Source organism: Streptomyces sp. DSM 110735 (assembly GCF_016482685.1).
Taxonomy (GTDB): domain Bacteria; phylum Actinomycetota; class Actinomycetes; order Streptomycetales; family Streptomycetaceae; genus Streptomyces.
The window spans coordinates 1-109,806 of the sequence record NZ_JACYHF010000015.1; the positions used below are offsets into that span (position 1 = coordinate 1).

Genomic DNA, 109,806 nt, shown 5'->3' on the forward strand with positions numbered 1-109,806 from the left:
CTTGTGGGAGAGTAGGACGCCGCCGAACAAATTTTAGGGAAAACCCCCGCACCGTTGGTGCGGGGGTTTTCTGCGTTCCGGGACAGGACATTTTCCCAGGCCCTTTTCCAGGTCGCCTTTTCAGAAAGTGATGTCCGCCGTTTCCACGACGTCGGCCTCGCGGCCCGGTGCGCGGTGGGACTTCCAGTAGAGGTTGGTGTGGGCGATGACCAGGTCCGGTGTCGGGGCGCTGTACTGCGTCATGTCGTCCGTCGTGCGGGCGTCGCCGACCACCAGGTCGGTGTCGTCGAAGGAGTCCGCGTAGAGCTTGTGGATCAGCGGCTCATCGGCACGGCGCTCCAGCTCGGGGACGTACTCCCACTCCTTGCTGTCCTTCGGGAGGCCCGCGTCGGAGGACTGATCCAACACGCCGTTCTGGACGTCGATGACGAGGACGGCCATGTGCGGCCGGGCGGAGAGTGTGGTCATGCGGGCACCCTAGGGCGGTCCGCCGACAACGCGTGGACGGGTTGCGGAAATCCGCTGGGAGCGGGTGGGGTGCCGGTATTAGCGTGAAACGTATGAGCTCTGTGGATGTCGCTGATTACGTGGTCCGGGGGATACGCGCCGACGAGTGGGAGCGGGTGAAGGAGCTGCGGCTGGTCGCTCTGCGCGATCCGGTCGCGGCGCTCGCCTTTCTGGACACGTACGAGAACGCTGTCGAGAAGGAGGACCGGTTCTGGCGGGAGCGGACCGAGCTGGCGGCGGAAGGGGCCACCAAGGGGCGGCAGTTCATCGCCGAGGCGGCCGACGGGAGCTGGGTCGGGTCGGTGACCGTGCTCATGGAGCAGCCGGGCACCGTGGACTGGGCGGGGCATCCGGTCGAGCGGCGGCAGGGGCATGTCGTCGGGGTGTTCCTGCGGGACGGTCACCGGGGCAACGGGCTGATCCAGGCTCTGCTGGAGGCCGGTGTGGCGTGGGCGTGGGAGCAGGACGCCGAGCGGGTGCGGCTGTTCGTGCACGAGGAGAACGAGCGGGCGCAGAAGGCTTATCTGAAGGCGGGGTTCGGGCCCACCGGGCTTGTCCTGGCCTTCTCCAACGACGAGACGGCCAACGAGCTGGAGTTCGCCCTAGACCGTTAGCTCCTCGTGCGGCCAGCGGGCCCTCGCCTGTTCGCGGGAGCGGAGCAGGGCCCGGGTGTCGAGGCCCTGGGTGATGCCGGTGGCCAGGAGTCCGGGGAGCTGGGGGACGGGGGCGACGGCTGCCACGTCCTCCAGGACCAGGGTCAGTGGTGGGTCGAGCCGACCGGAGGATGACCGTTCGGCCATGCGCCGGCCGTGCTCGACCACGCTGGAGACGAGGGCCGTCAGCAGGGGCATCGCGCCCGGGCTTGTGCGGGGGTCCTCGATGGTTTCACCGACCACATAGAGCGTGCCCCCTTCGTGGACGAAGGAATCCAGGGCGAGCGTGTCGGTTCGGTGCGGAGTGCAGGACTCGCGGACGTTGACCGTGGCGAGGGCGGAGAGTGCACGGCCGGTCAGTTCCTGGGCGATGTCGCGGCGTTCGGGGTGCGCGGTGAGCGCCGCCTCGAGTTCGCCCGCGGCGCCGGGCGCGGCCTTGGGGTGGGTGCGCAGGACGCGGACCGCGTCCTGGATCTGGGTGCCCTGGGCCCAGCGGTGGACGTGGCGGACGGTGCGGCCGTCCAGGGCGGCGGCGTGCAGACAGCTTCGCAGCAGGGTGACGGCGGTGTCCGTGACCGCCTGGTCGATCTTCGCCGAGGGGCGTACGGGGGCGAGGAGGGCGGTCGCTCGCTCCAGTGCCGTCGCCTTGTCCTCGCAGCCCGCCGTCGGGGACCAGTGGAGGCGAGCGGGGGTGTCGCAGCGGTGGGTGGGGTCGTACAGGAGGGTTGGGCCGAGCTTGGCGCGGGCGTCCTTGGTGGCCGCCCACAGCGCCGGGTCGGAGGTGACGACCACGGCGGCGCCGGGGGCGTCCTGGAGGGCCTGGGCGGCTGTCGTACGGCGGTCTTCGGGGGTGCCGTAGAAGACGGGGCTCACGGCGGGGAGGGGGGCGGTGGGAGCCGCCACGGGGGCTTCCGGGAGCGGGGGTTCGGTCTCCTGAGGCTCCTGGGCTGCCCGGGGCTCCTGGGTTGCCTGGGGGGTGGGCTCCGGGCGGGGTACGGAGACCTCGTGGACCGGTGCGGCGACCTCCTGTGGCGAGGGCGAGGGCGAGGGCGTGGGCGCGACAGCGCGGCGTGCCTTGCCCGCGCGCCAGCGGGCGAACGTGCCGAGCACGAACACCGCCAGGACGAACAGGATCATGAGCTGGCCGATGAACAGTCCCCAGAACAGTCCCCAGTTGGGCAGGTCGTCCGGTGGGGTGCCGGGCCAGGCGCCCGCGATGTCGTGGGGGTCGCCGATGAGGTGGCGCATGGCGAGCGGGGTGCGGGTGAAGGCGAGCGGGGCGGGCCAGCCGCCCTTGGCGAGCAGAGCGCCCAGTCCCGTCGCCGTCCACACCAGCAGGGTCATGCCGAGGAGGAAGGCGAGCAGGCCCAGGAGCAGCCCGTCGGGGACGCCGCCCCGGGTCTCCTGCCCCGCGCCGCTGCCGCCTCGGTCGTCCGCTCTCACGCGTGCTTCCTCGCCCTCTCCGTCATGCCACCGGCGTCGTCGTCTACGCGACCGTCGATTCGGAGTCGCCCAGGTGTTGTTCTACGAAGGCGGCCGCCCGGCGCTCCGCCTCCAGCTCGGCGGCGAAGAGCGCGTCGTCGGCCGACAGCTCGCTGGAGGACTCGGTCATCGCGCGGTCGGTGAAGACCAGGGGGCGTTCGGTCTCGGTGATCAGGTGTTTGACCACCTGGACGTTGCCGTTGACGTCCCAGACGGCGATGCCGGGGGTGAGCGTCGGGATGATCTCGACGGCCCAGCGGGGCAGCCCCAGTACGCGTCCCGTCGCCCGTGCCTCGTCGGCTTTCTGGGCGTAGATCGTCCTGGTCGACGCCATCTTCAGGATCGCGGCGGCTTCCTTGGCGGCGGCGCCGTCGACCACGTCGGAGAGGTGGTGGACGACCGCGACGAAGGAGAGTCCGAGGCGGCGGCCGAACTTCAGCAGCCGCTGGAACAACTGGGCCACGAACGGGCTGTTGATGATGTGCCAGGCTTCTTCGACCAGGAAGATGCGCTTCTTGCGGTCGGGCCTGATCCAGGTGTGCTCCAGCCACACGCCGACGATCGCCATGAGGATGGGCATGGCGATGGAGTTGCGGTCGATGTGGGAGAGGTCGAAGACGATCAGCGGGGCGTCCAGGTCGATGCCGACCGTGGTCGGACCGTCGAACATGCCCCGCAGGTCGCCGTCGACCAGGCGGTCGATGACCAGGGCGACGTCCAGACCCCAGGCGCGTACGTCGTCCAGGGCGACGTTCATCGCCTCCGCCGACTCCGGTTCGGGGTGGCGCAGTTGCTCGACGATGTCGGTGAGGACGGGCTGGCGGTCGACGATGGTCTCGTTGACGTAGGAGTGGGCGACCTTGAGGGCGAAGCCCGCGCGTTCGTCCAGACCGTGGCCCATGGCGACCTCGATGATCGTGCGGAGCAGCGCGAGCTGGCCCGTGGTGGTGATCGCGGGGTCGAGCGGGTTGAGGCGGATGCCGTGGTTGAGGGCGGCGGTCGGGTCGAGCCGGATGGGGGTTATCCCCAGCTCCTCCGCGATGAGGTTCCATTCGCCGACGCCGTCCTCGCCCTGGGCGTCCAGGACGACGACCTGGCGGTCCCGGAAGCGCAACTGGCGCAGGACGTAGGTCTTCTCCAGCGCCGACTTGCCGTTGCCGGACTCGCCGAGGACGAGCCAGTGCGGGGCGGGGAGCTGCTGGCCGTAGAGCTGGAAGGGGTCGTAGATGTACCCCTTCCCGGAGTAGACCTCGCGGCCGATGATGACGCCGGAGTCACCGAGGCCGGGGGCCGCGGTGGGGAGGTAGACCGCCTGGGCCTGGCCGGTGGAGGTGCGCACCGGGAGGCGGGTGGTCTCGACCTTCCCGAAGAGGAAGGACGTGAAGGCGTCGGTGACGGCGGACAGCGGATCTCGCATGGAGAGCCCCTACCTTCGGATGCCGGTGGCGAACGGGAGGGTGTTCACGAACGCGCGGTGGTGCTCGCGGTCGCACCACTCCAGCTTGAGGTACGACTTGCCCGCGGAGGCCCGGATGGTGCGCTTGTCGCGGTTGAGGGCCTCCGGTGAGCGGGCGGAGACGGTGATGTACCCGACGAGGTTGACGCCGGCCGCGCCGCTGGCGAGGTCTTCGCCGCGCTGGTCGAGGCGGTTGTGGGCGGCGATGTCGCGCGGGTCGACGGTGCGGTTCATCTTGGCGGCGCGGGACGCCTCGGCCTCGTCGTTGGTCTTCTCGGTGAGCATGCGCTCGATGGCGACCTCGGTGGGTTCGAGGTCCATGGTGACGGCGACCGTGCGGATGACGTCCGGGGTGTGGACGAGCAGCGGGGCGAGGAAGTTGACGCCGACGGGGGTCATCGGCCACTCCTTCACCCAGGCGGTGGCGTGGCACCAGGGGGCGCGGGTGGAGGACTCGCGGGTCTTGGCCTGGAGGTAGGTGGGCTCCATGGCGTCGAGTTCGGCGGGCCAGGCGTTGCGCTTGGTCATGGCCTGGATGTGGTCGATGGGGTGGTCCGGGTCGTACATGGAGTGCACGAGGGAGGCCAGGCGGCTCTGGCCGAGCGGCTGGCGGACGCGGATGTCGGCTTCCTGGAGCCGTGAGCAGATGTCGGTCAGCTCGCGGGCCATGACGATGGCGAGCCCGGCGTCGCGGTCGAGCCTGCGACCCGCCTGGGGGCGGGCGGCGCGGGCCATGGCGTGTGCCTCGGAGGCGAGTTCGCGGTTGAACGGCATGCAGGCGACCAGATAGGCGCGGTGCTGCTCGCTGCTCGTGGAGACCATGGACTGGAGCTGGTCGTAGGAGCGCTGGAGCCACTCGGGGGAGCGTCCGTCGCCGCGCAGCGCGACGTCCTTGGCGTGGGCGTCGGGGTCGGCGGGCAGGGTGCGGGCGAGCATCTGGATGCGCCGGACGAAGCCGTCGCCGTTGGCCACGTGCTTGAGGAGGGTGCCGAAGCGGTCGACGAGGGCTTCCTGGTCCTCGGAGTCGCGCAGTCCGACGCCGGGACCCTCGATCTCGATGGCGGCGGTGACGGTCTTGCGGTCGGCGTGGAGCAGGACGGCGATCTCGTCGGGACCGAAGGGGGCGGCGAGCCAGTTGATGCGGCCGATGCCGGGCGGCGGGCCGATCTCGACCTCGCGGCCGTCCAGGCGGGTGCCCGCCTCCATGACGGTGGAGCGGTAGGTGGCGCCGCGCTTGACGGTGCGCTTGTAACTGCGGTTGATCTCGAACCACTTGTAGAAGGTGCGGCGCTTGTACGGCACGTAGACGGCGGCGAGCGCGAGCAGCGGGAAGCCGGTCAGGAGCACGATGCGCAGCGGGAGCGCGGGGACGAGGAGGCCGCACATCATGCCGAGGAAGGCGCCGACGACGATGAGCGCGATCTCGCCGGACTCGCGGTTGCGGCCGATGATCGCGTTCGGCCGGGCCCGGCCGATGAGATACGTACGGCGGGGCGTGACCGGATGGGACAGATGGGACTCGGTCGTCAACGCCCTTCACCTCCAGTGCGGTTGGTGCTGCTGTTGCGGGTGTCTCCGGCGTGCGGGGTGGCGGCCGGGCTGGGGGCGCGGGGCGCGGGGGTCGCCGCGCCGCCGCCTCCTTGCGGGGTACGGCCGCTGTGGGCGGCCACGCCGCCGCTGGCGGGGTTGGCGGGGCGGGGGGTGGACCCGCCGCCTCCGCCGCCGCCCGCGTTGCTGTCGGCGCGGGTGCTGTGGGTCTTGATGCCCTGGGCGACGAGGGTGGCGGGGGAGCTGATGACGGCGGCGGCCTTGTTCTCGGCGCCCTGCATGATGCGGTTGTTGCGGGAGCCGGCGATCTCGTCGCCGAAGCCGGGGACGAAGCGGTAGATCATCGCGCTGGCGAAGATGGCGAGCAGGATGATGGCGAGACCGGAGACGACGGCGCCGAAGGCGTCCGGGCCGTTGTCGCCGGAGAGGGCGCCGGCGAGACCGAGCACGATGACGATGACCGGTTTGACCAGGATGACGGCGATCATGATCCCGGCCCAGCGGCGGACGTGGCCCCAGAGGTTCTTGTCGACGAGTCCGGCGTAGACGACGGTGCCGAGGAGGGCGCCGACGTAGAGCAGGGCGGCGCGGATGACCAGCTCCAGCCAGAGGACGCCCGCGGCGAGGATGCTGACCAGGGAGACGACGATCAGCATGATCGGTCCGCCGCCGATGTCGTCGCCCTTGCCGAGGGCGCCGGAGAAGGTGCCGAAGAACGCGTCCGCCTGGTCGCCGGTCGCCTTGGCGAGGACGTCGGTGACGCCGTCGGTCGCGGAGACGACGGTGTACAGGATCAGCGGGGTGAAGGCGGAGGCGAGCACGGTGAGCCACAGGAAGCCGACGGCTTCGGAGATGGCGGTGGTGAGGGGGACGCCGCGCACGGCGCGCTTGGCTACCGCCAGCAGCCACAGGACGAGCGTCAGGATCGTCGACGCCGCGAACACGATCGCGTACTGCTGCAGGAACTTCTGATTCGTGAAGTCGACGTTCGCCGTCTCCTTCACCGCATGGCTCAGCTTCTGAATGGTCCAGGAGGCGGCGTCGGCACAGCCCTTGGCGAGGGAGGAGAGGGGGTCGAGCGGGGAGGTGACGTCCGGGGTGGTGGCGCCGCCGGACCCGCTGCGGGCGTTGCCCCGCTCGCAGTACTTCTTGGCCTCGCCCGGGATGATGCTGCAGTCCGCCCCGGAGGACGGCGAGGGGCTGCCGGAGGGGGTGGCCGGAGGGGACGGCGCGGCGAAGGCGGCGGTGGCCGTGAGCACGGCGGCCGTCTGTACGGCTGTCACGATGCTCGCGAGGCGGAGTGCACGTCGCGGGTTACCGGGCATACGTGAACCCTCCGTACTCTTCGGTGGCCTTGCTGATCTCGTCGGAGGTGGCGGCCTTGTCGTCACCGGGCACCGGGGCCGGGCCGTCCTTCTGGGTGTCGGCGGCGATCTTCCAGTCGCCGCCGGACCACTCGAGGTCGAACGTCCAGGTCTTCCACGAGGAGGTGACGGGGTCGGTGGAGTCGCTGCCTGCCATGCCGATGAGCCCCGTGTACCAGACCGCGATCTTCGCCTTGTCGTCGTCGTACGCGCGCACCGAGGTGCCGATCGGCACCACGCGGGAGACGAACGTGCTGTTCTTCGGGGGGTTGCCCTGCGCGTCGAGGCCCATCCGCGCCAGGAACTGGGCCGAGTACGCCTTGTCCATGGGCTGCTGGAGGGAGGCTGCCGCGGTGGGGGTGTAGAGGACCTTCAGGAGGGCGTGGCGGCTGTCCCGCTGGAACATGCTCGTCGAGCCCAGTGCCACGGCGTAGTTCGAGGCGGCCGACTGCGCTCCCTGCGCGGTGTGCGCGAAACCGGTCGGTACCCCGGTGTTCTTCGTCCCCACCGGCTTGGTTCCCGAGGGTGCCGTCGGCGCGGCTTCCGGCTCGACCGTCCGTGCCTTGGCGCCGTCGTCCTTGGACGAGGTGCCCCGGTTCGCGAAGGCGATCGCCGCGATCAGGAGGACGACCACGCCGACGACCGTGACCAGGCTGCGGGAGGAGGTGCGGCGGGGGGAGTTGGTGTAGGGGTCCTCGGGCAGGCGGGTGCGGGTGCGGCCCGTGTCGGGGTAGCCGTGCTCGTCTCCGGGACTCATGCCGCGTACGCCCTCTCCGCCTCGTAGACATACGACGGTAGCCGTGCTGGTTCCCGCGCGGGCGCGGTGTGGTGACTCGACATCAGGGAAACGCAACCTCAGCCGGTGGGCACGACGGACGGATGGGACGAGAGGGGGAGCGTCAGACCGCCATGCCGTACACGATCGTGAACAGCGTGCCGAGGGAGCCGATGATGAACACCCCGGTCAGACCCGCGATGATGAGTCCCTTGCCCTGTTCCGCGCTGAAGGTGTCGCGGAGTGCCGTCGCGCCGATGCGCTGCTTGGCCGCGCCCCAGACCGCGATGCCGAGGCAGAGCAGGATGGCGACGGCCATCACCACCTCGATCATCACCTTCGCTTCGTTGCCCAGGGTGCCGAAGGGGCCCCAGTCCGGAGCGATCCCGCCGATGATGGTGTTGATGTCTCCCTTGTCGGCCGCGAAGAGCATGTAAGTCACCGCCCCTGATGGGTAGTTCCGAGAGGACCCCGCGGTGTGCAGAGGTCACGCCTCATTCTCGCCGACAACGTCGCCGACGTATGTCGACTTGACGTCATTGACTGGCGGGTTTCGTACGAATACTTCGTACGGTGACTCTGTGTATCACGGCAGGTCACGCCGGGCAACGACGCAGGTGCGAAACCTGGGGTGAGGTTTCGTCGTTGGGCCTTTCTATGGCCTGAAACGGTTTCTGACGGCTGGTCGGGTGAGACGTCGAGTCGATGTTCTCACGGGGTGCGGGAGTTCAGCGGGGCTTGAGTCCGTGCAGCAGAAGGCGGACGTGTTCGTCGAGACCCGCCATCGCCTCGTCGGCGTCCAGGGCGCAGCTCGCGATGAGGGCGGCCAGCCCGTGCAGGCTCGCGGCGGCGACCAGGGTGATGCGCTCGGGGTCGCCCTGGACGATCTCGCCGCGCTCCTGGGCGTCGGTGAACAGCCGGGTGAGGGAGCCGAGGGTGCGGTCGACGGCGGCCGCGAGGTGCTCGGAGCCTGCGGGCTCGTGCTTGCGCGCGAACATCAGCTCCAGGAGTTCGGGGTTCTCGACCGCGAAGCCGAGGTAGGCGCGGGCGAGGGCGGTCATGCGCCGGTCGAGGTCCGCGCCGGGGACCGCGCCGGGACCCGTGGCGGTGGCGGCGGTCAGGGTGCGGTCCAGGCGTTCGTAGCCGTCGAGGGCGAGGGCGTCGAGGAGAGCCTGCTTGTCCTTGAAGTGGCGGCCGGGTGCCGCGTGGCTGACGCCGGTGGCGCGGGCCAGCTCGCGCAGGGAGAGGGCGCCCGCGCCCTTCTCGCGCAGGGTGCGTTCGGCGCTCTCGAGCAGGGCGGCGCGCAGGTCTCCGTGGTGGTACGGGCGGGTTGTGGCGGTGCGCGGCATGGGCGTCATGGTATCCCGATGTTGACGACGCCAGCTTTGTTGTCGTTGACATCATTGTTGTCGATGCCTACTTTGGGGGTATGGCCGATACGAGCGACAAGGCGCGCCGAGCGCGCGCATGGAACGCGTCCCAGCTTCCCGACCAGAGCGGCCGCACGGCCGTGGTCACCGGTGCCAACAGCGGCATCGGGTTCGCCGCCGCCGACGCGCTGGCCCGGGCCGGGGCGCACGTGGTGTTCGCGGTGCGCGACCCCGCGCGGGGCGAGGCGGCGGCGGCACGGGTGCCCGGCAGCACCGAGGTGCGCCGCCTGGACCTGGCGGACCTGGACTCGGTGCGCGCCTTCGCAAAGGCGTGGTCGGGACCGCTGGACCTGCTGGTCAACAACGCGGGCGTGATGATGCTCCCGGAAGGGCGGACCGAGCAGGGCTTCGAGACCCAGTTCGGCACCAACCACCTCGGGCACTTCGCCCTCACCAACCTGCTGCTCCCGCACCTCACCGAGCGGATCGTGACCGTCTCCTCCGAGCTGCACCGGGGCGGCGACGGCGTGATCGACTTCGACAACCCGAACCTGCGCGGCCGCTACACCCCGACGCGCGCCTACGCCCAGTCCAAGCTGGCCAACCTCCTGTTCACCCTGGAGCTCCAGCGCCGTCTGGCCGAGGCGGGCTCCCCGGTGCGCGCCCTCGCCGCCCACCCCGGGTACGCCGCCACCAACCTGCAGAGCCACGCCGCGAACCCGCTGATGCGGGGCTTCATGGCCGTCGGCAACAAGGTCTTCGCCCAGGACGACCGGGGCGGCGCCCTGCCCACCCTCTACGCCGCCACCCAGGACCTGCCCGGCGCCTCCTACGTCGGTCCCGGCGGGCTCGGCGGGATGCGCGGCGCCCCCGCCCTCGCCGGGCGCAGCCACGCCGCCAGCGACCCCGGGGCGGCGCGCCGCCTGTGGACCCTCTCGGAGGAGCTGACGGGCGTGGGCTGGGGGCTGACGGCACCGGCCGCGGCCGGGGGCGACAGCCGGGCGTGACGCCCGGGGCGCGAGCGCTTCACAGGAAAATCTCAGAGAGTCGCAGCGGGTTTCTCACCTCCCCGGGGAACAGTGACCCCTGATGAAGCGCACTCGCATCCCGGTCACGTCCCGGCCCGCGTTGCTCGGGGCGGTGGTGATGCTCGCCCTGACGTCGGCGTCCGTGGCCGCCGCCGACGACGGGCCGGGACCCCTCGGGGTCACGGCCGTGGCCGGTGTGTCGGCGCGGGGGTCCCGGGTGGGGGCGCTGTTCCAGGCGGACCGGGGCGGGCGGCTCGAAGGCGGGCACTACTGCACCGCCTCCGTGGTGCACAGCGCGCACCGGGACCTGATCGTCACCGCCGCGCACTGTCTGGACGGGGTCCGCGGCGACCTGGTGTTCGCGCCGGGGTACCGGGACGGCTGGGCGCCGTACGGGGTGTGGAAACTCGGGGCGCGGGTCGTGCCCGAGGGGTGGGACGAGGACAGCGACGTGGCCTTCGCGCACCTCGACGAGCGGGGCGGCAGGCGGGTCGAGGACGTCGTGGGCGGCAACCGGTTCGTCACCGGTACGGCCACCGGCGCGACCGCCGTGACCGTGACCGGCTATCCCGACGCGCGCGAGGTGCCGATCCGCTGCACCAACAAGCCCGTCGCGCACAGCCGTACCCAACAGCGCATCGCCTGCCCGGACTTCACCGGGGGCACCAGTGGCAGTCCCTGGATCAACGGGGACGGACAGGTCGTCGGGGTGCTCGGCGGGCACGAGCGCGGGGGTTCCACCGCGGACGTCTCCTACAGCGTGGTGCTGGGGCGCGGGGCTGCCCGGTTGTACGAGCGCGCGGCGGCGGGCTGAGGAGCACCGTCCGCCGAAGGAGCATCCGCCGAAGGGGCACCGTCCGCCGACAGCCGTAAAAGCGTCATCTGCCCGGGATCCTGCGTGAAATGACGCCACTTCGACAAGAAATGGCGATGAACCGCGCGTCCATGGGGCAGTGTTGGGGCGTGCGGAAGGTATGGGTGATCGGCGGGGCCGCCGTAGGGCTCGGCATGGGCTTCGTCATGCTGCTCGTCGTCGGGGTGTACGTCGTCGGCGGGAACCTCGTGAACGGGGTCGTCGCCGGGGGCAGGGGGCTCGCCAAGGGCGCCGTGCCGGCCGCGTACCAGAACCTCGTGCAGCGGTGGGGCAATCTGTGCCCCGCGCTCACCCCCGCCCTGCTCGCCGCGCAGCTCTACCAGGAGAGCGGCTGGAACCCGACCGTCACCAGCCCGGCCGACGCACGCGGCATCGCGCAGTTCATCCCGAGCACCTGGGCGACGCACGGCATCGACGGCAACGGCGACGGCAAGCGGGACATCTGGAACCCGGACGACGCGATCCCCTCCGCCGCCTCCTACGACTGCGAACTGGCCAAGTACGTCAAGGACGTGCCCGGCAACACCAGCGACAACATGCTCGCCGCCTACAACGCGGGCGCCTACCGGGTCATCAGATCCGGCGGTGTTCCCGCCATCTCCGAGACGCAGAACTACGTCAAGCGCATCCGCGCGCTCTCGAAGAGCTTCGCGGCGCCCGAGACCCGTATCGACCCGTCCCGGCAGGCGGCCGGGGCGATCGGGTTCGCGCAGAGCAAGCTCGGGACGCCGTATCTGTGGGGCGGGAACGGCACGGCGGCGCAGAACGGCCGGTTCGACTGCTCGGGGCTGACCAAGGCGTCGTACGCGAGCGTGGGGATCAGCCTGCCCCGGGTGGCCAACGACCAGTACAACGCGGGACCGCATCCCTCGCGGGACCAACTGCTCCCGGGGGACCTGGTGTTCTTCTCGCACGACCTGACCGATTCACGTGCCATCCACCACGTGGGCATCTATGTCGGCGGCGGCTATATGATCGACGCCCCCCGTACCGGGGCGGTGATCCGGTTCGATCCCATCGACACCTCCGAGTACTTCGGTGCCACCCGTGTCACCGAGGATGGCGCGAAAGCACTGCCCACGAAGGTGTGAGCACAGCGTGAACCAACCCCCTGAGCTGCGGCGATGAGTCTCTCTTCGATAACGTCTGCGTGATCATTCGGTGGAGGGTGGAACGCACCGGCAGGGGCTGTGCGTTCCTGTTGGCGTAGCCGAGCGGACGTCAGTGCGCAGTGCAGCGGAAGCGGATCTACGAACCACGGGGGCCGGACGGCGCGCACCAGGCGTGCCGGGAAGACGACGAAGGGGCCGCAGCACCATGGCTGTACTCGCCGCATCGGCTGTACTCGCCGAATCCGGATCGAACCCCGACGTCGAGCTGCTGTACGACATCAACGGCCTGGCGAAGTCCGCGCCGCACTGGTTCGACCGGGTCATGGAGTTCGTCGGCGAGTACGGGCTGCCCGTCGCCATGGTGCTGCTCATCCTCGGCTGCTGGCTGAGCGTGCGGCGCCGGGGCGGCAGGGAGGCGGCGCCGGGGGTGGCCGCGCTGGTGTGGGCGCCGCTCGCGGCGGCGCTCGCCGTCGTGGTGAACGCGCCGATCCGCAACTTCGTCGAGCGGCCCCGGCCGTTCGTCGACCATCAGGGGCTCGACGTCCTGATCGCGGGCAAGAGCGACTTCTCGTTCTGCAGCGACCACGCGACGATCACCATGGCGATGGCCGTCGGTCTGTTCGTCGCCAACCGCCGCTTCGGCATGGCGGGCATCGCGCTCGCCCTGCTCGAGGGCTTCTGCCGGGTCTACATGGGCGTGCACTACCCGACCGACGTGATCGGCGGCTTCGCGCTGGGCACGGCGGTCGCGCTGCTGCTCTCCCCGCCCGCCACGGCTCTGCTCACCCCCCTGATGAAGGCGATCGAGCGCTCTGAGCGCGCGGGCTGGCTGGTGCGCGGTCGTTCCGCCCCCGGCGACCGGGACGGCGCCGTGCTCTCCGGCGGGCGCCGGGCCACCGGGGCGGGCGCGGGCGAGAAGGACCTGGCGGCGTAGGGCGCTGCCCGGCGGCGCGGGTCCGCCGGTCCTCCTCGGTGCCCCCCCGGTGCCGCTGAGGCGGCGTCAGAGTCCCTGCGGGTAGCCGAAGAAGCGGTCCGGGTCGTAGCTCTTCTTCACGTCCGCCAGGCGGGCGGAGGCGGTGCCGTAGTACGCGGTGCGCCAGTCGGTGAGCGTCGGGTCCGTGTAGTTCTGGTACGCCGCTCCCGACGCGTACGGCCGCATCGCGCCGTGTGCCGCGTCCAGCCAGGAGCGGGCGGTGGTGCCGGAGGTGCCCTCGCTCCAGGAGGCTATGTACTGGGCGAGCATCCGCGAGCGCCGGTGCACGAAGGCGGTCGCGGTGGGCGAGACCCGGTTGACGGCGCCGCCGAGCGCGGTGAGGGCGACGCTGCCCGCGCCGCCGCGCACCGCGCCGATATGCTTCAGCAGGGTCTGGATGCCCGCCGCCGACAGGGAGCGGTCGAAGAAGTCCGAGTGCGCCGCGTAGGTCTCCCGGCGCAGCGCGCCGCGCGGGGAGCGGCCCGGCGCGGTGCCCGGCAGATGGCACTGGGCGTCCGTGGCGAACGTCGAGCAGCCCGCGTAGATCTCCATGGCCTCCTCGTAGCCCCGGCGGCGCAGGCTGACCGAGGAGGCATTGGCGCCCGCGCTGTGGGCGAGGCGGTCCACGGCGTTCTGGAGACCGTCGTAGGAGCCGACGGAGAAGCAGGAGACGGAGACGGTCGGGGTGCGCCCCGGGGAGCACTCCAGGTGCAGCGCGGACCAGATCTCGTCCGGCTGCGCGGGACCCCACTCCTGCCACGCCTTGACCACGGCCGCCGCCTTCGCCCACGGCCAGGCGAGGTACGCCGTCACCGCCTTCGGCACCGGGTGGGTGCGCAGGCGCAGCTCGGTGACGACGCCGAAGTTGCCGTTGCCCGCGCCGCGCAGTGCCCAGAACAGGTCGGCGTGGTGCTTGGCGTCGGCGGTGACCTCGGTGCCGTCGGCCGTGATCAGGGTCGCCTGGGTGAGGTTGTCGCAGGTCAGCCCGTAGGCGCGGGAGGCGACGCCGTGACCGCCGCCGAGGACCAGACCGGAGACGCCGACGGTGGGGCAGGAACCGGCGGGGATGGTGACGCCCTTGGCGGCGAGTCCCCGGTAGACGTCGATCAGCTTGGCGCCCGCGCCGACGACCGCCTGTCCGCCGCTCGCGCTCACCTTGTTCAGTGCGGAGACGTCGAGGATCAGCCGCCCGTCGCCGGAGGAGTAACCGCCGTAGGAGTGACCGCCGTTGCGGATCGCGACCTTGATCTTGCGGGCGCGGGCGTAGGCGAGGACGGTGCGGATGTCGCCGGTGTGCGCCGGATAGGCGACGGCGGCCGGGCGCAGCCCGTCGAAGCGGGTGTTGTAGAGCCTGCTCGCCGGGGTCCAGTTGGCGTCGCCGGGGCGGACCAGGGTGCCGTCGAGGTCCTTGCCGAGCCCGCTCCACGGCCTGGCGACGGGCGAGCCGGAGCCGGGGGTGCCGTGGGCGGTCAGGGCGGTGGTGCTGGAGGGCAGCGTGGCCGACGAGGGACCCGCCGCCGGGCGCGGAGCCGCCTCGCAGGCGCCGAGCGCGGTCGCGGCCAGCGCGGCGGCGCCTCCCGAGATGAACGTACGCCGTTGCATGTCCCCGCCCTCCGGCCGTCGTGACCTTCCCGTGGAACGAGACGGCGCCCCACCGGGCGGGGTTCCACGGAAGGGTGACAAGGTGTGAGAAGAGTGCGGGGCCGGGATCTCCACGTGGCCTCCTCGTGAGCGTTCCGTGACCTCACCGGGCCGACGGCAGGGGTTCACCCCTCGTTCACTTCGGGCCATCGGCGGCTTCACCTGTTCTGCCTAATTTCGGCCGTACCAGATGCGGAGTGCGGCCATAGATGCACTCGCGTGTCCCCCTGACTTCGCACGCCGCCCGCTGCGGCGGCTCCTGGAAGGAACTCCCGAAAGTGATGCTTCAGCGCAAGAACCGGCTGCGCGCCCTGTCTCTCGGTGCTCTCGCCGTCTCCGGCGCCCTGGCCCTGACGGCGTGCGGCTCCGACGACACCGGCAAGCAGGCGGGTGGCGGTTCCTCCTCCGCGGCGAGCGCCGGGTCCATCAAGTGCGACGGTGCGAAGGGCCAGCTCCTCGCGGACGGCTCCTCCGCGCAGAAGAACGCGATCGACGCCTGGGTGAAGAACTTCTCGCAGGCGTGCGGCGTGCAGATCAACTACAAGGGCGCCGGTTCGGGCGCCGGTGTCACCTCCTTCAACCAGGGCCAGCTCGCGTTCGCCGGCTCGGACTCCGCGCTGAAGCCGGAGGAGGTCGCCGCCTCCAAGAAGATCTGCAAGGGCGGCCAGGGCATCGACCTGCCGATGGTGGGCGGTCCGATCGCGATCGGCTACAACGTCCCGGGTGTGAAGGACCTGGTCCTGGACGCGCCGACCCTCGCGAAGATCTTCGACAGCAAGATCGCCAAGTGGAACGACGCCGCGATCAAGAAGCTGAACCCCTCGGCGAAGCTGCCCGACCTGAAGATCCAGGCGTTCCACCGCTCGGAGGACTCCGGCACCACGGACAACTTCACCAAGTACCTGATGAGCACCACGCCGGACAACTGGAAGTACTCCGGCGGCAAGGCGTGGCAGGCCAAGGGCGGTCAGGCGGCGGCGGGCTCCGCCGGTGTGGCCCAGGGCGTCAAGCAGAACCAGGGCGCGATCGGCTACTTCGAGCTGTCCTACGCCAAGGACATCGACACGGTCGCCCTCAACACCGGCGCCAAGTCCCCGGTGAAGCCCTCCACCGACTCCGCCACCGCCGACATCGCGGCCGCCAAGGTCGTCGGCACCGGCAAGGACCTCTCCCTGCAGCTCGACTACAAGACCAAGGCCGAGGGCGCCTACCCGATCACCCTGGTCACCTACGAGATCGTCTGCGACAAGGGCAACAAGGCGGACACCCTGCCCGCCACCAAGGCGTTCCTGAGCTACATCGCGAGCGAGGACGGCCAGAAGGTCCTCGGCGAGAACGACTACGCCCCGATCCCCGACGAGATCATCACCAAGGTCCGCAGCACCATCGACGGCCTGAGCTGACCTGATCCGAGTGTGCGGTCCGGGTCCTTCGGGGTCCGGCCGCACCGTCCGGTGCACCGCCGCCCGGAGCCGGGGCCCGTCCCCGGCTCCCGTGAGCCGCCCACTTGACGCGGCTCAGCAGACCGGAGAAACCCGATGGACATATCGACGACCGACGTACCTCCCCCCACCGGCCGGGCCGCCGCCCGCCGCGCGGACACCGCCCGGGGCACCTCCCGCACCGGTGACCGGGTGTTCCTCGCCCTCTCGCGGGGCTCGGGCATCCTGCTCCTGGTGATCATGGCCGCCATCGCGGTCTTCCTCACCTACCGCGCCAGCCTCGCGATCAGCGCCGACCACGGCAACTTCCTGACCACCTTCGAGTGGAACACCAACGCCAGCCCGCCGGTCTTCGGCATCGCGGTGCTGGCCTTCGGCACGGTCGTCTCCTCGGTCGTCGCCATGGCCCTCGCGGTCCCGGTGGCGGTCGCGATCGCGCTGTTCCTCACCCACTACGCCCCGCGTCGGCTGAGCGGTCCGATCGCCTACGTGATCGACCTGCTCGCCGCCGTGCCGTCCATCGTCTACGGCCTGTGGGGCGCCCTGATCCTGGTCCCGCACATGCAGGGGCTGTACGGCTGGCTGAACGAGTTCTTCGGCTGGACCGGCGTCCTCGCCTGGAACGGCGGTGCCCCGCGCGCGATGCTCACCGTCGGCATCCTGCTGGCGATCATGATCCTGCCGATCATCACCAACGTGAGCCGCGAGGTCTTCCGCCAGGCGCCCCGGATGCACGAGGAGGCCGCCCTGGCCCTCGGCGCGACCCGCTGGGAGGTCATCCGTATGGCGGTGCTGCCCTTCGGCCGCTCCGGCGTGATCTCCGCCTCCATGCTCGGACTCGGGCGCGCGCTCGGCGAGACCATGGCCGTGGCCACCGTGCTCTCCCCGAGCTACGAGATCCAGGCCAGCCTGCTCGACCCGGGCGGCGGCACCTTCGCGCAGAACATCGCCTCCAAGTTCGGCGAGGCGACCGAGCAGGGGCGTGACGCGCTGATCGCCTCCGGTCTCGTCCTGTTCGTCATCACCCTGCTGGTCAACGGCGCGGCCCGCGCGATCATCGCCCGCCGCAAGGAGTACTCGGGGGCCAACGCATGAGCACCGCAGTCAACGGCACCGGCGTGAGCAACCTGCGCGCCGCGAGCCTGCCGAAGTGGACCCCGTGGGCGATCGCCGCCGCGTCGGTGGCGATCGCCGTCGCGATCGGGCTCGGCACCGGGCTCCACTCCAGGGTCCAGTGGGGTCTGATCGCCGCGCTGCTCTTCATCCTCGGCACCTACACCGTCGCCGCCCGGGTGGAGGGGCGCCGACAGGCCAAGGACCGGATCGCCACCTCGCTGGTCTGGGTCGCCTTCCTGCTCGCCGTGGTCCCGCTGGTCTCCCTGGTGTGGGTGACCGTCTCGCGCGGCGTGAAGGTCCTCAGCCCGTACTTCCTGAGCCACTCGATGGGCGTCGTCGCCGACTCCGAGCCGGGCGGCGGCATCTACCACGCCATCCTCGGCAGCCTGGAGCAGGTCGGTCTCGCCACCCTGATCGGCGCCCCGATCGGCGTGCTGACCGCGATCTACCTGGTGGAGTACGGCCGCGGTCGCCTCGCCCAGGCGGTGACCTTCTTCGTCGACGTGATGACGGGCATCCCGTCCATCGTCGCGGGACTGTTCATCCTCAGCCTGATGCTCATCTTCCAGTTGCAGCCCTTCGGCTTCGCCGGGTCGCTGGCGCTCGCCATCCTGATGATGCCGGTGGTCGTGCGCTCGACCGAGGAGATGCTCAAACTCGTACCGAACGAGCTGCGCGAGGCGTCCCTGGCGCTGGGCGTGCCCAAGTGGCGCACCATCCTCAAGGTGGTCCTGCCGACCTCGCTCGGCGGCATCGCGACCGGCGTCATGCTGGCCGTCGCCCGGATCGCGGGCGAGACCGCGCCGGTGCTGCTGCTGGTGTTCGGCAACTCCTTCATCAACGCGAACCCCTTCGAGGGCGCCCAGGCGTCGCTGCCGCTGTACATCTACCAGCAGTACGCCGCCGGTGCCGACGCGGCCTACGACCGCGCGTGGGCTGCCTCGCTGACCCTGATCGCGTTCGTGATGATCCTCAACCTGGTGGCCCGCGGCGTAGCCCGCTGGAAGGCCCCCCAGACCGGTCGCTGACGCGACCATTTCAGTGACTGGAAGTGAAGCGGTAATGGCCAAGCGAATCGACGTCAGCGGACTCACCGCCTACTACGGCTCCCACAAGGCGATCGAGGACATCTCGATGACCGTCGAGCCGCGCTCGGTGACGGCGTTCATCGGCCCCTCCGGCTGCGGCAAGTCGACGTTCCTGCGCACCCTCAACCGGATGCACGAGGTCACCCCCGGCGGCCGCGTCGACGGCAAGGTGCTCCTGGACGACGAGGACCTCTACGGCACCGGCGTGGACCCGGTCTCGGTGCGGCGCGAGGTGGGGATGGTGTTCCAGCGCCCCAACCCGTTCCCCACCATGTCGATCTTCGAGAACGTGGCGGCGGGGCTGCGCCTGAACGGCGGCTTCCGCAAGAGCGAACTGAACGACATCGTGGAGCGCTCGCTGCGCGGCGCGAACCTGTGGAACGAGGTCAAGGACCGCCTGAACCGGCCCGGTGCCGGTCTCTCCGGCGGTCAGCAGCAGCGGCTGTGCATCGCCCGCGCCATCGCGGTCGAGCCCCGGGTGCTGCTCATGGACGAGCCCTGCTCCGCCCTGGACCCCATCTCCACGCTCGCGATCGAGGACCTGATCGGTGAGCTGAAGGAACGGTTCACGATCGTCATCGTGACGCACAACATGCAGCAGGCGGCGCGCGTCTCGGACCGTACGGCGTTCTTCAACCTGGCAGGCGTCGGCCAGCCCGGGCGCCTGATCGAGATCGACGACACCGAGCGGATCTTCTCCAACCCCTCGGTCCAGGCGACCGAGGACTACATCTCGGGCCGCTTCGGCTGAGCCGAGCAGTCGAGGACTCCCCGCGGTGCTGCATGGCGGTGCCACCGCGGGGATGCGAGAAGGGCCCGCTCCCGGAATCCCGGGGGCGGGCCCATCGCCGTGTCGGCGGGAGCTACAGCACGGTCAGGTTGACCAGCTCGAAGGCGCCTGCCGCGACCAGGGCGGCGGCGGGCATGGTGATGAACCAGCCGAGCACGATGTTCTTGGCGACGCCCCAGCGGACCGCGTTGACCCGCTTGGTGGCGCCCACGCCCATGATCGCGGAGGTGATCACATGGGTCGTGGAGATCGGCGCCTTGAAGAGGTACGCCGTGGTGAACATGATCGACGCGCCGGTCGCCTCGGCCGCGAAGCCCTGCGGCGGGTCCAGCTCGATGATCTTGCGGCCCAGGGTGCGCATGATGCGCCAGCCGCCCGCGTAGGTGCCGAGCGAGAGCATCAGGGCGCAGACGATCTTGACCCAGACCGGGATCGGGTCGCCGAAGGTCTCGTTGCCGGAGATCACCAGCGCGAGGACCACGACACCCATGGTCTTCTGCGCGTCCTGGAGACCGTGGCCCAGCGCCATGCCCGCCGCCGAGACGGTCTGGGCTATGCGGAAGCCGCGCTTGGCCTTGTGCGGGTTGGCGTTGCGGAAGAGCCACAGGATGGCTGTCATCACCAGATAGCCGACCACCAGACCGACGATCGGGGAGAGGAACATCGGGATGACGATCTTCTCGACGACGCCGCTCCAGAGCACGTCGATGCCGCCCGCGAGCGCCGCGCCCACCATGCCGCCGAACAGCGCGTGGGAGGACGAGGAGGGCAGACCGAAGTACCAGGTCACCAGGTTCCAGACGATGGCGCCGACCAGCGCGGCGAAGAGGATGCCCATCCCCTTGCCGCCGTGCGGTGTCTCGATCAGGCCCTCGGAGACGGTCTTGGCGACCCCGGAGCCGAGGAAGGCACCGGCGAGGTTCATCACGGCCGCCATCGCGAGCGCCGCCCGGGGGGTCAGCGCGCGGGTCGAGACCGAGGTCGCGATCGCGTTGGCGGAGTCGTGGAAGCCGTTCGTGTACGTGAAGAAGAGCGCGACCGCGACGGTCACGATCAGGGCGAAGGTGTCCATCGACGCCTCAGGACTCCTTGACGGCGATGGTCTCCACCGTGTTCGCCACGTGCTCGAACGCGTCCGCCGCCTCTTCGAGGACGTCCACGACCTGCTTGAGCTTGAGCACCTCGATGGCGTCGTACTTGCCGTTGAAGAGCTGGGCGAGCAGCTTGCGGTGGATCTGGTCCGCCTGGTTCTCCAGCCGGTTGACCTCGATCCAGTACTCGGTGAGGTTGTCCATCGTGCGCAGGTGGGGCATCGCCTCGGCCGTGAGTTCGGCCGCCCGCGCCAGGACCTCGATCTGCTGCTCGACGCCCTTCGGCAGCTCCTCGATGTTGTAGAGGACGACCAGGTCGACGGCCTCCTCCATGAAGTCCATGATGTCGTCGAGCGACGAGGCGAGGTTGTAGATGTCCTCGCGGTCGAACGGCGTGATGAACGAGGAGTTGAGCTGGTGGAAGATCGCGTGCGTGGCGTCGTCACCGGCGTGTTCCGCGGCCCGCATACGCTCTGCGATCTCGGCCCGGGCGGAGGAGTCCGCCCCGAGCAGTTCCATCAGGAGCTTGGAGCCCGTGACGATGTTGTCCGCTGACGCGGCGAACATGTCGTAGAAGCTCGTCTCCCTGGGGGTCAGACGAAAGCGCACGTTGAGGTCCTCGGGGTGCTTCGGTTGGGTCAGGCTGATGCTAGGCGCATCATCCGGCCACGGCTATCGGGCCATTCCCCAGTGTCGCCCATCAGGAAGCATGCTCGGCACGGGGGCGTTGCGCCAAGGCTCCGATACCCCGTGAAGTTGGTTACCATATACCCACCAGGGGTATACGTTCCGGCTGTTTTCGGCCAGAGCGGGGTCCGTTCCCCGTCAGCCCGTCCCCGATGGAGGCCAGCGATGACGACGACCGAGGCCGGCGCCACGCACGGCTACCACCACCAGAAGGACGAGCACCTCAAGCGGCTGCGCCGGATCGAGGGCCAGATCCGGGGTCTGCAGCGCATGGTCGACGAGGACACGTACTGCATCGACATCCTCACCCAGGTCTCCGCCTCCACCAAGGCGCTGCAGTCCTTCGCGCTGCAGCTCCTGGAGGAACACCTGCGGCACTGTGTCGCGGACGCGGCGGTCAAGGGCGGCGAGGAGATCGACGCCAAGGTGGAGGAGGCGACGAAGGCCATCGGGCGTCTGCTGCGCACCTGAGCCCTATGCCAGGGCGGCGCCGCGCTCCTCGGTGACCCGCAGCACCTCGTCGATGCTGGCCAGGCTCAGCCGGTCCTCCGCCGCCGAGGCGGCGATGATCAGCTCGCCGCACAGCTCTATCTCGGCGAGGGCCACGTGGTCCTGCACCGCCGTACCGCCGACCGGAGCCACGCGCGTCACCTCTTCCTGCCGTCACCGATGCCGGACCCGGCTATCTAGAGTAGGCAGCGGTTCACATGGCGCGCATGGCACGGACGGGCTAGTTCGACCCCGGCGGGGCGGACTATCCCGCAGGCGGTCCCGCCGCGCCCTCGTCGTCCGCGATCTTGCCCGCGTAGATGTCCTCGGGGCGCGGGAGCAGCACCTCGGCGCGGGTGCCGAAGTCGTAGAGCAGGGTGGTCGAGGCGACCGCGACGGCTGCCGCCTGCCTGCTGTTGACGAAGCTGAAGCGCTGGCGGAGCTTGCGGACGCGGCCCTGGTCGTCCAGGTAGACGTCGAACGGGACGACGGCCGTGGCGAACCCTTTCGCCGCCGCGGCGAGCGAGGCGCGGTTGTCCGCCGAGGCGGCGCGCGCCGCCGCGCCCAGGTCGGCGGTGCCCCGGTAGTGCCGCACCGCGGTGCCACCGACCTGGGTACGGCCCACGAACGCCGCCGTCCGCGTCCCGCGCAGCACCTCCGCCGCGGCGTACGGATCGGTCGCGCCGCCGGTGACCAGGTTGCCGTCGGACACGCTCGCCGTCTCGACCCGGACCCACTTGTCGGCGGGCACGCCCGCGCCCCGGTTCTTCATGTACAGGGCGCCGGGGGCGAGCAGCTCGGTGATGGGCCGGTGCTCCGGGGCGCCCGTGGGGTCCTCCGGGAGTACGACGGTCAGGCTGCCGAGGCGGCGCCGGAAGTCGTACACCCCGCTGCCCCGGATGGTGACCCGGGTGCCGCCGGTGGCCATCTCCATGGAGGTCGACGCCCGGGAGGTGCCCGCACCGCGCAGGGTGTCGGCGGCCTGCCGCAGGACGGCCACCGGATCGCCGCTCGCGCCGCTCACCCCCTCGGCGGCGGCCCCGCTGGAGGAACACCCGGTGGTGCCCGCTCCGAGTCCGACGGTGAGTCCCATCACGCCCGCCGCTACGACCGTCCTGCCCGCGCGCGTGTGCTGCCGCCGATCCATGGCCTGCCTTACCCCCAGCCGGTTGCGTCCGTTGGGCCCCCTGTCGTTCCCGTTAACGACGGGTAGGGGGCGCCGTCACGCGTGGCGTCAAGCACGCGAGAAGTCAGCGGGTCATACGCCCGTACAAACGCTTCAGATGCCCGAACGAACGTCTTGTTCGGGGCGGGTACGGTGGCACCGTGGCGTGGCAGGACGGCCCGGTGGGGGCGCGGCAGGAGCGGGAACACCGCACGACGACGAGCGAGCAGGGCCGGTTCTGTGTGGCCAGATGCAGTTGCGGCTGGCGGGGTCCGGCGCGCCGGGCGCGCAGTCAGGCGCGCGCGGACGCGGAGGCGCACGGCAGCGCGCCGTGACGCCGGGCGCGCGCGCCGCTCAGCGCCCTTTCAACACCGGCTCCGTGCCCGCCTAGTGCCCGCTCAGCGCCGCTCGAAGGCGTGGGCCAGCGTGTCCAGCAGGTCGCGGTCGCGGGGCTGGGTCAGCCGCTCGCGGGCGGCGGCGGGGGCGAGCCAGACGATCTCGTCCACCTCGGAGCCCGGGATGAAGTGCCCGTGCAGCGCCTCTGCCGCCCAGTAGCGGACCTCCTTGGGGCGTCCGGCGACCGGATAGCGCAGGGTCGCCAGCTCGGCGCCCGGCTCGGCGGCGTACCCGGTCTCCTCGGCGACCTCGCGCAGCGCGCCCGCGAGCGCGTCCTCGCCCCGCTTGAGCTTGCCCTTGGGGTGGGACCAGTCGTCGTACTTGGGGCGGTGGACCAGGCAGACCTCCAGGGCGCCGGAGGGTGAGCGGCGCCAGAGCACGCAGCCCGCGGCGAGGACCGGCGGAAGGTCCGTGTCGTCGCTCATGGCGTCTCCTCGCTCCATCACCGTGCCGGGACCGTCCGCCGCTGCCACGCCTGCTGGAAGGCGAAGCGCGCCGCCTCCACCTCGTGCCGCTGGTCGGCGTGGAGGACGCCGAGCGCGTAGGCGGTCGCGGGCGCGATCCGGGCCGTACGCGCCGCCTGCGCCGCCGCGACCGCCGCCTCCGCCGCGTCCCGGTGCCGGTTCAGGGCGTGCCCGGCGGCGCGCAGCCGGGGGTCCTCGGCCGGGGTGGCGGCGCCGTGGGGCACCTCGCGGGCGTAGCGGTGCAGGCGAAGGAGCAGGCGGACCTGGTGCCAGGGACCGTCCTGGGAGTGCGGGGCGGGGTCGGGGGAGAGACCGTCGGCCAGCGCCTGCGCGTTGTACGGGTGCCCGGCGGTGACCAGGGGCAGCGCGGCGACCGCGCTGGTGAGCCGGTCCTCGGCGGCCGTCGCGTACGGGCCGAGGTCCGCCCCGGCGGCGCCGGGGGCGAGGGGGACGTCGCTGGCGAGTACGGCGATGCGGTCGGCCAGCGCGTGGAAGCGGGCGGAGCCGAGCGCCTCCAGGGCGGTGGAGTGGGCGCGGGCGCGGGCCAGGGTGAGCCTGCGGTCGAGCAGGGCCGCGGCGCGGGCGGCGCCGACGGTGAGGGGGGCGGCGGGGGGTGCCGTCACCGGCACTTTCGCGGCGACCGCGGCGGGTGCCGGGGTGGTCCCCGAGAGCCGGTGCAGGGCGAGCAGCAGCCGGTCCAGGCGGGCGGCGCAGGCGTGCTCCAGACCGAGGGTGCCCGAGACCCAGGCCAGTTCGGCCCGGGTCTCGTCCGCCCAGTCGGGCTCCAGGAGCCCGCGGAAGGTGTACAGGCCCGCGCTGACGCGGCGGGCCGAGCGGCGCAGCGCGCGTGCCGCCTCGGCCGACCCGTCCGCGCCCGAGGCGCCGTTCCCGGTCTCCCGGTGCAGGCGCAGGGCGCGGAGGAACTCCGTGGACCGGGCGCGCAGATGGGCCGCGAGAGCCTCTCCGGTCGCCTCCCCGGGCTCGGAGTCCGCCGGGTCAGGGTGTCGCGGTGCCACGCCGGCGCCTCCGGGCGTCTATGAGCATCTCCTGGATGTTGCGCAGCGGCTGGCCCTCGGCGTCGGTCGCGTGCCGGGTCCATTCGCCGTCGGGACCGAGGTGCCAGGAGGCGGTGGTGTCGGACATGCCGGTGTCGAGCAGGCGGTTCAGGGACGCCCGGTGTCCGGGGTCGGTGACCCGGACCAGCGCCTCGATCCGGCGGTCGAGGTTGCGGTGCATCATGTCGGCGCTGCCGAACCACACCTCGGGCTCGCCGCCGTTGCCGAAGGCGAAGACGCGGGAGTGCTCCAGGAAGCGGCCGAGGATCGAGCGGACCCGGACGTTCTCGGACAGCCCGGGGACGCCGGGGCGGATCGCGCAGATGCCGCGCACCCAGATGTCCACCGGCACGCCCGCCTGGGAAGCCCGGTAGCAGGCGTCGATGATCGCCTCGTCGACCATGGAGTTGACCTTGATCTTGACGAACGCCGGGCGCCCCGCGCGGTGGTGCTGGATCTCCTTGTCGATGCGCGATATCAGCCCGTCCCGCAGGGACTTGGGGGCGACCAGGAGGCGGCGGTAGGTCTCGCGTCGGGAGTAGCCGGAGAGCCGGTTGAAGAGGTCCGAGAGGTCGGCGCCGACCTGCGGGTCGGCGGTGAGCAGCCCGAGGTCCTCGTAGAGGCGGGCGGTCTTCGGGTGGTAGTTGCCGGTGCCGACGTGGCTGTAGCGGCGCAGCACGTCGCCCTCCTGGCGGACCACGAGCGACAGCTTGCAGTGGGTCTTCAGCCCGACCAGACCGTAGACGACGTGGCAGCCCGCCTCCTCCAGCTTGCGCGCCCACTTGATGTTGGCGTGCTCGTCGAAGCGTGCCTTGATCTCGACCAGGACGAGGACCTGCTTGCCGGACTCGGCGGCGTCGATCAGGGCGTCGACTATCGGGGAGTCGCCGGAGGTGCGGTACAGCGTCTGCTTGATCGCCAGCACGTCCGGGTCCTGCGCCGCCTGCTCCAGGAACGCCTGCACCGAGGTGGAGAAGGAGTCGTACGGGTGGTGCAGCAGCACGTCCCGCTGGCGCAGCGCGGCGAAGATGTCCGGCGCGGAGGCGGACTCCACCTCGGAGAGGTCGCGGTGGGTGCCCGCGACGAACTTGCGGTACTTCAGCTCGGGGCGGTCCAGGCTGTGGATGCGGAACAGACCGGTGAGGTCGAGCGGACCGGGCAGCGGGTAGACCTCCGCCTCGGAGATCTTCAGCTCGCGCACCAGCAGGTCCAGTACCTCGCGGTCGATGTCCTCCTCGACCTCCAGGCGCACCGGCGGTCCGAAGCGGCGCCGCATGAGTTCCTTCTCCAGCGCCTGGAGCAGGTTCTCCGCGTCGTCCTCCTCGACCTCCAGGTCCTCATTGCGGGTGAGCCGGAAGGCGTGGTGCTCCAGCACCTCCATGCCCGGGAACAGCTCCTCCAGGTGCGCGCCGATCACGTCCTCGATGGGGACGTACCGTCCGGGGCTGCTCTCCAGGAAGCGGGACAGCAGCGGGGGCACCTTGACGCGGGCGAAGTGCTTGTGCCCGCTGACCGGGTTGCGTACGACGACGGCCAGGTTCAGCGACAGACCCGAGATGTACGGGAAGGGGTGCGCGGGGTCCACGGCGAGCGGGGTCAGCACCGGGAAGATCTGGTGCCGGAACAGCGTGAACAGGCGCGCCTGCTCCTTGTCGGTCAGCTCGCTCCAGCGGACCAGGTGGATGCCCTCCTCCGCGAGCGCGGGGGCGACGTCCTCGTGGTAGCAGGCGGCGTGCCGGGCCATCAGCTCGCGCGAGCGGGCCCAGATCATCTCCAGCACCTCGCGGGGCTGGAGCCCGGAGGCGGAGCGGGTGGCGACGCCGGTGGCGATACGGCGCTTGAGCCCCGCGACCCGGACCATGAAGAACTCGTCCAGGTTGCTGGCGAAGATCGCGAGGAAGTTGGCCCGCTCCAGGAGCGGGGTGTTCGGGTCCTCGGCCAGCTCAAGGACGCGCTCGTTGAACGCGAGCCAGCTCCGCTCCCGGTCCAGGAAGCGGCCCTGCGGGAGCGGGGCGCCGTCGGCCTGGGTGTCCTCATAGGCGTCGAGATCGGCGTCGAGATCCGGGTCCAGGTCGGAGACGGCCGCCGCGACCGTGTGCGGGCGGTGCGCGGCGATGGAGCCCACGGGGGGCTGCGGCTGCGGCCGGCCGGGGACCTCGGACCCGAGGCCCGCGGTATCGGCGCCGAAGGCCGCGCTGGAGGAGGACTGGGCCGGTGCCTGGGCTTCTCGCTGACTCATGAACCCATTCTTCCGTGTCAGAGGCGTCACGGCAGCGTCGAATTTCGCGGAGGGAAGTCTGATGACCTTCCGCCCCGCGTCCCCCTCGGACTCCGCCGAAGCCCCACTGCCGACGTGCGCCATTCCCCGAGCCTCGCAAGCGCTGCTGAATGGGCGGTTACGGGGACATGACGTGGGGGACAGCGGAGGGCGGCTCCCAGGGGAACCGCCCTCCGCCTTGTCGCCGCCGGTCAGCCGGTGCGGCGGCGCAGTACGGCGAAGGTCGCGGCGGTGAGCAGCGCGGTCAGGAGCAGCAGCAGGGCGGTGGTGGTGAGCTGGAGGGGCCAGTAGTGGGAGGCGGGGTGGTACTGGGTGAAGTACCCGGTGCCGCCGTGCCGCGCGTACAGCCGCTCGCACGCCGCCAGCGCCTTGGCCGAGTCCACCGTGCACTCGGGCGCGGGGACGCGTCCCCCGCCCCGGGTCGCGATGCCGTGCACGACCTCCAGGGCGCCGGGCCGGACCGCGTAACCGTGCTGGAAGTCGTTCACCTTGGTCGCCAGCGGCCACAGGTGCGGCATGAGCCGGTGGACGCCGGTGAACAGCAGGGTGGTGGCGGCGAGGGTGATGCCCAGGGAGGGCAGTGTGCGGCGCACCAGCAGTCCGGTCAGCGCGCCCGCCGCCAGTGCGGTCAGGCAGGCGGCGGCGAGGGCTGGACCGTTGGTGTAGAAGGCGCGCGGCATCCACCACTCGGGACCGGGTCCCCGCCGGTCCTCGGGCGCCGCCCCGGCGTACCGGTGCAGTATCACCAGCAGGGCGGTGCCCGCGGTGATCACGGCGGCCGGGAGTGCCAGCCGGGCGGTCAGCCAGCGTGCCGGGGTGATGCCCTGCAGCCAGGCCGAGGGCGCGCTGCCGGACTCCGTGCCGGGCGCGGTCAGGGCGACGGCCGCCCAGGCGGCCACGAGGAACGGCAGGATGATCATCGCGTAGGACAGCAGGTCGAACACGGTGTAGTAGAAGCCCACGTCGACGCTGCACGGACCCTGGCGGGGGCACTCCAGCATCCGGTGCCAGCCGCGTGTCGCCCGGTCCGCCAGCGGACCCGCCGCCCACAGCAGCAGGGCGGCGGCGGTCAGCACCAGGGCTGCCCAGACGTACAGCGCCCACCGGTGCAGCCGGAACACCCAGCGCGCCGGACGCGGCCGGGGCGGGGGGACGGTGAGAGTGCTCATGCGGCGCGCTCCTCGAAGGTCGTCGCGGTCAGGGCGGGGGCTTCCGGGTTGCGCAGGTGGGCGAGGATCAGGTCCTCCAGGCGGGGCGTCTCCGTCTCCCAGGACTCCGGGAGCGGACCCTGCGGACGGAGCAGGGCGGTGACGCGACGCCCCGTGGTGCGGGACTCCACCACGGTGTGCGGGGCGAGGGCGGCGTCGGCGGGACCGGTGACACGGCGATGGGCGGCGCGCAGGTCGTCGATGTCACCGCAGAGCCGGACCCGGCCGGAGCCGAGCAGCAGCAGGTGGTCGCAGGACTCCTCCAACTCCGCGACCACGTGGGAGGACATCGCGATCGTGGTGCCGTGCTCGGCGGCCACGCCCATCAGGACGCCCATCAGCTCGTGCCGCGCGAGGGGGTCGAGGTCGGCCATCGGCTCGTCCAAGAGCAGCAGTTCGGGCCGCTTGCCGAGCGCGAGGGCGAGCGCGACGCGGGTGCGCTGACCGCCGGACAGGGAGCGGACCCGGGCGCCGGGGTCGAGGTCGCCGCCCGCGACGATCCGCCCGGCGAGCGGCGCGTCCCAGTGACCGGGGTTCAGGTCGGCGCCCATGCACAGCGTCTCGGCGACCGTGAGCCGCGGGTAGAGCGGCTTGTCCTGCGCCACGTACCCGACGCGGACGCGCGCCTCGGCGGGGCGTACGCCCAGCACCTGTATCTCCCCCTCGGTCGGCCGGAGCAGACCCGCCGTCAGGGCGAGCAGGGTGCTCTTCCCGGCGCCGTTGGGTCCGACGACGGCGCACACCCGGCCCGTGGGCAACCGGAACGCGCAGTCGCGCAGCGCCCAGGTGCCCCGCCGCCCGAAGCGCTTGCCAAGGCCGTCCGCCTCGATCGCGGTGTCGCTCATGAACCTTCTCCCTGGAAGCTCTTGTCGAGTACGGAGGTGAAGAGCGCCGCCATGTCGTCCCGGTCCCAGCCCTCCCGGACCGCCCGCGCCGCCCACTGCTCCAGCTCGGCGCGCAGCGGGGAGTCGGCAGGGGCGGCGCCGAGCGTGCGGCGGACGAAGGTGCCCAGACCCCGCCGCGCCTCCACCAGCCCCTCCCGCTCCAGCTCGCGGTACGCCTTGAGGACGGTGTTGGGGTTGATGGCGGTCGCCTCGACCACCTCGCGGGCGGTGGGCAGCTTGTCGCCGGGGCGGAGCTGACCGAGGCGCAGTGCCTGTTTGGTCTGCTGGACGATCTGGACGTAGGTGGCGACCCCGCTGTGCCGGTCGATGCGGTATTCGACCACGCGCTGAACCACCCTTTCACTAATTGAGTAGTGGAATGATGGTGCGGAAGAGGGGCGCCCGTCAAGCGTGGACGCCCCTCAACTCATCGCGGATAACGCTCGGTTCACGTCTCCGTGCGGTACATCAGGTCCGTCTCGTGGGTGGTGAAGCCCAGGCGTTCGTAGACCGAGACCGCCGCCTTGTTGTCCGCGTCGACGTAGAGCATCGCGGTGGGCAGACCCTGGGCGGCGAGGTGGCGCAGACCGATCGTGGTCAGGGACTTGCCGAGTCCGCCGCCCTGGCTGCCTGGGCGGACGCCGAGGACGTAGACCTCGCCGAGTCCCTCGTCGGGGTGGGGCTTGGTCCAGTGGAAGCCGATCAGTTCCCCGCCGCGCTCGGCGAGGAAGAAGCCGGTGGGGTCGAACCAGGGCTCCGCCTCGCGGTCGGCCAGGTCGCGCTCGGTCAGCGAGCCCTGTTCGGGGTGGTGGGCGAAGGCGGCGGCGTTGACCGCGAGCCAGGCGGTCTCGTCCTGTCCGGGGACGAAGGCGCGGACCGTCACGCCCTCCGGCAGCACCGGGTCGGGGAGTTCGAGACCGGTCAACGGGCGGCGCATCTGGCGCAGTTCGCGGAACAGGGTCAGACCGAGCACCTGGGCGAGATGCCGGGCGGCGGGGTGACCGCCGTGCGCCCAGACCCGCAGCCGCTTGCCGGAGGCGGCGAGCAGCGCGGTGCCGAGCGCGCGCCCGTGGCCGTGACCCCGGTGGGCGGGGTGGACGACCAGCTCGGCGGCGGGTGCCTCGACCGGGTCGGTGTCCTCGAGCTGGGCATAGCCCACGAGTTCGCCGCCGTAGCTCAGCAGCAGATGCGAGACGCCCTCCCGCGCCCCGCCGCGCAACTGGAGCCGCCCCTGCTCGGACACCGGCTGCTGCCCGTCCGCGGCGGCAGCCGCCGCGAGCAGATCGAGCACGGCCCGGGTCTGCTCCGGGGTGAGTTCGGCGTGGGTCTCGATGGAACGGCCCTGCACGGCCCGCTCGGAGTCGTCGCTGCTCATGCGTATGAGGGTACGGGGGGCGCTCCGCTGGGTACGGCCGGGCGGGACGATGGCACCTGGCGGCGCGGCGCGACGGCGGGCGGGCTGCGTGGGGTTACGGCGGGCTGGTGGCGTGGCTCGATGGCGGCCTGGTGGTTCGGTGGCCTGGTGGTCCGGTGGTCCGGTGGTCCGGTGGTTCGGCGCGGCAGGGCGATGGCGGTCCGGCCGTGCGGTGTTACGGCGACCTGGTGCCCTGGCCCGGTGGCCCGGCGCGACGGCGGTTCGGCCGTGCGATGCCCGATGCCCGATGCCCGATGCCCGATGCCCGGAACCGGCGACCCGGCTCCACGGCGGCTCGGTGCCCTGGCTCGATGGCGACCCGGTGCCACGGCGGCCCGGTGGTCTGGAGGTCCGGTGGCCCGGCGCTACAGGGTGATGGCGGCCAGTCCGTGCAGTGTTACGACGACCTGGTGGCCCGGCGCGACGGTGCGGCGGCGGTCTGGGCGTGCCGTGTTACGGCGGCCAGGTACGCTGCCCCGCTGCCCCGCTGCCCCGCTGCCCCGCTGCCCCGCTGCCCCGCTGCCCCGCTGCCCCGCTGCCCGGTCGCTCGGTGCGGCGGCGGTTCGGTCGTGCGGGGTCACGGCGGCCCCGCGCCCCGGCTCGGCGACCCCGTGGCTCGGCCCGACGGCGACCCGGGTCGCGCGGCGTCGGGGTCGGTGGGTCGGCATGGCCCGTCGGCGTCGCGGTGCCCTGAAGCAACGGGGCTCCCGCGTACCGCCCCCAAGCCACAGCGGCAGCGCAGCGTCACGCCGTGTCCGGTGGGGGTACCGGCGCCCCCGGCAGCCGTACCGTCACCAGGGTGCCGCCGCCCGGGGCGCGGGAGAGGGTGACCTCGCCGCCTGCCTGGCGGACGGTGCGGGCGACGATGGAGAGACCGAGTCCGGAGCCGGGGAGGGCGCGGGCGCTGGGGGAGCGCCAGAAGCGGTCGAAGACGTGCGGGAGTTCCTCGGCGGGGATGCCGGGTCCGTGGTCGCGCACGGTCAGCGTGCCGTCGGTCAGCCGGACCTCGACCGTGCCGCCCTCGGGGCTGAACTTCACCGCGTTGTCGAGGATGTTGACCAGCGCCCGCTCCAGCGCGGACGGCTCCGCGCGGACGTACCACGGCTCCAGGTCCGCGGTGATGGTCAGTTCGGGACCGCGCAGCCGCGCCCGGCGCAGCGCCGCCTCCGCCGTCTCCTGCAGGGAGACCACCTGGACGCGCTCGCCGTGCTGCCCCTCGGAGCGGGACAGCTCCTGCAAGTCACCGATCAGCGCGCCGAGTTCGGTCATCTGTGCCTTGACGGAGGCGAGCAGCGCCTTGCGGTCCTCGGCGGGCAGCGGGCGCCCGGTCTCCTCGCTGCGGCTGAGCAGCTCGATGTTGGTGCGCAGCGAGGTGAGCGGGGTGCGCAGTTCGTGCCCGGCGTCCGCGATCAACTGCTGCTGGAGGTCGCGGGAGCTGGCCAGCGCGGTGGTCATGGAGTTGAAGGAGCGCGAGAGCCGGGCCACCTCGTCGTCGCTCTCGTCCACCACCGGGATGCGGATGGCGAGGTCCTCGGTGCGGGCCACGTGCTCGACCGCCTCGGTGAGCTTGTCGACCGGTCGCAGTCCCGCCCGGGCCACGGCGAGCCCCGCCGCCCCCGCCCCGACGACCCCGATGCCGGAGACCAGCAGCAGGATCAGCGCGAGGTCGTCCAGGGTGCGCTCGGTGTCCTTCAGGGAGATGCCCACCATGACGGCCACGTCGGGGTAGGTCGCCACGTCGGGTCCGCCGCCCACCAGCACGGCGCCGGTCATCACCCGTACGTCGTCGCCCTTGGAGTCGGTGCCGTCGCGCACCCAGCGAGTGTGGGGGTCGTGATTGCGCGCGATCGCCAGGTCCCCGGCGGTCACCTTGACGGTGCCCTCGGAGTAGGGCGGCACGCACGTCTTGCCGTCGGAGGTGATGATCTGGAGGTAGAGGTAGCTGGGCGGTCCTTCGCCGACTGTGTCGTTCGGGGACTGCGGGCAGGTCAGCAGCAGGGTGGCGACCTGGTCGGCGCTGAGCGGCCGGCCGAGGCTCGTGAGCCGGTGGTTCAGCTCGTCCTCCAGCTTGCGCTGGACGATGAACCAGCAGGTCACCGACACCGCCGCCACCGCGAACGCCACCGCCGCCGCGACCAGCATCGCGAGCCGCGCCCGGATCGGCAGCGCCTGGTAGCGGCGCACCAGCCTCCTCACTCGCCGCCGCCCTGCCGCAGTACGTACCCCACGCCCCGGACGGTGTGCACGAGCCGGGGCTCGCCGCCCGCCTCGGTCTTGCGGCGCAGGTACATCACGTAGACGTCGAGGGAGTTGGAGGAGGGCTCGAAGTCGAAGCCCCAGACCGCCTTCAGGATCTGCTCCCGGGTGAGGACCTGGCGCGGGTGGGCCATGAACATCTCCAGGAGCGTGAACTCCGTACGGGTCAGTTCCACCGGCCGCCCGCCCCGGGTGACCTCCCGGGTCGCGAGGTCCATCCGCAGGTCCCCGAAGGTCAGCGCCTCGTCCTCCTGCGCCTCGGCGGACACGGTCGCCGCGTAGGTGCTGCGCCGCAGCAGGGCCCTGATGCGGGCGAACAGCTCGTCCAGTTCGAACGGCTTGACCAGGTAGTCGTCTGCCCCGGCGTCGAGTCCGGTGACCCGGTCGCCGACCGTGTCGCGGGCGGTGAGCATCAGTATCGGGGTGGTGTCCCCGGTGCCCCGGATGCGCCGGGCCGCCGTCAGACCGTCCATGCGGGGCATCTGGATGTCCAGCACCAGCAGGTCCGGGCGGCAGGCGGCGGCCTTCTCCAGCGCGTCCGCGCCGTCGACCGCGACCTCCGTGTCGTACCCCTCGAAGGCGAGGCTGCGCTGGAGTGCCTCGCGTACGGCCGGTTCGTCGTCGACGATCAGGATGCGCTGGGGGTCACGGTCGCCTTCGGCGGGGCTCATCGCTCGCGGTTCCTCGGGATGGTGTTGTCGGGTCGGGGCGTCTCTCAGCCTCGCACGTTTCGGGCTTCCGGCGTGGTTGCCGCCGGTCAGACGCCGGCCGGGGTCAGCCGGTTGAGGGCGGTCAGGCGGTTCAGCGGCACCTTGCGGCGGTGCGGGCGGGCGGCGGAGGTGCGCAGACCCATGAGCTGGGGGGCGGGGCTGGGCAGCTCGGGGAGCCGGGGCGCCGGGGCGGGCGCGTTCAGCTCGCGCGCGACCTCCAGGGCCAGGGCGACGTCGGCGGGGCCGGTGACAGGGGTCTGGTGCGTGGTGTACGAGATCATGACGTGCTCCCTGCTGTTCGGTGGTGCGCTTGCCCAGGACCGTGCCGGAGGGATCCGGAAAGGTGTCCTAGTCCGTCGAGCCCGCCCGCAGCTTGGCGAGGTCGGTCTTGACGGTGTTCACCGGGATCGCGAAGCCGAGGCCGATGCTGCCCGCGTCCGAGGACGAGGACGCCTGCGAACCCGAGGAGTACATCGCGGAGTTGATGCCGATGACGCGGCCGGAGGCGTCGAAGAGGGCGCCGCCGGAGTTGCCGGGGTTGAGTGAGGCGTCCGTCTGGATCGCCTTGTAGGTGGTGGTGGACGAGCCGGTGTCGCCGTTGAACTCACGGCCGCCGAACTGGAACGGCCAGTCGCCGTCCCCGCCCTGCTGCCCGCCCTGTCCCTGGCTCTGTCCCTCGTCGGTCGAGACGGTCACGTCGCGGTTGAGTGCCGAGACGATGCCGCTGGTCACGGTGCCGCTCAGCCCCTCGGGGGAGCCGATGGCGACGACCGTGTCGCCGACGCGGACGCCTGAGGAGTCGCCGAGCGTGGCGGCTTTGAGACCGGAGGCGCCGGAGACCTTCAGCAGTGCCAGGTCCTTGGAGCTGTCGGTGCCGACCACGTCGGCGGTGTAGCTCTTGCCGTCGCTGGTGCGGACCTTGACCGAGGAGGCGCCGGAGACCACGTGGTTGTTGGTGATGATCTCGCCGCCGCTGGTGACGACGACGCCGGAGCCGGTGGAGGAGCCGTCCTGGAGGGTGGCGTCCACCTGGACCACGCTGGGGCTGACGGCCGCCGCGACGGCTGCCACGGTGCCGGTGCCCTTCTTGCCCGCGGTCACCACGGGGGTGCCCGCCTGGGCGGAAGCGGAGTCGGAGTGGTTCGCCAGCTCCTGGAAGGCGTAGGCGGTGCCTCCGCCGACCGCGGCCGCGACCAGCGCGACCGCCGCGAGGAGCGCGATCGGGCCCCGCGTCCGCTTCCGCTCCGGAGCCGGACCCGGCGCGTACGGCGGCGGGGACGGCCACGGGCCGGGAGCGGCGTGGGCGGCCGGCGGGGTGTCGGACCCGTGAGGGTTGCCGTACCCGTAGGGGCTGAACCCCTCGGGGCTTTCGTACCCGTCGGCGCCGCTGCGGCGCGTGCTCTCGTCGGTCATGAGAAGAGCATGTCCCGCGACCATGAGAGCTTCCTGAGCCCACCCTGAGAACCCCGGCAGAAGCGGGGGCCCGCTTCATGAGAGCCCCGCTCAGCCGGGGATGAGAGCCCGATAAGAGTGCTGGTGGGGGCGGGTGTGCGGCGGGGAAGCGGCAGGCGGACGGCGGGGGAGTGGTCAGGGCTCCTGGCGCGCGCAGCCGCAGCTCTGGCGGATCTGGAGGCGGGAGGGGAGGGTCTTCAGGCGTTCGCGGCGCGAGCCGGCCAGACGCAGCCCGTCGTCCAGGACCAGGTCGACGGCCATGCGGGCCATCGCGGGACGGTCGGAGGCGACCGTGGTCAGCGGCGGGTCGGCGAGCGCCGCCTCCTTGATGTCGTCGAACCCGGCCACCGCCAGCTCGCCGGGCACGTCGAGGCGCAGCTCGCGCGCGGCGCGCAGGACGCCGATGGCCTGGTCGTCGGTGGAGCAGAAGATCGCGGGCGGGCGCTCGGGTCCGGCGAGGATGCCGAGGGCCACGCGGTAGGCGTCGTAGCGGTTGTACGGCGCCTCGAAGAGACGGCCCTCGGTGGGCAGTCCCGCCTCGTCCATGGCGCGCTTCCAGCCCTCGACGTGGTCGGAGACCGGGTCGCCGACGGCCGGGGTGTCGGCGGTGCCGCCCATGCAGGCCACGTACTCGTACCCGTGCTCCAGGAGGTGGCGTACGGCGAGCTGGGCGCCGCCGAGGTCGTCCGTCACCACGGCCACGTCGTCGATCGCCTCGGGGCGCTCGTGCAGCAGGACCACGCGGGCGTCCCAGGCGTCGATCTCGGCCGCCGCCTGGTCGTTCAGCGCGTGGGAGACGAGGATCAGACCGGAGACCCGCATGCCGAGGAAGGCGCGCAGATAGTGGACCTCGCGCTCGGCGATGTAGTCGGTGTTGCCGACCAGGACCATCTTCCCGCGCTCGGAGGCGGCCTGTTCGACCGCGTGCGCCATCTCCCCGAAGAAGGGCTGGCGGGCGTCCGGGATGATCAGCCCTATGAGGTCGGTACGGCGCGACGCCATCGCCTGGGCGACCCGGTCCGGCCGGTACCCCAGCTCCTTGATCGCCGCGAGGACACGCTCGCGCGTGGCCGGGGCGACCGGCCGGGGTCCGTTGTTGATGACATAACTGACGACGGCCGTCGAGGTCCCCGCCAGCCGTGCCACATCATCCCGAGTCACCTTCGCCACGCGCGGAGTCTACGCGGATTGACCCGCCCTGGGCAGGGCAAAAACACGGTATCCGGCAGCGACCGCGAGGCCGGGCGACGCGGTGAGACCTGCCAGAGTTCTGCCCACGCCGACACCGCTTCACGCATCGGCATGCGGGGGCGCGCATGAGACGGCGGCCCGGCACCCGACATCACGCACCGGCCCGCGCCCACCGACGCACAGTCCGTCCCGGGCGCCCGGCGGGCGGGCTCTCACCCCACCGGGGTGCTGCTTCCCGTCTTGGCCGGAGGTCTCCCGCCCCGGTCGGAGGCTTTACGCCTCGGTCGGGGGTCTCACCCCTCGGTGGCGGGGGCACTCCTTCGCCGGGGGCGCGGGGTTGTGGGTCCGTAGGGACCGTGCGGCGGCGTGCGGGCGTGGCCATCGCCCGGCTCGCGCCGCTGGGAGGTCGGGGGGCACGGATCTGGGCTGGCTGGACCGCGCGGCGACCGGTGTGGTGGTGCGCGGCTGTGGTCGCGGTTCCCTGCGGGGCGGCCCGTAAGGGATCTCGGGCCGACCCGCAGGGGACCGCGACCCGCTCGCAGCGCCTCGCTCAGGCGTCCGCCGGGATTTCTGTCGGGCTTTCCGTGTCGGACGGGGCGGTGCGGTCGCGCTTGGGTTCCTCGGTGGCGCGGTCGCCCTTTTCCGGGGTGACGAAGCGGTAGCCGACGTTGCGGACGGTGCCGATCAGGGACTCGTGTTCGACGCCGAGCTTGGCCCGCAGGCGCCGTACGTGGACGTCCACGGTGCGGGTGCCGCCGAAGTAGTCGTAGCCCCAGACCTCCTGGAGCAACTGGGCGCGGGTGAAGACGCGGCCCGGGTGCTGCGCGAGGTACTTGAGCAGCTCGAACTCCTTGAAGGTCAGGTCCAGGACCCGCCCCTTGAGCTTGGCGGAGTAGGTGGCCTCGTCCACGGAGAGGTCGCCGTTGCGGATCTCCATGGGGGAGTCGTCGTGGACGAGCTGCTGGCGTCCCTGGGCGAGCCGGATGCGCGCCTCGACCTCGGCGGGACCCGCCGTGTCGAGCAGGACGTCGTCGATGCCCCAGTCGGCGGTGACGGCCGCGAGACCGCCCTCGGTGACGACCAGGACGAGCGGACAGCCGGGCCCGGTGGAGCGCAGGAGCTGACACAGGCTGCGCACCTGGGGCAGGTCGCGGCGGCCGTCGACGAGGATGACGTCGGCGCCCGGCGTGTCGACCAGGGCGGGTCCCTCCGCGGGTGCCACGCGCACGTTGTGCAGCAGCAGGCCGAGGGCGGGGAGCACCTCCGTCGACGGCTGGAGGGCGTTGGTCAGGAGCAGCAGAGAACTCATACGTCTGGTTCCTCCTCGGTCCCTGCGAGGACGTGTGCGGTGCGGCACTGCTCTGCGATCCCGGGGCCCCGTACACCCGGCGGTCTCCCGCTTCGTATACAACGCTACCGAAAGCACAAAAGGACCCGGGGGCTGCGCTGCCCGAGTCCTCTGCCCAGCAGAATAGCCCACATGAGCAACCGTCCGGCAGGTCATGCGGCACGTTCCACCGTTCGTCCGAATTCCGAGACAGGCAGACGCGCACCTATCCGGACGTTTCTGCGCACGGACGACGGAATTCCGATCGATTCCGTATACGAACCGGGTGCGGCTGTATACGAAATGCCTTCGGACGGCGGACCGGCGGCGGAATCCACCGGTCACGAGGCGACGGACATCGTCTTCGTCGTCGCCCACGGCTTCACCGGCGACGCCGACCGCCCGCACGTGCGCCGGATCGCCCGGGCGCTCGCCGCGTACGGCGCCGTCGTCACCTTCTCCTTCCGCGGTCACGGCGCCTCCGGCGGCCGTTCCACCGTCGGCGACCAGGAGGTCCTGGACCTCGCGGCGGCCGTGGCGTGGGCGCGCGGCTTCGGGCACGCACGCCTGGTGACCGTCGGCTTCTCCATGGGCGGCTCGGTGGTGCTGCGGCACGCTGCCCTGAACCCCGGCACGGTGGACGCGGTGGTCTCGGTCAGCGCGCCCGCCCGCTGGTACTACCGGGGCACCGCCCCCATGCGCCGCCTGCACTGGATGGTCACCCGCCCCGCCGGCCGCCTGGTCGGGCGCTACGGCTTCCACACCCGCATCCACCACCGCGACTGGAGCCCGGTGCCGCTCTCCCCGGTCGAGGCGGCAGCCCGGATCGCCCCCGTCCCGCTGCTGGTCGTGCACGGCGACAGCGACGCCTACTTCCCGCTCGACCACCCCCGGATGCTCGCCGAGGCGGCCGGTGAGCACGGCGAACTCTGGCTGGAGCCGGGCATGGGTCACGCCGAGCACGCGGCGGACGACGCCCTGCTCGCCCGGATCGGGGAGTGGGTCCGCGCCCGGACGCACTAGCCTGAGCACCACCGTCTTTAATTTTTCTTTCCTGACCGTCGATTGAGGAACGAGATGCCCAAGGTCACGGTGCGCTACTGGGCGGCCGCCAAGGCCGCGGCAGGCGTCGCCGACGAGCCGTACGACGCGGCCACCCTCGCCGAGGCGCTGACCGCCGTGCGCGAGCGCCACCCCGGCGAGCTGGCGACCGTACTGCGCCGGTGCGCCTTCCTCGTCGACGGCGATCCCGTCGGGACGCGCGCGCATGAGACGGTACGGCTGGCCGAGGGCGGCACGGTCGAGGTGCTCCCGCCGTTCGCAGGAGGATGAGGCGTTGAGCAGCGATCAGTACGACCCCTACGCCGGGTACGACCCCGAGCAGACCCAGCAGTGGGAGGGGCACACCTGGGACACCCAGAACCACGCGCAGCTCCCCGGCGCCGGGGCGGGACACCCGCAGCAGCAGCCGTACCAGGGGTACGAGCCCGCGCCGCAGCAGGCGTATCCGCAGCAGCAGTACCCCCAGCAGCCGTACCCGCAGGCACCGGCTCCGCAGCAGCCGTACCAGCCGATGACGACCGGGGTGCGCCCGCAGCCGGTGCCCGAGCCGCAGCACGCCGCGCAGGCCGTCGCAGCGGACGCCGACGCCGGTTACGGACCCGCCACCCTCGCCGGGAACGCCCGCATCACCGACGCGCAGCGCGCCCGGCTGGAGGGACGCTCCCCGATCATCGAGCCCGGGATGCAGCCCGCGCTGCTCACCGCCGTGCTCGGGGCGCTGCTCGCGGTCGCGGCGCCGCTCGGCTCGTACGCGCTGGTCGTGCCGCTGGTGGCGCTCCAGGCGGTGACGGCGGCGGGCTGGTTCCGGCTCAACGGCATGTGGCCCGCCCGGCAGGGCATCGCGCTGGCGTTCCTCGGCGGACTCGTCGCGGACGTGGCGGTACTGGCGGCCGGGCGCGACCACGCGCCCGCCGCGATCCTCGGTCCGCTCGGCGCCTGGGTCGTGCTGTCGCTGGTCCTCCAGTTGCGCTCGCACGCCTCGCCGGACGAGCGGATGTACGGCCTGATGGCGACCGTGGCCTCCTCGGCCCTCGCCATCCTCGCCACCGGCTACCTCGGCGCCACCGCCGACGCGGTCTCCGTCGGCGCGGCGGCGGTCGCGGTCGCCGCCGTGGTCCGGGCGCTGCCGCTGCCCACCCCGGTCTCCGTGGTCATCTCCGTGCTCGCCGCCGCGGGCGCGGGTCTCGCCGTCGGCGGCATGAACGGTCTCGGCACCAACGGCGCCCTCCTCGGCGCCGCTGCCGCCGCCTGCGGCCTCATCGGCCACCGCGCCGCCAGCTACGACTACCCCTCCCGCTTCGTCCACTTCACAGCAGGCGTCTCCCTGCCGCTCGCGGTCGCCGGTCCGGTGGTCTGGGTCCTGGGGCGGGCACTGGGCTGACGGGTGCGGGGGCGGTTGGTGCCTGGGCGGTCGGTGCCTGAGCGGTCGATGCTCGGGTGGTCGATGCACGGCTGGCTGGTGCGCGGGTGGTCGGTGCCTGGGTGGTCGATGCCCGGCTGACCGATGCTCGGCTGACCGGTGCCCGGACGGTCGGTGCCTGAGCGGTCGATGCTCGGGTGGTCGATGCCCGGCTGGCTGGTGCTCGGGTGGTCCGTGCGGGGGCGGTCGGTGCTCGGGCGGTCCGTGCCCGGACGGTTGGTGCCCGGCCGGACGCCGCCTGAGCGGTCGGTGCCCCGCTGACCAGTGCCCGGGTGGTCCGTGCCTGGGCGGTCGGTGCTCGGCTGACCGGTGCCCGGGTGGTCCGTGCGCGGACGGACGGTGCGCGGACGGACGGTGCCCGGGTGGTCCGTGCGCGGACGGACGGTGCCCGGGCGGACGGTGCCCGGGCGGTCCGTGCCTGGGCGGACGGTGCCGCCCAGGGGTGTTCCGTCTGCGGTCAGGCGTCCGCGTCCGGTGGGAGACCGTCGTCGAGGGTGATGCGGATCGTGCCGCCGCGGGCGACGGCTCGGCCGAGACCTGCCGACAGGCGGTGGTACGCGGTCGTGGCCAGCGCCCACTCGGCGCCGACCTCGGCGGTGGTGCGGACGTTCCACAGCTCGATCAGGAGCGCGATGAGCGAGCGCCCCGACACGACGGTCCGCACCTGACCGCCGTGGATGGCCTCGACGGCGGGCGGGACGCGGAAGTGCCCGTGCCGGACCGCGAGGGTGATCAGCCACTCCCAGGTGTCGCGGTGCGCGATCAGCTCCGCCGAGGCCACTCCGGCGGCTTTCAGCAGCAGCACCCCGTGGGCGACCCGCGGGTCCTCGGGCGGGGCGGCGGACGGTTCCCGCGCGGTGTTCTCCTCGCCGCTCTCCTCGCCCCAACAAGCCGCCTCGATGGCGCTCTTGAGGTCGGCTCCGGACCGGGGACCGGGCTCCGTGTTCTCCATGTGCTCTTCCTGGTGCTCTTCCTGCGTGTCGGTGCCGGGGCGCTCCCCCCGCTCGTCGGTGCCGGGCTCGTCCGGCGCCGCCTCGTGCTCGGTGCCGCTCTCCTCGTCCGGCGCCGCGGCACGCAGCGTCTCCAGACGGTCGAGTAGATCCCGGATCTCGCGCCGGACCTCGCCGAGTTCGTCGGCGGTACGGTCCTGGAACCGGCGCGTGCCGAGGGTCTCCTCGCGTATCTCCGTCACGCCGTTGCGGACGGACTCCTGTATCTCCACCCGGCTGCGCGCGACCTCACCGCGCAGCGCGGCCAGCCCGATGCGGGGGTCCTCTATGCCTTCGAGCTTTTTACGCGTCGCCTCCAGCTCGTTCATCGCCTCGCCGAATGCCCGTCTCCACCGCACGTCGCTCCTTGATCACCGCGTACCGACAACTGCTGCAATCTCCCCACGCGACCGGCGGACGACGCGGCTGTTTCCAGCCCTTCGGCGGCCGGGAACGTACGGTGCCGGGACCCGGCGGCTCCCGGGTCGGACCAGGTCAGGGGCGTGCCGTCGTACGACGGTCCGGTTTCCGTAAGCCGATCGCGCACCGCGCTCCGCATGTCCTACGGCGATTTCCGGACCGCGTTTCCGAAAAGGGACGGCGGGAACTACGCGAAATGCCGCAGTCTTCCGCCGCCCTGTCACAGGTGATCCACAATGCGCCTGGCGCGGGGTCGTGAGGGCTACGGTGAAGGGCGCCGGAAGCCGTTCGCCGACCCCTGGGGAAATGATGCGTGCCCTGCGAATAATCGTCGTTCTCGTCGTGATTCTGGGCGGACTGTTCGTGATCGCGGACCGGGTGGCGGTGCACTTCGCCGAGGGCGAGGTCGCGGACCGGGTGAAGGCGCGGGAGAACCTGCCGTCCACGCCGGACGTCGACATCAAGGGCTTCCCCTTCCTGACCCAGGTGGCCGGGGGCACGCTGGACGAGGTGGACCTGGGCATCGCCTCCTACCCCGCGCCGACCGGCACCGACGGCGGCACGATCCGCGTCGACGACCTCAAGGCCGACCTCAGGGACGTGAAGTTCTCCGGCGACTACTCCTCCGCCACCGCAGCGAGCGGCACCGGCTCCGCGACCATCGCCTACGACCAGCTCATGAAGGCGGCCAAGACCGAGCCGACCGAGCTGGCGCCCGGCGTCACCGCCCAGATCACCGGTCTCGGCAACGGCGGCGACGGCAAGATCAAGGTCGCCGTGAAGGTCGGCATCCCCGCGCTCGGCATCAACCCGACCATCTCGGTGCTCAGCTCGGTCGACGTCAAGGGCGGCAAGGTCTCGCTGCACGCCGACGCGCTCCCGGCCATAGCGGGCGCCAACCTGGCCGACGGCACCCTGCGGAAGGTCACCGACTTCCAGCAGGCTCTCGACCAGTTGCCCGGCGGGATCGCCCTGGACCGGGTGCGGGCCACCCCGGACGGTCTCCGCATCACGGTGAAGGGCACCGACCTCAAGCTGGCCGGATAGCGGAACGGGGGGCTGGGTAGGAAGCCCCCGGCGGGACCGGCGCGCTGTCCGACTGGCGAGACGCCGCCGTCCGTACCGTAGATATGACGAACGTCGTCACGCGCGCGCCTGCCCGGAACCGGGCCACAGCGGGCGTCCGAGGGTTCGTGAAGCTTCCCCGCTTCCGACATGCGGACGATCGTGTCTCATCATCCGACACGGCGGTGACATGCCCGCCCGGACCTCCTTACGATCGACGGCATGAAGCGACAGGCGGATCTCACCAAGCGGCGGGCAGTTGACCTGTGCCGCGTTGCCGCCATGCTCTGTCGCCCCTTCTGAGCGGAAGTCCCCGCGCTTCCGCATCTCTCGGCCGCCCTGCTGGTAGGGCATCCGTGCGCCGTCGCACCCCCGTGCGCGCGCACCCTTCTCACCGCACGCCCACCGTGACTGCCCCGGAGGAGAAAGAGCATGAGCCGCAGCGACGTACTGGTCGACGCCGACTGGGTGCAGGAGCACCTGGACGACCCGTCCATCGCCATCGTCGAGGTGGACGAGGACACGTCCGCGTACGACAAGAACCACATCAAGAACGCGATCCGCATCGACTGGACCAAGGATCTCCAGGACCCGGTCCGCCGCGACTTCGTCGACCAGGAGGGCTTCGAGAAGCTCCTGTCGGAGAAGGGCATCGGCAACGACACGACGGTGATCCTCTACGGCGGCAACAACAACTGGTTCGCCTCGTACGCCTACTGGTACTTCAAGCTCTACGGCCACGACAACGTCAAGCTCCTCGACGGCGGCCGCAAGAAGTGGGAGCTGGACGCCCGCGAGCTGGTCGCCGGTGACGAGGTGCCCGAGCGCGCCAAGACGGAGTACAAGGCCAAGCCGCAGAACGGCGCGATCCGCGCCTTCCGCGACGACGTCGTGGCGGCCATCGGCTCCCAGAACCTCGTCGACGTGCGCTCGCCCGACGAGTTCTCCGGCAAGCTGCTCGCCCCGGCCCACCTGCCGCAGGAGCAGTCGCAGCGCCCGGGTCACGTGCCCAGCGCCCGCAACATCCCGTGGTCCAAGAACGCCAACGACGACGGCACCTTCAAGTCCGACGAGGAGCTGAAGGAGCTGTACGCGGCGGAGGACGTGGACCTCGCCAAGGACACCATCGCCTACTGCCGCATCGGCGAGCGCTCGGCGCTCACCTGGTTCGTGCTGCACGAGCTGCTCGGCGTGACGAACGTCAAGAACTACGACGGCTCCTGGACCGAGTACGGCTCGCTGGTCGGCGTGCCGATCGAGCTGGGCGCGAACAAGTAGGTCCCCCCGGGGACACCGACAGACCAAGTCCGACCCGACCGGCCTTCCGGTCAGACCCCTTACGGAGAAAGACATGTGCGGAGCGAAGGCCGGCGGCCCGGACGCCTCGACGATCAAGCCCGGTGAGACCACGATCCAGGGGCAGGTGACGCGGGACGGCGAGCCGGTGACGGGCTACGTCCGCCTGCTGGACTCGACGGGCGAGTTCACCGCGGAGGTCCCCACCTCCGCCACGGGGCAGTTCCGCTTCTACGCGGCGGAGGGCACCTGGACCGTCCGCGCCCTGGTCCCCGGCGGCACCGCCGACCGCACGGTCGTCGCCCAGCCGGGCGGGCTCGCGGAGGTCGCGATCGCGGTCTGAGCGGCACCTGACGGCTTCGAGGGCCGCGCCTCCCGGGTGTGACACCCGGGGCGCGGCCCTTCGGGCGTTCCGGTCCTACTCTGGACTCATGTACGCACGGCGGCGGCGCTGGTACTTCGTGATGATGGGGGTCTGCGTCGTCATCTTCGTCCTCGCCTGGGCGGTCGTCCGCATCTGGTCCGTCCCGGCGGCCGTCGGCATGTGCCTGTTCGCCATGGTGATCCCGCCGGTGGCGGCGATGGTCGCCAACCGGCGCGGTCCCGAGGACCGGTGGTGGGACGCGCCCTCCGGCGACCCCCAGTCCGACGAGTGGTGGGACGAACTGGACGGCAAGAAGAAGGGACCGAAGCCCTAAGGGGTGTCCTGCGGGTTCTGGCCGTGGGTCGCGTCGATGACGCAGAAGCGGTTGCCCTCCGGGTCCGCGAGCACCACGAAGTCGGGGTCCTCGGGGTAGAGGTCCCAGTCGACGCGCTCGGCGCCGAGGGAGACCAACCGGTCCACCTCCGCCCGCTGTTCGGCGGCGTCGGCGGCGTAGAGGTCGAGGTGGACCCTCGGACGGTCCTGCACGGGCGTGGTGCTGAGCCCGAGCGCGATGCCCGGACCCGAGCCGCCGCCCGCCGGGACCAGCACCGTCCAGTCCCCGGACACCTCACCGTCGCGCGGGACGTACCCCAGCGCGCCGCCCCAGAACTCCGCGGCGCGCCGTACGTCGGCGGCTCCCAGCACGATCGTCCCCAGCCTCAGCATGGGGCGATTCTGGCAGGGGAGTGATCAGTAGACGAGGGCCTGCGTGTCCTCCGCCATGATCTCCTGCACGAAGACCTGCGCGCCCGCGATGCGCACGCCCTCCAGCACGTCCTTCTCCGTGATGTCCCGGCGCGCGGCGCACTGCGTGCACAGCGTGACGCGCCCCGCCGCGAGCACCCCGCCCAGCAGCTCCTCCAGCGGGGCGGCGTGCGGCAGCTCGAACTCGGCGGCGCGCCCCGGCAGCGCGAACCACGCCGACTCCCCGGTGAGCCACACCGACACCTCGACCCCGCTGGCCACGGCCACCGCCGCCACGGTGAATGCCTGGGAGCAGCGTTCGGGGGCGTCGGCCCCCGCGGTCACCTTGATCACGAGCTTCTTCGCCATGCCCGAATCGTAATCCGGTTGCCCACAACTCCATGGACATGCCATGAGTCTCCTGTGAGGCGCGGGGACGGAACCCGTGCTTCCCGTTCTGGGAGGGGACGTTGGACGTATCCGAAAGACCGGTCGGTGGATCCGAGGGGACCGGGGAGCCTCGCCCTCGGCGCCGTACCGCCCGGCTGCTGACCTGCGCCGTCGCGCTCGGGGTGATCGCCGGGACCTGTGCGGGCTACCTCGTGCAGTCCGCCCGCGAGCCGGGCGCGCTGCCGCCGCTGTCGCAGCCGACACTTGCGCAGGCGCGGGGCGCGGCGCCCGAGCCGTTGGCCGCCGCGCGGGACCGCCAGGTCAGGATGGACGGCGATCTGCGCCGGATGCTGCTGCGCAAGCCCGCGGGCGCCCGCGACAGCGCGGACGCGACGGGCGAGGACGGCTGGCTGAGCCTGCCCGCCTACGCCGCGAGTTTCACCAAGCCGAAGGTCGCCTTCGACCTGCTGGTCCGGGCGCAGTTCCGCCGCGCCGCCACCACCGGCTGGCGGCAGGGGCAGCGCTCGACGGAGATCCGCCTGGTCCAGTACCGCCAGGAGGAGGACACCAGCGCCGCCGCCGCATCCGAAGAGGGCCAGTACTGGGCCGAGAAGAAGCCCGGCACCCGCAGTTGGCCCGTCCCCGGCACGGGCGACGGTCTCTCCTACGTCCACGACCGCCCCACCACCCAGTACGGCGTCACGGTCTACGAGGCGGAGGTTCAAGCCTGGCGCGGCGACGTCGCCATGGCGATCTGGATCTACGACACGAAGCCGATCCCCGCGACCACCGTCCGGGACCTGGCCAAGCGGCAGATGGAGCGGCTGTGAACGAGGAGAATCAGACGGCGCCGGTCCCGGAGCCCGTGGACCCGGAGCCCGTGGACCCGGAGCCCGTGGACCCGGAGGGCGTCGAGGCGAGCCCGGGGGCACCGGCGGGGGACACCCCCGTCCCCGCCCCGGAGGGGTCCCGCCCCCGTCGCCGCGCCCGTGTTCTCGGTGCCGCCGCCCTCGCGCTCGTCACCCTCGCCGGGGTGACCGTCACCGCCGTTGTCGTCGGCGGGGCGGACCGCGAGGCGGGGAAGCCCGTGTGGAAGCTGCCCAGGGCGGTGAAGGAGAAGGCGGCGCCGGAGCCGGGCGGGCTGCGCGGGATGCTGCTGCCGTACGGCGAGACGTACGGGCGCGGTCCGGACATGGACGAGTTCGGGTCGGACGTGGAGCTGTCGGGGCGGCAGGCCGAGGAGCTGCGGAAGCAGCCGTACCAGGATCTGCCCCGCTCGGAGCGGCGGCTGATCGAGAAGCAGTACGAGAAGGACCCGCTCAAGGGGATGGCGATGCGCACTTATGTGGGCGGCGCGGACCCGGAAGGCGGCGACTCCGTCTTCACCGTGCAGGTCGTGCTCACCCAGCGGGCGCACCCCGGTTCCTCCCGCTCGGTCGCCGCGCTGCGCGAGGGGCTGAAGTTCCTCCGGAAGGGTCCCGGGCTCAAGGGGCACGAGCGCGACGCCGCCTGCTTCCTGCCGCCTGCCGGGCTCCACGAGGACATCGACTCGATGCTGTGCTTCGGCCACATCGGTGACGTGGACGTCGCCGCGTGGGCGCACGGCGCCGCCCCGCTCGACCGCAAGGCGGCCGCGGAGATGATCCGCGCCCAGTTCGACCGCATCAAGGACCCGGGTGAGGCCGTATGACCGACCAGCAGACCCTGCCGGCCACCGACGAGCAGCCCGAGCGGCAGCCGGTGCCTTTCCCTGCCGAGACCGTCACCCCCCGTCCCCGCCTGCGCGCGGCCCTCCGCTGGGTCGCCGCCGTCGCCGTGTTCGCGATTACCGGGACCGGGACCGCGTACGGGATCACCCTCATGGACCGCACCGACGTACCCGGACTCGCCACCCGCTCCGACGGCCGCTGGGACTACCCGGAGCTGGTGAAGCCCCCGCTGCCGTCGGGCAGCCCGGGTCCGGTGGCCGCCGCGAACAAGGCGGGCGCGCACTACGCCGACCTGCGCGCCCTGGTGCTGCCCGCCCCGCGCGGCGCCACCCCCGACCCGGCGCTCAAGGGCGAGGACGGCTGGGTGACGACGAAGGACTTCCTGGCGCCGTACACCGAGGCGAGCCGCCCCGCACTGCGCCAGAAGCTCGTCGACTACGGTCTGCGGCACGTCGCGGCGCGCGGCTGGACCACCCCGGACGGCACCCGCACCCGGGTCTACCTGCTCCAGTTCGACACGGCCGCCGTCGCCGAGGGCCTGCTGAACAAGGACCTCGTCAGCTACTCGGGTCCCCGGTTCCCGCTCACCGGCGCCGCCTCCTTCAACCAGGAGGACGACTTCGTGGGACCCACGGTCAAGGGCGTCACGCCGGTCTACTTCACCGAGGTCAAGCCGTATGGCAAGGAGCAGCTCAGGATGGCGTACCTCGGCGCGGGGGACACCATCGCGATGATCACGCAGTCCCGTAAGGGCGTCGCCCGAGCCGTGCCGTTCTGGCAGACCCTGACGCTCCAGAGCGAGCTGCTCGGCTGAGACCCGACCTCGCCAGGAGAGCCGGGGCCCGGCCGCGTAAGCTGGCCCCGGCTCTGTCGTACGCCTACTTCCGCTTCAAGGAGCACATTCCGTGGAGATCTTCTTCGAACTGCTGCTGGTCCTGGTCTGCGTCGGTGTTCTCGCCTTCGCCGGGCTGACCGTGAAGAAGCTGTACCAGGGCCAGCGCTGACCCACCGCAAGGAATCGACCAGGAACGGCCGCTCATGATCGAGATCCCGTCTGACCTGCACAAGGACCTCGTCCCCCTCGCCTTTCTGCTGGGCAACTGGGTGGGGGCCGGCGTCCACGACTTCCCCGGTTCGGAGAAGTGCAACTTCGGCCAGGAGGTGAGCTTCACCCACGACGGCCGGGACTTCCTGGAGTACCAGTCGCGCACCTGGGTCCTCGACAAGGAGGGCAACAAGGTCCGCCCGCTGGAGTCCGAGTCCGGTTTCTGGCGCATCGACTCCGACCGCAAGGTCACCGTCACGATGACCCGTGACGACGGTGTGGTCGAGATCTGGTACGGCGAGATGGCCGACAAGAAGCCCCAGATCGAGCTGGCCACCGACGCCGTCGCCCGTACCCCCGAGGCGCCGCCGTACTCGGGCGGCAAGCGGCTGTACGGCTACGTCAAGAGCGACCTCATGTGGGTCGGCGAGAAGCAGACCCCCGAGGTCGAGCTGCGCCCCTACATGTCCGCCCAGCTCAAGAAGGCCGTCACCCCGGAAGAGGTCGAGCGCTGGGCGAAGGCCCTGCCCGACGACATGCCGGACGACGGCATCGCGTTCTTCAAGTAGGTCATCGCGGATTTCATAGAGGTCCCTGTGGCGTTGCGGCGCCCCGTTCACACCGGGGCGCCCGGGCCCGCAGGCCCTAGACTTCCAGTTGTGGTGAGCACCGACTGGAAGAGCGACCTCAGGCAGCGCGGCTACCGGCTGACGCCGCAACGGCAACTCGTGCTCGAAGCCGTGGACACCCTGGAGCACGCGACCCCGGACGACATCCTCGTCGAGGTCCGCAAGACCGCCTCCGGGGTCAACATCTCCACCGTGTACCGCACCCTGGAGCTGCTGGAGGAGCTGGGGCTGGTCAGCCATGCGCACCTCGGGCACGGGGCGCCCACGTACCACCTCGCCGACCGCCATCACCATCTCCATCTGGTGTGCCGGGACTGCGAGAACGTGATCGAGGCGGACGTGGACGTCGCCGCGGACTTCACCGCCAAGCTGCGGCAGCAGTTCGGGTTCGACACCGACATGAAGCACTTCGCGATCTTCGGCCGGTGCCGGGACTGTGTCCGGAAGACTCCGACCACCGCGTCGTAGGCTGGCCCGTATGAAGAGCCCCCTGCTGTCCCTGCCCGGCGCCGTTCCCGCCGAGGGCGTGGACGAAGGCGTCGCCGCCCACTACGGCGACCTGTTCCGTGAGCAGCGCGCCCTCGCCGACGGCACCGGTTTCGTCGACCTCTCCCACCGGGGCGTCGTCACCGTGACCGGCGAGGACCGGCTGAGCTGGCTGCATCTGCTGCTCACCCAGCACGTCAGCGACCTCCCCGTCGGTGAGGCGACCGAGGCGCTGATCCTCTCCGCCAACGGGCACATCGAGCACGCGCTGTACCTGGTGGACGACGGCACGACCGTCTGGGCGCACGTCGAGCCGGGCACTCAGGAGGCGCTGATCGCCTACCTGGAGTCGATGAAGTTCTTCTACCGCGTCGAGGTCGCCGACCGCACCGCCGACCACGCGGTGGTCCACCTCCCCGCCGGTTCCATCACCGAGGTCCCCGAGGACGCGGTCGTCCGCGAGACCCCCTACGGCCGCGACCTCTTCCTCCCGCGCGCCGACCTGGAGGACTTCGCCGCCCGCTCGGGACCCGCCGCCGGTCTCCTCGCCCACGAGGCGCTCCGCGTCGAACAGCACCGCCCCCGCCTCGGCTTCGAGACCGACCACCGCACGATCCCGCACGAGCTGGGCTGGATCGGCACCGCCGTCCACCTCCAGAAGGGCTGCTACCGCGGTCAGGAAACCGTCGCCCGAGTCCAGAACCTCGGCAAGCCCCCCCGCCGCCTCGTCTTCCTCCACCTCGACGGCAGCGACGTCCACCTCCCGCCCCCCGGCACGGAACTCCGCCTGGCATCGGAGGGCCCCGACGGCCGCAAACTCGGCACGGTGACCACCTCCGTACGCCACCACGAACTCGGCCCGGTCGCTTTGGCGTTGGTAAAGCGCAACACCCCGGTGGACGCGCCGCTCCTGGCCGGAGACACAGCAGCCTCCCAGGAAACGATCGTCGAACCGTAAGGGCTTAACTGCGGGCAGTCGTGCCGCCGCATCCCCCCCGGTAGCTGCGGGCAGTCGTGCCGCCGTTATCCCACCTCACCCCCCTAGCTGCGGGCAGTCGTGCCGCTAGGGGCGGCACGGGTGGGCTGGGGGTACCCCCTGCTCGAAGAGCTTGGGGGAGGCACCCCGCAAGCGCGGGTAAGCGAAGTCCCCCCCCCCGCCCGCAGCCCAGGTGCACCTAGATCTCGAGCAGCACCGTAAACGGCCCGTCATTTGTCAAAGACACCCGCATCTGCGCCCCGAACCGCCCCGTGGCAACGGTGGCGCCCAGGGCGCGGAGCTGGGAAACGACCTCGTCGACCAGCGGCTCGGCAACCGCCCCCGGCGCCGCGGCGTTCCACGTAGGCCGCCGCCCCTTCCGCGCATCCCCGTACAACGTGAACTGACTGATCACCAGCAACGGCGCGTCCACATCACTGCACGACTTCTCGTCGGCCAGCATCCGCACGGACCACAGCTTCCGCGCCAACTGCGCCGCCTTCTCCTTGGTGTCCTCGTGGGTCACCCCCACGAGGACACACAACCCCTCCCCGTCGAGAGACCCCACCGTCTCGCCGTCCACGACGACACTCGCCCCGTCCACCCGCTGCACCACAGCTCGCATGACCCCCATCATGCCCGGTGGGGAGAAATGCGCCGCCCGGGTGCCCCGGACCCGTCATTACCGCCCATCCAGGGCCGTTCGGGGGCAGTCGGTCACATAGCGGCCACGCGGGGTGGCACGATGCTTCCCACACGCCGGTCGAGGGGACGGTCACCACCACATGAGCACACCGAGCACCAGCGGCAGGCTGGAGACGCGCCGCCCGCCCGCGCAGCGCGCGGACAGTCCGCCCGGCCCGTCGCTGCCCGTGGAGCCGCCGGAGCACGACCTGACCCGGCTCAGCCTGCCGGAGCTGCGCGCCCTGTGGCGCGACGCCCAGCGCGACGAGGCGGACCTGAGTTACGTACGCCGCCTGCTGCAGGGCCGTATCGACATCCTGCGCGCGGAGTCCGCCCGGCGCGGCGGGTCGTCCGTGCCCGCGCCGCCGGACGCCTCCGTGGTCGAGCGGCTCTCGGAGATCCTGACCGACGCCCCGGCAAGGCACCGCTCCTCCGCCCGCCACGTCACGCTCGGCACCCCGCACAACGAGGAGTACGGGAAGCTGGCCGCCGAGATGCTGGGGGAGGTCGAGCTGTCCGACCTCACCGCCCGCACGGACGCCGAACTCGACGCCGCCATGGCCCGGTTGACCGGGTACGAGCAGGAGATCTCGCGCCGCCGCCAGCACCTCCAGCGCACCGCCGACGGCTGCAGCGGCGAGATCGCCCGCCGCTACCGGGTGGGCGAGGCGCAGGTGGACGACCTGCTGACCTGAGCCGGGCGGACGGGGGCGTGGCGGCGGGCGGAAATGCGGGCGACATGTCACCGCTTCCGCACCTACCGTGACCCACATGATCGAGATCCGACCCGTCGAAGAGGACGAGTTCGAGGAATGGCAGCGCGCCATGCACACCGGCTTCCTGCTGGGGCCGGCCCCGACTGCTGATCAACTGGAGGCGAACAGACGGCATTTCGGGAACAGCCGCTCGCTCGGCGCCTTCGACGGCGGTCGCTGTGTGGGCACCTTCCGCTCCTTCGCGCAGGAGGTCACGGCGGTCGGCGGCGCGCCGGTCCGGTCGAACGCCGTCACCAACGTCACCGTCAGCCCCACCCACCGCCGCCGTGGTCTGCTCACCGAGATGATGCGCCGCGACCTCGCGGCGGCCGAGGAGCGCGGTGACGCCCTCGCGACCCTGATCGCCGCCGAGTACCCGATCTACGGCCGCTACGGCTTCGGACCCGCGACCCACGCCACCGCCTGGAGCGTGGACGTCACCCGCTCCGGGCTCGACGCGCGCCCGCCGGTCCCGGCCGACGGCGCCCGGATCGACCTGGTGGACGGCGCCGAGGTGCGCAAACTGGGTCCCGCCTTCTACGAGAAGCTGCGCCCCGCCCTGCCCGGCTTCCTGGACCGGAGCGAGGTGTGGTGGGAGTCCCGCACCGGCGTCCTCCGCTTCGGCGGCGACTGGACCGAGCCGTACCACGCGGTGCTGCGCTCCGCCTCCGGCGAGGTCGAGGGACTGGTGACGTACCGCTGCGAGGTCGACTCGAGTCTCGGTGAGCAGCCCCGGTACGCCGTGGTCGTGGACGGGCTGCTCGGTGCCACCCCGGCGGCGGAGGCGGACCTGTGGCGGTTCCTGTGCTCGATCGACTGGGTGACCAGGGTGAAGTCCGGTCGCCGCTCCCCGGACGACCTGCTGCCCCATCTGCTGCCCGACCCGCGCGCGGCGCGGATCGAGCGGCACTCCGACTGGCTGTGGGTGCGGATCCTGGACGTCGCGGCGGCCCTGGAGGCGCGGACGTACGAGCGGACCGGTGCGCTCGTCCTCGACGTGCTGGACGAGGGCGGTCCGGCCGGCGGACGCTACCGCCTTGAGGTGTCCCCCGAGGGCGCCTCCTGCACCCCGGCGCCCGGTGCGAGCGCCGATCTCACGCTGCCCGTCGCGGAGTTGGCGACCGTGTGGCTCGGCGACGGCTCGCTGACGCGGCTCGCCGGGCTCGGACGGATCCGGGAAGAGCGAACGGGCGCCGCCCGGGAGGCCGACGCCCTGTTCCGTACGTCCGGGCGGCAGTGGTGCCCCGACGTGTTCTGAACGGTCCCTTCTCGCGCTGACGTTGACTGGAGATCCGTAGCGAACGAACGGTGCGCGTGGGCGCGGCCGGGACCTGATCCCGACCCGCCACGCGCTCTTCGGTTGTGGCTGTGCGCTGTCATGTTCGGTTGTGGCTGTGCCGATTCAGTTGTGGCTGTGCGCTCCGGTGGCCGTCCCCTGTCCGGACTCCCGGCTCCCCTCCGGAAGGGAGCCCGGCGGCCAACCACTGGAAACCTGGGCCATGTTGGCCGAGTTGGCTACCAACTCCCTCTTCTTATAGCCGCCTGGAAGCGGCTCATAACCACCTTTCGGTGAACTGCCGCAAGATGGCGGGAAGTTGTACCGTTTTCTCGTGGACCCGGAACACACCTCGACCACTGGCCGGAAGAGGTCACGGCGGTCACAGCACGACGTGGCCACCGGGCCCGGCGCCCCCGCGCCTCCCCAGCCCACCATGGCGGCCCTCGTGCCGCGCGTCGCGGCAGCCTTCGCCGCCCCGCACGTCGAGATCGACGCGCTCTGTCTCACCTCCGTCTCCCTCACCCTGGCCGTCGGCGAGCCGCTGCGGCAGATCCACGCCGGGCGGCTCGAACCGGCCAAGATCGACGTCCGCGTGCTGCTGCCCTCCCGGAACATCGACCTCGCCTTCCCCGCCCCCGCCGACGACCGCGCCGCAGGTCACGACGCCCCGGTGCTGCGCCGCCGCTGGCTGGCGCTGCGCAACGCCCAGGCGCAGGTGCTGCGCGAGAACCTGCTGGCCCTGCGCACCACGCACGGTGTCGACGTCCAAGTCCGCTTCCGCGCCCTGCCGTTCACCCCGCCCCTCCAGCTCTATCTGCTCGGCCGCTCCGAGGCGCTCTTCGCGTACTACACGCTCGCCAAGCTGGAGCGCGAGGTCGCACATGAGCATCTGGTGGTGTACGACGCGGAGGGCACCCGCGCGATGCTGTTCGCCTTCGAACGGGGGGCGGCGCCGCGCGACACCGCGTTCGTGGACCAGTCCCGCAAGTGGTTCGAGGCGCTGTGGGGGACGATCAGCTCGGAGCTGGTGCTGACGTCGTAGGACCGCGTCCGCTCGCCCGTTGCTCCGAGTTGGCTGCCAACTCCTCTGGCCATGGCTCCCACTTGGTTCCTTCTCGGAACAACTCCCGGAAGATGACGGTAAGTTGTACCGTTTGGTCGTGACCCAGGAGAACGTGGCCGTGAACGGCGGGCGGCGTACCGCGCAGGAGATCGCCGACACCCTCCGGGAACGCATACGCAGCGGCGACCTCAGAGCGGGCCAACGCCTGCCCACTCAAGCCGAGTTGGCCGAGGAGTTCGGCGTGGAGCGCGGAGCCGTGCGCCAGGCGCTGCGCGTGCTGCACGGCGCCGGTCTGCTCAGCGGGGTCAGCAAGGGCAGCCCGCCGAGGATCGCGGAACCCGCCCCCGCCCTGGACGAGCCGCAGCCCACGATGGTGGGACTCGCCCCCCGCCTGGCCGAGGCGTTCACCGCGCCGCACGTCCGCGTGGACGCGGTGTGCCTGACCGCGCAGAGCCTGACCCCCGCCCTCGGTGAGCCGCTGCGGCTGATCCACGAGGGCAGGGTCCGCCCCGAGCGCATCGACGTCCGCGTGCTGCTGCCCTCCCGGGACATCGACCTCGCCTTCCCGGTCTCGGCCGCCCCCCGCGCACCGGACCAGGACCCCGCGCGCCACCGCGACGACGACCCGGTGCACCGGCGCTGGCTGGCCATGCGCAACGCCCAGGGGCAGGTCCTCCAGTACAACCTGGAGGCTCTGCGTTCCACCCACGGCGTCGAGGTGAACGTGACCTTCCGCGCCCTGCCGTTCACCCCGCCCGCCAAGCTCTACCTGCTCAACGGCACCGAGGCGCTGTACGCGTACTACATGGTCACGCGCCGCGAGGAGCCCACCGACAGCGGCACCCTGGAGATGTACGACACGCTCGGCTCCGAGTCCCTGCTGTTCTCCTTCGACCAGCGGGCGGGCCGACGGGACGCCGCGTTCGTGGAGCAGTCGCAGAACTGGTTCGACGCCCTCTGGGAAACCATCGCATCGGACCTGACACTCTCCTGGTGACTTCTGAGACGACGACGCAGACTGAACCGGTGGCGACCGAATCGGCTGAGAAACCGACCGCGTACGAGATCGAGAAGCTACGGGAACTGATCGGCACCCGGATCGTGCTCTGGGACTTCGACGGACCGATCTGCCGGCTGTTCGCCGGGCACACGGCGGAGAGCGTGGCCGTCGGGCTGGTGGACTGGCTGGCGGAGCGCGGGCTGACCGGGCTGCTCACCCCCGCCGAGCGGGGCACCCTGGACCCCCAGGTGGTGCTGCGCGCGGTGGACCGCGCCCATCCCGGCAGCGAGCTGGTGGCGGAGCTGGAGCGACTCCTGACCGAGGAGGAGCTGCGCGCCGCCGCCTCCGCGATGCCCACCGCCTACGCCGACCCGCTGATCCGCACCTGGACGGCGGTGGGCTCCCGCCTCGCCATCACCACCAACAACTCCCCGCTCGTGGTCCACGCCTATCTGGCGGGACGCGGTCTGACCGGCTGTTTCGGCCCGCACGTCTACGGCCGCACCCCCGACCCGCACCGCCTCAAGCCCGACCCCGACTGCCTCAACCGCGCCCTGGACGCCCTGGGCGCGGAACCCTCCGCCGCCCTGATGATCGGTGACTCCCCGGCCGACGTCGTCGCCGCCCGCGCGGCGGGCGTCCGCTTCGTCGGCTACGCCCGCGACGAGCGCCGCGCGGGGCTCCTGGGCGACTCCGGCGCGCGCACGGTCCTGCCCTCCCTGGAGCCCCTCCTCGTGGCGCTGCGCAGCTAGCGGACGCTCCGGTTCCGGGTGCTGCGGTCGCGTCGCTGGTACGTGTGTACGTCCGCTCGCCGCTCAGGGCGATCGGGTACGGAGCGGCGCGGCCGTAACGACCGCCACCCGGCCGGAAAACCGGTACCTTGCTGCCACTTCGCGCCCCCCGGGCAGGGCGCGCACGGCGAGAGATACGGGCGCATGTCCCACGGAACGACTTCCCCCGCTCGGCAGCGCGCTGCCGAGATGAGCGGCGACGACAGCGTGATCGAAGGTCCGCTGCACGGCTATCACCACGAGACGTATGTGTTCCCCCTGCCGGGCGAGGCGGGCGGGGAGAGGGCGGGGCGGTGGAAGTGCCGCGAGCCGAGGGAGGGGCTGCTCTGGTTCGACCGGCGCTGCTTCGCCTCCGAGGAGCGGCTGCTGGCGGCGCTCGGCGGCAGGGTGCGGGGCGTACCGGAGATCGTGGAGGTCGGCGGGCTGCGGCTGATGCGGTTCGTGGAGGGCCGTACGCTCGGCGCGCTGCACCCCTCCGGTACCCAGGTCCCGGAGCTGCTCGCCCACCAGGTCGTCCGGCTCTTCGGCAGGCTGGCCCGGGTCGATCCCTGGACTCTCGCGGTCGAGCGGCGCTGCCAGGAGCAGGACCGTCCGGCGGACGGCGACACCGACGGCTTCCTGGAACGGCTCGTCCATTTCACCGAGCACCAGGTGTACCGCGCCAACCTCGACCGGTTCGGGGAGCTGTTCGCGGAGCTGGGGCTGGAGGAGGAGTCCTTCACCCACCTCCGCAAGCAGGTCTCGGGGCTGGCCCGCCGTCCCTTCCGGCTCCTCCACGCGGACCTGCACCGGGAGAACCTGATCGTCGACCCGGGCGGCGTCCTCTGGGTCATCGACTGGGAGCTGGCGATGGTCGGCGACCCCCTCTACGACCTCGCGACCCACCTCCACCTGATGCGCTACCCGGACCCGCAGGCGCGGGACATGGCCGAGCGGTGGAGCGCGGTCGCCGAAGCCGTACGACCCGGAGCCACCCGCGGCTGGCGGCACGACCTGGAGCGGCTGCTCGCCTACAAGCGCGCGCAGTCCGTCTTCACCGACGTGATCCGTACGGCACTGTCCCTGCCGCCCGCCCCCACCCCGGTGACCGAGGCGGCGCGCAAGCTCGTCGCCGTCCTGGCGGAAGCCGCGGGTCCGCTGAGCCTCACCCCGCCGGACGCCCCGTCCGTCGCGGACGCGCTGCGGCGGTGGCGGCGGGGATAGGACATCCTGCCGGACATGCTGCTCTTCCTCGACGTCGACGGCGCCCTCATCCCCTACGGGGCGCCGGACAGCGCCTACCCGGTGTACGAGCGGGGCGTGGCCGGACCGTCCGAGGGGCATCCGCTGCTCTGGCGGGTCGACCCCGCCCTGGGCGCGCGGCTGACCGCGCTGGGCTGCGAACTGGTGTGGGCGTCCACCTGGATGGACGAGGCCAACGAGATCATCGCCCCTTGGCTCGGACTGCCCCCGCTGCCGGTCGTCGAGTGGCCGGACGAGGACGAGCCGCCGGGACTGCTCCACTGGAAGACACAGCCCCTGGTGGCGTGGGCGGCGGGACGCCCGTTCGTCTGGATCGACGACGAGCTGACGGAAGCCGACCGCGCGTGGGTCGCCGTGCATCACCGGGGACCGGCGCTGCTGCACCGGGTGAACCATGTGTACGGACTGACGGAGGCGGACTTCGGGGCGGTGCGGGGGTGGCTGGGGGAGCAGGGAATCTCCGCTTAGGCAGCCCGGGGATCACGCTGCCGGGCGGTCCTCCGGGAAGCGGCGGCGCTCCATGGCGGGCGGGGCGTAGTCCAGGTCGTGCCGCCCGACGTCCGTACCGGGCGACACGATCGCGTCGATCGGTTCCAGGGTCTCGTCCGTGAGGATCGCCTTGTCGCCAGCGAGCCGGAAGCTGGAAGCCCTCACTCTCCGGCTCCGCCCGGGGCACCGGGCGACCGGGGCTGAGTCCCCCCGGAGACTTCCCGGACCGTCCTGCCGCTCTCGTCGCACAGTTCGAGCTGGAAGCTCACCCCGACGCGGGTGAGCAGCGCCGCGAGGGCGTCGAGTCCGTCCGGGTCGACGACACCGTTCAGCAGGGTCTCCCTCCTGCCGACGGGATCGAGCTCCACCTCGCACCAGTCCGTCCCGACCTCGTACCCCTCCCACGACGACGACCGGGACCTCCACCCCGCCCCGACGAACCGCGCGGCCACGGACGAGGTGTCGCGCCCCCGCAGAATGCCGGACAGGTTGTTGTCGGCGTCCTGGAGGCGGGGCGCCAACTCCGATCCGTCGTGGGAGATGTCCATGACCGGATCATGGATCTCGGCAGGGGCGGACCGCCATCCCCGTCGGCGACACACTTCTGCTAGCGGATGCTTGCAATAGTTAGCAAGGGTGAGGCATGGTGGAGGCATGGCATCGCTCAACGTCGGCAATCTCGGTGAGTATCTGCGCGAGCAGCGGCGCAACGCTCAGCTCTCGCTGCGGCAGCTCGCCGATGCCGCCGGGGTGTCCAATCCGTACCTGAGCCAGATCGAGCGCGGGCTGCGCAAGCCGAGCGCGGAGGTGTTGCAGCAGGTCGCCAAGGCGCTGCGCATCTCCGCCGAGACGCTGTACGTCCGCGCCGGAATCCTCGACGCCGAACGGGACCGGGACGAGGTCGAGACGCGCGCCGTCCTCCTCGCCGACCCCTCGCTGAACGAGCGGCAGAAGCAGGTGCTGCTCCAGATCTACGAGTCCTTCCGCAAGGAGAACGGATTCGGGACCGGCGGTTCGGAGCAGGAGGCGACGGAGGAGGAACGGCCCGGCAGCGCCGAGGACGACACGGGCGACACCACCGCACGCGGCACCCGCACGGCCGGCGGCAGCGATGCCGGTCCGCGGCGGACGGCCGGACAGTAGCCGGACCAGGGCTCCGGTCGCCGCACGCGGACCAGCACAACCTCAGCCGAACGCGAATCGAATCCGGGAGGACCCTCACCATGGCCATCACCGACGACCTGCGCAAGACCTTCAGCGACCCGACCCCGCTCTACTTCGCCGCCGGAACCGCCGATCTCGCTCTCCAGCAGGCCAAGAAGGTGCCCGCGCTGGTCGAGCAGCTCCGCACCGAGGCTCCGGCCCGGATCGACAAGGTGCGCGCCACCGACCCCAAGGAGGTCCAGGCCAAGGCCACCGCCCGCGCCAAGGAGGCGCAGGAGGGCCTGCAGTCCCGGCTCAACCAGCTCCTCGGCACCCTCGACGTGGACATCAAGAAGCTCGGCGAGTCCGCCCAGGACTTCGCCCTGCGCGGTGTCGGCGTCGCCGCCGAGTACGCCGTCAAGGCCCGCGAGACCTACGAGAAGGTCGCCGAGCACGGCGAGCAGGCCGTGAAGACCTGGCGCGGTGACGCGGCCGAGGAGATCGAGGACCTCGCCATCGCCGTCGAGGGCGCGCCCGACCCGGCCCCCGCCCCCGCCGCGACCCCGCTCACGGCGCAGCCCACGCCGGTCACCACGCCCGAGTCGGCCGCCGCCGCGAAGAAGCCGGTCGCCCCGAAGAAGTCCCCGTCGGCCGCCCGCAAGACGCCGCCGACCGCGAAGAAGACCACGCCGCCCGCCAAGTGACACCGGCGGACACCACCGGAAACGGGCCGGGCACCATCGGGGTGCCCGGCCCGTTCTCTGGGTACGGTGGCTTTACTGACGACTCGAACCGGGTGGTGGCACTGTGCTGATGACGGCGTTCGGTGACGTGATGTGGCTGCTCTACACCGCCATGCTCGTCCTGGCCGTGGTGGCCTTCGCCATGGCGCTGCTGTTCCGCGAGGACGCCTACCGCGCGGCCGACAAGCAGAACAAGGGCTTCTGGCTGATCATCCTCGGCGTCGCCGTCGCGGTGAACCTGCTCGTGCCGATGCTGTTCCTCCAGCTCGCGGGCCTGGTCGCCACGATCGTCTTCTTCGTGGACGTCCGCCCCGCCCTCACCCGCGTCTCCGGCGGGCGCCTCTGGAACCGCACCCGCCGCTGAGCCCTGCGGGGCTTCAGCGGGGCACGGGGTGCGGGTCCGCCGAGACCTGCCCGGCGCCGGACCAGCCCCCCCGACCACGGGCCCCGCCCCGCCGCGGAGCGCCCCACCGCACCCGTTCCCGCGCACCGCCCCAAGGGGCTCGCACCTGATGCGCCCGTCCCGACGCGCCTGCTGCCGCACCGTCGTCCCGACGTGCCTGCTGTCGCACCGTCGTCCCGACGTGCCTGCTGTCGCACCGCCCTCCCGAGGCGCCCGCTGCCGCACCGTCGTCCCGAGGCGCCTGCTGTCGCACCGTCGTCCCGAGGCGCCTGCTGCCGCATCGCCGTCCCGAGACGACCGCCGCCGCACCGCGGTTCCGTGGCGCCCGCTCCCCGGTCGGTGACCCCTGAGGGGCGCTGCGGCTCTGCCCTTACGACAGACCCGCTGCCCGGGCCACGGCGCCGAGGCGAGCGCCACCGTGTCGCCGCTCCGACGGTCCGGTTCTCGGTCCGCCGTCTCAAGGAGCCGTGGGCCGATCAGGCGCCTCAAGGGGGCGCCACCGGTCCGCCACTCCAAGAGGCCGTTCCTGGTCAGCCATCTCAAGGGACCGCCACCAGTCTGCCGCTCCAGGGGGTTTCCCGGTGAGCCGTCTCAAGGGGCCGTGGGCCGATCGGCGCCTCAAGGGCCGCCACCGGTCAGCCGCCCCAGGAGCCTTCCCGGTCGGCCACCCCCCGAGCCCCTCCCGGGCAGCCGCCACAAGGGACCAGCCCCATTCCGCCGCCCCCAGGGGACCGCTACCGCTGGCGTTCCAGCAGCACGACCGCCACGTCGTCCGTGAGGTCGCCGCCGTTGAGGTCGCGGGCTTCGTTGACCGCCGCGCGCAGGAGTTCCTCGCCGCGCAGACCCTCGGAGAGCTGGCGGTGGATCATGGCGGTCATGCCGTCCTGGCCGAGGCGGTCGCCCTCGGTGCCGACATGGCCCTCGATCAGTCCGTCGGTGTAGAGCATCAGACTCCACTCGGCACCCAGCTCGACCTGCATGCGCGGCCAGCGGGCGCCGGGCAGCAGCCCGAGCGCGGGACCGTTGTTCTCGTACGGCAGCAGGCGCGGCACCGGCGTGCCCGCGCCGGGGCGTACCAGCAGCGGGGACGGGTGACCCGCCAGGCACAGTCCGGCGCGGCGGCCGTCCGGGGAGATGTCCACCGTGCACAGGGTCGCGAAGATCTCCTCGTGGGCGCGCTCGTGGACCAGTACCTCCTGGAGGGTGTCCAGGAGCTGGTCCCCGCACAGCCCGGCCAGGGTCAGCGCCCGCCAGGCGATGCGCAGCTCCACGCCGAGTGCCGCCTCGTCCGGGCCGTGGCCGCAGACGTCGCCGATCATGGCGTGCACGGTGCCGTCGGGGGTGCGTACGGCGTCGTAGAAGTCGCCGCCGAGCAGTGCGCGGGAGCGGCCGGGGCGGTAGCGCGCGGCGAAGCGCAGCCCGGAGCCCTCAAGGAGCGGGGTCGGCAGCAGACCGCGCTCCAGGCGCCGGTTCTCCTGCGCGCGCAGCTTGCCCTCGGCCAGGCGCCGCTCGGCGGTGTCGGAGCGCTTGCGCTCGACGGCGTAGCGGATGGCGCGGTTGAGCAGCCTGCTGTCCAGCTCGTCGCGGAACAGATAGTCCTGGGCGCCCACGCGCACGGCTTCGGCGCCGCGCTCGGCGTCGCCGGAGGCGGTCAGCGCGATCACCGCCTGCCGGGGGGCCAGCTCAAGCACCTGGCGCAGTACGGCCAGCTCGTCGGGGTCCTCGGGGCGCCCGGAGGCGGGCAGCGCGAGGTCCAGCAGGATGCAGTGGACGTCGTCGGTCAGCAGCCGCCCCGCCTCGGTGAGGTTGCGGGCGGTGCGGACGCGGATGGGCTTGCCGGAGGCGTCCAGCAGCTCGGGCACGATCGGCCCGGCCGGGTCGTCCTCGATCAGCAGCAGGGTGAGCGGTCCGGCGGTGGCGCCGTGGGGCGTGGTGTCGCGGCCGGCCTCCTGTTCGAGGGGGCCGCCGAACACGGTGGCGGCCCGCGCCTGACCACTTTCCACGGCCGGGATCGCCCTCTGCCGCGGTATGGGTACGGGCATCTTCCTGGGTTCCTTCGCTCCCCCCGAGGGTGGTGGTGTCGAGGGGTCTCGATCCACCGTCGGGTGACCATAGCGGTTGCGGCGGTTCCGGCGGAATGGTGTGAGCCGCGTCGCTCGCGTGCGGGTGCCCGCCATGTGCCGTGCGGCGCAAGGGGGTTCGGGGTGCGCCGGACCGCGCCGGGATGACGAAGCTCACTCGGCGGACGGGGGTCCGGGTGGAGTCGGTCACACGGGTACGGGGGCGCGGGGGGTGGTGCGGGGCACGCGGGTACGGGGGCGTCCGGGGTCGCGCGGGTCCCGCCGGACGGCGTACGGCTTCGCCGGGGGCGGCGGTCAGCCGTTCGGTCGTACGACGCCCAGGATCGGCATCGTCCCGGCGCCGGTCACCGTCACCGTGCGTCCGGGGCGCGGCGCGTGGATGATCTTGCCGTCGCCCGCGTACATCGCGACGTGCGTGGCGTCGTCGAAGTAGATGATCAGGTCCCCGGGGCGCATGTCCTTCACCGCCACATGGGGAAGCTGCCGCCACTGCTCCTGCGAGGTGCGCGGGATCGGGTGGCCCGCCGCCGCCCACGCCTGCGAGGTGAGCCCGGAGCAGTCGAAGGAGTCGGGACCCTCGGCACCCCACACGTACGGCTTGCCGAGCTGGGCGGTGGCGAACGCGACCGCCTTCTTCCCCTCGGCGGAGGTCTTGTCGCTGATGCCGTCGAGGACGCCGGTGTCCACCCAGGCGGTCTGCGCCGCGTGCGCGGCTTGCCGTTCCAGTTGGGCCAGCCGCTCCTTCTCCTTCTTCTCCAGCCCGGATTCGACGAGTTCGGCGTCCGCGATCCGCTTCTTGATCTTCTTCTTCGCGGCTGCCTTGTCCTCGCGGTCGGCTTCCAGCTTCTTCATCCGGGCGGCGGCGTCGTCCGAGTCGGCCTGCAACTCCTTCTGGGTGCGGGCCATTTCGGTGAGCAGCTTCCTGGTCGCCCGCTCGCCGTTGAGGATCGTCGCCGCCGAGTCCGCGAACTGCTGCGGGTCGTCGCTGAGCAGGAACCGCGCGGTGGGCGGCAGTCCGCCGTTGCGGTACTGGGCGCGGGCTGCGGCGCCCGCCTGGTCCTTGAGCCGCTTCAGCTTCTTCTCGCCCTCCGCGATCCGCTCGTTGAGGTCGTCGACCCGCGCGGACTGCTTCTCCGCCTTCTCCTCCGCCGCGTTGTAGGCGTCGGTGGCGACGGCGGCGTCGTGGTACAGCCGGTCGAGTTGCTTGCGGATCTTCTCCAGGTCCTTGTCGGGGGCGGGCGTCGGCGCCGCGCCCGGCGCGGGGCTCCCCGGGAGCGTGGGCGAGGGCGAGCCGGACGCGGTCGGCGGCGCGGAGGGGTCGGGCGGCACCGAAGCGAACGCCGTACCGGCGCCTGCCAGTACGGTCACCGCGCAGACCACGGTCACGGCGGCGGCGAGCAGTCCGCGCTTGCCCGAACCCATACGTCCCCCCAAACTGATTTACCGTCAGTAACCTGTGCTGCCCGAGGGATCGTGCCACGAATGGGCCCGAAGTGACAGAGGTCGTACGAAGTCGTACTCCCTGTTGCCTCTTTCGGACCGCTACGACACTCGCCCCTCCCGCACTTCCCCCCGAAGGGAGCGGTTACGACGATCTTCCGCGGGTGTGACGTACAGCGCACGGAGATCGTTCCACCGTGTTTCCCGGGGCAGTTGGGGGCTGAGTGCCCGCTGAGTGCCGGCTCGGTGCGCGCTCAGTGTCCGCGAGGTGCCAACGCGGCCCAGTCCACGGTGACTTCGCCCTGGCGCCAGCGTGCGGGACCGTCCGTCACCGGCCAGTCGGCCGCCAGGTCCCGGACCGTGCGCAGCCAGCGCTGGCGGGCGCCGTAGGAGGCGAAGGGCGCGGCGCCGGCCCACGCGCGGTCGAAGTCGCGCAGGAAGGCGTGCACCGGTTCGCCGGGCACGTTGCGGTGGATCAGCGCCTTCGGCAGCCGTTCGGCGAGGTCGGAGGGGCGCTCCAGGGAGCCGAGCCGGGTCGCGAAGGTCACCGTGCGCGGACCCTCGGGACCGAGCGCGACCCACACGTGCCGCCGCCCGATCTCGTCGCACGTCCCCTCGACAAGGAGCCCGCCGCGCGAGACACCGTCCGCCGGGGCGAGCCGCGCGCACAGCCGCCGCCACACCGCCGCGACCTGCTCCTCGTCGTACTGCCGCAGCACGTTCGCCGCCCGGATCAGCGTCGGCCGCCCCGGCACCGGGATCTCGAACCCGCCGTGCCGGAAGGTCAGCCCCTCGCGCTCGTACGGCCGCGCCGCCGCGACCCGCTCGGGTTCGATCTCGACGCCGACCACCTGGGCGCGGGGCGCGGCGGTACGCAGACGGGCGAGCAGCTCCACGGCGGTCCAGGGCGCGGCGCCGTAGCCGAGGTCGACGGCGACCGGCGCGTCCGCGCGGCGCAGCTCGGCGCCGTGCGTGGCCGCGATCCAGCGGTCCATGCGGCGCAGCCGGTTGGGGTTGGTGGTACCGCGCGTCACCGTGCCTACGGGTCGGGAGGTCGCGCGGGATGCCATGGATACGAGGGTAAGCGGGCGGGGAGGGGGGTCCGTCCGGGTGTGTGCTGGGCCGGGGTGCGTCCCGGTCCGGACTCGTGCCGTTCCCGGTGGCGCGCCGGTCCTGGACTCGCGCCGATCCCGAACGGTTGAGCGAATCATGGTCATGATTGGGTAAAGCCGCTTGATCGGGCCGGTCATCGGGAAATGGGCGGACACCCGTCGGGTGTTGCACGTCCGGGAGGGCTGGGTCGGTCCTCCGGTCGTCATGGCCGTGCCGAGGAGGAGGAACGCCACGTGAGCCAGTACGTCAGCAGGCTCGGGCGTCGCTCCCCGGCGGCGCCGCCCCGGCTGAGGCTGCACCGCAAGCCGCGCCGGGTCGCCATGCTCTCCGTGCACACCTCCCCGCTCCACCAGCCCGGCACCGGCGACGCGGGCGGCATGAACGTCTACATCGTGGAACTGGCCCAGCGCCTGGCCGCGATCAACATCGAGGTCGAGATCTTCACCCGGGCCACCTCCGGCGACCTCGCCCCCACCGTCCAGCTCGCCCCCGGCGTCCTGGTCCGGCACGTGGACGCGGGTCCCTATGAGGGTCTGGCCAAGGAGGACCTGCCCGCCCAGTTGTGCGCCTTCACCCACGGCGTGATGCAGGCATGGGCCGGACACCGCCCCGGCTACTACGACCTCGTCCACTCCCACTACTGGCTCTCCGGGCACGTCGGCTGGCTCGCCGCCCAGCGCTGGGGCGTCCCGCTGGTCCACGCCATGCACACCATGGCCAAGGTCAAGAACGCCAGCCTGGCCGCCGGTGACACTCCCGAGCCCGCCGCGCGCGTCATCGGTGAGACCCAGATCGTGCACGCCGCCGGGCGGCTCATCGCCAACACCGCCGAGGAAGCCGCCGAACTCGTCCGGCACTACGAAGCCGACCCCGCCAAGGTCGCCGTCGTCCACCCCGGTGTGAACCTCGGCCGCTTCCGCGTCTCCGACGGCCGCGCCGCCGCCCGCGCCCGGCTCGGTCTGCCGCAGGACGCCCTGATCCCCCTCTTCGCCGGGCGGATACAGCCCCTCAAGGCTCCCGACGTGCTGCTCCGCGCCGTCGCCCATCTGCTGGACGAGCGCCCCGAGCTGCGCCCGAGGATCGTCGTGCCCGTCGTTGGCGGACCCAGCGGCAGCGGACTGGCCAAGCCCGAGGGGCTGCAGAAGCTCGCCGCGCGGCTCGGCATCGCGGACGTCGTACGGTTCCGCCCGCCGGTCGGACAGGAACAGCTCGCGGACTGGTTCCGCGCCGCGTCCGTGCTGGTCATGCCGTCCTACAGCGAGTCCTTCGGGCTCGTCGCCATCGAGGCGCAGGCCACCGGCACACCGGTGATCGCCGCCTCCGTCGGCGGTCTCCCGGTCGCCGTCCGCGACGGCGAGACCGGCTTCCTCGTCGATGGCCACGACCCGGCCGCCTACGCCCGCGTCCTCAGCCGCTTCGCCGACGACCCCACCCTCTCCGCCCACATGGGCACCGCCGCCGCCCGCCACGCCCTCGGCTTCGGCTGGGACGCCTCGGCGGCGGCGACGGCGGACGTGTACACGGCCGCGATGGCGACACACCGGCGTCGCGTACGCTCGCCGCATGGGTGAGGTGGGGGCTGTGGGCGGTGCTCACATGGGTGGTGCCCACATGGGTGGTGCCCACATGGGGGCGGCGGACATAGGTGGTGCGCACATGGGCGCAGCCGACATGGAGGCGCCCGCCTGCCTGGTGACGGCCGACATGGGCGGTGCGCACATGGGCCGTGCTCACATGGACGCGCCCGACATGGGTGGGACGGACATGGGTGGTCCGAGAAACATGACCCCGTGCCCCCATGGGGGCTGACGACATGGGCGAGGCGAACATGGGTAACGGGGCGAACATGGGTGAAGCGCACACGGACGAGGCGCACATGGGCGACGCGCACACAGGCGACGCGCACACGGTCGACACCGACACTGACAGCGCCGCGCGCGTCATCGAGGACGCCCTCAAGGACGCCGAGCTGGAGTGGGAGAGCCCCGAAACCGGGTCCTACGTCGTCAAGCTCCCCGGCACCCGCAAGCTCTCCACCACCGTGTCGTTCCTCGTCGGCCGCCACACCCTCTCCGTGAACGCCTTCGTCATCCGGCACCCCGACGAGAACGAGGGCGGCGTCCACCGCTGGCTCCTGGAGCGCAACCTCAAGCTGTACGGCGTGAGTTACGCCGTCGACCGCCTCGGCGACATCTACGTCACCGCCCGCCTCCCCCTCGCCGCCGTCACCCCCGACGAGATCGACCGCCTCCTCGGCCAGGTCCTCGAAGCGGCCGACGGCGCCTTCAACACCCTCCTGGAACTCGGTTTCGCCACCGCGATCCGCAAGGAACACGCCTGGCGCGTCTCCCGAGGCGAGTCCACCCGCAACCTGGACGCCTTCGCGCACCTGCTCCGCCGCGAAGAAAGCTGACGCGGCGTCAGGCGCGACCGCTCCGGTAGCGCCCCGGAGTCACCCCCACCAACCGCTTGAAATGCCGCGTGAGATGAGCCTGGTCGCAGAATCCGGTGACCGTCGCGACCTCGCCCGGCGGCAGACCGTCGAGCAGAAGACGACGGGCGCGACCGACGCGGCGGGAGGTCAGGTACTGGTGGGGCGGAATGCCGTAGGCGGCGCTGAACGTCCGTACCAGATGGGCGGGATGGGCATGCAGCAGCCGACCGGCGTCCGCGAGGGTGAGCCGCCCGGCGATCTGCTCGTCCAGCAACTCCCGTAGGAGACGGGCCAGTACGGGATCAGGGCGACCCGACTGCCTTTCCAGCCGCCTGAGATGCCCCCGCAACCGCTCCCCGACCAGCGCCAGCCGACTCTCCGCCTCCAGTTCGTCCCCCGCCCGGCGCAGCGCTCCGTGCAGTCGCCCCACCCGCTCGCGCAGCACCGCGTCCACGAGGTCGGGACCGTCCACGGCGGCACCGATCAACTCCTCGCCGAGCAGGCTCTCTTCGAGGTACAGCACCCGCTTGCGGAAGCCGTCCGGGGTCGCGGCGGCGCCGTTGTGCGGCACATGCGGCGGCAGCAGGGTGACCGTGTCGCGCGGAGTCCCGTGCTCCTGCCGCCCGAGGTCGTACCGCACCGCGCCGTCGTCCACGATCAGCAGCGTCCAGGCGTCGTGGACGTGCATCGGATACGCGTACTCCGTGAAACGCGCGTGGAACACCTCCACGACACCCGGCACCCGTGGGCGCCAGGCGGAGACGTCACGCTGGTCGGAGGGCACGCAAACAACGTACAAGACGCTGCCGCGCCCCGGTCGGCAGTCTCGGGGCATGAACGAACAGCCCCTTTCCGCCGATGGTCCCGTCACCCGGTTCGACACCAAGATCGCCGTGCTGCTCCGGGACGACCTGGAGACCTGGCAGCGGCTCAACGTCACCGCGTTCCTGGTCAGCGGCTTGGGCAGCCAGGTGCCCGAGGTGGTGGGCGCGCCGTACGAAGACGCGGACGGTGTGGGTTACCTCCCCATGTTCCGGCAGCCCGTGATGGTCTTCGAGGGCTCCAAGGAGACCCTGTGTGCCGCCCACACACGTGCGCTCACCCGCGCTCTGCCCCGCGCCCTGTTCACCGCCGACCTCTTCGCCACTGGCAACGACCACGACAACCGGGCAGCCGTACGGGCCGTACCCACGGCGGAACTCGACCTGGTCGGTCTCGCGGTGTACGGCCCGAGGAACGGGGTGGACAAGGTGGTGAAGGGGGCGCGGATGCACCCGTAGCGGCGTGCGGAGTCAGGCGGTGCGCAGCTCCGCGGGGGCACTGTCGGAGACCTCGGCGCCGGTGTCCGCCGGGACGGCTTCCGCCTGGACCGGGTCGGTCTGGACGGCGACCGTCTCCTCCTTCGGCAGCCCCCGCATCAGCACGCCGTACCCGAGCCCCGCCACCGTGCCGATCACCGCGCACCCGCCCCACAGCCACGCCGCGCCGAACCGGTCGATCACCGCGCCGGCGACCAGCGGGGCGACCAGCGCGGCGGCGGACCAGGACAGTCCGTAGACGCCCTGGTAGCGCCCGCGCCCGTGGACGGGGGAGAGGCGGACGACGAGCCCGGTCTGGGTCGGCGCGTTGACGATCTCGGCGAGGGTCCACACCACGACCGTCAGCGCGAACAGCCCGACCGACCCGGCGAAGGCGGTGAGCCCGAAGCCGTACCCCGCGAGCAGCGAGGAGACGACCAGCAGCATCCGGGCGTCGCGGTGCTCGATGAAGCGGGTGACCGGGATCTGGAGGACGACGATGAGGATGCCGTTGACGGCGATGGCCAGACCGTAGTCCGCCGGGGAGAACCCGGCGCGGCCCATGGCCACCGGCAGTCCGACCGAGCCCTGCTGGAAGATCAGCGCGATGAGGAAGGACAGCCCGACGACCGCCATGTACCGCCGGTCGCGCAGCACGGTGCCGAGACCGACCTGGTCCCCCGTCTCCTTGGCGGCGGGCGCCGGGCGGGACTCGGGCAGCTTGAGGAAGACGACGACCGCGCAGATCAGCGTCATCCCCGCCTCGATGAGGAACCCGGCGCGGTAGCTGTAGCGGGCGATGAAACCGGCGCCCATGGAGGAGACGGCGAAACCGAGGTTGATCGCCCAGTAGTTGAGCGAGAAGGCGCGGACCCGGTCCTCGGGGCGCACGATGTCGGCCATCATCGCCTGCACGGCGGGCCGCGAGGCGTTGGAGGCGGCGCCGACCAGGAAGGCGACGGCGGCGATGGCGACCGGGTCGCGCACGAAACCGAGCAGGGCGACCGCGGCGGCGGTGGAGAGTTGCGCGACCAGCAGCGTCGGCCGCCTGCCGAACCGGTCCGCCATCACCCCGCCGCCCAGCGAGGAGACGACCCCGCCGAGCCCGTGCAGGGAGGCGACGAGACCGGCGTACGAGGCGGAGTAGCCGCGGTCGAGCGTCAGATACAGCGCCATGAAGGTGGCGACGAACGCGCCGAGCCGGTTGATCAGGGTGCTGGTCCACAGCCACCAGAAGGCGCGGGGCATACCGGAGACGGAGGCGCGGACGGCCGATGTGAGACGGCCGACGGGCGCGGCGAACGCGGACATGTGGGCGGGACCCCCCGGTAAGCGGTGCTGGCGGTGAGCGCAACTTACGATGGCGGTGTTGTCGGGAGCCACTCAATTAACAGATGCCGTCAACCGTGGGTACGGCGATGGGTGCCGTCGGCGGTGCTTTCGGCGGCGCTGTCGGCGGTGCCGTGGGCAGCCGGGACGGCCGTTCCGGAGGTGGATTACGCTCTGACCCATGGCCGACGCACCGTACAAGCTGATCCTCCTCCGCCACGGCGAGAGCGAGTGGAACGCGAAGAACCTGTTCACCGGCTGGGTGGACGTCAACCTCAACGAGAAGGGCGAGAAGGAGGCGGTCCGCGGCGGTGAGCTGCTGAAGGACGCCGGCCTGCTGCCCGACGTGGTCCACACGTCGCTCCAGAAGCGCGCGATCCGCACGGCCCAGCTCTCGCTGGAGGCCGCGGACCGCCACTGGATCCCGGTCCACCGGAGCTGGCGCCTGAACGAGCGGCACTACGGCGCGCTCCAGGGCAAGAACAAGGCGGAGACGCTGGCCGAGTTCGGCGAGGACCAGTTCATGCTCTGGCGCCGTTCCTACGACACCCCGCCGCCGCCCCTCCCGCGCGACGCGGAGTACTCCCAGTTCAACGACGCCCGCTACGCCGACCTCCCCCCCGAGCTGCGCCCCCAGACGGAGTGCCTCAAGGACGTCGTCGTCCGCATGCTCCCCTACTGGTACGACAACATCGTCCCCGACCTCCTCGACGGCAACACGGTCCTGGTCGCCGCCCACGGCAACTCCCTCCGCGCCCTGGTCAAGCACCTGGACGGCATCTCGGACGAGGACATCGCGTCCCTCAACATCCCGACGGGCATCCCGCTCTACTACGAGCTGGACGCGGACTTCAAGCCGGTGACGCGTGGCGGGAAGTACCTGGACCCGGAGGCGGCGGCTGCTGCGATCGAGGCTGTGAAGAACCAGGGCAAGAAGAAGTAACGCGACCGCCACAGAGCCCCCGACCTGCTGTTTCTCGGCAAGGCGGGGGCTTTTTGGTGGGGCCGTCTCTGGTCCGCCGGTTGTCAGGACACGATGAGGCGGCTGGTGAAGCCGTCGCGGATGAGGGATTCGTACGCTCCGTGCACGTCCTCGGGGACTTCTTGCTCGATGGCGAATCCGCGCTTGGGGTATTCGATGACCCGCTGGAGGTCGCCGACGAGCATGTCCAGGACGAGTTTCTCGTTGCCGATGGACTTCACGTAGTCGTCGAGTTCGAGTGGTTCCGAGGCGCAGAGGATCTGGACGTCGGGCCACAGTTTGCGGGCGGTGGCGTAGGAGCGGCGTTCCATGTAGGGCTTGGAGACCAGCAGGATCGTGGTCGGGGTGATGCCTGCGGTGGTGAGGATGTCGCGGGAGAGGGTGATGTTCTGGCCGGTGTTGGCGGCGTTCGGTTCCAGCAGGATCGCTTCGGTGGGGACGCCGAGGGTGATGGCGTGTTCGCGGAAGTGGACGGCTTCGCCTCGGGGGAAGACCTGGGCGGTGGTGGGGCTGTTGCCGCCGGTGAAGACGAGGGTGGGGAACAGTCCGGCGTGGTACAGCTCGGCGGAGTGGGTGGCGACGCCGAGGTCGTGACTGCCGAGTCCGATCGCCACGTCGACGGGACGCAGCGCGTGGTGCATCTGGTGGTAGTCCCAGATCAGCGCGGCCCGCTGCCACTGGTCCTCGGTGATGGCCTGCTGGTTCTCGCCCACTTGTCTCTCCCCGGTCACCGTCGCCGCTGCAGAGCGCAGGCGCTCAGGTCGGTCGACGCCCGATGCTCAGCAGGTGCGAGCTGGCGGCCAGAAGCTCGGGGTACGGCTCGGCCATGCGCGCTGCGGTCAGTGCTGATTCGAAAAGCGGGGTGTCCCGGAAGTCGCCGCCGGTGTTTCGTTCGGCTGCGGCGAGCATGGACCAGGCTGGTCCTTCGATGCCGAAGACCTGGGTTTCGGTGAAGCCCGCGGCCGTCACTTCGTCGCGGAGTTGTTCGCCGCTGTGGAAGTAGGCCGCGGTGAACGCTTTCTTCCCGTCGTGGATCTGCGAGGCCAGGATCTGGCCGATGCTGTTCCGCATCGGCTCCTTGTGGAGGTGTCCGAACGCGGCGTGTTCGAAAAGGCTGGCGTACCGGTTGATGCCGGCCACGGCCAGCAGGCCGCCCGGCTTGAGTACGCGGTAAGCCTCGGCAAGTGCTTGGTCGCGATCGGTGCGGGCGACCAGGTGGTACAGCGGTCCGAGCAGCAGGACCACGTCGAAGGAGGCGTCCGTGGCCGTAAGGCTGCGGGCATCACCGATTTCGACGGTGGCGCCGGTCCCCCTGGCCTGATCGACGTGCCGGGGGATCGGGTCGACGAGGTGCACGCCGTAGCCGTCCTCGACCAGCCAGCGGGCATGGGCGCCGGGGCCGCCTCCGACGTCCAGCACGCGGGCCGGTGGTGTCGGCAGGTACCGGCGCAGCAACTCCCGGGTGCGCACCATCTCCAGGCGCCCGTCGGCCGTGGTGGTCAGCCTGTCCGCCTCGTCGGCGGTCTCGGTGTAGAACCTCATGATCTCCGGCGCTAGCTCGGGATGCGTCATGCGGGCATTCTGGTTCGTGACAAGTGGACCGGCCCAGGCTTTTTGAGGATCGTGGCGGGCGGCTGGGGCGCCTGGGTCTTGCCGTGTCAGAGGCTCGCCTTCTGTGTCCGGCATGGCGGCATCCTGGGGCGGAGTGGACAGCGTGACCAACCCCGAAATCCCCTACGTGAAGGTCCACTTCCGGATGGAGGTCGAGGACGACTGGCCTCCGGTCTCCGTGGAGAGTCTGTGGGCTGTCGATCTGGGGGACGGCACCGTGCGGCTCGACAACGTGCCCTGGTTCGTGCGGGGTATTGCCTGTGGGGACGTCGTGGCCACCGAGGCTGATGAGGAGGGCGTGCGGTGGGGTGGTGAGGTGGTCCGGCGTTCGGAGAACTGCACCGTCCGCCTGATCGTGCTCCGGGACGGCGGCTCTCGACCGGCACGGCAGAGCGTGCTCAACGCGTTCCGGGGGCTCGGCGTCGGCGGAGAGGGCATCGAGCGGTTCGGGATCGGCGCCCTGGATATTCCGCCCACCGCCGACCTCGCCAAGGTGCAACGGCTGCTCCGGCACGGCGTCGACAAGGAGTGGTGGCACATGGAGGAGGGGTGCGTCACTGTGCAGTGGCGGGCTGCTTCCGCCGACTGACGTTCCCCAGGCTGTTCGCTGTTGGTGGGTGGCGGCGCCGACAGCGGATGCGGGGCGCGCGGAGAGCCACGCGATTGAGGAAGCGGGTGCGCGCCGTGGTCGGGGGGAGCGTCCGGGGCGTGGGTGACGCGCTCGCAGAACTCCAAGGGCGTGCAGCCAGGAAACGCCAGCGCTAGCACAAGACTTGACACGCGTTGCGCTGCAGTTCAGCGAGCGTCTCCCTGAATCTCTCAGGCTTCTCAAACTGGTTCTGGCGCTTCTACTCCTCCTGCCCACGTCAGAATCGATCCATGGGACGTTGTGCTGGTGTGACGCGGCAGGGCCTAGCTTGTCGAAACTCTGCTGGCCAGAACGGCTTTTGCCACCTACACGGTGGTGGCGGACGAAGTCGGGCACTGATGCTCCGCCAACCTCCAGTGCCTGCAGGGGTGTCACACGGCTTGGGGCCTCAGCGCCAAAGAAAGCGAAGGGGCTGGTTGTGGAGACTGCGGTATCTCTGCGTGAGTTGGTTCGAAGTGTTGTGCAGCGCTATTGACCGGCGCCGGCGACGTTAGGGAGCGAGACAGAGCTCCGGTGACCGGATCTTCGCTGGGGTGGAAGGGGTGTTCTCGCTCTGAACTCCGTGACGATTCCTACGACGGGTGTGCCTCCAAGGCCGATTAGCGGGAGCGAGCGGCTGCGCGCCTGCATCGATGCCTCTGGGTTGAGCTACGGCGTGTTCCAGGTCCAGAGCCTCCGTGTCGTGGTAGCGGGTCAGTCGTAGACGCGTGCGTAGGCGTGAGCCAACTCCGGTGACGAAGTGCTCTCTTCCCTAGATCACGTATGAGGCGTTGGCGCGGAGGGCGGTCAGGGCGTCTGTCGCGGCCTCGTCGTCGGAGGTCAACAGGGCTTCCAACCAGTCGCGTTGTTTTCGCAGAGCAAAGCCGCCGCGCCGCCGTTCAGGCAATGAGGGGTCCCGCCCCACTGACAGGCCGACCCCCTCACCGCCCGTACATCCTCAGCCGCACTGGCAAGGCGCCCCCGACTGGCAGCCGCAGCCGCAGCCCGAGCCGCAGCCGCAGGCGGCGATCAGGGGGAGGGAGAGGGGGTTGGCGGGGTGGTCCGTGGGCTCGGGCTGGGTGGGGTCGGGTGTGGTGGGGGATTCGGGCATGGGTCCTCCTCGACACGGGGGCCAGATGGCCCCGACCGTTCCATGCCCAATTCCAGGGCCGTGCCTACGGGGTATCAACGGCGCATTCAGGGCGCATGGGGGCGTCCGCACGCCCCCGGGCAAGTCCCGGCAGGGGCAGGGAGGTTCACCGCGCCTCGCCCGCCCCGCACGCAACTCCCGTGTCACGTATGGGGGTCCCCAAAAGCCTCGGCCGTCCCGCCGGCAACCCTCCGCCCCACCGGCAACTCCCGTCCTGCCAGCCATCGCCGGTAACCCCCGGCACCCGCTGGACACTTCACCGGGTCCCGGAGACCACCGCCCTGCCCTCAACCCCCTTCCCCCTCACCCCTGTTCCGCCCCGCCCCCCGTAGGCGGCACATCCTGCTGCTGGAGTTCGTCCGCGTGCTCCCCCGTCACCAGATAAACCACCCGCTTCGCGACAGCCACCGCGTGGTCCGCGTACCGCTCGTAGTAGCGGCCCAGCAGCGTGACGTCGACCGCCGTTTCGATGCCGTGCTTCCAGCGGTCGTCGATCAGGTGCTGGAAGAGGGTGCGGTGGAGGAGGTCCATCTCGTCGTCGTCCTGCTCCAGTTGGAGCGCGAGGTCGACGTCCTTGGTGATGATGACCTCCGCCGCCTTGGCCATGAGCCGCTGTGCGAGCTGGCCCATCTCCAGGATGGTGGCGTGCAGGTACTGCGGGACCGCCCGCTCGGGGAAGCGCAGCCGGGCCAGCTTGGCCACGTGCTGGGCGAGGTCGCCCGAGCGCTCCAGATCGGCGGACATGCGCAGCGACGTGACGACGATGCGCAGATCGGTGGCCACCGGCTGCTGGCGGGCCAGCAGGGCTATCGCCCGGGCTTCCAGGTCGTGCTGGAGTTCGTCGACCTTCTGGTCCGCCTCGATCACGCTCTCGGCCAGCTTCAGATCGGCGTCCAGGATGGCGGTGGTGGCGCGCCCGATCGCCGAGCCGACCAGCCGGGCCATCTCCACCAGACCGTCGCCGATCGAGTCCAGTTCCTCGTGGTACGCGTCCCGCATCGGTTCCCTCTCCTACAGACAGTCCTACGTATACGTACAGTCCTGCGTACAGCCGGGGCTCCTCGCGCGGACCCACGTCCACACCGCCCCACGCTCCCACGTTCCGCCCCGTACGCGTCCGTTTCCGCCACCCGGCGTGAACGCCCACTGGCCTGAAGGTGAACTCTGGGCGACGAGTGTCCGAGGTCGCACTCCGGTGGCTGTGGGCATGTCGTACCCCATGCCTAACCTGGTCACATGGACGTGAACGCGGCGGTCGCCGCAGCGGCGGCGATCGCCGGGGTGCTCACCGGCGTCATCGCCGTGCTGGCGTTCCGCTGGAGCGAGCGCGACCAGAAGCGGCCCACCCGGACCTCGCTGCACACCGACGCGGTGCTGCCGCCCGGCGTGGACACCGTGCTGTCGGTGCTGCGCTCCTCGGCGGTCGTACTGGACGAGGCGGACGCCGTGGTCAAGGCCAGCTCCGCCGCGTACGCCCTCGGTCTGGTCCGGGGCGGCAAGCTCGCGGTCGAGCCGATGCTCCAGATGGCCAGGGACACCCGGCGCGACGGCGAGATACGCCAGGTCGAGCTGGACCTGCCCCGGCGCGGCACCGGACGCGGCGAGGCACTCGCGGTCTCGGCGCGCGTCGCCCCGCTGGGCTCCCGCCTGGTGCTGCTGCTGGTCGAGGACCTGACCGAGGCCCGCCGCATCGAGGCGGTACGACGCGACTTCGTGGCCAACGTGAGCCACGAGCTGAAGACCCCGACCGGCGCCCTCTCCCTGCTCTCCGAGGCTGTCATGGACGCCTCCGACGACCCCGAGGCGGTCCAGCGCTTCGCGGGCCGGATGCAGATCGAGGCGACCCGGCTGACCAACCTGGTCCAGGAACTGATCGACCTCTCCCGGGTGCAGAACGACGACCCGCTGGAGGACGCCGAGCCGGTCCGGGTGGACGAGCTGGTCGCCGAGGCTGTCGACCGCTGCCGCCACCAGGCGGGTACGAAGCAGATCACCATGGCCGCCGCGATCCAGGGTCCCGAGCGCCCCGCCTCCGAGGGCGGCGGTCGCCGCGCCGGTACCGAACTGCGCGTCTGGGGCAACCGCGGCCAGCTCGCCGCCGCCCTCGGCAACCTGGTCGAGAACGCCGTCAACTACTCCCCGGCCCGCACCCGCGTCGGCATAGCCGCCCGGCGGGTCGCCGCGCCCGGCGGCGACCTGATCGAGCTGGCGGTCACCGACCAGGGCATCGGCATCTCCGACAAGGACAAGGAGCGCATCTTCGAGCGCTTCTACCGCGTCGACCCGGCCCGCTCGCGCGCCACCGGAGGCACCGGTCTCGGGCTCGCGATCGTCAAGCACGTCGTCGCCTCGCACGGCGGCGAGGTCTCGGTCTGGAGCGCCGAGGGCCAGGGCTCCACCTTCACCCTGCGACTGCCGGAGGCGGGCGCCGCCCGCGCCCGCGCGGCACAGCACCCCGGCCTCGACGACGAGGACGGGTCAGGCGACTCATCCCCTTACGAACCGCTTCCCGCCCCGGAGGTCCTTCCGTGACCCGAGTGCTCGTCGTCGAGGACGAGGAGTCCTTCTCCGACGCCCTGTCGTACATGCTCCGCAAGGAGGGCTTCGAGGTCGCCGTGGCGGCGACCGGCCCCGACGGACTGGAAGAGTTCGAGCGCAACGGCGCCGACCTCGTGCTCCTCGACCTGATGCTGCCGGGGCTGCCCGGTACGGAGGTGTGCCGTCAGTTGCGCGGCCGCTCCAACGTCCCGGTGATCATGGTGACCGCCAAGGACAGTGAGATCGACAAGGTCGTCGGCCTGGAGATAGGGGCCGACGACTACGTGACCAAGCCCTTCTCCTCGCGCGAGCTGGTCGCCCGCATCCGCGCGGTGCTGCGGCGGCGCGGCGAGCCGGAGGAGGTCACCCCGGCGGCGCTGGAGGCGGGTCCGGTCCGCATGGACGTGGACCGCCATGTGGTGACCGTCGGCGGCGCCAAGGTCGACCTCCCGCTGAAGGAGTTCGACCTGCTGGAGATGCTGCTGCGCAACGCGGGCCGGGTGCTGACCCGGATGCAGCTCATCGACCGGGTGTGGGGCGCGGACTACGTGGGCGACACCAAGACCCTCGACGTCCACGTCAAGCGCCTGCGCGCCAAGATCGAGCCGGATCCGGGCGCGCCGCGCTTCCTGGTCACCGTGCGCGGTCTTGGCTACAAGTTCGAGCCGTAAGCCGTACCGGCGGTATCGGGCGGTACGACGAAGGGTGGGCGCCCCGGGATTCCGGGGCGCCCACCCTTCGTGTGTCGTACGTCCGCTCAGTGACCGGCGGCCGACTGGGACGCCGAGTCGGTCGGCGTCACCTTGTCGCCCGCCTTGTGCGAGGCACCCGCGGCGGGGGCGGACGCCTTGCCGTCCGCGGACGCGCTGTTGCCCGGCTCCGGGGAGGTGGACGCCGAGGCGGAGGAGGACGGGGAGGACGCGGCGGCGGGAGCCGACGGGATCTCGCTCGGACCCCACTTGGTGAAGTAGCTGGTGGCGGGGACCACGAAGGCACGCAGGCTGACCGCGCCGGTCTGGCTGAAGGTGAAGGTCACCTTCTGCGCGTTGCCGTTGCGGACGACCTCGCCGCCGCTCGCGAGCATGGCGGAGGCGTTGTCCTTGCCGCCGATGACCAGGGAGCCGTGCGGCGGGACGGTCAGGCTCTGGCCCTTGGCGGGCTTGAGCTGGACGCTGTCGCCGGCACCCGGGACGCTGATCGACTGGAGGGTCTGGGCGTCCTTGCCCGAGTTGAACAGCGTCGCGGAGATCGCGAGGGGGCCCGCGGCCTTGGCGTCGGGCTGCGTGATCACCAGGGCGTTCTGGACCTTGATGGTGCCGACGCTGGTCGCCGCGTTGTCGGGCCTGATCTCCAGGGTCTGGGCGTCGTTGCCGGCACCGCAGGCGGCGAGCATGGCCAGCGGGAAGGCGATGGCGGAGGCGGCGAGGGCGCCGCGTCGAAGGCTGCTGCTCACGGCGGCGGCAACTCCTTGAACGCACGGACGGCCTTCTTTGTAAAGCCGCCCTAAGTATCAGTCAGCGGGCTTAGGCTACCGAGCCGTTCCAGGTCGGCCGCACCCGACCCTCCCCAAGACCCCGCCGTCCCTCCGGGTGGGCGAGCGGAGAACCCGCCACGACACGCCGGTACGGCACACCGGACGACCGCGACACACACAGCGACGCACGGCGCGACACACCGAGCGGCACGCCCCCGGGCACGCCCTCTCTCTCCCCCCCCGTGACACACCGCCGAATTTCCGGTGAAGGAATGCGGCGCCCGGGATTTCGCCCGGCCGATTGACCCACGTGATTGAGCGGGATTGAGCCACTTGATTGAGCCACTTGAATGACCGACCCCTATTGACGCGCCGTATTGCCGGTCCGCAATGAGCGTTCCGGGTGATCCTTCGGATCATCGGAGTGCCCCATCCGTCTCTTCATCCGCTTCATCATCATCGGCAACATCCGTCACTGATCCACCGTCCGCCGGGGCGCCTGTGATCAATTCCGGATTCGTCTCGTACCGGCCCCCGGTCATCGAACGGAGCACCGGAAGTCGTACGCTTGAGAGTGGGCAAACCGGGACATTCGTCCGCTCGGAGTGGATCTGAGGAGCGTGTGACGTACGCGTTTCACGCCGCCCGCAGAGCCGCTCCGACCTGCGAATACCCGGTTCCGCAGGTGGCCCGCAGCACGTTCCGGTCGCTGTTGTCAAGCCCCGAGATATGCCCTGACCTGCGAAAACGCCATTCAGAAGACGCCGTATCCGTGTTACCCTGGATAGCCACGGAAGGGGTACCTGTCACATGACGTTCAAGGTTGGCGACACCGTGGTCTATCCCCATCACGGGGCCGCGCTGATCGAGGCCATCGAAACTCGCCAGATCAAAGGCGTGGACAAGACCTACTTGGTGCTGAAGGTCGCCCAGGGTGACCTGACGGTACGTGTGCCAGCGGACAATGCGGAGTTCGTCGGCGTGCGTGATGTGGTCGGTCAGGACGGGCTGGACCGGGTCTTCGAGGTGCTGCGCGCGCCGTATGCCGAGGAGCCCACGAACTGGTCGCGTCGTTACAAGGCAAATCTGGAGAAGCTCGCCTCCGGCGATGTCATCAAGGTCGCGGAAGTCGTGCGTGACCTGTGGCGTCGTGAGCGCGAGCGCGGACTCTCCGCCGGTGAGAAGCGCATGCTCGCCAAGGCCCGCCAGATCCTGGTGAGCGAGCTGGCTCTCGCGGAGAACACGAACGAGGACAAGGCCGAGGCGCTGCTCGACGAGGTACTCGCCTCCTGACGCCCGGCAGGCAGCCCCCTGTCTGCTTCCGACGCGCGCACTTTTGAGCCGCCGCTCACGAGTGGGCGCGCCAGGCACAGCCACGACGCCGCGGTGCCCGACGACACTGAACCTGTCGCGGGCGCCGCGGCGTTCTCGTACCCCGCCACCGCCACACCACGCGCGGAACCTGTCGTACGACTCGGAGAACCCCCGATACTGGTGTGCCGGGTCCGGGTGACGGCTCGACCAGGGTCACGGAAGGGTCCGGTCAAGGCGTGCCGCCCGGCACTCCTCCAGGCCATACCCACCCAGGACGAGCACACAAACCTGACAGGAACCGATGTCTGACGAATCGCGTCCCGCGCCCGCCGAGTCCCCTTCCGGGAGCCGTGTCGCCGCCGTGATCCCGGCCGCCGGGCGGGGCGTACGCCTCGGTCCGGGCGCCCCCAAGGCGCTGCGCGCGCTGAACGGCACGCCGATGCTGATCCACGCGATCCGCGCCCTGGCCGCCTCCCGGTCCGTCTCCCTGGTCGTCGTCGTGGCGCCCCCGGACGGCGCCGCCGAGGTGAAGTCCCTGCTGGACGACCACGCGCTGCCCGAGCGGACCGACTTCCTGGTCGTCCCCGGCGGGGAGAGCCGCCAGGAGTCCGTCCGGCTCGGTCTCGACGCGCTGCCGCCGGAGTACGACGTCGTCCTCGTGCACGACGCCGCCCGCCCGCTGGTCCCGGTGGACACCGTGGACGCGGTCGTGGAGGCGGTGCGCTCCGGCGCTCCCGCCGTGGTCCCGGCGCTGCCGCTGGCCGACACCGTCAAGGAGGTCGAGCCCGCCGCCGTGCCCGGCGAGCCCGAGCCCGTGCTCGGCACGCCCGAGCGCGCCCGGCTGCGCGCGGTGCAGACCCCGCAGGGTTTCGACCGGGCGACGCTGGTGCGCGCCCACGAGAGCGTGACCGAGGACGTCACCGACGACGCGAGCATGGTCGAGCGGCTCGGCGCGCTGGTCGTGACCGTGCCCGGGCACGAAGAGGCGTTCAAGGTCACCCGTCCCCTCGACCTCGTCCTCGCGGAGGCGGTCCTCAACCGCAGGAGGCTCAACGATGGCTTCTGAGATCCCGGCGCTGCCCCAGGTCGGCATCGGCACCGACATCCACGCCTTCGAGGAGGGTCGCGAGCTGTGGTGCGCGGGTCTGAAGTGGGAGAACGCCGGACCGGGACTGGCCGGGCACTCCGACGCGGACGTCGTCGCGCACGCCGCCTGCAACGCGCTGTTCTCCGCCGCCGGTCTCGGTGACCTCGGGCAGCACTTCGGCACCGGGCGCCCCGAGTGGGCCGGCGCCTCCGGGGTCGCGCTGCTCACCGAGGCGGCCCGGATCGTGCGCGCGGCGGGGTTCGCCGTCGGCAACGTCGCCGTCCAGGTCGTCGGACCCCGCCCGAAGATCGGCAAGCGCCGGGACGAGGCGCAGCAGATCCTGTCCGCCGCCGTCGGCGCGCCGGTGTCGGTGTCCGGCGCCACCACCGACGGGCTGGGCTTTCCCGGCCGGGAGGAAGGGCTGATGGCGGTCGCGACCGCGCTGGTCGTGCGGGTGGGCTGACCGCGCCCGGTAACGCGTGGGACGGGCCGGGCTCGTCGTGCGGGTGAGCCGAGGGCGTGCGAGGGTACCCGCAGAGTCATCGCCGACCGAGGAGGTACCCCCATGTCCGCCGCCCTGTCCGACCGGCTCAAGGCACTGCTGGACGGTCCCGTCTTCATCGTCGTCGGAACCGTCCAGCCCGACGGCAGCCCCCAGTTGTCGCCGGTATGGGTGAAGCGGGACGGCGACGACGTGCTCTTCTCCACCACGGTGGACCGGCGCAAGAAGAAGAACCTGGACCGCGACCCGCACGTGTCCGTCGTGGTCATGGACCCCGAGCGCCCCTACGAGTACGCCGAGATCCGCGGCACCGCCGACATGACCACCGACGGGGGGCAGGAACTGATCGACGAGCTGTCGAAGAAGTACACCGGCAAGAAGTACGCCGACTTCAACCCGGCCGCCGCCCAGGACGCCGAGCGGGTCGTCGTCCGGATCACCCCGCGCAAGGTGGTCGGCAGCCTCTGACGGCGGCGGGCGGCACGGTACGGCGCCTTCATCGCCGTCCTGTGCATGGCACGGTGACGCGCCCACTACCCTGGGGGGGTGACTATTCGCCTGTACGACACCAGCGCCCGGCAGATTCGCGACTTCACCCCGGTCAAGCCGGGCTGTGTCTCGATCTACCTGTGTGGCGCCACCGTGCAGGCGGCCCCCCACATCGGGCACATCCGCTCGGGGCTGAACTTCGACATCATGCGCCGCTGGTTCGCCTACCGCGGCTACGACGTGACGTTCATCCGCAACGTCACCGACATCGACGACAAGATCATCACCAAGGCTCACGAGCAGAACCGCCCCTGGTGGTCGATCGGGTACGACAACGAGCGCGCCTTCAACGACGCGTACACCGCCCTCGGCTGCCTGCCGCCCAGCTACGAGCCCCGCGCCACCGGCCACATCACCGAGATGATCGAGATGATGGAGGGCCTGATCGAGCGCGGTCACGCCTACGCGGCGGACGGCAACGTCTACTTCGACGTGCGCTCCTTCCCCGACTACCTGGAGCTGTCCCGCCAGGAGCTGGACAACCTGCTCCAGCCCTCGGGCGACGGCGAGACCGGCAAGCGGGACCCGCGCGACTTCGCGATGTGGAAGGCGGCCAAGCCGGGCGAGCCGAGCTGGCCGACCCCGTGGGGACCGGGGCGTCCCGGCTGGCACCTGGAGTGCTCGGCCATGGCGCACAAATACCTGGGCTCGGTCTTCGACATCCACGGCGGCGGTCTTGACCTGATCTTCCCGCACCACGAGAACGAGATCGCCCAGGCGAGGGCCTACGGCGACGAGTTCGCGCGGTACTGGGTGCACAACGCCTGGGTCACCATGGCGGGCGACAAGATGTCCAAGTCGCTCGGCAACAGCGTGCTGGTCTCCGAGATGGTCAAGCAGTGGCGCCCGATCGTGCTGCGCTACTACCTCGGCACCCCGCACTACCGCTCGATGATCGAGTACAGCGAGGAGTCGCTGCGCGAGGCCGAGACCGCGTTCGCGCGCATCGAGGGCTTCGTGCAGCGCGTCCTGGAGAAGGCCGGGGGCACGGTCGAACCGGCCGCCGAGGTGCCGCCCGCCTTCGCCGAGGCGATGGACGACGACCTGGGCGTCCCGCAGGCGCTCGCCGTCGTGCACACCACGGTCCGCCAGGGCAACAGCGCGCTGGCCGCCGACGACAAGGAGGGCGCCGTCGCCCGCCTCGCCGAGGTCCGCGCCATGCTCGGCGTGCTCGGTCTCGACCCGCTGGACCCCCAGTGGGCCGGGGAGGGCGGCGAGCGCGGCGAGGACCTGCACGGGGTGGTGGACAGCCTGGTCAGGCTCGTCCTCGACCAGCGCGAGTCCGCCCGCGCCCGCAAGGACTGGGCCACCGCCGACGCCATCCGCGACCAGCTCGGCCAGTCCGGGCTCGTCGTCGAGGACAGCCCCCAGGGTCCGCGCTGGAGCCTCGGCGCCCGCTGACCCCTGCTTGATCGACTGTGCCGCCCGGCTCTCCGGGCGGCACACTGCATACATACGTACGAAAGCTCACGGAGACGGGTAACTCATGGCGAACAACCGCCGCATGTCCGGCAAGAAGGGTGCACAGGTCGGCAGCGGCGGCCAGCGGCGCCGCGGCCTCGAGGGCAAGGGCCCCACGCCCCCCGCCGAGATGCGCAAGGGCCACGTCAAGCAGCGCGCCGCGGCCGCCAAGGCGCGCCGCGCCCAGGGCGCCCGCCCGCAGCAGCGCCGGGGCGGTGGCAAGTCCACCTCCGAGCTGGTGGTCGGCCGCAACCCGGTGTTCGAGGCGCTGCGCGAGGGCGTGCCCGCCAACACGCTCTACGTCCAGCAGTTCATCGACAACGACGAGCGGGTCCGCGAGGCCATCCAGCTCGCCACCGAGCGCGGCAACATCCACCTGATGGAAGCCCCGCGCCCCGAGCTGGACCGCATGACCAACGGCCTGAACCACCAGGGTCTCGTCCTCCAGGTCCCGCCGTACCAGTACGCGCACCCCGAGGACCTCACCGCGGCCGCCTACGACAACGGCGAGGACCCGCTGATCGTCGCCCTCGACGGCGTCACCGACCCGCGCAACCTCGGCGCCGTCGTCCGCTCCGTCTCCGCCTTCGGCGGGCACGGCGTGGTCGTGCCCGAGCGCCGCTCGGCGGGGATGACCGCCGGTGCCTGGAAGACCTCCGCCGGTACGGCCGCCCGTACGCCGGTGGCCCGCGCCACCAACCTGACGCGGGTCCTGGAGCAGTACAAGAAGGAGGGCATCACGGTCGTCGGTCTGGCCGCCGACGGTGAGGCCGAGCTGGGTGACGTGGCGGCACTGGGCGGTCCAGTCGTCGTCGTGGTCGGCAGCGAGGGCAAGGGGCTGTCCCGCCTGGTCGGCGAGACCTGCGACGTCCGCGTGCGCATCCCGATGCCGGGTGGCGCGGAGTCCCTGAACGCCGGTGTCGCGGCGGGCATCGTGCTGTACGAGGCGTCCCGCCGCCGCGCCTGAACGGGTGTTCGTCACTTCACTCTGATGCGGTAATTCCGGGGTCCATCCGGAGTTCAGGACGACTTTGACGCGGCCCGGACACATCGGGCCGCGTCGGGGCAGTGTCCTAACTCCACATCACTCGGTTAGATGAGTGTGGACACCAGAACACCCCGCACACCCACGGGGGACCGCTCGTCGGGCTACGACGACGTTCCCGCGCTGAGCATGGTGAAGGTGCCGAGCGATCCGGCGCAGGTCATCGTCAACCACGCCAGCTTCCGCGTGCAGTTGGGCGCGGCGGCCAGACGGAACCCGTCGCCCCGGATCGCCCGGCATCTGAGCACCGCTCAGACCCCGGCCCACCTGTCGTCCGCGTCCGTGGGTACGGCGGGCCGGACCGGCGCAGGCCGCCGCCGTCCCGTCGTCTGGACCGGGCGGTCCGCGCCCGACGACACCGGCGCCCACCGGCTGCTCCAGGCCGTCCGGGGCAGCAGCGTCCGCCACCCCGACGAACCGGCGGGAGCCACCCAGGTCATCCCGCGCGTCGGCACCGCCGGGAACGGCTACGACGACGGCTACGACCGCCTCGACGCCACCGTCGAGACCCCCGTCCTCGGTCACCAGCGCACCTCCTCCGACGACGGTCCGCTGCTGCCCCCGCTGCGCGGCGGAGGCGGCGCCTACGACGAACCGGCGTACGACAGCGGCGAGTTCGAGGCGTACGACGAGCCCGAGACACCCCCAGGACCGCGCGCCGCCCGGCGCCACGGCGACGAGGCGGCCCGGCACGCCTACTACCCCGGACGGCGGCTGAACCTCGGCGTCGTCCTGCTCCCGCTGCGCGTCTTCCTCGGCTTCATCTCGATCTACGCGGGCATGGGCAAGCTCTGCGACCCCGTCTACTTCGACGGCGGCGAGCGCGGCTCCATGGTCAAGTGGCTCAACACCCTGCACCCGTGGGACGTCGCCGAGCCGCTGCGCCAGTTCGCGCTGCACCACCCGGTGGGCTCCGGGCTGGTGATCGCCTTCCTCCAGGTGATCGTCGGCGTGCTGACGATCCTCGGCTGCTGGCAGCGGGTCGCCGCCGTGGGGGGCGCGCTGCTCTCCGCCGCGCTGATCGTCACGGTGAGCTGGAAGACCGTCCCCGCCTACGACGCGCCGGACATCATCTACCTCGCCGCCTGGTCGCCGCTGATCATCGCGGGCGCCCCCGTCTACTCCGTGGACGGGCGCCTCGCCGCCGGTGCCTGGCGCACGCTCGGACCGCGCGCCGACATCTGGGACCTGCGCCGCTACGTGCTGCGCCGGGGCGCGCTCATCACGGCGGTCACCATCGGTCTGACGCTGCTGGTCGGCTCGGTGCTCGGCGGCGCGGTGCGCGCCTCCAGCCGGGTGGTCGTCCCCGGTCCCGACGAGGCGCCGCGCAACAACCTGCCCGGTTCCTCCCTGCCCCAGGAGCCCGGCAAGCGGCACTCCGCCAGCCCGTCCGCGACCGGCGCGCCCTCGGGCGGCGCCACGGCGGGGGCGAGCCCGTCGGCGGTCGCGCCCTCCGCCGGACGCACCGCGGGTGCCACCACGGCGGCGCCCAGCCAGACCCAGGGCACCACCGGACAGGCACCGCCCAGCCGGACCGCGCCCTCCACCAGCGGCGGCGGCGCGCCGAGCACGTCGGCGGGTCCGACGAGCACGGGCGGCGCGGCCACCGGCGGCACCGACTCCGCGCCCTCGGGCGCCGACTCGGCGGCGGGCGGCACGTCCACCGGGGAACCGGGGCTCGTGGGCGGTCTGTTGGGCGGCGGCTGAGCGGCTGTCAGGACGTACGACAGGGCCCGTACCGCTTCTCGCGGTACGGGCCCTGTCGTGTGCCTGCGGGCGTCTGACGCCTGGCGCCCGGTGCGGGGGCTCAGGCGCCGCGCTGGGGGTCCAGCTCCTTGGCGGCCTCGTTGAGGTCCTTGACCGTGTCGATGGCCCGCCAGTAGGCGCCCTGCGGGATCGGGAACCCGGCGAGCCTGCGCTCGCGCGCCAGCCGGGGGAAGGTGGTCCGCTCGTGGTCGCCGCGCTCGGGCAGCAGCCCGTGGAACTCGGGGGAGAAGACGTAGACGCCCGCGTTGATCTCGACGGTGGAGGGGGGCGCCTCGATGAAGTCCGTGATGTGCCCGAAGCCGTCGGTCTTCACCGCGCCCCAGGGCAGCCGGGGGCGGGCGAGGGCGAGGGTGGCGACCGCGTCGCGCTCGGTGTGGAAGTCGGCCATGTCCCGCAGTGAGAAGCGGGTCCAGATGTCGCCGTTGGTGGCGTACCAGGGCCGGTCGGGGTGCGGGAGGTGCGCGGCGGCGTACTTCAGACCGCCGCCGCGGCCCAGCGGCTCCGTCTCGACGACCGTGCTGACGGACACCGGCAGGTCGGCCGTGGCCAGCCACTTCTCCAGGACGTCGGCGAGGTGGCCGCAGGAGACCACCACGTCGGTCACGCCCTCTTCGGCCAGCCAGATGAGCTGGTGGCCGATGATCGGGGTGCCCGTGCCGGGGATCTCGACCATCGGCTTGGGCCGGTCGTCGGTGTAGGGGCGCAGCCGTGAACCCTGGCCACCGGCCAGGACGACGGCTTGAGTGGGGCGCGACGCGGCGCTCGGGTGGGTCATGCCCCGAACTGTACGTGGCGCCCCGGCGCGGATCAGCCGCGTGCGGTGAGGACCCCGGAGGCGAAGGACGTGTCGCAGACCGGGCGGGCGTACGACTGGGCGCGGGAGGCGCCGTAGATGCGCACGGCTGCCTTGCCGAGGGCGCGGGCGATGTCGGAGCAGTGCGCGGCGAGGGAGGGGCGCCCGTTGACCGCCTGCTGGAGGTGGGTGAGGACGACGCCGGGGTTCCTGTGCTGGAGTTCGCCCATCAGGCGGTCGCGCAGCGCGTCCTCGGGGGCGGCGGACCTGTGCTGGGCGGGGCGGGCGGCGGGCGCCTTGCCGGAGACCTCCGCCGCGGAGACGTCCGACGCGGTGAGCACCGAGCTGGAGGGGCTTCCCGTCCAGTTGACCCGGGTGACCGCGAGGGTTCCGGAGAGCACCAGGACGACGGGCAGGACGAGGGCGAGCGTGCGGCCGGCCCGGCGGGCGGGTCCGCCCCGGTGGCCGCGGCGCGTCTGAGAGGTGGTGGAGTGCTTCACGCGAGTGAGGGTAGCGCCCGGTAATGATTTGGCGACATTTAGTCACCCTTATGGGGGATGAACTGGTGGCTCTTTCTGGGTAGGGGGTTGACGCCGGAGCCCGGAATGGTCGCTGTGCCGGGGTTTTTCGGGCGGGGCGGGGCGGTGGGCGGAAACGGGAGAGGGGCCCCGAAGGACCCCTCTCTTTCGATGCCCTGGTGACCGCGGGTCAGTCGGAGAGGCGCTCGCCGGTGGAGCTGGAGAAGACGTGGATCTCGCCCGGACGCGGGACGACGTGCAGGGTCGAGCCCTTCTCGGGCACCTGGCGGCCATTCACGCGGACGACCAGGTCCTTGACCTCGCCGCCGACCTCGACGGCGCCGTAGACGTACCCGTCGGCGCCCAGCTCCTCGACGACGTTCACCGAGACGGCGAGACCGGCCGGGGCGTCGGCGGAGTCCTTGGAGAGGGACTTCGCCGCCTCGCCGCCGCCCAGCTCGACCACGTCGAAGTGCTCGGGGCGCACGCCGACCGTGACGGTGGTGTCGCCCTTGTCGGCGGCGGCGGAGAGCGCCTCGCGGCTGACCGGCACTACGCTGTTGCCGAACTTCACGCCGCCGTCGGTGATCGGGACCTCGACCAGGTTCATGGCGGGGGAGCCGATGAAGCCGGCGACGAAGAGGTTGGCGGGGCGGTCGTACATGTTGCGCGGGGTGTCGACCTGCTGGAGCAGACCGTCCTTGAGCACGGCGACCCGGTCGCCCATGGTCATGGCCTCGACCTGGTCGTGGGTGACGTAGACCGTGGTGATGCCGAGGCGGCGCTGGAGGGACGCGATCTGCGTACGGGTGGAGACGCGGAGCTTGGCGTCCAGGTTGGACAGCGGCTCGTCCATGAGGAAGACCTGCGGCTCGCGGACGATCGCGCGGCCCATCGCGACACGCTGGCGCTGACCGCCGGAGAGCGCCTTGGGCTTGCGGTCCAGGTACTCGGTGAGGTCGAGGATCTTGGCGGCTTCCTCGACCTTGGCCCGGATCTCCGCCTTGTTGACACCGGCGATCTTGAGCGCGAAGCCCATGTTGTCGGCCACCGTCATGTGCGGGTAGAGCGCGTAGTTCTGGAACACCATCGCGATGTCCCGGTCCTTGGGCGGCAGGTGCGTGACGTCGCGGTCGCCGATGCGGATGGCGCCGCCGTTGACGTCCTCGAGTCCCGCGAGCATCCGCAGCGAGGTGGACTTGCCGCAGCCGGACGGGCCGACCAGGACGAGGAACTCCCCGTCCTCGATCGCGATCTCGAGCGCGTCGACGGCGGGCTTGGTGGAACCCGGGTAGATCCGGGTCGCCTTGTCGAACGTGACAGTGGCCATGCTGGATGGGCCCCCTTCTACCGGCAGGAACGTGCCGGACGATCCGTTGTAGGAAGGTGGTTGGAGTAGTCCACCTGGGTGAACTGCCTCGGACCGTACCCGCAGCCCCCGCGTTCTGTCAGTACCCCGGCGCCCGGATCTTCCAGGGAATTCCCCGTGGCCCCGCCCCGCCACCTGGGTACACTTCACAGGCACGAGCGCCCCGAGCGCCCGTCCCGCCTCCTTAGCTCAGTTGGCCAGAGCAACGCACTTGTAATGCGTAGGTCGTCGGTTCGAATCCGACAGGGGGCTCTGGGAGGCTCAGGACAGATGCACTCTGACCTGGGCCTTTGTGATGTCTGAGGTCCGTATGGCGAGGAGAAGCGCAGTGCCCCTGGTGTCGGTCGTGATGCCCGTGTACAACTCGGTGGCCACGCTCGGCGCGGCGGTGCGGTCGGTGCTCACGCAGACGCACGCCGACCTGGAGCTGCTGGTCACCGACGACAAGTCCACCGACGGCTCGATGGACCTGCTCATGGAGTTCGCCCGCCAGGACGAGCGGGTGCTGCCGCGGTCGGCGCCCGAGCAGGGCGGTGCCGGGCGGGCGCGCAACCTCGCGATCGAGCGGGCCCGGGGGGAGTACGTCGCCTTTCTCGACAGCGACGACATGTGGCTCCCGGAGAAGACCGAGCGGCAGCTCGAGTTCGCCGCCGGAGGCGACGCGCCGTTGACGTTCACCTCGTACTACAAGATGGACGCCGATTACGACGGCGAGAGCACCGACTTCGTCCCCAACGGGCGGGTGGTGCGTGCGACGGAGCACGTGGACTACCGCGCGATGCTGGTGCGGGACCACATAGGCGCGCTCACCGCGATGTACGACCGCACCGTCCTGGGCACGAGGCTGATGCCGGAGATGCGCAAGCGGCAGGACTACGCCCTGTGGCTGTCGATCATGCGGGACGGCGCCGACGCCCGCGGTCTCGCCGAGCCGCTCGCGGTGTACCGGTCCCACCAGGCGGGCTCGCTGTCCTCCAACAAGCTCTCGCTCGTGCCGTACAACTGGGAGCTGTACCGCGCCCACGAAGGGCTGTCGGTCCCGCGGGCGACGCGGGCGCTGGCCGGTGCCGTGTGGCAGTCGCTGCGCAACTCGAGGATCTAGGAATCCGAGCGAGGCGTTCGCGCCCGGTCGGCTACCGTCCCTGCCATGACGACCGGGACGGTGGCCGGGGCGGCCGGTGCGGGGCATGTCGGGAGTTTGCTGCGCGGCTGGCGCCGGATGCGGCGCTTCACTCAGCTTGAGCTGGCGCTCAGGGCGGACAGTTCGGCGCGGCACATCAGCTTCATCGAGACCGGGCGGTCCGTGCCGAGCCGGTCGATGGTGCTGCAGCTCGCGGAGCAGTTGAGCGTGCCCGTGCGGGAGCGCAACGCCCTTCTGGTGGCGGCCGGTTACGCCCCGTCCTATCCGGAGACGCCGCTGTCCGCGCCCGCGATGGCGCCGGTGTGGAGCGGACTCGAGCAACTGCTCACCGCCTACGAGCCGCATCCCGCGCTGGTGATGGACGGGATGTACGACGTGGTGGCGGCGAACAAGGGGGTGGAGACGCTGCTCGGCGGGGTGGCAGCCCACCTGCTCCGGGCGCCCATGAACGCCATGCGGCTCACCCTGCACCCGGAGGGGCTGGCGCCGCGCATCCGGAACCTGGGCGAATGGCGGGCGCACCTGCTGGAGCGCATGGAGCGGCAGGCGACGCTGCGTGCCTCCGAGGCGCTGCGCGAGCTGTACGAGGAGGTCGCCGCCTATCCGGTGCCGGGGGAGGAGAGCCCCGCCCCGGTGTCCCATCCGTACGCGCTGCCGCTGCGGATCGAGGTGGGCGGCCGGGTGCTGTCGTTCCTGTCGACCGCCACCACCTTCAACACCCCGATGGATGTGACCGTCTCCGAGCTGGCGGTGGAGACGTTCCTGCCCGCCGACGCGGAGACGGCCGCCATCCTTGCGGAGATGGCGCGGAGCGGCGGGTCAGGCGCCCGGGAGCCGGTCCAGGAAGCCGGTGACGCGGGAGATGCGACCGTCCTCGGCGAGCGTGATCACGTCGAATCCGGCGGCCGGGGCTGAGCCGTCGGCGGTGGAGACCAGGTCCCAGGTGAAGCGGACCAGGTCGTGGTGGGCGTCCGGCGTGCCGGTCGGCTGGAACGCGAAGCCGGGGAACTGCGCGTGGGCGCCGCTGATCGCCGCGGCGATGCCGTCGTGGCCCCGCACGTCGCACAGCGGGTCGGTGTAGGTGCCGTCCTCGGTGAAGGCAGCGGCTACCGCCTTGGCCAGGTCCTCGGGGGTGGCGGCGTTCCAGGCGGCGAAGTAGCGCTCGACGGCGTCCTCGTGGATGGTCACGGCGGTGTCCTCTCGTCTGCACGGACTGGTGGGAGCGGGCGGGTGACCTCGCGTGGAGCGCGTCGCCCTGCCTGCTCCCACAGCCTGCCGCCGCCGTCGGCGGGGGTCGATTACCGCTGAGGTAATGCCGCCGCCACCGACGGGCTCAGTGCGGACTCAGTGCGTGCTCAGCAGCGTTCCCAGGACCTCGCGCAGGACGCCGTCCGGGTCCGGGGCGGCGGAGGTCGTGCGCCAGGCGACGAAACCGTCGGGGCGGATCAGGACCGCGCCGTCGGCGGTGGTGCCGTGCAGGTCGGCCCAGTCGGTGCCGACGGGGTCGGCCGGGTCGTAGGTGAGGTCGGCGTCCGGACCCGGGCCGACGCGGTACGCCTCCAGGGGGACGGAGACCTGCGCGGCGACGCGGCGGGCGGCGGCGTACCAGCCCGCGTCGTCGGGCGCGTCGGTCAGCAGGACCAGGGAGCGCTCGTAGAGGTCGAGGGTGGACAGGCGGACGCCGCCGCGCCTGACCCAGAGGTGCGGCGCGCGGGTGCCGGGGCTGCCGTCGAGGGTCAGGGTGTCGCCGACGACCGGGTGGGCGGGGTCGGCGCCGAGGACCGCGCCGGAGGGGTAGCGGTAGCCGAGGACGACGTTGAGGATGCCGCGCCGCTTGCCGCCGCCGACACCCGGGGCGGGGGCGAAGCCGGGGTGGCTGTGCTCGACGGAGCGGGCGGAGGCGCGGGCGCTGGTCGCGAGGGCGACGGGGCGGCGCTCGGCGTCGTAGGAGTCCAGGAGGGTGGGGCTCGCCCAGCCGGAGAGGACGGCGGAGAGCTTCCAGGCCAGGTTGTGGGCGTCCTGGATGCCGGTGTTGGAGCCGAAGGCGCCGGTGGGGGACATCTCGTGCGCGGAGTCCCCGGCGAGGAAGACGCGCCCGGAGGAGTAGCGCTCGGCGACGCGTTCGGCGGCACGCCAGGAGGCCATCCCGGTGATCTTCACGTCGAGTTCCGGGACCCCGACGGCGCGCCGGATGTGGTCGCGCAGCCGCTCCTCGGGGAAGTCGTCCAGGCTCTCGCCGCGCTCGGGGTGCCAGGGCGCGTGGAAGACCCAGTTCTCCTTGTTGTCGACGGGGAGCAGCGCGCCGTCGGCGTCCGGGCTGGTGAGGTAGCAGCAGATGAAGCGGCGGTCCCCGACCACGTCGGCCAGCGCGGCGGAGCGGAAGGTCACGCTGACGTTGGCGAACAGCTCGCCGGGACCGCTCTGTCCGATGCCGAGAGCCTCGCGCACCGGGCTGCGGGGACCGTCGGCGGCGACGAGGTAGTCGGCGCGGACGGTCCAGCGCTCCTCGGTGTCCCGGTCGGTGACCGTCGCCGTCACCCCGTCGGCGTCCTGCGCGAAGGACTCCATCCGGTGGAAGTACCGCAGGTCGCCGCCGAGTTCGCGCGCGCTGTCCACCAGGACGGGTTCGAGGTCGTTCTGGCTGCACAGGCACCACGCCGTGGGGCTGAACCGCGCGAGCCCGCCGCCCGGGTCGATGGTCTTGAAGAGCCACTCCCCGGCGTCACCCACAAGAGTGGGCGTCTGGAGGATGCCGTGGTTGTCGGCGAGCAGGGAGGCCGCCGCCTTGATGTCCGGCTCGATGCCCGCCGCCCGGAACAGCTCCATGGTGCGGACGTTGTTGCCGCGCCCGCGCGGGTGCTTCGAGGTGCCGGAGTGCCGCTCGACGAGCAGGTGCCGCACACCGAGACGGCCCAGGAACACGGACAGGGACAGGCCCACCAGTGAGCCGCCCACGATGAGGACGGGGACGTGGTGGTCGGCTTTTTGATGCATCGAAGCCTCCTGTGACGAGGGTGCGCGTATGAGGCGTACGTGACTTTTCATGCCCGGTGCCGCCCGCTCCGCCCGCCCAATCACCCACGTGGTTCATACGAGTCGCGGGGCGCTGCGGGTCGTCACAGGATCAAGGAACGCTGCCGTGCCCATCCGTGGCCGGCACCGGCGAAGCCCCGCGAAGGAGATGTGTGCAGGATGACCACGACGTCTGAACGGCCCTCAGGAACGCTGACCCGCGAGGTCTCGAAGCGTGTCTCCCAGTCCGTGTTCGACGGCTCGCCGCTGCGGGTCGTCCTGCTGGTCGACGTGTTCGACGGCGCGCAGCAGCAGTTCCTGGAGGCGTACGAGCAGCTCTGCGCGCAGGTCGCCCAGGTGCCCGGACACGTCAGCGACCAGCTCTGCCAGTCCATCGAGAACCCCTCGCAGTGGCTGATCACCAGCGAGTGGGAGAGCGCCCCGCCGTTCCTCACCTGGGTGAACAGCGAGGATCACGTGGCGATGGTGGAGCCGCTGCACTCCTGCGTCCGTGACACCCGCTCGCTGCGCTTCCACATCGTCCGCGAGACGAACGGCGCCTCCGCCGCCGCCCAGACCCCCGGTGGTCGGCGTCTGCAGGAGCGTCCGCGCATCGGCGACGGTGTCATCCGGCACGCGCTCACCTTCACGGTGAAGCCGGGCACGGAGGACAAGGTCCGCAAGATCCTCGCGGACTACGCCTCGCCCGAGGCGCGGGTGGACGACGGCACCCGGCTGCTGCGCACCTCGCTGTTCATGGAGGGCAACCGTGTCGTGCGCGCCATCGAGGTGCGCGGCGACCTGCTGGCGGCGCTGCGTCACGTGGCCCGGCAGCCGGAGATCCGCGCGGTCGAGGAAGCCATCAACCCCTACCTGGAGCAGGACCGCGACCTGGACGACCAGGAGTCGGCGCGGATGTTCTTCACCCGCGCGGCGCTGCCCGCCGTGCACCACGTGATGGCGGACGGCGCCGGTGCCGAGAGCGCCCGGATCGCCCTGCTCTACCCGGCGAGCTCCGGCGAGGGGATGCGGCTGGCCGAGCTGCTCTCGCAGAGCGACCAGGCGCTCGTCGACGACCCGAGGAGCGCGGTGCTGCGCAGCACGGTGTTCCAGCGCGACGACGTGGTGGTCCGTCTGGTGGACGTCAGCGGCGACGACGTCGCCCTCCTGCCCCGTGACGCGGGTGCCGCCGCCGAGGTGCGCGCCCTGCTCGACGGCGAGGCATCCCGGATGGCCATGGTCACCGACCGCCGGTCCCAGGGCGCCTGATCCGTGTCCTTCTCCCACCCCGAACAAGCCGACGCGGCACACCCCACGGAGGAAGCTGTGATCCAACCCCGTCCGAAGATCGTGAACCTGATGGACGCCGAGCCCAACACCCGGCGCGGCGGTGACCTGCGCGCCATGCTCACCCCGGCGACGGTCGGCTCGACCAGCGGTTTCATGGGCGTGGCCCTCATCCAGCCCGGCGACCGCATCGGCGAGCACTACCACCCGTACTCCGAGGAGTTCGTGTACGTGATCTGCGGCCGTCTGGAGGTGGACCTCGACGGCGAGGCGCACCCCCTCCTGCCGGAGCAGGGTCTGATGATCCCGATGAACATGCGGCACCGCTTCCGCAACGTGGGCGACGACGAGGCGCGCCTCGTCTTCCACCTGGGTCCGCTGGCCCCGCGCCCGCAGCTCGGGCACGTCGACACCGAGGAGACGGATGTCATCGGCGCCGCCGCGGTGGGGACGGAGGCGGGCCGGGCCAAGGCCGGCCGGGAGCAGGTGCCCTCATGACCCGCCGGGTGGCGGTCACGGGCATAGGCATCGTGGCCCCGGGCGGCATCGGCGCCCCGGCCTTCTGGGACCTGCTGTCGAGCGGTCGTACCGCGACGCGGGGCATCACCTTCTTCGACGCCTCCGGACTGCGCTCGCGCATAGCCGCCGAGTGCGACTTCGACCCGGCGGCGTACGGGCTCGACGCGGAGCAGGTCGAACGGGCGGACCGGTACATCCAGTTCGCCCTGGTGGCGGGCGACGAGGCGGTGCACGACTCGGGGCTCGACCTCGCGCGGGAGAACCCGTGGCGGATCGGGGTCTCGGTCGGCACCGCCGTCGGCGGCACCACCCGCCTGGAGAACGACTACGTCCTCGTCAGCAACGGCGGTGAGCGCTGGGACGTGGACCACGCCAAGGCGCGCCCGCAGTTGCACCGGGCGTTCTCCCCGAGCACGGTCGCCTCCTCGGTGGCCGAGCGGTTCGGGGCCAAGGGTCCGGTGCAGACGGTGTCGACGGGCTGCACCTCGGGTCTGGACGCGGTGGGCTACGCCTTCCACACCGTGCAGGAGGGGCGGGCGGACATATGCATCGCCGGAGCCTCCGACTCGCCGATCTCGCCGATCACGATGGCGTGCTTCGACGCGATCAAGGCGACCTCCCCGAACAACGACGACCCGGCGCACGCCTCCCGCCCCTTCGACAACAACCGTGACGGGTTCGTCATGGGCGAGGGCGGCGCGGTCCTGGTCCTGGAGGAGCTGGAGCACGCGCGGGCCCGCGGCGCGCACGTGTACTGCGAACTGAGCGGCTACGCCACGTTCGGCAACGCGTATCACATGACCGGTCTGACGCCCGAGGGCCTGGAGATGGCCCGCGCGATCGAGACGGCCCTGGACCAGGCCCGGCTCGACCCGACGGCGATCGACTACGTCAACGCCCACGGTTCCGGCACCCGGCAGAACGACCGCCACGAGACGGCGGCGGTCAAGCGGGCGCTCGGACAGCACGCCTACGACACCCCGATGAGCTCCATCAAGTCGATGGTGGGGCACTCCCTCGGGGCGATCGGGGCGATCGAGGTGGTGGCGTGTGTGCTGGCTCTCGCCCGGCAGACCGTCCCGCCGACCGCGAACTACGAGACCCCCGACCCCGAGTGCGACCTGGACTACGTGCCGCGCGAGGCCCGCGAGCGGAAGCTGTCCGGCGTGCTGTCGGTGGGCAGCGGGTTCGGCGGCTTCCAGTCCGCGGTGATCCTGACCCGGCCGAGGGAGTGAGGACACGATGAGCGCAACCGAGGAACGTCGGGCGGCCGTCACCGGCATCGGTGTCGTCGCGCCCAACGGCATCAGTACGGAGACCTTCTGGAAGTCCACCCAGGAGGGGCTCAGCCTCCTGGACCGGGTGACCCGGGAGGGCTGTGAGCACCTGCCGCTGAAGGTGGCGGGCGAGGTCCGCGAGTTCGACCCGTCGGTGGTCGAGGAGCGGTTCCTGGTGCAGACCGACCGCTTCACGCACTTCGCGATGGCGGCGGCGGACCGCGCCCTGGAGGACGCCCGGCTCGGCCAGGCCGACACCGACGCGGACCCGTACTCCATCGGCGTGGTCACCGCGGCGGGTTCCGGCGGCGGCGAGTTCGGTCAGCGCGAGCTCCAGCAGTTGTGGGGCAAGGGCAGCCGGTTCGTCGGTCCGTACCAGTCGATCGCCTGGTTCTACGCGGCGAGCACCGGCCAGATCTCCATCCGGCGCGGGTTCAAGGGACCCTGCTCGGTGGTCGCCTCCGACGAGGCGGGCGGTCTGGACGCACTCGCGCACGCGGCGCGTGCCGTGCGCCGGGGCACCGACCGGGTGGTGGCAGGGTCCACCGAGGCGCCGCTCGCGCCGTACTCGGTGGTCTGCCAGCTCGGGTACCAGGAGCTGAGCGCCGAGTCCGACCCGGCGCGCGCGTACCGGCCGTTCACCGCGGCCGCGTGCGGGTTCGTACCGGCCGAGGGCGGCGCGATGCTCGTGATCGAGGCGGAGCCCGCCGCGCGGGAGCGCGGTGCGGACGTCCGGGCGATCGTCGCGGGCCACGCGGCGACCTTCACCGGCGCCTCCCGCTGGGCGGAGTCCCGCGCCGGGCTCGCCGAGGCGATCCGGCAGGCGCTTGCCGAGGCAGCCTGCGCCCCGGAGGAGATCGACGTGGTCTTCGCCGACGCCCTCGGGGTGCCGGAGGCGGACCGCGCCGAGGCGCTGGCCCTGGTGGACGCGCTCGGTGAGCACGGCCGCCGGGTGCCCGTGACGGCGCCCAAGACCGGCATCGGGCGGGGCTACTGCGCCGCGCCGGTGCTGGATGTGTCGGCCGCCGTGCTCGCGATGGAGCACGGCCTGATCCCGCCGACGCCGAACGTGTTCGACGTCTGCCACGACATCGACCTCGTGACCGGGCGCGCGCGCGTCGCCGAGCCGCGCACGGCACTGGTCCTCAGCCGGGGACTCATGGGGTCGAACTCGGCGCTCGTGCTGCGGCACGGCGCCGCGTAGGCGAACAGCAAAGGAGAAACGGCATGAACGCGCAGATCACCGAGGAAGAACTGGCCGCCCTCATGAAGAAGGCCGCCGGGATCACCGTCGCACCGCAGGTGCTGCGGGAGCAGCCGGAGACCCCCTTCGAGACGCTCGGGCTCGACTCGCTCGGCCTGCTGGGCATCGTCGGCGAGCTGGAGAACCGGCACAGCGTCCCGATGCCGCCCGACGCCGAGCGCTGCAAGACCCCCAAGCAGTTCCTCGACCTCGTCAACAGCGCACTACTGGCAGGAGCCTGAGATGACAGGGCACACCCAGAACGAGATCACCATCGCGGCACCGCTCGACCTGGTCTGGGACATGACCAACGACCTGGAGAACTGGCCCCGCCTGTTCAGCGAGTACGCCGCCGTCGAGATCATCTCGCGTGAGGGCCGCAAGACGACCTTCCGGCTGACCATGCACCCCGACGAGAACGGCACCGTCTGGAGCTGGGTCTCCGAGCGCGAGCCCCACCGCGAAAACCTGGAGGTCCACGCCCGCCGCGTGGAGACCGGTCCCTTCGCCCACATGAACATCCACTGGCGGTACGAGGAAGTGCCCGCCGGTACGCGGATGGTGTGGACGCAGGACTTCGCGATGAAGCCGGAGGCTCCGGTCGACGACGACTGGATGACCGACAACATCAACAAGAACTCCAAGGTCCAGATGGCCCTCATCCGGGACAAGATCGAGAAGGCCGCCGCCGGTCGCGAGTCCGCGCCGGTTCTGGCCGACTGAGCCCGCGCGAGAGGAACGTCATGCACCAGGGACTGATCGTGGCCCGGATGGCGCCGGGTTCCGCCCCGGACATCGCGAAGATCTTCGCGGAGTCCGACCGGGGCGAGCTGCCGCACCTCGTCGGGGTGCGCCGCCGCAGCCTGTTCCAGTTCGGCGATGTGTACATGCACCTCGTCGAGTCCGACACCGACCCCGCCCCCGCCATCGCCAAGGTGGCCGGGCACCCGGAGTTCCGCGGCATCAGCGAGCGCCTGACGGCGTACGTGAGCGCCTACGACCCGGAGACCTGGCGCTCCCCGAAGGACGCCATGGCGCAGCGCTTCTACCTGTGGGAGCGCGACTAGCCCTCTCCGGTTCACACCGGACCGTCACCGGGGACCGCCCCGGAACAGCAACCGGCCGCCGGGCCCGCAGCGTCGCGGGCCCGGCGGCCGGTTTTCCGGTGGGCGCCGGTTGGGTCGGTTGAGCCGGTTGAATCGGTCGAGGGCAGGTCAGCCGACGACGTGGCACTCGAAGGCGTGCAGATACGGGTTGACGGGACGGATGTCGTCCACGGCCAGGCCCGCCGCGGTGAGGCGGCCGACCATGCTCTCGGTGGTGTGCTTGGCGCCGCCCACGTTGAGCAGGAGGAGCAGGTCCATGGCGGTGCTGAAGCGCATCGAGGGGGACTCGTCGACGAGGTTCTCGATGACGATCACCCGGGTGCCCTTGCCGCCCGCCTTGACGACGTTGCCCAGGAGGCGGGCCGTGCTCTCGTCGTCCCACTCCAGGATGTTCTTGATGACGTAGACGTCGGCCTTGACCGGGACCGAGGCGCGCACGTCACCGGGCACGATCTCGGCGCGGTCCGCCAGGTCGCCGCCCTCGCGCAGCCGGGGCAGCGCGTTCTCGACGACGCGGGGCAGGTCCAGCAGGCTGCCGCGCATGGCCGGGTACTTGTCCAGCAGGCAGGCGACCACGTGCCCCTGGCCGCCGCCGAGGTCCGCCACCGAGGAGGCGCCGGACAGGTCGAGCAGGGCGGCGACCTCGCGGGCGGACTGCTCGCTGGAGCGGGTCATGGCCTGGTTGAAGACGTCCGCGGACTCGGGGGCGTCCTCGTTGAGGTAGTGGAAGAACTCCTTGCCGTAGAGGGACTCCACGACGTTGTTCCCGGTGCGCACGGCCTCGTCCAGCTTGGGCCAGGCGTCCCAGGTCCACGGCTCGGTGCACCACAGGGCGATGGCGCGCAGGCTGTTCGGGTCGTCCTCGCGCAGCAGGCGGGACATCTCGGTGTGGGTGAAGGTGCCGTCCGGCTGCTCGGCGAAGACGCCGTAGCAGGACAGGGCCCGCAGCAGTCGGCGCAGCGGCTTGGGCTCGGTCTTCACCGCGGCCGCCAGGTCCTCGACCGCGGTCGGCCGGTCGGTGAGGGCGTCGGCGACGCCGAGCCGGGCGGCGGCCCGGACGGCGGCGGCGCAGGCCGCCCCGAACACCAGCTCGCGCAGGCGCATGGGGGGTGGTGGGGCAGTCTCAGCGGTCGTCATCTGCCGCCCTTTCTGGTTCCTCGGCTCTTCGCTGCTGTTCGCTGCTGTTCGGGCGGTCAGCACAGGCCCGCGGGCTTGGACGCCCGGCAGGAGTTGCGCTCGAAGACGTTGTTGCTCTTGGCCGGCTCGGTGTTCACGAGGTCGGCGGGGGCGTTGTTCTCCAGGGTGTTGCGGTCGATCCGGTTGTTCACGCCCTTGGCGCCGACCATGCTCTTGAACAGCACGATGCCGCCGGACAGCGGGGACTTGCCGCGGTTGCCCGCGACGTGGTTGCCGGTCACGCGGGTCTTCTCGGCGCCGGTGAGGACGATGCCCGAGCCCTGGATGACGGGGAGGCGGGCGGTCTTCGCGCAGTACTTGTTGTTCTCCACGACGTCGTTGGAGGCGACGGTGAGGTTTCCGCCCTGCGGCTTGTTCTCGTCGCCGACGACGAAGACACCGCCGCAGTTGCCGGTGATGGTGTTGTCCGAGACGGTCAGGTTCCGCAGGCGGCGCACGGTGACGCCGATGCGGTTGTTCTCCAGGCGGTTGCGCTCGACGCGGGTGGCCCCGGAGTCGTAGGCGCCGCCCTCCTCGTTGATGGTGTTGGCGAGGAAGAGTCCGGCGTCGCCGTTGCGGCGGGCCTGGTTCTCCCGCAGCAGGCTGTGCACCGAGCGCTCGGTGGCGATGCCCCAGACCTTGTTGTCGACGGCCTGGACCCGGCGGACCGTCAGGCTGTCGGTCGCCATGCCGAACACCCCGGCGTGGCTGAACCCGGTGACCTTGAGGTCGGCGACGGTGACGCCCTCGACGTTCTTCTTCTTGGTGCCGAGCACGCAGATGCCGTCGCCGTGCTGGGCGCAGGTGTTGGCGACCTTGCCGGTCTTGGTGGCGGCGGGCTTGACGACGGTACGCGCCCCGACGCCCCGCAGGGTCACCCAGGGCGTGTCGACGACGACGCTCTCGTGATAGGTCCCGGCCAGCACCAGCACGGTGTCGCCGGGCTGCGCGGCGTTCACCGCCTTCTGGATCGAGTGACCGGGGCGGACCACGAGGGTCTGGTGCGCCGCAGCGGCGGGCGCGGCGCCGAGACCGCCGCCGAGAAGGGCGGCGGTGCAGGCGAGATATGCGAGGTGACATCTCTTCATACCGCGTACGGTATGACCCGATTATCCAGAAGGTCTGATATAGGCCGTCCGGCGGCGTGTCAGGGGGCGCCCGGAGTGTCAGGGGTTTTCAGGGGGGCGTCCGGGGGCGGGGCCGGGCGGCTGGGCGGGGGTGGCGAACGGGGGCTGGGGGAGGCGGGCCGGGCGAGCGTGGTGGGCAGGCGTGGCGGGTGGAGCCGGTCGACGGGTCGGGTCCGGCGGGGCGCCGGGCTCGGCGGCAGCGCCGGTTCGCGGCGGCTCCGGAAGGCGCCCCGGTAGTCGGCGCCGGGCAGGCGAGTGGTCAGCGGTGGCGCAGCGCCGCGCCGACCTCCAGGCGGGGGTCGGGGACCGGGCGTGGGGCGGTGGGGTCGGTGAGTTGCCACAGGCGGTTCTGGAGGACGCGGGCCAGGGTCCAGGCGCGGGCGCGCTCGCGGTCCAGGGCGAGGGTGGCGGTCAGGGAGTCGAAGCGGTGGAGGGTGTCGGCGGGGTCGTAGCGGTTGACCAGGGCGGGCAGCAGCTCGAAGCCGGGGTCGCCGGAGAGGGGTTTGGGGTCGATGGCGAGCCAGGGGGCGCGGTCGGCGGCCAGGACGTTGCCGTAGTGCAGGTCCCAGTGGAGGAGGCGGTCGCCGGGTTCGTCCGCGACCTCGCGGAGGGCGGCGGCGCAGTCCCGCAGCAGGGCGCGTACGGCGGGGTCGGGCTCGGCGCGCAGCGCCCAGGACGTGCGCTCCAGCATCCCGTGCGCGATGTCACCCAGGTGGCGCAGTCCCGGTGGGGCGGGGCGGCTGGTCAGGCGGGTGAGGAGGGTGGCCAGGACGGTGACGGCAGCGCGGGGGTCCGGAAGGGTCGTCAGGGGGCGCGTGGCGTCGCAGCGTTCGAGGAGGAGGGTGGCGGTCGGCGGGTCGTCGCGCAGGAGGCGTACGGCGCCGTCGCCGGACCAGGCGCGCAGCGCGGTCGCCTCGCCCGCGCACTCGGCGTCCAGGTGCTGGACCTTGAGCGCGGCGGGGGTTCCATCGGGCGCCGTCACCGGTGTGACCAGCGACGACGTGCCGGAGCGGGCGGCGCCGTCCGCGCGCAGATGCCAGCGGCGGAGGAACCGTACGGTCCGCTGCCGCAGGTCCTCCCGGGGTTCGGGCTCGTCGGGCAGCACCGTCACCCGCGCGACCATACTGGCCCGTGTGAGCCGGGTGAGTCGTGTGCGGCGTGGACTCGGGGTGATCGCGGACTATCTGCGGTCCGCCCCGGGCACCTATGTGTGGCTCACCATCCTTTTCTTCACCACGGTGGCGCTGCACCATATGTCGCCGGAGTTCGAGAAGGAGTTCCTGCGGCAGCACTCCACCAACATCCACGAGCTGTCCCAGAACCCCGTGCGGGTGCTCATCACCAGCGCGATGTGGATCGACAGCGGTCGCTGGCTGCCGTACGCCGCGCTGTACACCCTCTTCCACGCCCAGGCCGAGCGCTGGCTCGGCACCCTGCGCTGGCTCGCGGTGTGCGCCGCCGCCCATGTGCTGGCCACGCTGATCAGCGAGCTGGCCCTGCTGATGGCGATCAACAACGGGCACGCCCCGCCCTCGGCGGTCAACACGCTCGACATCGGCGTCAGTTACGCCCTCGCCGGGGTCATGGCCGTCCTCACCTACCGGATCGCCCCGCCCTGGCGGTACGCCTACCTGGTCTTCCTCGCCGTCGTCTACGCCGTACCGCTCGTCACCGCCCGCACCTTCACCGACTTCGGCCATGTGCTGTCGGTCCTCATCGGGCTCGCCTGCTATCCGCTGGTCCGGGGTCGGGGCAGGGCGTGGCGCCCGCGCGGTGCGCTGAGCGTGCCGCGCGGCTGACTACCCTGCCGTCCATGATCCGTACCGCGACCCCCGACGACGTCCCCGCGATCCACCGCATGGTCCGCGAGCTGGCCACCTACGAGAAGGCGACCGAGGAGGCGCGGGCCACCGAGGAGCAACTGCGCGAGGCGCTGTTCGGCGAGCGCCCGGCCGCCTTCGCGCACCTCGCGGTGGACGACACCACCGGCGAGCCCGCCGGGTTCGCGCTGTGGTTCCTGAACTTCTCCACCTGGCGCGGGGTCCACGGCATCTACCTGGAGGACCTCTACGTCCGCCCCGAGGCGCGCGGCGGCGGTCACGGACGCGCCCTGCTCACCGAGCTGGCCCGCATCTGCGCCGAGCGCGGCTACGCGCGCATGGAGTGGTCGGTGCTGGACTGGAACACCCCCGCCGTCGGCTTCTACGAGTCCCTCGGTGCGAGCCCCCAGCACGAGTGGACGGTCTACCGCCTCGCCGACGCCCCGCTCGCGGAGCTGGCCCGCTCAGCCCACTGACTCCCGGACCCGGGGCTTCGCCGCCGCGCCCCGCCCGGCCGGGCGGGCGGTCACCAGCAGACCGGCGACCAGGGCGGCGAGGAGCATCACGCCCGCCGCCCACCAGATGGCGACCGTGTAGCCGTGCACCACGCCCACCGGGACGACGGCGGCGCGCTCGGCGGGACCGCGCAGATGCGCGGCGATGTAGGCGGCGCTGCTGGTGGTGGCGATGGTGTTGAGCAGTGCCGTACCGATGGAGCCGCCGACCTGCTGGGCGGTGTTCACCGTCGCCGAGGTGACCCCGGCGTCCCTGGGGGCGACCCCCGCCGTGGCGGTGGCGAACACGGGCATGAAGGTGAGACCCATGCCGAGTCCCAGCAGGATCAGGGCGGGCAGGATGTCCGAGACGTAGGAGGAGTGGACGGTCATCCGCGTCAGCAGCACCAGCCCGACGGCGGCGAGCAGCAGCCCCGGGACCATCAGCAGACGCGGCGCGACCCGGTTCAGCAGGCGCGCGGCGATCTGGGTGGAGCCGGTGATGATCGCGGCGGTCAGCGGCAGGAAGCCGAGCCCCGCGCGGACGGGCGAGTAGCCGAGGATGACCTGGAGGTAGTAGGTCATGAACAGGAACAGCCCGAACATGCCGATCACCGCGAGCATCATCGTCAGGAAGCAGCCCGCGCGGTTGCGGTCGCGGACGATGTGCAGCGGCAGCAGCGGGCTCGGGGCGCGGCTCTGCCACCACACGAACACCGCGAGCAGCGCGATCCCGGTCGCGAACAGGGCGAGCACCACGGGGTCGGTCCAGCCGCGCGGCTGCGCCTCGCTGAAGCCGTAGACGACGGCGACCAGACCGCCGCAGCCGAGGACGACGCCGGGCACGTCGAGCCGGGACTCCCCGTGCCCCGGGCGGTCGTGCAGCAGGACGAAGGCGCCGATCACCGCGAGGATCGCGATGGGCACGTTGACGTAGAGGCACCAGCGCCAGTTCAGGTACTCGGTGAGCAGACCGCCGAGGATGAACCCGATGGCGGAGCCGCTGCCCGCGAGGGCGCCGTAGATGCCGAAGGCTTTCCCGCGTTCGCGCGGGTCGGTGAACGTCGTCGTCAGCAGGGAGAGCGCGGAGGGCGCGAGGACGGCGGCGAAGACGCCCTGGAGGGCTCGGGCGCCGAAGAGCATGGCCGGGGTGGTGGCCGCGCCGCCGAACGCGGAAGCCGCCGCGAAGCCGATCAGTCCGATGACGAAGGTGCGTTTGCGGCCCACCAGGTCCGCGACGCGCCCGCCGAGGAGCAGCAGACCGCCGAAGGCGAGGGTGTAGGCGGTGATGACCCACTGCCGGTTCGCGTCGGACATGTGCAGATCGTGCTGGGCGGAGGGGAGCGCGATGTTCACGATCGTCGCGTCCAGCACCACCATCAACTGGGCGAGGGCGATGACGACCAGACCCCACCAGCGGCGGGGATCGACCGCCTCGGCCCTCGCGGGTATCGGTGTCGACTCACCCGTTCGGCCGCTGCTCATTGGGCCAGAAGACCATGGATCGGTGCATGTCGCATCCGCGTCGGCGGGCCCTTCACCGCCCGCTCCCGGGCGCTTTCTCATGGTTCGAGCACCACCTTTCCGATCGTGCCGCGCGTCTGGAGCGCCCGGTGCGCGGCTGCCGCCTCGGAGAGCGGCAATCGGGTGACCGCCGGGCGCAGCCGACCCCGCGCCGCCTCGGCGAGCGCCCGCTCCTCCAGGGCGCGCAGACCGCCCGCCCGGCGCAGCATCTCCGGCCCGAGCACGGACTCGGAGACGCCCTCGACGAAGTGACCCCGGGCTTCGTCCCCGATGCCCTCCGCCGACCAGCCGAAGACCAGGTGCCGCCCACCGGGTCCGAGCAGGGCGACGCACACGCGGGCTGCTTCGCCGCCGACACCGTCGTAGACGAGCGTGGCGGGGCGCCCGGCGAGGAAGGCGCGGACCTCCTCGGACCAGTTGGGGGCGGTGTAGTCGACGGCGAGGTCGGCGCCGTTCGCGCGCACCCGTGCCGTCTTCTGCGGACCGCCCGCGAGCCCGACGACGGTGGCACCGGCGTTCTTCGCGTGCTGCGTGAGCAGGGTGCCGATGCCGCCCGCCGCCGCCGGTACGACCACCACGTCGTCCGCCTCCGGCTCCGCGAACCCGGCGATCCCGAGCGCGGTGCGACCGGTGCCGATCATCGCGACGGCCGCCGCGAAGTCCAGACCCGCCGGGATCTCGTGCAGGCGGTCCGTGTCCGTGACGGCGAGTTCGGCGTATCCGCCGGGTACGGGTCCGAGGTGGGCGACGACGCGCCTGCCGAGCCAGACCGGGTCCGTGCCCTCGCCCAGGGCGTCCACGACCCCCGCGACTTCGCGGCCGGGAACGGTCGGAAGCTCCGGCAGCGCGGGCAGCGGACCGCGCCGTCCCTCGCGCAGCGCGGTGTCGAGCAGGTGCACCCCGGCGGCGGCGACGGCGATCCGCGCCTGCCCCGGTCCGGGGACGGGGTCCTCGGTCTTCTCGTGGACCAGGTTCTCGGGCGGTCCGAAGGAGTGGAGCCGGACGGCGTGCATGTGGTCCCCCTGGAGTGGTGGTCGTCGTTCCCGTGGCTGCCGGGGGTCCCACTCTTCAACCTCGACCGGACTTGAGGTCAAGGGCGGCTTGTCGGAGCGGCTTGTCAGGACCGCTTGTCAGTGGCCGGGTGCAGCATGAGGGGCATGGTGAGGAAAGCGGTGGGTGCGGGCGGTACGGCTACGGGGCGTACGGGCGGTGCGGGGCGTACGGCGGTCAAGGGCGCGCGGCGTCCGGAGGTGCGGTTGCCTCCGCTGCGGCCGTGGGCGGAGCGGGAGCTGGCGGCGGACGGGGACTACGACGGGCTGGAGTTCCTGGAGGCGGATCTGTCCGGGCAGCGGGGCGCGGGGGCGCGCTTCATGGACTGTGCGCTGACCCACTGTGCGCTCGACGAGACGGCGCTCGGGCGCGCCCGTTTCCTGGACTCGGTGCTCACCGGGCTGCGGGGCGTGGGCACCCATCTCGCGGAGGCGGTCTTCCGGGACGTGGAGCTGAGCGCGCCCCGGCTGGGCGGGGTCCAGTTGCACGGGGCGACGCTGGAGCGGGTCGTCGTGCGCGGCGGCAAGCTCGACTTCCTCAATCTGCGCGAGGCACGGCTGAAGGACGTGGTGTTCGAGTCCTGTGTGCTGGTCGAGCCGGACTTCGCGGGGGCGCGCCTGGAGCGCGTGGAGTTCGTGGACTGCGCGCTGAAGGGAGCGGACTTCGGGAACGCCGTGCTGAAGGACGTGGATCTGCGCGGGGCAGCCCCGCTGGAGGTCCAGCGGGGACTCGACCGGCTGTCCGGCGCGGTGATCAGCACCGGTCAGCTCCTGGACCTGGCGCCGCTGCTCGCGGTGGAGCTGGGGATCAGGGTGGAGGGCTGAGCGGACTGGGCGGGCGGACCGGTCAGGAGATCCGGGGGTAGCGCGCCTGGAGGGTCCAGATCACCGGGTTCTCCGCCAGGTCCTCGTGCATGTCGGTGAGGTCCGCGAGCACGTCGTGCAGGAAGTCGCGGGCCTCACGGCGCAGTTCGGCGTGGGAGAAGGTGATCGGCGGTTCCTCGGCGCGCATCCAGTCCGCCTCGATGTCCACCCAGCCGAAGCGGCGCTCGAAGAGCATCCGGTCGGTCGACTCGGTGAAGTCCAGCTCCGCCCGCTGCGGGCGGGACGCCCGGGAGCCCATCGGGTCCTGGTCGAGCCGCTCCACGATGTCGCACAGCGCCCACGCGAAGTCCAGCACCGGCACCCATCCCCAGGCTGTGGACACCTCCTGGTCCTTCTCGGTGTCGGCCAGATACACGTCCCCGCAGAACAGGTCGTGCCGCAACGCCCGCGCGTCCGCACGGCGGTAGTCGGTCTGGGGCGGGTCCGGGAACCGGTTGGAGAGGGCATAGCCGATGTCGAGCACGTCGCAGATCGTCCCACGCCACCGGCGCGGCTCGGCTCAGCCGGTCCGCTCGCCGCTCCGCTCGCCGCTCGGCTCAGCCGGTCCGCTCAGCGGGTCCGCTCTGCCGGTCCGCTCTGCCGGTCCGCTCAGACGGTCCGTTCGGCGCCCTGCCCGGCGGCGCACTCGTCCGCCCGCACGGCAGACCCTCGCGGACCCCGGGGCGCGCGGGGCGTCCGGGGTCCGTGAGCGGGTGTGCGTCAGACGTTGACGCCGAAGTCCTGGGCGATGCCGACCAGGCCGGAGGCGTAACCCTGGCCGACGGCGCGGAACTTCCACTCGGCGCCGTTGCGGTACAGCTCGCCGAAGACCATCGCCGTCTCGGTGGCCGCGTCCTCGGAGAGGTCGTAGCGGGCGATCTCGGCGCCGCCGGCCTGGTTGACGATGCGGATGTAGGCGTTGCGGACCTGGCCGAAGTTCTGGCCGCGGTTCTCGGCGTCGTAGATGGAGACCGGGAAGACGATCTTCTCGACGTCGGCCGGGAGGGCGGCGAGGTTGACGTTGATCGCCTCGTCGTCGCCCGCGCCCTCGCCCGTGCGGTTGTCACCGGTGTGGACGATGGAGCTGTCCGGGGTCTGCTTGTTGTTGAAGAAGACGAAGTGCTGGTCGGAGTAGACCTTGCCCTGGCCGTTGACCGCGATGGCGGAGGCGTCCAGGTCGAAGTCCGTGCCGGTGGTGGTGCGGACGTCCCAGCCGAGGCCCACGGTGACGGCGGTCAGGCCCGGAGCCTCCTTGGTGAGCGAGACGTTGCCACCCTTGGACAGGCTTACAGCCATGATTGGGAGTCCCTTCCCTTAATGCGTACGTGGCGGAGTACTTGTCGCTCCGTCGGTCCCGACGAAGCTACGTCACCCGGAAGAACGCCGGGAGGGGTACCGGAGGTTCCTGCTCGCTTTACCTTTTTTACCGAGCTGGGGGAAAACGGGGTGACGCGGGACCGTGCGGGCAGGGACCATGGAGTCATGTCCGGGCCCTATCTCATCCGCGGCTCGGTCTCGCTTCCCGAGGCCGAGCTGACGTGGCGTTTCTCGCGTTCCTCCGGGCCCGGCGGGCAGCACGTCAACACCAGTGACTCCCAGGCCGAGCTGCGCTTCGACCTCGCGCGCACCGAGGCGCTGCCCGAGGTGTGGAAGCAGCGCGCGCTTGAGCGGCTGGCCGGGCGCCTGGTGGACGGCGTCCTGATCGTCCGCGCCTCCGAGCACCGCTCCCAGTGGCGCAACCGCGAGTCCGCGCTCGTGCGCCTGACCGCGACCCTCGCCGAGGCGACGGCACCCCCGCCCAAGCCCCGCCGCGCGACCCGTATCCCACGGGGCATCAACGAACGCCGCCTCAGACAGAAGAAGCAGCGCTCGGACACCAAGCGGGGGCGCTCGGGGCGGGACTGGGGATAGAGATCCGGCCAGTTGGCGGGCTCACCCGTCCGCCGACGCCGCGTCAGGACCCCGTACGCCCTGCCCGCGCCGACGCCAGGCAGCCACCGCCCCCGCCGTCGCCGCCACCACGCTCACCGCCAGCGACCCGTAGACGAGCGGGTTCACCCAGAACGGGACCAGCTCGGTCGCCGCCCCGCTGTCCGTGACGCAGCGCGCGCTGACCGGCAGCCCCAGGTCCGTCACGATGCCGTCGCCGGGTACGCCCATGGCCGCGCACATCTGGTCGGGGTCCAGGAGGTAGAAGCCGCGCCCCACGCCGTACCCGTAGGCGCCGAAGGCCGTGGCGGACGCCAGGAGCATCGTCTGCCCGCAGGGGACGGGGTCCGGCGCGTACCAGGCGCGGCCCCAGCCGTGGCGGCGCAGGCGCACCGCGAGCAGGAAGGCTGTCACGGCGGCCAGGCCGGGCATCGTGAGCGGAGCGAAGAGCGCCGCCATGTAGAAGGCCGGGGCCAGATCGTCCAGGGGAGTCGTCACGCAACGGCGGACGGCGGCGGCAGCCGCCCCGGTTCCCGCTCTCAGCCCAGGTGCCGGTACCGCCCCCGGAAGTACAGCAGCGGACCGCCCTCGGCGCTCGGCACATGGGCGGTCAGGACGCGGCCGATGACCAGGGTGTGGTCGCCCGCGAGGACCCGCTGTTCCGTACGGCACTCCAGCGTCGCGAGCGCGCCGGAGACCAGCGGGGCGCCCGTCGCCTCGCCCCGGGTGAGGTCGAGGTCGGCGAAGAGGAGGCGGTCGCTGATGCGGCCCTTCATCGAGAAGCGACCGGCGATCTGGCGCTGGTGGTCGGCGAGGACCGAGACCGCCCAAAGGGGCTGTTCCTCCAGGAGTTCGTCCATGCGCCCGCCCGTGCGCAGGCTGACCATGACCAGCGGGGGGTCCAGGGAGACCGACAGGAAGGCGGTGGCGGTCATGCCCACGTCCTCCGTGCCCGGCGCGTGCGGGTCGTCGGGGTCCAGCGGCGGCTCCTGCGCGGTCACCAGGACCACTCCGGCGGCCAGCCGGGACATCGCGGCCCGGAACTCGTCGTCGCTCACCCCCTCAGGATGCCCGGAAGCGGCCCGGGCGGCGGGGGACAAGGCGGAGGCGGAGGTGTTCAGCACGCCGGAAACGCTAATCGGCCACCCGGGTCCGCCGCATCGGCCCTCCGCCCGAGAGGGGTCCTAGGACCCGGGCCGCACGCCCGCGAGCGCCCGGACCAGGACTCCGGGGCACCCGGACCGGGACCCCGGACAACCGTCCCGACCCGCCCTCCTGCCGATTCGTACGGCATATGCGCATGTTCACTCACTTTGCGTTCAAGAACAGTGCCGGGAAAACGCAGAAACTCCACTCAATTGTTCACGTTCTGCTGTGACTTGAGTCACAAGGGGCAATAATTGTTGACCCTGTGTACCGAGTGAGGAGCGCGCTGTGATTCAGTGGCGAGAAGAAGCCTTGATGCGCGGCGAGGTCTCGGGGGAGGGGGAGGGCGAGCATGGAGACAGATTCGGAGCCGTACGTCCCGCTCACATCCCTGCGTCAGTTGCATCAGGTCATGGCCGAGATGAACACGGCACGCAGCCTGGCGGACACCCTCCAGATCGTCGCGGACGGCGCGGTCACCGCGCTGGGGTACGAGATGGCGTGCGTGAACCTCGTCCGCCCCGACGGCGATCTCGTCGTCGCCGCCTTCTCCGGCAACCCGGCGGCCGAGGCGCTGATCATGGGACGGGTCGGTGCCCGGGAGTCCTGGGAGCGGCGGCTGCGCATGGGCGAGCTGTGGGGGGACCTCGTGTTCATCCCCCACCACGAGGGCTGGGTCCTCGACGAGGACGACGTACCGCAGTGGTACACCGAGGGACCCCTCCCGCGGTTCGAGGAGGGGTGGCACCCCGGCGACCGGCTCTTCGCGCCGATGTACACGCCCGGGGTCCAGGGCGGGGCGCGGGGCGAGCTGATCGGCGTCATATCCGTCGACCGCCCGCACGGTGGCCGCCGTCCCGGCGCGTGGGGGCGCGAGGCGCTCCAGATGTACGCCTTCCAGGCAGCCATCGCCCTCAGCAACGCCCATCTGCGCGCCAACATGCAGCGCGCCCTGGTCCGCCTGGAGCGTGACCAGCAGGCACTTCGCGCCAGCGAGGAAAGCTTCCGCCAGGCGTTCGAGTACGCCCCCTCCGGCATGGCCATCGCGGAGATGGACGGCGACCACCACCAGGGCCGCATCCTGCGCACCAACGACGCGCTGTGCCGTCTGCTCGGGCGTCCCGCCGCCGCGATGC

At 71.7% G+C, this 109,806-nt stretch carries 118 protein-coding genes, 1 tRNA gene and 1 pseudogene (1 of these 120 only partly in view); 64 read left to right on the forward strand and 56 right to left on the reverse strand.

What is annotated here, in order from left to right; all coding sequences use genetic code 11:
• Positions 1–120: 120 nt before the first annotated feature.
• A complete protein-coding gene (locus IF655_RS21600) occupies positions 121–468 on the reverse strand; it encodes a hypothetical protein (RefSeq protein ID WP_199586662.1) in 348 nt (115 codons plus the stop codon).
• A gap of 92 nt (positions 469–560) precedes the next feature.
• Here IF655_RS21600 and IF655_RS21605 point away from each other — a divergent pair, with 92 nt between their 5' ends.
• Positions 561–1,121, forward strand: coding sequence for a GNAT family N-acetyltransferase (locus tag IF655_RS21605; protein ID WP_199586663.1), 561 nt, complete (start codon positions 561–563; stop codon positions 1,119–1,121).
• Here IF655_RS21605 and IF655_RS21610 read toward each other — a convergent pair.
• The 7 genes from IF655_RS21610 to IF655_RS21640 all read right to left on the reverse strand — a co-directional run bounded on the left by IF655_RS21610 (position 1,110) and on the right by IF655_RS21640 (position 9,143).
• Positions 1,110–2,603, reverse strand: coding sequence for a type VI secretion protein (locus IF655_RS21610; RefSeq protein ID WP_199586664.1), 1,494 nt, complete (start codon positions 2,601–2,603; stop codon positions 1,110–1,112). The genes IF655_RS21605 and IF655_RS21610 overlap by 12 nt on opposite strands.
• Before the next feature lie 43 nt (positions 2,604–2,646).
• Positions 2,647–4,059, reverse strand: a complete 1,413-nt coding sequence (locus IF655_RS21615) for an ATP-binding protein (protein ID WP_199586665.1) — start codon at positions 4,057–4,059, stop codon at positions 2,647–2,649.
• A gap of 9 nt (positions 4,060–4,068) precedes the next feature.
• Positions 4,069–5,628, reverse strand: coding sequence for an SCO6880 family protein (locus tag IF655_RS21620; protein WP_199586666.1), 1,560 nt, complete (start codon positions 5,626–5,628; stop codon positions 4,069–4,071).
• A complete protein-coding gene (locus tag IF655_RS21625; RefSeq protein WP_199586667.1) occupies positions 5,625–6,971 on the reverse strand; it encodes a hypothetical protein in 1,347 nt (448 codons plus the stop codon). The genes IF655_RS21620 and IF655_RS21625 overlap by 4 nt, the downstream gene beginning before the upstream one ends.
• On the reverse strand, positions 6,961–7,767 hold the full coding sequence (locus tag IF655_RS21630; RefSeq protein ID WP_199586668.1) for a hypothetical protein: 807 nt from the start codon (positions 7,765–7,767) through the stop codon (positions 6,961–6,963). The genes IF655_RS21625 and IF655_RS21630 overlap by 11 nt, the downstream gene beginning before the upstream one ends.
• Positions 7,768–7,909: 142 nt before the next feature.
• Positions 7,910–8,218: a hypothetical protein gene (locus tag IF655_RS21635; protein ID WP_018548503.1), complete on the reverse strand. Its 309-nt coding sequence runs from the start codon at positions 8,216–8,218 to the stop codon at positions 7,910–7,912.
• Positions 8,219–8,513: 295 nt separating this feature from the next.
• Positions 8,514–9,143 (reverse strand): TetR/AcrR family transcriptional regulator, encoded by a 630-nt coding sequence (locus IF655_RS21640; RefSeq protein WP_374100312.1) that lies wholly within the window; start codon positions 9,141–9,143, stop codon positions 8,514–8,516.
• A 71-nt stretch (positions 9,144–9,214) separates the two neighbouring features.
• On the opposite strand from IF655_RS21640, the gene IF655_RS21645 reads away from it, so the two are divergent.
• The 4 genes from IF655_RS21645 to IF655_RS21660 all read left to right on the forward strand — a co-directional run bounded on the left by IF655_RS21645 (position 9,215) and on the right by IF655_RS21660 (position 13,103).
• The gene (locus IF655_RS21645; protein WP_199586670.1) at positions 9,215–10,162 is read left to right on the forward strand and encodes an oxidoreductase; all 948 of its coding nucleotides are present in this window, start codon (positions 9,215–9,217) and stop codon (positions 10,160–10,162) included.
• Positions 10,163–10,244: 82 nt separating this feature from the next.
• A complete protein-coding gene (locus IF655_RS21650) occupies positions 10,245–10,997 on the forward strand; it encodes a serine protease (RefSeq protein ID WP_199586671.1) in 753 nt (250 codons plus the stop codon).
• Between the two features lie 131 nt (positions 10,998–11,128).
• On the forward strand, positions 11,129–12,148 hold the full coding sequence (locus tag IF655_RS21655) for a bifunctional lytic transglycosylase/C40 family peptidase (RefSeq protein WP_199586828.1): 1,020 nt from the start codon (positions 11,129–11,131) through the stop codon (positions 12,146–12,148).
• Between the two features lie 226 nt (positions 12,149–12,374).
• The gene (locus tag IF655_RS21660; protein WP_199586672.1) at positions 12,375–13,103 is read left to right on the forward strand and encodes a phosphatase PAP2 family protein; all 729 of its coding nucleotides are present in this window, start codon (positions 12,375–12,377) and stop codon (positions 13,101–13,103) included.
• Between the two features lie 66 nt (positions 13,104–13,169).
• Here IF655_RS21660 and IF655_RS21665 read toward each other — a convergent pair whose 3' ends face one another.
• Positions 13,170–14,744: an FAD-binding oxidoreductase gene (locus IF655_RS21665; RefSeq protein ID WP_199586673.1), complete on the reverse strand. Its 1,575-nt coding sequence runs from the start codon at positions 14,742–14,744 to the stop codon at positions 13,170–13,172.
• 317 nt (positions 14,745–15,061) lie between these two features.
• On the opposite strand from IF655_RS21665, the gene pstS reads away from it, so the two are divergent.
• The 4 genes from pstS to pstB all read left to right on the forward strand — a co-directional run bounded on the left by pstS (position 15,062) and on the right by pstB (position 19,180).
• A complete protein-coding gene (pstS, locus tag IF655_RS21670) occupies positions 15,062–16,186 on the forward strand; it encodes a phosphate ABC transporter substrate-binding protein PstS (RefSeq protein WP_199586830.1) in 1,125 nt (374 codons plus the stop codon).
• A gap of 135 nt (positions 16,187–16,321) precedes the next feature.
• Positions 16,322–17,320 carry a phosphate ABC transporter permease subunit PstC gene (gene pstC / locus IF655_RS21675; RefSeq protein ID WP_199586674.1) on the forward strand — a complete coding sequence of 333 codons (999 nt, stop codon included), beginning with the start codon at positions 16,322–16,324 and terminating at the stop codon, positions 17,318–17,320.
• A complete protein-coding gene (gene pstA, locus IF655_RS21680; protein WP_199586675.1) occupies positions 17,317–18,369 on the forward strand; it encodes a phosphate ABC transporter permease PstA in 1,053 nt (350 codons plus the stop codon). Before pstC ends, pstA begins: the two co-directional genes overlap by 4 nt.
• A 34-nt stretch (positions 18,370–18,403) precedes the next feature.
• Positions 18,404–19,180 (forward strand): phosphate ABC transporter ATP-binding protein PstB, encoded by a 777-nt coding sequence (gene pstB, locus IF655_RS21685; protein ID WP_018548493.1) that lies wholly within the window; start codon positions 18,404–18,406, stop codon positions 19,178–19,180.
• A 112-nt stretch (positions 19,181–19,292) separates the two neighbouring features.
• On the opposite strand, the gene IF655_RS21690 is transcribed toward pstB, so the two are convergent.
• Positions 19,293–20,291, reverse strand: a complete 999-nt coding sequence (locus tag IF655_RS21690) for an inorganic phosphate transporter (protein WP_199586676.1) — start codon at positions 20,289–20,291, stop codon at positions 19,293–19,295.
• A 7-nt stretch (positions 20,292–20,298) separates the two neighbouring features.
• A complete protein-coding gene (locus tag IF655_RS21695) occupies positions 20,299–20,919 on the reverse strand; it encodes a DUF47 domain-containing protein (RefSeq protein ID WP_199586677.1) in 621 nt (206 codons plus the stop codon).
• 243 nt (positions 20,920–21,162) lie between these two features.
• On the opposite strand from IF655_RS21695, the gene IF655_RS21700 reads away from it, so the two are divergent.
• Entirely contained in the window at positions 21,163–21,468 is a 306-nt protein-coding gene (locus tag IF655_RS21700; protein ID WP_199586678.1) for a metal-sensitive transcriptional regulator, read from the forward strand.
• A 3-nt stretch (positions 21,469–21,471) separates the two neighbouring features.
• Here the strand turns inward: IF655_RS21700 and IF655_RS21705 are convergent, their stop codons facing one another.
• Together IF655_RS21705 and IF655_RS21710 are read right to left on the reverse strand one after the other, a co-directional pair.
• Complete coding sequence (locus IF655_RS21705; RefSeq protein WP_199586844.1) at positions 21,472–21,639, reverse strand: hypothetical protein; 168 nt, start codon at positions 21,637–21,639, stop codon at positions 21,472–21,474.
• Between the two features lie 112 nt (positions 21,640–21,751).
• Complete coding sequence (locus IF655_RS21710) at positions 21,752–22,633, reverse strand: hypothetical protein (RefSeq protein WP_199586679.1); 882 nt, start codon at positions 22,631–22,633, stop codon at positions 21,752–21,754.
• A gap of 179 nt (positions 22,634–22,812) precedes the next feature.
• On the opposite strand from IF655_RS21710, the gene IF655_RS21715 reads away from it, so the two are divergent.
• A complete protein-coding gene (locus tag IF655_RS21715; protein WP_199586680.1) occupies positions 22,813–22,986 on the forward strand; it encodes a hypothetical protein in 174 nt (57 codons plus the stop codon).
• A gap of 63 nt (positions 22,987–23,049) precedes the next feature.
• Here the strand turns inward: IF655_RS21715 and IF655_RS21720 are convergent, their stop codons facing one another.
• From IF655_RS21720 to IF655_RS21780, 13 genes are all read right to left on the reverse strand, one after another.
• Entirely contained in the window at positions 23,050–23,472 is a 423-nt protein-coding gene (locus IF655_RS21720) for an NUDIX hydrolase (RefSeq protein ID WP_199586681.1), read from the reverse strand.
• Between the two features lie 17 nt (positions 23,473–23,489).
• Positions 23,490–24,527 (reverse strand): CHAD domain-containing protein, encoded by a 1,038-nt coding sequence (locus tag IF655_RS21725; RefSeq protein WP_199586682.1) that lies wholly within the window; start codon positions 24,525–24,527, stop codon positions 23,490–23,492.
• Positions 24,508–26,805 (reverse strand): RNA degradosome polyphosphate kinase, encoded by a 2,298-nt coding sequence (locus IF655_RS21730; protein ID WP_242488862.1) that lies wholly within the window; start codon positions 26,803–26,805, stop codon positions 24,508–24,510. Before IF655_RS21730 ends, IF655_RS21725 begins: the two co-directional genes overlap by 20 nt.
• Positions 26,806–27,035: 230 nt before the next feature.
• Positions 27,036–28,013, reverse strand: coding sequence for an ABC transporter permease (locus IF655_RS21735; protein ID WP_199586683.1), 978 nt, complete (start codon positions 28,011–28,013; stop codon positions 27,036–27,038).
• Complete coding sequence (locus IF655_RS21740) at positions 28,010–28,897, reverse strand: ABC transporter ATP-binding protein (protein ID WP_199586684.1); 888 nt, start codon at positions 28,895–28,897, stop codon at positions 28,010–28,012. The genes IF655_RS21735 and IF655_RS21740 overlap by 4 nt, the downstream gene beginning before the upstream one ends.
• Positions 28,894–29,280: a GntR family transcriptional regulator gene (locus IF655_RS21745; RefSeq protein ID WP_199586685.1), complete on the reverse strand. Its 387-nt coding sequence runs from the start codon at positions 29,278–29,280 to the stop codon at positions 28,894–28,896. Before IF655_RS21745 ends, IF655_RS21740 begins: the two co-directional genes overlap by 4 nt.
• A gap of 104 nt (positions 29,281–29,384) precedes the next feature.
• On the reverse strand, positions 29,385–30,311 hold the full coding sequence (mshD, locus tag IF655_RS21750; protein ID WP_199586686.1) for a mycothiol synthase: 927 nt from the start codon (positions 30,309–30,311) through the stop codon (positions 29,385–29,387).
• A 783-nt stretch (positions 30,312–31,094) separates the two neighbouring features.
• On the reverse strand, positions 31,095–32,492 hold the full coding sequence (locus IF655_RS21755) for a HAMP domain-containing sensor histidine kinase (RefSeq protein WP_206776264.1): 1,398 nt from the start codon (positions 32,490–32,492) through the stop codon (positions 31,095–31,097).
• A 50-nt stretch (positions 32,493–32,542) separates the two neighbouring features.
• Positions 32,543–33,277, reverse strand: coding sequence for a response regulator transcription factor (locus IF655_RS21760; RefSeq protein WP_199586688.1), 735 nt, complete (start codon positions 33,275–33,277; stop codon positions 32,543–32,545).
• Between the two features lie 86 nt (positions 33,278–33,363).
• Positions 33,364–33,597, reverse strand: coding sequence for a hypothetical protein (locus tag IF655_RS21765; protein WP_199586689.1), 234 nt, complete (start codon positions 33,595–33,597; stop codon positions 33,364–33,366).
• Between the two features lie 67 nt (positions 33,598–33,664).
• Positions 33,665–34,729 carry a S1C family serine protease gene (locus IF655_RS21770; protein WP_199586690.1) on the reverse strand — a complete coding sequence of 355 codons (1,065 nt, stop codon included), beginning with the start codon at positions 34,727–34,729 and terminating at the stop codon, positions 33,665–33,667.
• Between the two features lie 174 nt (positions 34,730–34,903).
• Positions 34,904–35,938, reverse strand: coding sequence for a LacI family DNA-binding transcriptional regulator (locus IF655_RS21775; protein ID WP_199586691.1), 1,035 nt, complete (start codon positions 35,936–35,938; stop codon positions 34,904–34,906).
• 571 nt (positions 35,939–36,509) lie between these two features.
• The gene (locus IF655_RS21780; RefSeq protein ID WP_199586692.1) at positions 36,510–37,268 is read right to left on the reverse strand and encodes a response regulator transcription factor; all 759 of its coding nucleotides are present in this window, start codon (positions 37,266–37,268) and stop codon (positions 36,510–36,512) included.
• 171 nt (positions 37,269–37,439) lie between these two features.
• On the opposite strand from IF655_RS21780, the gene IF655_RS21785 reads away from it, so the two are divergent.
• Genes IF655_RS21785 through IF655_RS21795 form a run of 3 tightly spaced genes read left to right on the forward strand, consistent with a single transcriptional unit; the run spans position 37,440 to position 39,729 of the window.
• Entirely contained in the window at positions 37,440–38,309 is an 870-nt protein-coding gene (locus IF655_RS21785) for an alpha/beta hydrolase (RefSeq protein ID WP_199586693.1), read from the forward strand.
• 54 nt (positions 38,310–38,363) lie between these two features.
• Complete coding sequence (locus tag IF655_RS21790) at positions 38,364–38,618, forward strand: MoaD/ThiS family protein (protein ID WP_199586694.1); 255 nt, start codon at positions 38,364–38,366, stop codon at positions 38,616–38,618.
• A gap of 4 nt (positions 38,619–38,622) precedes the next feature.
• Positions 38,623–39,729 carry a hypothetical protein gene (locus IF655_RS21795; RefSeq protein WP_199586695.1) on the forward strand — a complete coding sequence of 369 codons (1,107 nt, stop codon included), beginning with the start codon at positions 38,623–38,625 and terminating at the stop codon, positions 39,727–39,729.
• 496 nt (positions 39,730–40,225) lie between these two features.
• Here IF655_RS21795 and IF655_RS21800 read toward each other — a convergent pair whose 3' ends face one another.
• Entirely contained in the window at positions 40,226–41,116 is an 891-nt protein-coding gene (locus tag IF655_RS21800; protein ID WP_307815002.1) for a hypothetical protein, read from the reverse strand.
• Positions 41,117–41,486: 370 nt separating this feature from the next.
• Here IF655_RS21800 and IF655_RS21805 point away from each other — a divergent pair, with 370 nt between their 5' ends.
• The 5 genes from IF655_RS21805 (at position 41,487) to IF655_RS21820 (ending at position 44,236) form a co-directional block, all read left to right on the forward strand.
• Entirely contained in the window at positions 41,487–42,224 is a 738-nt protein-coding gene (locus tag IF655_RS21805) for a DUF2993 domain-containing protein (protein ID WP_199586833.1), read from the forward strand.
• Between the two features lie 240 nt (positions 42,225–42,464).
• The gene (locus IF655_RS31815; protein WP_350751515.1) at positions 42,465–42,545 is read left to right on the forward strand and encodes an Ms5788A family Cys-rich leader peptide; all 81 of its coding nucleotides are present in this window, start codon (positions 42,465–42,467) and stop codon (positions 42,543–42,545) included.
• Positions 42,546–42,674: 129 nt separating this feature from the next.
• Entirely contained in the window at positions 42,675–43,520 is an 846-nt protein-coding gene (locus IF655_RS21810) for a sulfurtransferase (RefSeq protein ID WP_199586696.1), read from the forward strand.
• Between the two features lie 73 nt (positions 43,521–43,593).
• The gene (locus IF655_RS21815) at positions 43,594–43,881 is read left to right on the forward strand and encodes a DUF1416 domain-containing protein (protein WP_031183962.1); all 288 of its coding nucleotides are present in this window, start codon (positions 43,594–43,596) and stop codon (positions 43,879–43,881) included.
• An 88-nt stretch (positions 43,882–43,969) separates the two neighbouring features.
• Entirely contained in the window at positions 43,970–44,236 is a 267-nt protein-coding gene (locus IF655_RS21820) for a DUF3099 domain-containing protein (protein ID WP_199586697.1), read from the forward strand.
• On the opposite strand, the gene IF655_RS21825 is transcribed toward IF655_RS21820, so the two are convergent.
• Both IF655_RS21825 and IF655_RS21830 read right to left on the reverse strand, forming a co-directional pair.
• Entirely contained in the window at positions 44,233–44,628 is a 396-nt protein-coding gene (locus tag IF655_RS21825; RefSeq protein ID WP_199586698.1) for a VOC family protein, read from the reverse strand. The two genes, IF655_RS21820 and IF655_RS21825, sit on opposite strands and share 4 nt — an antisense overlap.
• 24 nt (positions 44,629–44,652) lie before the next feature.
• Positions 44,653–45,015, reverse strand: a complete 363-nt coding sequence (locus tag IF655_RS21830) for a DsrE family protein (protein WP_199586699.1) — start codon at positions 45,013–45,015, stop codon at positions 44,653–44,655.
• Between the two features lie 101 nt (positions 45,016–45,116).
• Here IF655_RS21830 and IF655_RS21835 point away from each other — a divergent pair, with 101 nt between their 5' ends.
• From IF655_RS21835 to IF655_RS21860, 6 genes are all read left to right on the forward strand, one after another.
• On the forward strand, positions 45,117–45,866 hold the full coding sequence (locus IF655_RS21835) for a hypothetical protein (protein ID WP_199586700.1): 750 nt from the start codon (positions 45,117–45,119) through the stop codon (positions 45,864–45,866).
• Complete coding sequence (locus tag IF655_RS21840) at positions 45,863–46,726, forward strand: hypothetical protein (RefSeq protein ID WP_199586701.1); 864 nt, start codon at positions 45,863–45,865, stop codon at positions 46,724–46,726. Before IF655_RS21835 ends, IF655_RS21840 begins: the two co-directional genes overlap by 4 nt.
• On the forward strand, positions 46,723–47,559 hold the full coding sequence (locus IF655_RS21845; RefSeq protein WP_199586702.1) for a hypothetical protein: 837 nt from the start codon (positions 46,723–46,725) through the stop codon (positions 47,557–47,559). Before IF655_RS21840 ends, IF655_RS21845 begins: the two co-directional genes overlap by 4 nt.
• Before the next feature lie 224 nt (positions 47,560–47,783).
• Positions 47,784–48,359, forward strand: coding sequence for an FABP family protein (locus IF655_RS21850; protein ID WP_199586703.1), 576 nt, complete (start codon positions 47,784–47,786; stop codon positions 48,357–48,359).
• A 90-nt stretch (positions 48,360–48,449) separates the two neighbouring features.
• Positions 48,450–48,887 carry a Fur family transcriptional regulator gene (locus IF655_RS21855; RefSeq protein ID WP_199586704.1) on the forward strand — a complete coding sequence of 146 codons (438 nt, stop codon included), beginning with the start codon at positions 48,450–48,452 and terminating at the stop codon, positions 48,885–48,887.
• Between the two features lie 10 nt (positions 48,888–48,897).
• Positions 48,898–49,863, forward strand: coding sequence for a folate-binding protein YgfZ (locus IF655_RS21860; RefSeq protein WP_199586705.1), 966 nt, complete (start codon positions 48,898–48,900; stop codon positions 49,861–49,863).
• Positions 49,864–50,080: 217 nt separating this feature from the next.
• Here IF655_RS21860 and dtd read toward each other — a convergent pair whose 3' ends face one another.
• Entirely contained in the window at positions 50,081–50,506 is a 426-nt protein-coding gene (dtd, locus tag IF655_RS21865; protein WP_199586706.1) for a D-aminoacyl-tRNA deacylase, read from the reverse strand.
• A gap of 160 nt (positions 50,507–50,666) precedes the next feature.
• Here dtd and IF655_RS21870 point away from each other — a divergent pair, with 160 nt between their 5' ends.
• From IF655_RS21870 to IF655_RS21900, 7 genes and pseudogenes are all read left to right on the forward strand, one after another.
• On the forward strand, positions 50,667–51,260 hold the full coding sequence (locus IF655_RS21870) for an aerial mycelium formation protein (protein WP_199586707.1): 594 nt from the start codon (positions 50,667–50,669) through the stop codon (positions 51,258–51,260).
• A 76-nt stretch (positions 51,261–51,336) separates the two neighbouring features.
• On the forward strand, positions 51,337–52,578 hold the full coding sequence (locus IF655_RS21875; RefSeq protein WP_199586708.1) for a GNAT family N-acetyltransferase: 1,242 nt from the start codon (positions 51,337–51,339) through the stop codon (positions 52,576–52,578).
• A 421-nt stretch (positions 52,579–52,999) separates the two neighbouring features.
• Positions 53,000–53,641, forward strand: a pseudogene (locus tag IF655_RS21880) (hypothetical protein); the annotation flags it as partial.
• 112 nt (positions 53,642–53,753) lie between these two features.
• On the forward strand, positions 53,754–54,659 hold the full coding sequence (locus IF655_RS21885) for a FadR/GntR family transcriptional regulator (protein ID WP_199586710.1): 906 nt from the start codon (positions 53,754–53,756) through the stop codon (positions 54,657–54,659).
• Positions 54,660–54,688: 29 nt separating this feature from the next.
• On the forward strand, positions 54,689–55,414 hold the full coding sequence (locus tag IF655_RS21890; RefSeq protein WP_307815005.1) for an HAD-IA family hydrolase: 726 nt from the start codon (positions 54,689–54,691) through the stop codon (positions 55,412–55,414).
• Positions 55,415–55,642: 228 nt separating this feature from the next.
• Complete coding sequence (locus tag IF655_RS21895; protein WP_199586711.1) at positions 55,643–56,656, forward strand: phosphotransferase family protein; 1,014 nt, start codon at positions 55,643–55,645, stop codon at positions 56,654–56,656.
• A 15-nt stretch (positions 56,657–56,671) separates the two neighbouring features.
• Positions 56,672–57,163 (forward strand): HAD domain-containing protein, encoded by a 492-nt coding sequence (locus IF655_RS21900; RefSeq protein ID WP_199586712.1) that lies wholly within the window; start codon positions 56,672–56,674, stop codon positions 57,161–57,163.
• Positions 57,164–57,175: 12 nt separating this feature from the next.
• Here IF655_RS21900 and IF655_RS21905 read toward each other — a convergent pair whose 3' ends face one another.
• The gene (locus IF655_RS21905) at positions 57,176–57,349 is read right to left on the reverse strand and encodes a hypothetical protein (RefSeq protein WP_199586713.1); all 174 of its coding nucleotides are present in this window, start codon (positions 57,347–57,349) and stop codon (positions 57,176–57,178) included.
• On the reverse strand, positions 57,346–57,732 hold the full coding sequence (locus tag IF655_RS21910; protein ID WP_199586714.1) for a hypothetical protein: 387 nt from the start codon (positions 57,730–57,732) through the stop codon (positions 57,346–57,348). Before IF655_RS21910 ends, IF655_RS21905 begins: the two co-directional genes overlap by 4 nt.
• 106 nt (positions 57,733–57,838) lie before the next feature.
• On the opposite strand from IF655_RS21910, the gene IF655_RS21915 reads away from it, so the two are divergent.
• From IF655_RS21915 to IF655_RS21925, 3 genes are all read left to right on the forward strand, one after another.
• The gene (locus IF655_RS21915; RefSeq protein WP_199586715.1) at positions 57,839–58,327 is read left to right on the forward strand and encodes a helix-turn-helix domain-containing protein; all 489 of its coding nucleotides are present in this window, start codon (positions 57,839–57,841) and stop codon (positions 58,325–58,327) included.
• Between the two features lie 80 nt (positions 58,328–58,407).
• Positions 58,408–59,031: a hypothetical protein gene (locus IF655_RS21920; protein ID WP_199586716.1), complete on the forward strand. Its 624-nt coding sequence runs from the start codon at positions 58,408–58,410 to the stop codon at positions 59,029–59,031.
• A 109-nt stretch (positions 59,032–59,140) separates the two neighbouring features.
• Complete coding sequence (locus IF655_RS21925) at positions 59,141–59,434, forward strand: DUF2516 family protein (RefSeq protein WP_206776255.1); 294 nt, start codon at positions 59,141–59,143, stop codon at positions 59,432–59,434.
• 773 nt (positions 59,435–60,207) lie between these two features.
• Here the strand turns inward: IF655_RS21925 and IF655_RS21930 are convergent.
• From IF655_RS21930 to IF655_RS21940, 3 genes are all read right to left on the reverse strand, one after another.
• Positions 60,208–61,515: a PP2C family protein-serine/threonine phosphatase gene (locus IF655_RS21930; RefSeq protein WP_199586718.1), complete on the reverse strand. Its 1,308-nt coding sequence runs from the start codon at positions 61,513–61,515 to the stop codon at positions 60,208–60,210.
• Positions 61,516–61,848: 333 nt separating this feature from the next.
• Positions 61,849–62,976: a C40 family peptidase gene (locus IF655_RS21935; protein ID WP_199586719.1), complete on the reverse strand. Its 1,128-nt coding sequence runs from the start codon at positions 62,974–62,976 to the stop codon at positions 61,849–61,851.
• Between the two features lie 272 nt (positions 62,977–63,248).
• A complete protein-coding gene (locus IF655_RS21940) occupies positions 63,249–64,064 on the reverse strand; it encodes a class I SAM-dependent methyltransferase (protein WP_199586720.1) in 816 nt (271 codons plus the stop codon).
• 276 nt (positions 64,065–64,340) lie between these two features.
• On the opposite strand from IF655_RS21940, the gene mshA reads away from it, so the two are divergent.
• Together mshA and IF655_RS21950 are read left to right on the forward strand one after the other, a co-directional pair.
• Positions 64,341–65,678, forward strand: coding sequence for a D-inositol-3-phosphate glycosyltransferase (gene mshA / locus IF655_RS21945; protein WP_199586721.1), 1,338 nt, complete (start codon positions 64,341–64,343; stop codon positions 65,676–65,678).
• Positions 65,679–65,983: 305 nt separating this feature from the next.
• On the forward strand, positions 65,984–66,520 hold the full coding sequence (locus IF655_RS21950) for a YbjN domain-containing protein (RefSeq protein ID WP_199586835.1): 537 nt from the start codon (positions 65,984–65,986) through the stop codon (positions 66,518–66,520).
• Between the two features lie 7 nt (positions 66,521–66,527).
• On the opposite strand, the gene IF655_RS21955 is transcribed toward IF655_RS21950, so the two are convergent.
• Positions 66,528–67,376 (reverse strand): AraC family transcriptional regulator, encoded by an 849-nt coding sequence (locus tag IF655_RS21955; protein WP_199586722.1) that lies wholly within the window; start codon positions 67,374–67,376, stop codon positions 66,528–66,530.
• Here IF655_RS21955 and IF655_RS21960 point away from each other — a divergent pair.
• Positions 67,375–67,821, forward strand: coding sequence for a DUF2000 domain-containing protein (locus IF655_RS21960; protein ID WP_199586723.1), 447 nt, complete (start codon positions 67,375–67,377; stop codon positions 67,819–67,821). The two genes, IF655_RS21955 and IF655_RS21960, sit on opposite strands and share 2 nt — an antisense overlap.
• Positions 67,822–67,833: 12 nt before the next feature.
• On the opposite strand, the gene IF655_RS21965 is transcribed toward IF655_RS21960, so the two are convergent.
• Entirely contained in the window at positions 67,834–69,150 is a 1,317-nt protein-coding gene (locus IF655_RS21965; RefSeq protein WP_199586724.1) for an MFS transporter, read from the reverse strand.
• A gap of 199 nt (positions 69,151–69,349) precedes the next feature.
• Between IF655_RS21965 and IF655_RS21970 the strand changes: the two genes are divergently transcribed.
• Entirely contained in the window at positions 69,350–70,111 is a 762-nt protein-coding gene (locus IF655_RS21970) for a phosphoglyceromutase (protein ID WP_199586725.1), read from the forward strand.
• A gap of 83 nt (positions 70,112–70,194) precedes the next feature.
• Here the strand turns inward: IF655_RS21970 and IF655_RS21975 are convergent, their stop codons facing one another.
• Positions 70,195–70,863 carry a YdcF family protein gene (locus IF655_RS21975; RefSeq protein WP_199586726.1) on the reverse strand — a complete coding sequence of 223 codons (669 nt, stop codon included), beginning with the start codon at positions 70,861–70,863 and terminating at the stop codon, positions 70,195–70,197.
• A gap of 43 nt (positions 70,864–70,906) precedes the next feature.
• Positions 70,907–71,722: a class I SAM-dependent methyltransferase gene (locus IF655_RS21980; RefSeq protein ID WP_199586727.1), complete on the reverse strand. Its 816-nt coding sequence runs from the start codon at positions 71,720–71,722 to the stop codon at positions 70,907–70,909.
• A gap of 142 nt (positions 71,723–71,864) precedes the next feature.
• On the opposite strand from IF655_RS21980, the gene IF655_RS21985 reads away from it, so the two are divergent.
• Positions 71,865–72,350, forward strand: coding sequence for a DUF4265 domain-containing protein (locus tag IF655_RS21985; RefSeq protein ID WP_199586728.1), 486 nt, complete (start codon positions 71,865–71,867; stop codon positions 72,348–72,350).
• A 997-nt stretch (positions 72,351–73,347) separates the two neighbouring features.
• Here IF655_RS21985 and IF655_RS21990 read toward each other — a convergent pair.
• Both IF655_RS21990 and phoU read right to left on the reverse strand, forming a co-directional pair.
• The gene (locus IF655_RS21990; RefSeq protein ID WP_199586729.1) at positions 73,348–73,500 is read right to left on the reverse strand and encodes a hypothetical protein; all 153 of its coding nucleotides are present in this window, start codon (positions 73,498–73,500) and stop codon (positions 73,348–73,350) included.
• A 342-nt stretch (positions 73,501–73,842) separates the two neighbouring features.
• Positions 73,843–74,538: a phosphate signaling complex protein PhoU gene (gene phoU, locus IF655_RS21995; protein WP_199586730.1), complete on the reverse strand. Its 696-nt coding sequence runs from the start codon at positions 74,536–74,538 to the stop codon at positions 73,843–73,845.
• Positions 74,539–74,775: 237 nt separating this feature from the next.
• Here phoU and IF655_RS22000 point away from each other — a divergent pair, with 237 nt between their 5' ends.
• Positions 74,776–76,071 carry a cell wall metabolism sensor histidine kinase WalK gene (locus IF655_RS22000; RefSeq protein WP_199586731.1) on the forward strand — a complete coding sequence of 432 codons (1,296 nt, stop codon included), beginning with the start codon at positions 74,776–74,778 and terminating at the stop codon, positions 76,069–76,071.
• A complete protein-coding gene (locus IF655_RS22005; protein ID WP_018548425.1) occupies positions 76,068–76,748 on the forward strand; it encodes a response regulator transcription factor in 681 nt (226 codons plus the stop codon). Before IF655_RS22000 ends, IF655_RS22005 begins: the two co-directional genes overlap by 4 nt.
• 86 nt (positions 76,749–76,834) lie before the next feature.
• Here IF655_RS22005 and IF655_RS22010 read toward each other — a convergent pair whose 3' ends face one another.
• On the reverse strand, positions 76,835–77,530 hold the full coding sequence (locus IF655_RS22010) for a DUF461 domain-containing protein (RefSeq protein ID WP_199586732.1): 696 nt from the start codon (positions 77,528–77,530) through the stop codon (positions 76,835–76,837).
• Between the two features lie 831 nt (positions 77,531–78,361).
• On the opposite strand from IF655_RS22010, the gene IF655_RS22015 reads away from it, so the two are divergent.
• From IF655_RS22015 to IF655_RS22045, 7 genes are all read left to right on the forward strand, one after another.
• Positions 78,362–78,844 (forward strand): CarD family transcriptional regulator, encoded by a 483-nt coding sequence (locus IF655_RS22015; protein WP_003953493.1) that lies wholly within the window; start codon positions 78,362–78,364, stop codon positions 78,842–78,844.
• 322 nt (positions 78,845–79,166) lie between these two features.
• Positions 79,167–79,931 carry a 2-C-methyl-D-erythritol 4-phosphate cytidylyltransferase gene (gene ispD / locus IF655_RS22020; protein ID WP_199586733.1) on the forward strand — a complete coding sequence of 255 codons (765 nt, stop codon included), beginning with the start codon at positions 79,167–79,169 and terminating at the stop codon, positions 79,929–79,931.
• A complete protein-coding gene (gene ispF, locus IF655_RS22025) occupies positions 79,921–80,415 on the forward strand; it encodes a 2-C-methyl-D-erythritol 2,4-cyclodiphosphate synthase (RefSeq protein ID WP_199586734.1) in 495 nt (164 codons plus the stop codon). Before ispD ends, ispF begins: the two co-directional genes overlap by 11 nt.
• 102 nt (positions 80,416–80,517) lie before the next feature.
• Complete coding sequence (locus tag IF655_RS22030; RefSeq protein ID WP_199586735.1) at positions 80,518–80,922, forward strand: PPOX class F420-dependent oxidoreductase; 405 nt, start codon at positions 80,518–80,520, stop codon at positions 80,920–80,922.
• Positions 80,923–81,000: 78 nt separating this feature from the next.
• Entirely contained in the window at positions 81,001–82,404 is a 1,404-nt protein-coding gene (gene cysS, locus IF655_RS22035) for a cysteine--tRNA ligase (RefSeq protein ID WP_199586736.1), read from the forward strand.
• A gap of 85 nt (positions 82,405–82,489) precedes the next feature.
• A complete protein-coding gene (gene rlmB / locus IF655_RS22040) occupies positions 82,490–83,431 on the forward strand; it encodes a 23S rRNA (guanosine(2251)-2'-O)-methyltransferase RlmB (RefSeq protein WP_199586737.1) in 942 nt (313 codons plus the stop codon).
• A gap of 129 nt (positions 83,432–83,560) precedes the next feature.
• Complete coding sequence (locus tag IF655_RS22045; RefSeq protein WP_199586738.1) at positions 83,561–85,216, forward strand: DoxX family protein; 1,656 nt, start codon at positions 83,561–83,563, stop codon at positions 85,214–85,216.
• A 100-nt stretch (positions 85,217–85,316) separates the two neighbouring features.
• Here IF655_RS22045 and IF655_RS22050 read toward each other — a convergent pair whose 3' ends face one another.
• The 3 genes from IF655_RS22050 to IF655_RS22060 all read right to left on the reverse strand — a co-directional run bounded on the left by IF655_RS22050 (position 85,317) and on the right by IF655_RS22060 (position 87,917).
• Positions 85,317–86,051: a nucleotidyltransferase family protein gene (locus IF655_RS22050; RefSeq protein WP_199586739.1), complete on the reverse strand. Its 735-nt coding sequence runs from the start codon at positions 86,049–86,051 to the stop codon at positions 85,317–85,319.
• A gap of 32 nt (positions 86,052–86,083) precedes the next feature.
• Complete coding sequence (locus IF655_RS22055; RefSeq protein ID WP_199586740.1) at positions 86,084–86,569, reverse strand: hypothetical protein; 486 nt, start codon at positions 86,567–86,569, stop codon at positions 86,084–86,086.
• A gap of 208 nt (positions 86,570–86,777) precedes the next feature.
• Positions 86,778–87,917 (reverse strand): ABC transporter ATP-binding protein, encoded by a 1,140-nt coding sequence (locus IF655_RS22060; protein WP_199586741.1) that lies wholly within the window; start codon positions 87,915–87,917, stop codon positions 86,778–86,780.
• 217 nt (positions 87,918–88,134) lie between these two features.
• Here IF655_RS22060 and IF655_RS22065 point away from each other — a divergent pair.
• The 3 genes from IF655_RS22065 (at position 88,135) to IF655_RS22075 (ending at position 90,012) form a co-directional block, all read left to right on the forward strand.
• Positions 88,135–88,208 (forward strand) — tRNA-Thr (locus tag IF655_RS22065).
• Between the two features lie 76 nt (positions 88,209–88,284).
• Positions 88,285–89,058, forward strand: a complete 774-nt coding sequence (locus tag IF655_RS22070; protein WP_199586742.1) for a glycosyltransferase family A protein — start codon at positions 88,285–88,287, stop codon at positions 89,056–89,058.
• A 45-nt stretch (positions 89,059–89,103) separates the two neighbouring features.
• Positions 89,104–90,012, forward strand: coding sequence for a helix-turn-helix domain-containing protein (locus IF655_RS22075; RefSeq protein WP_199586743.1), 909 nt, complete (start codon positions 89,104–89,106; stop codon positions 90,010–90,012).
• Here IF655_RS22075 and IF655_RS22080 read toward each other — a convergent pair.
• Together IF655_RS22080 and IF655_RS22085 are read right to left on the reverse strand one after the other, a co-directional pair.
• Positions 89,917–90,285, reverse strand: a complete 369-nt coding sequence (locus tag IF655_RS22080) for a nuclear transport factor 2 family protein (RefSeq protein WP_199586744.1) — start codon at positions 90,283–90,285, stop codon at positions 89,917–89,919. The genes IF655_RS22075 and IF655_RS22080 overlap by 96 nt on opposite strands.
• 156 nt (positions 90,286–90,441) lie before the next feature.
• Positions 90,442–92,091, reverse strand: a complete 1,650-nt coding sequence (locus IF655_RS22085) for an FAD-dependent monooxygenase (RefSeq protein ID WP_199586745.1) — start codon at positions 92,089–92,091, stop codon at positions 90,442–90,444.
• Between the two features lie 198 nt (positions 92,092–92,289).
• Here IF655_RS22085 and IF655_RS22090 point away from each other — a divergent pair, with 198 nt between their 5' ends.
• Genes IF655_RS22090 through IF655_RS22120 form a run of 7 tightly spaced genes read left to right on the forward strand, consistent with a single transcriptional unit; the run spans position 92,290 to position 97,502 of the window.
• On the forward strand, positions 92,290–93,378 hold the full coding sequence (locus IF655_RS22090) for a SchA/CurD-like domain-containing protein (protein WP_199586746.1): 1,089 nt from the start codon (positions 92,290–92,292) through the stop codon (positions 93,376–93,378).
• 57 nt (positions 93,379–93,435) lie between these two features.
• Positions 93,436–93,894, forward strand: a complete 459-nt coding sequence (locus IF655_RS22095) for a cupin domain-containing protein (RefSeq protein ID WP_199586747.1) — start codon at positions 93,436–93,438, stop codon at positions 93,892–93,894.
• Positions 93,891–95,150 carry a beta-ketoacyl synthase gene (locus IF655_RS22100; RefSeq protein WP_199586748.1) on the forward strand — a complete coding sequence of 420 codons (1,260 nt, stop codon included), beginning with the start codon at positions 93,891–93,893 and terminating at the stop codon, positions 95,148–95,150. The genes IF655_RS22095 and IF655_RS22100 overlap by 4 nt, the downstream gene beginning before the upstream one ends.
• A gap of 7 nt (positions 95,151–95,157) precedes the next feature.
• Positions 95,158–96,396 (forward strand): ketosynthase chain-length factor, encoded by a 1,239-nt coding sequence (locus tag IF655_RS22105; protein ID WP_199586749.1) that lies wholly within the window; start codon positions 95,158–95,160, stop codon positions 96,394–96,396.
• Between the two features lie 23 nt (positions 96,397–96,419).
• Positions 96,420–96,677, forward strand: a complete 258-nt coding sequence (locus tag IF655_RS22110; protein ID WP_199586750.1) for a phosphopantetheine-binding protein — start codon at positions 96,420–96,422, stop codon at positions 96,675–96,677.
• A 1-nt stretch (position 96,678) separates the two neighbouring features.
• A complete protein-coding gene (locus IF655_RS22115; protein ID WP_199586751.1) occupies positions 96,679–97,158 on the forward strand; it encodes an SRPBCC family protein in 480 nt (159 codons plus the stop codon).
• A gap of 20 nt (positions 97,159–97,178) precedes the next feature.
• Positions 97,179–97,502, forward strand: coding sequence for a TcmI family type II polyketide cyclase (locus tag IF655_RS22120; protein WP_199586752.1), 324 nt, complete (start codon positions 97,179–97,181; stop codon positions 97,500–97,502).
• Positions 97,503–97,649: 147 nt separating this feature from the next.
• Here the strand turns inward: IF655_RS22120 and IF655_RS22125 are convergent, their stop codons facing one another.
• The 3 genes from IF655_RS22125 to IF655_RS22135 form a co-directional block, all read right to left on the reverse strand.
• A complete protein-coding gene (locus IF655_RS22125; protein WP_199586753.1) occupies positions 97,650–98,678 on the reverse strand; it encodes a methyltransferase in 1,029 nt (342 codons plus the stop codon).
• A 56-nt stretch (positions 98,679–98,734) separates the two neighbouring features.
• The gene (locus tag IF655_RS22130) at positions 98,735–99,805 is read right to left on the reverse strand and encodes a nitrous oxide reductase family maturation protein NosD (protein ID WP_199586754.1); all 1,071 of its coding nucleotides are present in this window, start codon (positions 99,803–99,805) and stop codon (positions 98,735–98,737) included.
• 298 nt (positions 99,806–100,103) lie between these two features.
• Positions 100,104–100,967, reverse strand: a complete 864-nt coding sequence (locus IF655_RS22135; protein WP_199586755.1) for an aminoglycoside phosphotransferase family protein — start codon at positions 100,965–100,967, stop codon at positions 100,104–100,106.
• A gap of 19 nt (positions 100,968–100,986) precedes the next feature.
• Between IF655_RS22135 and IF655_RS22140 the strand changes: the two genes are divergently transcribed.
• Together IF655_RS22140 and IF655_RS22145 are read left to right on the forward strand one after the other, a co-directional pair.
• The gene (locus tag IF655_RS22140) at positions 100,987–101,643 is read left to right on the forward strand and encodes a rhomboid-like protein (protein WP_199586836.1); all 657 of its coding nucleotides are present in this window, start codon (positions 100,987–100,989) and stop codon (positions 101,641–101,643) included.
• 14 nt (positions 101,644–101,657) lie between these two features.
• Positions 101,658–102,140: a GNAT family N-acetyltransferase gene (locus IF655_RS22145; RefSeq protein WP_199586756.1), complete on the forward strand. Its 483-nt coding sequence runs from the start codon at positions 101,658–101,660 to the stop codon at positions 102,138–102,140.
• Here IF655_RS22145 and IF655_RS22150 read toward each other — a convergent pair.
• Together IF655_RS22150 and IF655_RS22155 are read right to left on the reverse strand one after the other, a co-directional pair.
• A complete protein-coding gene (locus IF655_RS22150; RefSeq protein ID WP_199586757.1) occupies positions 102,129–103,643 on the reverse strand; it encodes an MFS transporter in 1,515 nt (504 codons plus the stop codon). The genes IF655_RS22145 and IF655_RS22150 overlap by 12 nt on opposite strands.
• Positions 103,644–103,720: 77 nt before the next feature.
• On the reverse strand, positions 103,721–104,695 hold the full coding sequence (locus tag IF655_RS22155; protein ID WP_199586758.1) for a zinc-binding dehydrogenase: 975 nt from the start codon (positions 104,693–104,695) through the stop codon (positions 103,721–103,723).
• A 144-nt stretch (positions 104,696–104,839) separates the two neighbouring features.
• Between IF655_RS22155 and IF655_RS22160 the strand changes: the two genes are divergently transcribed.
• A complete protein-coding gene (locus IF655_RS22160) occupies positions 104,840–105,556 on the forward strand; it encodes a pentapeptide repeat-containing protein (protein WP_199586759.1) in 717 nt (238 codons plus the stop codon).
• 22 nt (positions 105,557–105,578) lie between these two features.
• Here the strand turns inward: IF655_RS22160 and IF655_RS22165 are convergent, their stop codons facing one another.
• Positions 105,579–106,079: a hypothetical protein gene (locus tag IF655_RS22165; protein ID WP_199586760.1), complete on the reverse strand. Its 501-nt coding sequence runs from the start codon at positions 106,077–106,079 to the stop codon at positions 105,579–105,581.
• A 236-nt stretch (positions 106,080–106,315) separates the two neighbouring features.
• Positions 106,316–106,891 (reverse strand): TerD family protein, encoded by a 576-nt coding sequence (locus IF655_RS22170; protein WP_030804536.1) that lies wholly within the window; start codon positions 106,889–106,891, stop codon positions 106,316–106,318.
• A 186-nt stretch (positions 106,892–107,077) separates the two neighbouring features.
• Here IF655_RS22170 and arfB point away from each other — a divergent pair, with 186 nt between their 5' ends.
• Positions 107,078–107,506 (forward strand): alternative ribosome rescue aminoacyl-tRNA hydrolase ArfB, encoded by a 429-nt coding sequence (gene arfB / locus IF655_RS22175; protein ID WP_199586762.1) that lies wholly within the window; start codon positions 107,078–107,080, stop codon positions 107,504–107,506.
• A 21-nt stretch (positions 107,507–107,527) separates the two neighbouring features.
• Here the strand turns inward: arfB and IF655_RS22180 are convergent, their stop codons facing one another.
• A complete protein-coding gene (locus IF655_RS22180; protein WP_199586764.1) occupies positions 107,528–108,022 on the reverse strand; it encodes a hypothetical protein in 495 nt (164 codons plus the stop codon).
• A 41-nt stretch (positions 108,023–108,063) separates the two neighbouring features.
• Positions 108,064–108,648: a flavin reductase family protein gene (locus IF655_RS22185; protein ID WP_199586766.1), complete on the reverse strand. Its 585-nt coding sequence runs from the start codon at positions 108,646–108,648 to the stop codon at positions 108,064–108,066.
• A 374-nt stretch (positions 108,649–109,022) separates the two neighbouring features.
• Between IF655_RS22185 and cdgB the strand changes: the two genes are divergently transcribed.
• Positions 109,023–109,806, forward strand: partial view of a diguanylate cyclase CdgB gene (gene cdgB, locus IF655_RS22190; protein ID WP_199586768.1) — the 5' portion only. The gene runs 872 nt beyond the window's last position; only the first 784 of its 1,656 coding nucleotides appear in the window; it begins with the start codon at positions 109,023–109,025; its stop codon lies beyond the right edge, outside the window.

Coding starts and splice junctions, on each gene's coding strand:
- IF655_RS21600 (WP_199586662.1), bottom strand. CDS start 468: ATGACCACACTCTCCGCCCGGCCGCACATGGCCGTCCTCGTCATCGAC.
- IF655_RS21605 (WP_199586663.1), top strand. CDS start 561: ATGAGCTCTGTGGATGTCGCTGATTACGTGGTCCGGGGGATACGCGCC.
- IF655_RS21615 (WP_199586665.1), bottom strand. CDS start 4,059: ATGCGAGATCCGCTGTCCGCCGTCACCGACGCCTTCACGTCCTTCCTC.
- IF655_RS21625 (WP_199586667.1), bottom strand. CDS start 6,971: ATGCCCGGTAACCCGCGACGTGCACTCCGCCTCGCGAGCATCGTGACA.
- IF655_RS21630 (WP_199586668.1), bottom strand. CDS start 7,767: ATGAGTCCCGGAGACGAGCACGGCTACCCCGACACGGGCCGCACCCGC.
- IF655_RS21635 (WP_018548503.1), bottom strand. CDS start 8,218: ATGCTCTTCGCGGCCGACAAGGGAGACATCAACACCATCATCGGCGGG.
- IF655_RS21640 (WP_374100312.1), bottom strand. CDS start 9,143: ATGACGCCCATGCCGCGCACCGCCACAACCCGCCCGTACCACCACGGA.
- IF655_RS21645 (WP_199586670.1), top strand. CDS start 9,215: ATGGCCGATACGAGCGACAAGGCGCGCCGAGCGCGCGCATGGAACGCG.
- IF655_RS21650 (WP_199586671.1), top strand. CDS start 10,245: ATGAAGCGCACTCGCATCCCGGTCACGTCCCGGCCCGCGTTGCTCGGG.
- IF655_RS21655 (WP_199586828.1), top strand. CDS start 11,129: ATGGGGCAGTGTTGGGGCGTGCGGAAGGTATGGGTGATCGGCGGGGCC.
- IF655_RS21660 (WP_199586672.1), top strand. CDS start 12,375: ATGGCTGTACTCGCCGCATCGGCTGTACTCGCCGAATCCGGATCGAAC.
- IF655_RS21665 (WP_199586673.1), bottom strand. CDS start 14,744: ATGCAACGGCGTACGTTCATCTCGGGAGGCGCCGCCGCGCTGGCCGCG.
- pstC (WP_199586674.1), top strand. CDS start 16,322: ATGGACATATCGACGACCGACGTACCTCCCCCCACCGGCCGGGCCGCC.
- pstA (WP_199586675.1), top strand. CDS start 17,317: ATGAGCACCGCAGTCAACGGCACCGGCGTGAGCAACCTGCGCGCCGCG.
- pstB (WP_018548493.1), top strand. CDS start 18,404: ATGGCCAAGCGAATCGACGTCAGCGGACTCACCGCCTACTACGGCTCC.
- IF655_RS21690 (WP_199586676.1), bottom strand. CDS start 20,291: ATGGACACCTTCGCCCTGATCGTGACCGTCGCGGTCGCGCTCTTCTTC.
- IF655_RS21700 (WP_199586678.1), top strand. CDS start 21,163: ATGACGACGACCGAGGCCGGCGCCACGCACGGCTACCACCACCAGAAG.
- IF655_RS21710 (WP_199586679.1), bottom strand. CDS start 22,633: ATGGATCGGCGGCAGCACACGCGCGCGGGCAGGACGGTCGTAGCGGCG.
- IF655_RS21720 (WP_199586681.1), bottom strand. CDS start 23,472: ATGAGCGACGACACGGACCTTCCGCCGGTCCTCGCCGCGGGCTGCGTG.
- IF655_RS21730 (WP_242488862.1), bottom strand. CDS start 26,805: ATGAGTCAGCGAGAAGCCCAGGCACCGGCCCAGTCCTCCTCCAGCGCG.
- IF655_RS21735 (WP_199586683.1), bottom strand. CDS start 28,013: ATGAGCACTCTCACCGTCCCCCCGCCCCGGCCGCGTCCGGCGCGCTGG.
- IF655_RS21740 (WP_199586684.1), bottom strand. CDS start 28,897: ATGAGCGACACCGCGATCGAGGCGGACGGCCTTGGCAAGCGCTTCGGG.
- mshD (WP_199586686.1), bottom strand. CDS start 30,311: ATGAGCAGCGACGACTCCGAGCGGGCCGTGCAGGGCCGTTCCATCGAG.
- IF655_RS21755 (WP_206776264.1), bottom strand. CDS start 32,492: ATGCTGGTCGCGGCGGCGGTGGCGTTCGCGGTGGCGGCGGTGTCGGTG.
- IF655_RS21760 (WP_199586688.1), bottom strand. CDS start 33,277: ATGAGCCCCGCCGAAGGCGACCGTGACCCCCAGCGCATCCTGATCGTC.
- IF655_RS21765 (WP_199586689.1), bottom strand. CDS start 33,597: ATGATCTCGTACACCACGCACCAGACCCCTGTCACCGGCCCCGCCGAC.
- IF655_RS21770 (WP_199586690.1), bottom strand. CDS start 34,729: ATGACCGACGAGAGCACGCGCCGCAGCGGCGCCGACGGGTACGAAAGC.
- IF655_RS21780 (WP_199586692.1), bottom strand. CDS start 37,268: ATGAGTTCTCTGCTGCTCCTGACCAACGCCCTCCAGCCGTCGACGGAG.
- IF655_RS21785 (WP_199586693.1), top strand. CDS start 37,440: ATGAGCAACCGTCCGGCAGGTCATGCGGCACGTTCCACCGTTCGTCCG.
- IF655_RS21790 (WP_199586694.1), top strand. CDS start 38,364: ATGCCCAAGGTCACGGTGCGCTACTGGGCGGCCGCCAAGGCCGCGGCA.
- IF655_RS21805 (WP_199586833.1), top strand. CDS start 41,487: ATGCGTGCCCTGCGAATAATCGTCGTTCTCGTCGTGATTCTGGGCGGA.
- IF655_RS31815 (WP_350751515.1), top strand. CDS start 42,465: ATGAAGCGACAGGCGGATCTCACCAAGCGGCGGGCAGTTGACCTGTGC.
- IF655_RS21810 (WP_199586696.1), top strand. CDS start 42,675: ATGAGCCGCAGCGACGTACTGGTCGACGCCGACTGGGTGCAGGAGCAC.
- IF655_RS21815 (WP_031183962.1), top strand. CDS start 43,594: ATGTGCGGAGCGAAGGCCGGCGGCCCGGACGCCTCGACGATCAAGCCC.
- IF655_RS21820 (WP_199586697.1), top strand. CDS start 43,970: ATGTACGCACGGCGGCGGCGCTGGTACTTCGTGATGATGGGGGTCTGC.
- IF655_RS21825 (WP_199586698.1), bottom strand. CDS start 44,628: ATGCTGAGGCTGGGGACGATCGTGCTGGGAGCCGCCGACGTACGGCGC.
- IF655_RS21830 (WP_199586699.1), bottom strand. CDS start 45,015: ATGGCGAAGAAGCTCGTGATCAAGGTGACCGCGGGGGCCGACGCCCCC.
- IF655_RS21845 (WP_199586702.1), top strand. CDS start 46,723: ATGACCGACCAGCAGACCCTGCCGGCCACCGACGAGCAGCCCGAGCGG.
- IF655_RS21850 (WP_199586703.1), top strand. CDS start 47,784: ATGATCGAGATCCCGTCTGACCTGCACAAGGACCTCGTCCCCCTCGCC.
- IF655_RS21860 (WP_199586705.1), top strand. CDS start 48,898: ATGAAGAGCCCCCTGCTGTCCCTGCCCGGCGCCGTTCCCGCCGAGGGC.
- dtd (WP_199586706.1), bottom strand. CDS start 50,506: ATGCGAGCTGTGGTGCAGCGGGTGGACGGGGCGAGTGTCGTCGTGGAC.
- IF655_RS21870 (WP_199586707.1), top strand. CDS start 50,667: ATGAGCACACCGAGCACCAGCGGCAGGCTGGAGACGCGCCGCCCGCCC.
- IF655_RS21875 (WP_199586708.1), top strand. CDS start 51,337: ATGATCGAGATCCGACCCGTCGAAGAGGACGAGTTCGAGGAATGGCAG.
- IF655_RS21895 (WP_199586711.1), top strand. CDS start 55,643: ATGAGCGGCGACGACAGCGTGATCGAAGGTCCGCTGCACGGCTATCAC.
- IF655_RS21900 (WP_199586712.1), top strand. CDS start 56,672: ATGCTGCTCTTCCTCGACGTCGACGGCGCCCTCATCCCCTACGGGGCG.
- IF655_RS21910 (WP_199586714.1), bottom strand. CDS start 57,732: ATGGACATCTCCCACGACGGATCGGAGTTGGCGCCCCGCCTCCAGGAC.
- IF655_RS21915 (WP_199586715.1), top strand. CDS start 57,839: ATGGCATCGCTCAACGTCGGCAATCTCGGTGAGTATCTGCGCGAGCAG.
- IF655_RS21920 (WP_199586716.1), top strand. CDS start 58,408: ATGGCCATCACCGACGACCTGCGCAAGACCTTCAGCGACCCGACCCCG.
- IF655_RS21925 (WP_206776255.1), top strand. CDS start 59,141: ATGACGGCGTTCGGTGACGTGATGTGGCTGCTCTACACCGCCATGCTC.
- IF655_RS21930 (WP_199586718.1), bottom strand. CDS start 61,515: ATGCCCGTACCCATACCGCGGCAGAGGGCGATCCCGGCCGTGGAAAGT.
- IF655_RS21935 (WP_199586719.1), bottom strand. CDS start 62,976: ATGGGTTCGGGCAAGCGCGGACTGCTCGCCGCCGCCGTGACCGTGGTC.
- IF655_RS21940 (WP_199586720.1), bottom strand. CDS start 64,064: ATGGCATCCCGCGCGACCTCCCGACCCGTAGGCACGGTGACGCGCGGT.
- IF655_RS21950 (WP_199586835.1), top strand. CDS start 65,984: ATGGGCGACGCGCACACAGGCGACGCGCACACGGTCGACACCGACACT.
- IF655_RS21960 (WP_199586723.1), top strand. CDS start 67,375: ATGAACGAACAGCCCCTTTCCGCCGATGGTCCCGTCACCCGGTTCGAC.
- IF655_RS21955 (WP_199586722.1), bottom strand. CDS start 67,376: ATGCCCCGAGACTGCCGACCGGGGCGCGGCAGCGTCTTGTACGTTGTT.
- IF655_RS21965 (WP_199586724.1), bottom strand. CDS start 69,150: ATGTCCGCGTTCGCCGCGCCCGTCGGCCGTCTCACATCGGCCGTCCGC.
- IF655_RS21970 (WP_199586725.1), top strand. CDS start 69,350: ATGGCCGACGCACCGTACAAGCTGATCCTCCTCCGCCACGGCGAGAGC.
- IF655_RS21980 (WP_199586727.1), bottom strand. CDS start 71,722: ATGACGCATCCCGAGCTAGCGCCGGAGATCATGAGGTTCTACACCGAG.
- IF655_RS21990 (WP_199586729.1), bottom strand. CDS start 73,500: ATGCCCGAATCCCCCACCACACCCGACCCCACCCAGCCCGAGCCCACG.
- phoU (WP_199586730.1), bottom strand. CDS start 74,538: ATGCGGGACGCGTACCACGAGGAACTGGACTCGATCGGCGACGGTCTG.
- IF655_RS22000 (WP_199586731.1), top strand. CDS start 74,776: ATGGACGTGAACGCGGCGGTCGCCGCAGCGGCGGCGATCGCCGGGGTG.
- IF655_RS22015 (WP_003953493.1), top strand. CDS start 78,362: ATGACGTTCAAGGTTGGCGACACCGTGGTCTATCCCCATCACGGGGCC.
- ispD (WP_199586733.1), top strand. CDS start 79,167: ATGTCTGACGAATCGCGTCCCGCGCCCGCCGAGTCCCCTTCCGGGAGC.
- ispF (WP_199586734.1), top strand. CDS start 79,921: ATGGCTTCTGAGATCCCGGCGCTGCCCCAGGTCGGCATCGGCACCGAC.
- IF655_RS22030 (WP_199586735.1), top strand. CDS start 80,518: ATGTCCGCCGCCCTGTCCGACCGGCTCAAGGCACTGCTGGACGGTCCC.
- rlmB (WP_199586737.1), top strand. CDS start 82,490: ATGGCGAACAACCGCCGCATGTCCGGCAAGAAGGGTGCACAGGTCGGC.
- IF655_RS22045 (WP_199586738.1), top strand. CDS start 83,561: ATGAGTGTGGACACCAGAACACCCCGCACACCCACGGGGGACCGCTCG.
- IF655_RS22050 (WP_199586739.1), bottom strand. CDS start 86,051: ATGACCCACCCGAGCGCCGCGTCGCGCCCCACTCAAGCCGTCGTCCTG.
- IF655_RS22060 (WP_199586741.1), bottom strand. CDS start 87,917: ATGGCCACTGTCACGTTCGACAAGGCGACCCGGATCTACCCGGGTTCC.
- IF655_RS22075 (WP_199586743.1), top strand. CDS start 89,104: ATGACGACCGGGACGGTGGCCGGGGCGGCCGGTGCGGGGCATGTCGGG.
- IF655_RS22085 (WP_199586745.1), bottom strand. CDS start 92,091: ATGCATCAAAAAGCCGACCACCACGTCCCCGTCCTCATCGTGGGCGGC.
- IF655_RS22090 (WP_199586746.1), top strand. CDS start 92,290: ATGACCACGACGTCTGAACGGCCCTCAGGAACGCTGACCCGCGAGGTC.
- IF655_RS22100 (WP_199586748.1), top strand. CDS start 93,891: ATGACCCGCCGGGTGGCGGTCACGGGCATAGGCATCGTGGCCCCGGGC.
- IF655_RS22105 (WP_199586749.1), top strand. CDS start 95,158: ATGAGCGCAACCGAGGAACGTCGGGCGGCCGTCACCGGCATCGGTGTC.
- IF655_RS22110 (WP_199586750.1), top strand. CDS start 96,420: ATGAACGCGCAGATCACCGAGGAAGAACTGGCCGCCCTCATGAAGAAG.
- IF655_RS22115 (WP_199586751.1), top strand. CDS start 96,679: ATGACAGGGCACACCCAGAACGAGATCACCATCGCGGCACCGCTCGAC.
- IF655_RS22120 (WP_199586752.1), top strand. CDS start 97,179: ATGCACCAGGGACTGATCGTGGCCCGGATGGCGCCGGGTTCCGCCCCG.
- IF655_RS22125 (WP_199586753.1), bottom strand. CDS start 98,678: ATGACGACCGCTGAGACTGCCCCACCACCCCCCATGCGCCTGCGCGAG.
- IF655_RS22130 (WP_199586754.1), bottom strand. CDS start 99,805: ATGAAGAGATGTCACCTCGCATATCTCGCCTGCACCGCCGCCCTTCTC.
- IF655_RS22135 (WP_199586755.1), bottom strand. CDS start 100,967: ATGGTCGCGCGGGTGACGGTGCTGCCCGACGAGCCCGAACCCCGGGAG.
- IF655_RS22145 (WP_199586756.1), top strand. CDS start 101,658: ATGATCCGTACCGCGACCCCCGACGACGTCCCCGCGATCCACCGCATG.
- IF655_RS22150 (WP_199586757.1), bottom strand. CDS start 103,643: ATGAGCAGCGGCCGAACGGGTGAGTCGACACCGATACCCGCGAGGGCC.
- IF655_RS22155 (WP_199586758.1), bottom strand. CDS start 104,695: ATGCACGCCGTCCGGCTCCACTCCTTCGGACCGCCCGAGAACCTGGTC.
- IF655_RS22160 (WP_199586759.1), top strand. CDS start 104,840: ATGGTGAGGAAAGCGGTGGGTGCGGGCGGTACGGCTACGGGGCGTACG.
- IF655_RS22170 (WP_030804536.1), bottom strand. CDS start 106,891: ATGGCTGTAAGCCTGTCCAAGGGTGGCAACGTCTCGCTCACCAAGGAG.
- arfB (WP_199586762.1), top strand. CDS start 107,078: ATGTCCGGGCCCTATCTCATCCGCGGCTCGGTCTCGCTTCCCGAGGCC.